At 61.4% G+C, this 104,424-nt stretch carries 82 protein-coding genes, 4 tRNA genes, 2 pseudogenes and 1 riboswitch; of the genes and pseudogenes, 43 read left to right on the top strand and 45 right to left on the bottom strand.

Features of this window, described 5'->3' with window-relative positions:
* Positions 1-625: 625 nt before the first annotated feature.
* The 5 genes from PG897_RS16130 to dauA form a co-directional block, all read right to left on the bottom strand.
* Positions 626-1,591 (bottom strand): site-specific integrase, encoded by a 966-nt coding sequence (locus tag PG897_RS16130; RefSeq protein WP_149153970.1) that lies wholly within the window; start codon positions 1,589-1,591, stop codon positions 626-628.
* Positions 1,592-1,789: 198 nt separating this feature from the next.
* Entirely contained in the window at positions 1,790-2,962 is a 1,173-nt protein-coding gene (locus PG897_RS16125) for a tyrosine-type recombinase/integrase (protein WP_199763661.1), read from the bottom strand.
* 244 nt (positions 2,963-3,206) lie between these two features.
* A complete protein-coding gene (locus tag PG897_RS16120; protein ID WP_063625531.1) occupies positions 3,207-4,595 on the bottom strand; it encodes a site-specific integrase in 1,389 nt (462 codons plus the stop codon).
* Between the two features lie 91 nt (positions 4,596-4,686).
* Positions 4,687-4,774 (bottom strand) — tRNA-Ser (locus PG897_RS16115).
* 272 nt (positions 4,775-5,046) lie between these two features.
* Positions 5,047-6,843, bottom strand: coding sequence for a C4-dicarboxylic acid transporter DauA (gene dauA / locus PG897_RS16110; protein WP_197069865.1), 1,797 nt, complete (start codon positions 6,841-6,843; stop codon positions 5,047-5,049).
* A 494-nt stretch (positions 6,844-7,337) separates the two neighbouring features.
* Between dauA and PG897_RS16105 the strand changes: the two genes are divergently transcribed.
* The 12 genes from PG897_RS16105 to PG897_RS16050 all read left to right on the top strand — a co-directional run bounded on the left by PG897_RS16105 (position 7,338) and on the right by PG897_RS16050 (position 19,675).
* Positions 7,338-7,413: transfer RNA gene (locus PG897_RS16105), tRNA-Asn, on the top strand.
* 2 nt (positions 7,414-7,415) lie between these two features.
* Positions 7,416-7,491, top strand: a tRNA-Asn gene (locus tag PG897_RS16100).
* A 227-nt stretch (positions 7,492-7,718) separates the two neighbouring features.
* The gene (locus PG897_RS16095; RefSeq protein ID WP_025201552.1) at positions 7,719-8,825 is read left to right on the top strand and encodes an HlyD family secretion protein; all 1,107 of its coding nucleotides are present in this window, start codon (positions 7,719-7,721) and stop codon (positions 8,823-8,825) included.
* Between the two features lie 29 nt (positions 8,826-8,854).
* Positions 8,855-9,817, top strand: a complete 963-nt coding sequence (locus PG897_RS16090) for a DUF2955 domain-containing protein (protein WP_226013907.1) — start codon at positions 8,855-8,857, stop codon at positions 9,815-9,817.
* A gap of 87 nt (positions 9,818-9,904) precedes the next feature.
* Positions 9,905-10,390 carry a YqhA family protein gene (locus PG897_RS16085; protein WP_005301997.1) on the top strand — a complete coding sequence of 162 codons (486 nt, stop codon included), beginning with the start codon at positions 9,905-9,907 and terminating at the stop codon, positions 10,388-10,390.
* Between the two features lie 117 nt (positions 10,391-10,507).
* Positions 10,508-10,957, top strand: coding sequence for a hypothetical protein (locus tag PG897_RS16080; protein WP_005302000.1), 450 nt, complete (start codon positions 10,508-10,510; stop codon positions 10,955-10,957).
* A 4-nt stretch (positions 10,958-10,961) separates the two neighbouring features.
* A complete protein-coding gene (locus PG897_RS16075) occupies positions 10,962-13,931 on the top strand; it encodes a YncE family protein (RefSeq protein WP_201881299.1) in 2,970 nt (989 codons plus the stop codon).
* On the top strand, positions 13,931-14,749 hold the full coding sequence (locus PG897_RS16070) for an FTR1 family iron permease (protein WP_201881297.1): 819 nt from the start codon (positions 13,931-13,933) through the stop codon (positions 14,747-14,749). Before PG897_RS16075 ends, PG897_RS16070 begins: the two co-directional genes overlap by 1 nt.
* Before the next feature lie 96 nt (positions 14,750-14,845).
* Positions 14,846-16,270, top strand: a complete 1,425-nt coding sequence (locus PG897_RS16065) for an FAD-dependent oxidoreductase (RefSeq protein ID WP_201881295.1) — start codon at positions 14,846-14,848, stop codon at positions 16,268-16,270.
* A 131-nt stretch (positions 16,271-16,401) separates the two neighbouring features.
* Positions 16,402-16,962: a hypothetical protein gene (locus PG897_RS16060; protein WP_017778874.1), complete on the top strand. Its 561-nt coding sequence runs from the start codon at positions 16,402-16,404 to the stop codon at positions 16,960-16,962.
* 187 nt (positions 16,963-17,149) lie between these two features.
* The gene (locus tag PG897_RS16055) at positions 17,150-18,433 is read left to right on the top strand and encodes a hypothetical protein (protein WP_017778873.1); all 1,284 of its coding nucleotides are present in this window, start codon (positions 17,150-17,152) and stop codon (positions 18,431-18,433) included.
* 51 nt (positions 18,434-18,484) lie between these two features.
* A complete protein-coding gene (locus tag PG897_RS16050; RefSeq protein WP_017778872.1) occupies positions 18,485-19,675 on the top strand; it encodes a Bcr/CflA family multidrug efflux MFS transporter in 1,191 nt (396 codons plus the stop codon).
* A 73-nt stretch (positions 19,676-19,748) separates the two neighbouring features.
* Here the strand turns inward: PG897_RS16050 and PG897_RS16045 are convergent, their stop codons facing one another.
* The 3 genes from PG897_RS16045 to PG897_RS16035 all read right to left on the bottom strand — a co-directional run bounded on the left by PG897_RS16045 (position 19,749) and on the right by PG897_RS16035 (position 22,390).
* Complete coding sequence (locus tag PG897_RS16045; RefSeq protein ID WP_201881283.1) at positions 19,749-20,315, bottom strand: pyridoxamine 5'-phosphate oxidase family protein; 567 nt, start codon at positions 20,313-20,315, stop codon at positions 19,749-19,751.
* Positions 20,316-20,340: 25 nt separating this feature from the next.
* Positions 20,341-21,768, bottom strand: coding sequence for a sodium:proton antiporter NhaD (gene nhaD / locus PG897_RS16040; protein WP_117403279.1), 1,428 nt, complete (start codon positions 21,766-21,768; stop codon positions 20,341-20,343).
* A gap of 154 nt (positions 21,769-21,922) precedes the next feature.
* Complete coding sequence (locus PG897_RS16035) at positions 21,923-22,390, bottom strand: DUF4357 domain-containing protein (protein ID WP_005302024.1); 468 nt, start codon at positions 22,388-22,390, stop codon at positions 21,923-21,925.
* Between the two features lie 175 nt (positions 22,391-22,565).
* On the opposite strand from PG897_RS16035, the gene PG897_RS16030 reads away from it, so the two are divergent.
* From PG897_RS16030 to PG897_RS16015, 4 genes are all read left to right on the top strand, one after another.
* The gene (locus PG897_RS16030; protein WP_201881281.1) at positions 22,566-23,246 is read left to right on the top strand and encodes an ABC transporter ATP-binding protein; all 681 of its coding nucleotides are present in this window, start codon (positions 22,566-22,568) and stop codon (positions 23,244-23,246) included.
* Positions 23,247-23,267: 21 nt separating this feature from the next.
* Positions 23,268-25,697 carry an FtsX-like permease family protein gene (locus tag PG897_RS16025; protein WP_201881279.1) on the top strand — a complete coding sequence of 810 codons (2,430 nt, stop codon included), beginning with the start codon at positions 23,268-23,270 and terminating at the stop codon, positions 25,695-25,697.
* 185 nt (positions 25,698-25,882) lie between these two features.
* Positions 25,883-26,923, top strand: a complete 1,041-nt coding sequence (locus PG897_RS16020) for a lipocalin-like domain-containing protein (protein WP_201881321.1) — start codon at positions 25,883-25,885, stop codon at positions 26,921-26,923.
* Between the two features lie 328 nt (positions 26,924-27,251).
* Positions 27,252-29,108, top strand: a complete 1,857-nt coding sequence (locus tag PG897_RS16015; protein WP_201884969.1) for a retron Ec67 family RNA-directed DNA polymerase/endonuclease — start codon at positions 27,252-27,254, stop codon at positions 29,106-29,108.
* A 129-nt stretch (positions 29,109-29,237) separates the two neighbouring features.
* Here PG897_RS16015 and PG897_RS16010 read toward each other — a convergent pair.
* The 6 genes and pseudogenes from PG897_RS16010 to PG897_RS15980 form a co-directional block, all read right to left on the bottom strand.
* Positions 29,238-29,657: pseudogene (locus tag PG897_RS16010) on the bottom strand (alpha/beta fold hydrolase); the annotation flags it as partial.
* A 171-nt stretch (positions 29,658-29,828) separates the two neighbouring features.
* Entirely contained in the window at positions 29,829-32,636 is a 2,808-nt protein-coding gene (locus PG897_RS16000) for an FAD-binding and (Fe-S)-binding domain-containing protein (RefSeq protein WP_201883677.1), read from the bottom strand.
* Entirely contained in the window at positions 32,636-33,280 is a 645-nt protein-coding gene (locus PG897_RS15995; RefSeq protein ID WP_095592563.1) for a LutC/YkgG family protein, read from the bottom strand. The genes PG897_RS16000 and PG897_RS15995 overlap by 1 nt, the downstream gene beginning before the upstream one ends.
* A gap of 1 nt (position 33,281) precedes the next feature.
* Positions 33,282-34,718, bottom strand: coding sequence for a LutB/LldF family L-lactate oxidation iron-sulfur protein (locus tag PG897_RS15990; protein ID WP_201883676.1), 1,437 nt, complete (start codon positions 34,716-34,718; stop codon positions 33,282-33,284).
* Positions 34,711-35,502 carry a (Fe-S)-binding protein gene (locus PG897_RS15985; RefSeq protein ID WP_201883681.1) on the bottom strand — a complete coding sequence of 264 codons (792 nt, stop codon included), beginning with the start codon at positions 35,500-35,502 and terminating at the stop codon, positions 34,711-34,713. The genes PG897_RS15990 and PG897_RS15985 overlap by 8 nt, the downstream gene beginning before the upstream one ends.
* Before the next feature lie 13 nt (positions 35,503-35,515).
* A complete protein-coding gene (locus tag PG897_RS15980; RefSeq protein ID WP_201883675.1) occupies positions 35,516-37,213 on the bottom strand; it encodes an L-lactate permease in 1,698 nt (565 codons plus the stop codon).
* Between the two features lie 60 nt (positions 37,214-37,273).
* Between PG897_RS15980 and PG897_RS15975 the strand changes: the two genes are divergently transcribed.
* Positions 37,274-38,251: a LysR family transcriptional regulator gene (locus PG897_RS15975; RefSeq protein WP_201883674.1), complete on the top strand. Its 978-nt coding sequence runs from the start codon at positions 37,274-37,276 to the stop codon at positions 38,249-38,251.
* 132 nt (positions 38,252-38,383) lie between these two features.
* Here the strand turns inward: PG897_RS15975 and PG897_RS15970 are convergent, their stop codons facing one another.
* Positions 38,384-39,166 carry an alpha/beta fold hydrolase gene (locus PG897_RS15970; RefSeq protein WP_010633685.1) on the bottom strand — a complete coding sequence of 261 codons (783 nt, stop codon included), beginning with the start codon at positions 39,164-39,166 and terminating at the stop codon, positions 38,384-38,386.
* A gap of 106 nt (positions 39,167-39,272) precedes the next feature.
* Here PG897_RS15970 and PG897_RS15965 point away from each other — a divergent pair, with 106 nt between their 5' ends.
* Genes PG897_RS15965 through PG897_RS15955 form a run of 3 tightly spaced genes read left to right on the top strand, consistent with a single transcriptional unit; the run spans position 39,273 to position 40,504 of the window.
* A complete protein-coding gene (locus tag PG897_RS15965) occupies positions 39,273-39,629 on the top strand; it encodes an MmcQ/YjbR family DNA-binding protein (RefSeq protein WP_005302071.1) in 357 nt (118 codons plus the stop codon).
* Positions 39,626-40,114: a GNAT family N-acetyltransferase gene (locus PG897_RS15960; protein ID WP_010633684.1), complete on the top strand. Its 489-nt coding sequence runs from the start codon at positions 39,626-39,628 to the stop codon at positions 40,112-40,114. Before PG897_RS15965 ends, PG897_RS15960 begins: the two co-directional genes overlap by 4 nt.
* A gap of 54 nt (positions 40,115-40,168) precedes the next feature.
* Entirely contained in the window at positions 40,169-40,504 is a 336-nt protein-coding gene (locus tag PG897_RS15955) for a DUF3802 family protein (RefSeq protein ID WP_005302076.1), read from the top strand.
* A 337-nt stretch (positions 40,505-40,841) separates the two neighbouring features.
* Here PG897_RS15955 and msrA read toward each other — a convergent pair whose 3' ends face one another.
* Entirely contained in the window at positions 40,842-41,474 is a 633-nt protein-coding gene (gene msrA / locus PG897_RS15950) for a peptide-methionine (S)-S-oxide reductase MsrA (protein ID WP_201881265.1), read from the bottom strand.
* Between the two features lie 259 nt (positions 41,475-41,733).
* Here msrA and argA point away from each other — a divergent pair, with 259 nt between their 5' ends.
* Both argA and lysC read left to right on the top strand, forming a co-directional pair.
* On the top strand, positions 41,734-43,062 hold the full coding sequence (gene argA, locus PG897_RS15945) for an amino-acid N-acetyltransferase (RefSeq protein ID WP_005302082.1): 1,329 nt from the start codon (positions 41,734-41,736) through the stop codon (positions 43,060-43,062).
* Between the two features lie 107 nt (positions 43,063-43,169).
* Positions 43,170-43,394: riboswitch (Lysine riboswitch) on the top strand.
* An 89-nt stretch (positions 43,395-43,483) separates the two neighbouring features.
* Positions 43,484-44,836: a lysine-sensitive aspartokinase 3 gene (lysC, locus tag PG897_RS15940; RefSeq protein WP_005302086.1), complete on the top strand. Its 1,353-nt coding sequence runs from the start codon at positions 43,484-43,486 to the stop codon at positions 44,834-44,836.
* Between the two features lie 87 nt (positions 44,837-44,923).
* Here lysC and PG897_RS15935 read toward each other — a convergent pair whose 3' ends face one another.
* Complete coding sequence (locus tag PG897_RS15935; RefSeq protein ID WP_270829196.1) at positions 44,924-46,012, bottom strand: hypothetical protein; 1,089 nt, start codon at positions 46,010-46,012, stop codon at positions 44,924-44,926.
* Positions 46,013-46,266: 254 nt separating this feature from the next.
* Here PG897_RS15935 and PG897_RS15930 point away from each other — a divergent pair, with 254 nt between their 5' ends.
* The gene (locus tag PG897_RS15930; protein WP_201881263.1) at positions 46,267-48,528 is read left to right on the top strand and encodes an LTA synthase family protein; all 2,262 of its coding nucleotides are present in this window, start codon (positions 46,267-46,269) and stop codon (positions 48,526-48,528) included.
* An 89-nt stretch (positions 48,529-48,617) separates the two neighbouring features.
* Here the strand turns inward: PG897_RS15930 and PG897_RS15925 are convergent, their stop codons facing one another.
* From PG897_RS15925 to PG897_RS15915, 3 genes are all read right to left on the bottom strand, one after another.
* Entirely contained in the window at positions 48,618-49,631 is a 1,014-nt protein-coding gene (locus PG897_RS15925; protein ID WP_201881261.1) for a S66 family peptidase, read from the bottom strand.
* Positions 49,632-49,806: 175 nt separating this feature from the next.
* Positions 49,807-50,568 (bottom strand): substrate-binding periplasmic protein, encoded by a 762-nt coding sequence (locus tag PG897_RS15920; RefSeq protein ID WP_043169494.1) that lies wholly within the window; start codon positions 50,566-50,568, stop codon positions 49,807-49,809.
* A gap of 166 nt (positions 50,569-50,734) precedes the next feature.
* On the bottom strand, positions 50,735-51,052 hold the full coding sequence (locus PG897_RS15915) for a heavy metal-binding domain-containing protein (RefSeq protein WP_005302101.1): 318 nt from the start codon (positions 51,050-51,052) through the stop codon (positions 50,735-50,737).
* A gap of 435 nt (positions 51,053-51,487) precedes the next feature.
* Here PG897_RS15915 and PG897_RS15910 point away from each other — a divergent pair, with 435 nt between their 5' ends.
* The 3 genes from PG897_RS15910 to PG897_RS15900 are packed head-to-tail and all read left to right on the top strand — an operon-like array spanning position 51,488 to position 54,556.
* Positions 51,488-52,606, top strand: coding sequence for a hypothetical protein (locus tag PG897_RS15910; protein WP_043169496.1), 1,119 nt, complete (start codon positions 51,488-51,490; stop codon positions 52,604-52,606).
* Between the two features lie 24 nt (positions 52,607-52,630).
* Positions 52,631-53,710: an HBL/NHE enterotoxin family protein gene (locus tag PG897_RS15905; protein WP_005302109.1), complete on the top strand. Its 1,080-nt coding sequence runs from the start codon at positions 52,631-52,633 to the stop codon at positions 53,708-53,710.
* A 45-nt stretch (positions 53,711-53,755) separates the two neighbouring features.
* On the top strand, positions 53,756-54,556 hold the full coding sequence (locus tag PG897_RS15900) for a hypothetical protein (protein ID WP_201881259.1): 801 nt from the start codon (positions 53,756-53,758) through the stop codon (positions 54,554-54,556).
* A gap of 91 nt (positions 54,557-54,647) precedes the next feature.
* Here the strand turns inward: PG897_RS15900 and PG897_RS15895 are convergent, their stop codons facing one another.
* Both PG897_RS15895 and ycfP read right to left on the bottom strand, forming a co-directional pair.
* A complete protein-coding gene (locus tag PG897_RS15895; RefSeq protein WP_010633673.1) occupies positions 54,648-55,940 on the bottom strand; it encodes an NAD(P)/FAD-dependent oxidoreductase in 1,293 nt (430 codons plus the stop codon).
* 78 nt (positions 55,941-56,018) lie between these two features.
* Entirely contained in the window at positions 56,019-56,558 is a 540-nt protein-coding gene (gene ycfP / locus PG897_RS15890; protein ID WP_005302119.1) for an alpha/beta hydrolase YcfP, read from the bottom strand.
* A gap of 468 nt (positions 56,559-57,026) precedes the next feature.
* Here ycfP and PG897_RS15885 point away from each other — a divergent pair, with 468 nt between their 5' ends.
* Complete coding sequence (locus PG897_RS15885; RefSeq protein ID WP_201881257.1) at positions 57,027-58,442, top strand: nucleobase:cation symporter-2 family protein; 1,416 nt, start codon at positions 57,027-57,029, stop codon at positions 58,440-58,442.
* Between the two features lie 51 nt (positions 58,443-58,493).
* On the opposite strand, the gene PG897_RS15880 is transcribed toward PG897_RS15885, so the two are convergent.
* The 3 genes from PG897_RS15880 to PG897_RS15870 all read right to left on the bottom strand — a co-directional run bounded on the left by PG897_RS15880 (position 58,494) and on the right by PG897_RS15870 (position 63,272).
* A complete protein-coding gene (locus PG897_RS15880; protein ID WP_201881256.1) occupies positions 58,494-60,302 on the bottom strand; it encodes a M3 family oligoendopeptidase in 1,809 nt (602 codons plus the stop codon).
* Between the two features lie 92 nt (positions 60,303-60,394).
* A complete protein-coding gene (locus tag PG897_RS15875) occupies positions 60,395-62,173 on the bottom strand; it encodes a M3 family oligoendopeptidase (RefSeq protein WP_201883673.1) in 1,779 nt (592 codons plus the stop codon).
* Between the two features lie 181 nt (positions 62,174-62,354).
* On the bottom strand, positions 62,355-63,272 hold the full coding sequence (locus tag PG897_RS15870; RefSeq protein WP_201881254.1) for a DUF808 domain-containing protein: 918 nt from the start codon (positions 63,270-63,272) through the stop codon (positions 62,355-62,357).
* 204 nt (positions 63,273-63,476) lie between these two features.
* On the opposite strand from PG897_RS15870, the gene PG897_RS15865 reads away from it, so the two are divergent.
* On the top strand, positions 63,477-64,079 hold the full coding sequence (locus tag PG897_RS15865; protein ID WP_201881253.1) for a DUF924 family protein: 603 nt from the start codon (positions 63,477-63,479) through the stop codon (positions 64,077-64,079).
* Positions 64,080-64,128: 49 nt separating this feature from the next.
* On the opposite strand, the gene PG897_RS15860 is transcribed toward PG897_RS15865, so the two are convergent.
* The 10 genes from PG897_RS15860 to hinT form a co-directional block, all read right to left on the bottom strand.
* Positions 64,129-65,748 (bottom strand): methyl-accepting chemotaxis protein, encoded by a 1,620-nt coding sequence (locus PG897_RS15860; RefSeq protein ID WP_201881245.1) that lies wholly within the window; start codon positions 65,746-65,748, stop codon positions 64,129-64,131.
* 307 nt (positions 65,749-66,055) lie between these two features.
* A complete protein-coding gene (secF, locus tag PG897_RS15855; protein ID WP_005302136.1) occupies positions 66,056-66,970 on the bottom strand; it encodes a protein translocase subunit SecF in 915 nt (304 codons plus the stop codon).
* 112 nt (positions 66,971-67,082) lie between these two features.
* Positions 67,083-68,885 (bottom strand): protein translocase subunit SecD, encoded by a 1,803-nt coding sequence (secD, locus tag PG897_RS15850; protein ID WP_201881244.1) that lies wholly within the window; start codon positions 68,883-68,885, stop codon positions 67,083-67,085.
* Between the two features lie 147 nt (positions 68,886-69,032).
* Positions 69,033-69,539: a hypothetical protein gene (locus tag PG897_RS15845; RefSeq protein WP_226013925.1), complete on the bottom strand. Its 507-nt coding sequence runs from the start codon at positions 69,537-69,539 to the stop codon at positions 69,033-69,035.
* A gap of 67 nt (positions 69,540-69,606) precedes the next feature.
* Positions 69,607-70,464 carry a DUF6279 family lipoprotein gene (locus PG897_RS15840; protein ID WP_025201528.1) on the bottom strand — a complete coding sequence of 286 codons (858 nt, stop codon included), beginning with the start codon at positions 70,462-70,464 and terminating at the stop codon, positions 69,607-69,609.
* Positions 70,465-70,526: 62 nt separating this feature from the next.
* Positions 70,527-71,381 (bottom strand): phosphotransferase, encoded by an 855-nt coding sequence (locus PG897_RS15835; RefSeq protein WP_201881239.1) that lies wholly within the window; start codon positions 71,379-71,381, stop codon positions 70,527-70,529.
* Positions 71,371-71,967, bottom strand: coding sequence for a penicillin-binding protein activator LpoB (lpoB, locus tag PG897_RS15830; RefSeq protein ID WP_005302153.1), 597 nt, complete (start codon positions 71,965-71,967; stop codon positions 71,371-71,373). The genes PG897_RS15835 and lpoB overlap by 11 nt, the downstream gene beginning before the upstream one ends.
* Complete coding sequence (locus PG897_RS15825; RefSeq protein ID WP_010633660.1) at positions 71,967-72,365, bottom strand: YcfL family protein; 399 nt, start codon at positions 72,363-72,365, stop codon at positions 71,967-71,969. The genes lpoB and PG897_RS15825 overlap by 1 nt, the downstream gene beginning before the upstream one ends.
* Before the next feature lie 68 nt (positions 72,366-72,433).
* Positions 72,434-73,867: a COG3014 family protein gene (locus PG897_RS15820; RefSeq protein WP_043169548.1), complete on the bottom strand. Its 1,434-nt coding sequence runs from the start codon at positions 73,865-73,867 to the stop codon at positions 72,434-72,436.
* Positions 73,867-74,217 (bottom strand): purine nucleoside phosphoramidase, encoded by a 351-nt coding sequence (hinT, locus tag PG897_RS15815; RefSeq protein WP_010633658.1) that lies wholly within the window; start codon positions 74,215-74,217, stop codon positions 73,867-73,869. Before hinT ends, PG897_RS15820 begins: the two co-directional genes overlap by 1 nt.
* A 262-nt stretch (positions 74,218-74,479) precedes the next feature.
* Here hinT and PG897_RS15810 point away from each other — a divergent pair, with 262 nt between their 5' ends.
* Positions 74,480-76,480 carry a methyl-accepting chemotaxis protein gene (locus PG897_RS15810; RefSeq protein WP_226013926.1) on the top strand — a complete coding sequence of 667 codons (2,001 nt, stop codon included), beginning with the start codon at positions 74,480-74,482 and terminating at the stop codon, positions 76,478-76,480.
* Between the two features lie 69 nt (positions 76,481-76,549).
* Here PG897_RS15810 and PG897_RS15805 read toward each other — a convergent pair whose 3' ends face one another.
* Complete coding sequence (locus PG897_RS15805; protein WP_042007654.1) at positions 76,550-77,434, bottom strand: 6-carboxytetrahydropterin synthase; 885 nt, start codon at positions 77,432-77,434, stop codon at positions 76,550-76,552.
* Between the two features lie 79 nt (positions 77,435-77,513).
* Here PG897_RS15805 and PG897_RS15800 point away from each other — a divergent pair, with 79 nt between their 5' ends.
* The 4 genes from PG897_RS15800 to PG897_RS15785 all read left to right on the top strand — a co-directional run bounded on the left by PG897_RS15800 (position 77,514) and on the right by PG897_RS15785 (position 81,240).
* Entirely contained in the window at positions 77,514-78,857 is a 1,344-nt protein-coding gene (locus tag PG897_RS15800; RefSeq protein WP_043169552.1) for a dihydroorotase, read from the top strand.
* 226 nt (positions 78,858-79,083) lie between these two features.
* A tRNA-Pro gene (locus tag PG897_RS15795) sits at positions 79,084-79,160 on the top strand.
* Positions 79,161-79,298: 138 nt separating this feature from the next.
* The gene (locus PG897_RS15790) at positions 79,299-79,775 is read left to right on the top strand and encodes a CC0125/CC1285 family lipoprotein (protein WP_052248722.1); all 477 of its coding nucleotides are present in this window, start codon (positions 79,299-79,301) and stop codon (positions 79,773-79,775) included.
* 205 nt (positions 79,776-79,980) lie between these two features.
* Positions 79,981-81,240, top strand: coding sequence for a dicarboxylate/amino acid:cation symporter (locus PG897_RS15785; RefSeq protein ID WP_201881232.1), 1,260 nt, complete (start codon positions 79,981-79,983; stop codon positions 81,238-81,240).
* Between the two features lie 72 nt (positions 81,241-81,312).
* Here PG897_RS15785 and PG897_RS15780 read toward each other — a convergent pair whose 3' ends face one another.
* A complete protein-coding gene (locus PG897_RS15780) occupies positions 81,313-81,759 on the bottom strand; it encodes a methyltransferase family protein (protein ID WP_201881231.1) in 447 nt (148 codons plus the stop codon).
* A gap of 190 nt (positions 81,760-81,949) precedes the next feature.
* Here PG897_RS15780 and alr point away from each other — a divergent pair, with 190 nt between their 5' ends.
* Entirely contained in the window at positions 81,950-83,176 is a 1,227-nt protein-coding gene (gene alr / locus PG897_RS15775; protein WP_201881230.1) for an alanine racemase, read from the top strand.
* 56 nt (positions 83,177-83,232) lie between these two features.
* Here alr and PG897_RS15770 read toward each other — a convergent pair whose 3' ends face one another.
* The 7 genes from PG897_RS15770 to PG897_RS15740 all read right to left on the bottom strand — a co-directional run bounded on the left by PG897_RS15770 (position 83,233) and on the right by PG897_RS15740 (position 91,053).
* Entirely contained in the window at positions 83,233-84,177 is a 945-nt protein-coding gene (locus tag PG897_RS15770) for a TerC family protein (RefSeq protein ID WP_025201519.1), read from the bottom strand.
* Positions 84,178-84,479: 302 nt separating this feature from the next.
* On the bottom strand, positions 84,480-85,475 hold the full coding sequence (gene oppF / locus PG897_RS15765; RefSeq protein ID WP_005302185.1) for a murein tripeptide/oligopeptide ABC transporter ATP binding protein OppF: 996 nt from the start codon (positions 85,473-85,475) through the stop codon (positions 84,480-84,482).
* Positions 85,476-86,456: an ABC transporter ATP-binding protein gene (locus PG897_RS15760; protein WP_005302188.1), complete on the bottom strand. Its 981-nt coding sequence runs from the start codon at positions 86,454-86,456 to the stop codon at positions 85,476-85,478.
* Positions 86,457-86,574: 118 nt separating this feature from the next.
* Entirely contained in the window at positions 86,575-87,486 is a 912-nt protein-coding gene (gene oppC, locus PG897_RS15755; RefSeq protein ID WP_005302192.1) for an oligopeptide ABC transporter permease OppC, read from the bottom strand.
* 14 nt (positions 87,487-87,500) lie between these two features.
* Positions 87,501-88,421, bottom strand: coding sequence for an oligopeptide ABC transporter permease OppB (gene oppB / locus PG897_RS15750; protein WP_005302198.1), 921 nt, complete (start codon positions 88,419-88,421; stop codon positions 87,501-87,503).
* Between the two features lie 97 nt (positions 88,422-88,518).
* A complete protein-coding gene (locus PG897_RS15745; protein ID WP_017764221.1) occupies positions 88,519-90,138 on the bottom strand; it encodes an ABC transporter substrate-binding protein in 1,620 nt (539 codons plus the stop codon).
* A gap of 279 nt (positions 90,139-90,417) precedes the next feature.
* Positions 90,418-91,053 carry a YchE family NAAT transporter gene (locus PG897_RS15740; RefSeq protein ID WP_005302204.1) on the bottom strand — a complete coding sequence of 212 codons (636 nt, stop codon included), beginning with the start codon at positions 91,051-91,053 and terminating at the stop codon, positions 90,418-90,420.
* A 269-nt stretch (positions 91,054-91,322) separates the two neighbouring features.
* On the opposite strand from PG897_RS15740, the gene PG897_RS15735 reads away from it, so the two are divergent.
* The 9 genes from PG897_RS15735 to PG897_RS15695 all read left to right on the top strand — a co-directional run bounded on the left by PG897_RS15735 (position 91,323) and on the right by PG897_RS15695 (position 104,137).
* The gene (locus tag PG897_RS15735; RefSeq protein WP_043169558.1) at positions 91,323-91,955 is read left to right on the top strand and encodes a 2OG-Fe dioxygenase family protein; all 633 of its coding nucleotides are present in this window, start codon (positions 91,323-91,325) and stop codon (positions 91,953-91,955) included.
* Between the two features lie 295 nt (positions 91,956-92,250).
* Positions 92,251-94,914, top strand: a complete 2,664-nt coding sequence (gene adhE / locus PG897_RS15730; protein WP_005302211.1) for a bifunctional acetaldehyde-CoA/alcohol dehydrogenase — start codon at positions 92,251-92,253, stop codon at positions 94,912-94,914.
* A gap of 109 nt (positions 94,915-95,023) precedes the next feature.
* Positions 95,024-96,259 carry an HD-GYP domain-containing protein gene (locus PG897_RS15725; protein ID WP_042050674.1) on the top strand — a complete coding sequence of 412 codons (1,236 nt, stop codon included), beginning with the start codon at positions 95,024-95,026 and terminating at the stop codon, positions 96,257-96,259.
* 353 nt (positions 96,260-96,612) lie between these two features.
* Positions 96,613-98,283: a sensor histidine kinase gene (locus tag PG897_RS15720; protein WP_270829195.1), complete on the top strand. Its 1,671-nt coding sequence runs from the start codon at positions 96,613-96,615 to the stop codon at positions 98,281-98,283.
* Between the two features lie 52 nt (positions 98,284-98,335).
* A complete protein-coding gene (gene btsR, locus PG897_RS15715) occupies positions 98,336-99,040 on the top strand; it encodes a two-component system response regulator BtsR (protein WP_216973028.1) in 705 nt (234 codons plus the stop codon).
* Positions 99,041-99,180: 140 nt separating this feature from the next.
* Positions 99,181-100,602 carry a carbon starvation CstA family protein gene (locus PG897_RS15710; protein ID WP_005302222.1) on the top strand — a complete coding sequence of 474 codons (1,422 nt, stop codon included), beginning with the start codon at positions 99,181-99,183 and terminating at the stop codon, positions 100,600-100,602.
* 288 nt (positions 100,603-100,890) lie between these two features.
* Positions 100,891-101,223 (top strand): DUF3302 domain-containing protein, encoded by a 333-nt coding sequence (locus tag PG897_RS15705; RefSeq protein ID WP_005302225.1) that lies wholly within the window; start codon positions 100,891-100,893, stop codon positions 101,221-101,223.
* Between the two features lie 2 nt (positions 101,224-101,225).
* On the top strand, positions 101,226-102,263 hold the full coding sequence (locus tag PG897_RS15700) for an HlyD family secretion protein (protein ID WP_005302227.1): 1,038 nt from the start codon (positions 101,226-101,228) through the stop codon (positions 102,261-102,263).
* Between the two features lie 113 nt (positions 102,264-102,376).
* Positions 102,377-104,137, top strand: coding sequence for a DEAD/DEAH box helicase (locus PG897_RS15695; RefSeq protein WP_270829194.1), 1,761 nt, complete (start codon positions 102,377-102,379; stop codon positions 104,135-104,137).
* Positions 104,138-104,279: 142 nt separating this feature from the next.
* Here the strand turns inward: PG897_RS15695 and PG897_RS15690 are convergent.
* A pseudogene (locus PG897_RS15690) lies at positions 104,280-104,424 on the bottom strand (IS4 family transposase); the annotation flags it as partial.

Raw genomic sequence — 104,424 nt, 5'->3', positions numbered from 1 at the left:
GAAGGGTACCACCAATCAGCAGTTGGCCACCTCTCGCCATTCATCCATGAGTGTCGCACTTATTATCTGAATTCCCGTTTTTCTATTCCCTCTATTTAGTTAAAAAATATTGTGCCTTTTCGGTTGTCATAAATTCTGCTGGTTAGATATTGGTTGTTATCTAAACGCCCTCGATTGATCAGCATCAAGCGATGTCATGACTGCGTTTTGTGTAATAATAAATAATCATCTAAACAGTTTTTATAAATGGCATTGCGCAATAAATATGGATGCCCCGTCACCAATATATGTATCAAGGTTGTTCCTCCTTCGTCAGACTCCACCTGGACACATATATCAGGTTCCTAAGTCATTCCACATTTCCCGCTCCATGCCATCCATAAAAAGGGATTCTCCACCCCACTGCGTTCGCAAGCTCACTACGGGGGTTACGGGTTCGCTACTCTCACCACATCCCCATACTTACGCACTTTTGTGCGCGTAAGTATGGTTTTAAAACGCGTTCTTACGTGGTATCACGCCTCGTACTTACGTGTGTGGCAGTCGGCATTACCATGTTGTGTATTGTCAACTTCCTCCCATTTTAAAATGATTGCATTTAGATAATTAGCCCTGAGTTTTTTGACTATGATAAATCATTCCCACTGGATTCATTTTTCCCTCTGCGTATGAATGCGGCCAATCCTCTATTCCCCACAGAATTATTATTGACCTGATTTATTACTGGAGACTCAGGCTTGATATAATGTGTATTATCCGCTGATAGCTGACTGTGAGTCATACGAATTCCGCTTAAATCGGCATCAGCAGGGCAGCTAGGCAGTCGCCCACCTCTAGCCAATTTCCTATTGCCATAACGGTCAACAGAGCCAGTGGCCTGATGGCCCATCAAATATGCAATACGTTGGCGGTCCATTCCGGAACCTTTGAGCTCAGAGCCGAGCTGGTGACGCCAGCTATAAAATGTGGGTAGAGCCCTACGCCTAGGCCATAGTTTTTTACCAGCAGCCCGCAGCCTGTCCTGCATCACACCAATGTCTACTCGTTTCGCCTGCATGACACAATATCTGAGCAGGCCAGAATCGATGCCATCCAACAGTAAAGTGCGGTCTGCCCCCCGTTGTCCGCTATGGCTTTTTTTAGCGCCCGTCACAATAAGCCGATTTCCATCCACTCTCAGACCTGAAAGCTCTGCGGGTCTAATACCTGCGTTTTTAAAAATGAGGATGGCAGAAACCATACTAATGTCACCACGCTGGTTAAAATATGATTTCAGAGCATCCTCATCTGCCTGATTGATCGCCCTCGCGCGGGGCTGTCTGGATTTTTTTGATAAATTACTACCATGTGCAGTCACAGGGTTTTTCGCCCTCCGAATACGCTCGGCAGCATCAACATAGCCCAGCATATTCTGGTGATATGCCAGAGCACATCGCAGTCTCCGCCAATACCCTGGTCGGTAATCTGGTGCACAGGCTAGCAATTCATTAGAAATATTTTTTGCCGTGAGTGGTATCGCCCTATTTTCAAGGCGTTGGTAAAAAAATTCAGCCAGCTTCGTATACTCAAACTCAGTCTTTTTGGTAGTCATATATCTCCTAGGGCTCTTTTCGGCCCCTATTTAAAATCTATTATCTTAACGCAACAGTTATGAGCGCCAGCCATATAGGATAACACCTCACGTAACGTTTATCGTAAAATGATAGTGAACGGTATCACTACAATAATTGAATTATTGCATACAGTATTATATCGTGGATTTGTTGTTAGTTAAATAAAACCACTTGACCTATAAGAATATATTGTTTTTGTCTACTCCCCATCGCTGGCTCAATTTATGTATAGCTGCCATCCGCCTATCATCCATATGTAATGTAGATGAGCTATTAACGGAAATATCGTGTATTCTCGAATCACTATCGTCTATAGACGCAGTGTCTGAACCATAACACTGATGAGACTCGTCGGATTTAGCTATCGTAGCTGGTTCCAGTTTCGTAAAACCATTAAAACAGCGGTCCAGCACAGTATCCTCAACGGCATCATAATCAGGTGCATCCTCTACAATCCATTTCCCGTAGTGCCTATATATCATGGCGGTACTGGTTAGCCCCATTTTACGGGCAATCCGCTCTACAGAGACGCCCGCAGTGAGCATCTGACTCGCATAGGTGTGGCGGAATTGGCTAGGCCCTCGATAGCGTACAGCTACTCGTTCACAATAGGGCCTAAAAAATGCCTCCCGAAAATCGTCAACAGAGACATAGGGCCGATCTTCTTCCTGCGAATACGCCAATAAGGTTCTATACATCTGTAAAGATTTTTTATTGTCCGCTTGTAATACAGTAATTAACTGAGGTTGTCTTTGATGGGCATACTCAACCAGTGTTTTGGCTGCGCTCAGAGTCCAGCCACACAGTTCAATGACCCGTTTTGACTCCCTGGTTTTTGGGATTTTAAATTCCTTATCCACCAGCGCTAAATCGATAAACAGCTGCTGCTTATTCAGATCAATTGACTCGACAGTAAGAGCCATGAGTTCGCTAATTCGCAGCCCAGTACCGATTCCCAGGGTGATTAATGCCACCTCAATCGGGTAATGCTCCTCGCAACTCCTCAGAGCCTGGATCTCATGCTGTAAAAATGGATCGGGATCGTTGGAAGATGTTTTACACGTTTTTATATTTTGTATCGGACTCATGGCAATCAGCCTATCGTCCACAGCCCGAGTGAATATCTGCCGCAAGATTGAGAGATAGTGATTTACAGTTTTGTTACTATATTCCTGATGCAACCTAGCCAAAAAGAGGCCCATGTCGGTTGCGGTCACATCAGAGATAATCTGCCTACCAATCCATTTATTCAGCTGTTCAGATTTGCGACGAAAAGCCTTAAATGTAGCTGGCGCATATGCCGGCTTCATAATAAGAACATTATTTTTTAGTGCCACTTCAATCGTCATTGCCATCCTGTTTTTTCTATACGCCATTAACTCCATCCTCATGTCATTTGCGGTGAGACTAACCGCATCAAAACGACATGTCAACATGCAAAATCACATTTTTTCAGGCTTGTCAATATCCATTTTTACTAATATCTCAGTGAAATTTAAGACAGGTTATTAGATATTCCTAATGTGCGTCATTCATCACCAGAAAAAACAATATAAATAGTCCAGATGAAATTATTTATATTATTTAATAATCTTATTCTGGGCGGTGAGGGAGAACAAATTTAAGCGCATCAGAAAAATCTAATTGTTCTACTACAGCCTGCAAACGCTGCACTGTGGATTTTTTTCCATAATGGCGATAGGTAAAACCAATTTTGCTATGTCCTGCCAGGTCTGCGACCGCATGTTCGGGTGTATCACGCTGTTGCAGCTCATCAATAACGGTGTGACGGAACCCATAGGCGGTAGGTCGTTGCCCCGCCACAAATCCCAGTTTCCCCAGGTAGCGGGAGAAGCGGCACTCGAAATTTTTGGTCCATTCGCCAAACTCCCCTGTAGCCGTACAACTGAATAGCTGCACATGGCCCTGCCTACGTCGTAATTCGACATAATGCAGGAATCCCAGCGCAATCAACCTGCTGTGGATGGGTACGAGTCGCCTGCTGTTGCCGTTTTTGATCGACTGCGCCTCTCCCTCGTCGGTAATGTTGAGGCAAGCGATATTATTCTGGGTCATCACATCACTGACACGTAGCTGACAGATCTCCGCAGGCCGTGCGCCAGTGTGTAGTAGTACCAAGGGTATCCAATAGTCATCGACGTTGCTGTAAGCGTGCTGGGTGAAGTTTACCGAGCTGAACAATGCCCTGAGCTGGGTGGGCTCCCAGCGCTGTCGTGGGGTCGGCTGCGCACATTTTATTTTGACCTGATCAAATGGATTTTTGGCCGTATATTCCATCTGCACAGCAAAATTCAGCATCTGGGTACAGGCCGCCTTGTATTCACGCACAGTCTTCAGTCCCTTACTGGTCGCCAGCTCCTGAACAAACTGATCTACATGCCTGAATTTCAAAGCCTGTACGAAGAAGCCACCACCCACAGCGTTGATAAGTGCTGTTGTACGAGTCTGGAGCTGCTGGAGCGAACGTGATGAGATTTTTTCATTCGATTTGCGCTCCAGAAACTCAGCCTGCAACTGGCCCATTGCCTTGGGCACTGTAACCGGATCAAGGTGCTGCATCGGCTCAAGAGACGGCTGTAACTGCGATGCCCTCATTGGAGAGTCGCAGCAGGATGCTGCTGACACGTCATCGGGCTGACTATAAGGAAGTGGGGACGACTGAATAAGCCCGTTAGCAGAGGAAAGCAGTTGTTGGCGTAAGCGAGCCAGATCCGGCGCGATAAGGTCTCGAAAACGGGTCGTCGGCTGATGGCTGTCAGTCCTCAAGAGAGCGGGTAATCTGCCCATCATTATCTTGATGCCATGTGCTGCAACCAGATTGCGTAGCGTGGCTTCACTGCGATCCTTGGTGAGCAGGGAGACTCGGATCTCTAGGGGGCAGCCTAACAGGCGGAGGGATTGGGGAAACGGAATGCGGGTGTAGTAGTTTCCGTTTCGGTTTTTCAGCAGGTAGCTCGGCATGATCGTGACACCTCATAGTGACACTGGCCTTTTCGCTCCTCCAGAAACGAAAAAACCCCATGAAATTCATGGGGTTGATTCACAATCAATTTGGCGGTGAGGGAGGGATTCGAACCCTCGATACGTTGCCGTATACACACTTTCCAGGCGTGCTCCTTCAGCCACTCGGACACCTCACCAAATTTTTACTTCTTGAAGTGGCTTTCGGAGCACGCTGAGTGTGCATCTTGCCGACTTCGTCGGTGGGCAGCCTCTCGGTCACCTCACCCAATTTTGGTCTGTTGTTTAATGTGCTCAGCCAGCACCTCGTTCGTTGCGCCGTTGCGCTGGAGCGGGGCGTAATGTACGGGATACGACGGCATGCGGTCAATGCAATTTTTCACTTTTTGCGTTCGTTTGCTCATTATCCGAACCAAGTGACTAAAAACTTGCCGTTTCGTATCCCTTTCAATCAATTTCCAGCCGCTTCGTGCAAATGCTCGCCTTTGAGTGCCTCTTCCAGCGAGCCGTAGAATTCCAGCTGACCGGGCACCGGACGCACCTTGGCGCGCGCCAGGGTCTTGAGTGGCTGGAACTGCAGCTCGGCCACCCGCAATTGCACCCCCGCCTTGGCCATCTGCTTTTCAAACTGCAGGAAGGCGGAGAGGCCACCCGCGTCCAGAATGGAAACCGCCTCCATCTGCAGCACCAGCAGCTTGTGTCCCTTGACCTGGGCCACCAGCTCGCCGAACACCCGCTCGGCGGCCGCGAAGAACAGCGGGCCGTTGACCTTGTAGAGCAGCGCCTGCTCAGGCACTTCCTGGGCATAGCGCTTGTGATCCGCCAGATTGTGCAGCTTGGTCATCTTGGCAATCTCGCGCATGAACAGCAGGGAGGCGAGGATCACCCCGAAGGTGATGGCGATAACCATGTCGAAGATGACGGTCAGCGACAGGCAGACCAGCAGCACCAGCACGTCGGATCTGGGGGCGCGGCGAATGAGCTCCACCACCTTGTGCGCCTCGCTCATGTTCCAGGCGACGATGAGCAGCAGGGCCGCCATGGCCGAGAGCGGCAGCCAGGAGAGCCAGGGCGCCAGCACCAGGATGGCAGCCAGCACCACCAGCGCATGCACGATGCCGGAGATGGGAGAGGTTGCCCCGGCCCGCACGTTGGCGGCGGAACGGGCAATGGCGGCGGTGGCAGTGATGCCGCCGAAGAAGGGAGCGACTATGTTGCCAAGCCCCTGCCCCACCAGCTCGGCGTTGGAGCTGTGCTTGCGACCCGTCATGCCATCCAGTACCACGGCGCAGAGCAGGGATTCGATGGCCCCCAGCATCGCCATGGAGAAAGCCGCGGGCAGCAGGCGCTCGATGGCGGCCAGGTTCCACTCCACCGGCGAACCATCCGGCCCCGGCAGGGCCCATGGCATCACCAGGGTCGGCGCAATGGGCGGGATCCCCATGCCCTGGCTACCGTTGGCCAGGGTATAGCTGAACTTGCTGCCGATGGTGGCCACGTCCACCCCGAACTGATGCAGGCCAAAGCCAAGGCCCACCCCCACCAGCACGGCGGGCAGGTGGCCGGGCACTGGCAGACGCAGGCGCGGCCAGAGCAGCAGCACCGCCAGGGTCGCAACCCCCACCAGCGTATCCCCCCACTGCCAGCTGGGCAGGGCATGGGCCAGTGCCTCGACTTTGCCAATATAGGTCTCCGGCATCTCGGGCACCTGCAGACCGAAGAAGTCCTTGATCTGCAAGGTGGCGATCACGATGGCGATACCACCGGTAAAGCCCAGGGTCACCGAAGGCGGAATGTACTCGATGAGGCGTCCGAGCCGGGCCACCCCCATGGCCACCAGGAAAAAGCCCGAGATCAGGGTCGCCATCAACAGGCCACCCACGCCGAACTGCTGGGCCACCGGATAGAGGATCACCACGAAGGCGGCGGTCGGCCCCGAGATGGAGAAGCGGGAGCCACCGGTCACGGCGATGACGATACCGGCGATGATGGCGGTATAGAGACCGTGCTGGGGCGGCACACCACTGGCAATGGCCAGCGCCATGGCCAGCGGAATGGCGATGATGCCGACCGTGATGCCGGCGATCAGGTCGCGGCCGAAGCGGGGAACGCTGTAGGGTTCGTCAATACAGGATTGGCGTAAAGCAATGGCCAGCTTCACGCTTTGCAAAGGTGCTTGGTTGTGCATGTATTCGTAATACCAGAAGAGGGAGATAAAGGCCGGATTGAACCGGCGCCCGATCATCATCAAGGGCCGGCAGAGCTGTCGACACGGCGATGGTATCCTGGCCAACCATACCCCAGCCGATGAAATATTTCGATGGGCGGGATCAATGAATGACCGTTACCACGCAATATTGCCGGTGATAGTCAGCATATCGACCACTTTTCTCACCATTACGCAGCACACTCACTTCGCCTGCTAACCAATTTTTCCCTTCCTTATTCTTGTCGTGCTCCCTCCCCCTCTTTATATCTGCCCGTCGGATACGGTGCCGGCGCTCGCCCCTCCCTCATCTTGTCCCGGCAGCCAATGCATTTCGTCTACCTCCCTCCTTACTCGGCGGCTTCCCCCTTGGCGAGCCTGCGAGACTCTCTCCAAGCTGCTGATTGTGCTGAAAATAGTCCGCAGCGACCAAGTTTTGGGCAAACGGTCCGAAATCCCCTTTTTGCAGCGGATCGCGGGTTGACACTCGGCGGACGGGCCATTAATATCCGCACCGTCTCGACGAGACAGGCAATTCCTCCTTAGTTCAGTCGGTAGAACGGCGGACTGTTAATCCGTATGTCACTGGTTCAAGTCCAGTAGGAGGAGCCAATTCCCTCGTAGTTCAGTCGGTAGAACGGCGGACTGTTAATCCGTATGTCACAGGTTCAAGTCCTGTCGAGGGAGCCACATTCGAAAGCCCAGCCTTATGGCTGGGCTTTTTCGTATCCAACGTTCGAAGCTGCCATACAGGCTACCGTGGCTTGTACTTTCACCGAACGGCCTCAGCCCGGGGGTCGGCATCCTCTCCTTACGTGCCCTTTCACGACATCACCCTTGCTTTTTTGCTTGCCTCTGCCGGATATTCGTTATCACAATTACCGCCCCTGTTCACACCGTCAAAAGGACCCCTTGGCATGTCTGAGGATGCGATGCAAAAAGAAGCTGTGCCTGCTCAAGCCACCAAGCAGCCAAAAGATCCCGTCCGGCGTCTTACGCTGCAATTGGTCATGCTTGCCTTGATCGTCTTGGTCTATGTGCTGTTTGCTCAACGCCTGACCCCGATGAGCAGTCAGGGTACGGTGCAGGCCTTTTTGATCCGCCTGGCCCCCGAGGTGGCCGGACGGGTGACTGCGGTGGAAGTCAGTGACAATCAGCAGGTTTCCGCCGGCATGCCTCTGTTTCAAATCAACCAGGAGCCCTATCTGATTGCCGTCACCCAAGCTGAAGCCCATGTGGCAGCTGTCGGGCAATCGATCGGGGCTGACACTGCCGCGGTGCAAACCGCCCAGGCCAAGGTGGTACAGGCCAAATCGGCCAAGGATAACGCTGCCGACAATGCCGCCAGGGTGGTCGAGCTGGCCAAACGAGGGGTCATGTCGATCGCGCAGCGGGATCAGGCGACGGCAACCTTGCAGCAAGCCATAGCCTCCCTGGCGGCCGCACAGGCAGAGTTGCGCCGTGCAGAGCAGAGCCTCGGGCCCGCCGGCAATGAAAATCCCAAGCTGAAAGAAGCGATGGCCGCCCTGGCCAAAGCCAGACTCGATCTCATTCGCACCACGGTCAAAGCGCCCAACAAGGGGGCCATTACCAACATACAGCTGGCGCCAGGCCAGTATGCCGCCGTGGGAAGTCCGGCAATGACCTTCATCGATACCTCGGCGGTCTGGATCAGCTGTATGCTGCCCGAGAACTCGTTGGAGTACCTGCGACCGGGCATCAAGGCCGAAGTGGTCTTCGATGTGCTCCCCGGCCGCGTCTTCAAAGCTCACCTCGATACCCTGGGATGGGGCAGTGCTGGCAATACCACCACAGACCAGACCACCGGTCTGCTCACGGCACCACAAAACAGCCCCAGTGCGCGCCAGTTTCCAGTGAGCCTGGTACTGGATGAGGCACTCCCCCGCGGGTTGCGCTATGGCTCCCAGGCCACCGTCATTTTCTATCCCAACAAGGTGGGCATAATGGATACGATTGCCGCCGGCTGGATCCGTGTTGTCAGCCTGCTGACCTATATTGCCTGATGATGAACAAAGCGTGGTGGCAATGCAGCATGCGTCTTGGCGTCATTCCCATGGCGGCACTGGCGGTTACCCTGGCCACGGGTCAGGCCTTGCCCTTTCTGATCCCCATGTTCATCGTCATCATGCTGATGCTGAGTCCGACGCGCCTGCCGCTGATGATGGTAGTGAGAATGCTGGCACTGATCGTCGGCTGTACCGCGCTCATCTGTTTTCTTGCACATGTGGTCGGCACCAATCCCGTCGCTTTCTGGCTGGCCATGGCTGCGGTTGTGGTTCTGGCCTTTGCCCGCCTTGGCAAGAACCCTGATGATCTGCCCGGATTGCTGGTGCTGATCGTGTCGTCGATGACGATGGTGCTGGTACAAAGCCAGCCATCGCTGGTCCTGGCACTCCCCGTGTTGATGGGAAAAGCCTTTCTGATCGCCTATTTATGGTGTCTGCTGGCTTTTGCCATCTGGCCCCGGCCTTCCCCTCCGCTAATTCCCCTGACCGCCATGCGCGGTGATGAAAGGGTGATGCTGATCCTGGGAAAGAGCGCCGCTCTGTTGCTGGCCATCGGTATCGCCATCTGGCTGCAAGACAGCAGTGCCATCTTGATCGGGGCCACGATTGCCAACCTGCTGCGCGCCAGCGACCCCCATCTGACACGAATGAACAGCAAACCACTGCTGCAGGCCAACTTGCTGGCGGCGGCCTTGGCTACCCCGGTGATCCTGCTGGCCTACATCAGCCAGTCTCCCCTGATCCTGTCACTGCTGGCGCTCGCCGGCAGCATCTGGCTGGCGGGACGGTTGGCGGCAGCCTGGCCCAAAGTGGTGGTACAAACCGCAATGACGGTTTACATCACTTTGCTGGGAACAGCCTTGCCCCAATATCAGCAAGGGCTGCACCTGGTATGGGATCGACTCGCGACGCTGTTGCTGGTCGTCCTCTATTGCACTCTGGTTGTGCATCTCTTGACCACATCAACCGATAAGTCATGTCCCGCTTGAACGACATCATCTTGTCCAGACCGTTTATTGTCAGAGGGTAGAGACATGCTTTGCCCTTTGCGACCCCCACTCGATTCAGGAGTTTCTATGCGCCGTTTCAACTTAATGCTCAATGGCAGCCGGTTGATGATGTTTCCCTTCTATGTCTGCATCCTTGTCTGTGTCGCCCTCTTGATGGTGAAGTTCGCCATGCAGCTCTATGAGCTGTGTCGCGACATCATCGACATCCCCTATCTGGATCTCATCACAGGGGTGCTGACCCTGGTGGACTTCGTGCTGGTGGCCCAGATGCTGATCCTGGTGGCCATCTGCGGCTACGTGCAGTTCATCAAGACCCCGGAGCAGCGGGCAGCCCTTGGCGACAACTGGCTCAGCAAGATCAACTTCGCCTCCCTCAAACTCATCGTCATCAACTCCCTGGTCACCATCGCCGGGATCGAGGTGCTCAAGGCCTTCCTGACCGACGGTACCGGCAACGAGATTGAGATGAAGTGGTCGGTCATCGTCTTCCTCGCCTTCTCCACCGCAGCGCTCATCTACGCGGTCACCGAGCGGCTGGCGGACCACAAGTAGCGCCGGTTTTCATTCAGCCTTTATTCATCAAGAGCCGAATTGATAACTCTTTTCATTACCTTTACTGCATTGTAAACTTGCTCCCCCGGGCTGAACTGCCCGGGCGTTGGAGCACCTATGACAAGCCTTTCCCTCTCACCACGACACTGCTGGCAGTGGCTGGCCTATCACCATCAGGCCGCCGAGGGCTCCCTCTATCTGATGTTCTTCTCCGGCCTGCTGCTGTGGGAACCGCTGACCCCGCTCTGGTCGCTGGCACGCTGGAATCTGTTCCTGCACGTCGCCCTCTCGCTCACCCTGTTCCCCCTGCTGTTCGGCGCGTTCTGGCTCTCCCATCGCAGCCTGCTGCGCAAAAGCCGCAAGCCATTCTTGCGCACCACGGGCCGCATCATCGAAGCCCTGCTGTTGGTCTGTCTGGCCAGCGGACTGCTGCTGGTATTGCACGGCACCCCGGGCGATAGCCTCGGCAACCTTGCCAGCTGGGCCCACTGGCTGAGCGCCCTCGCGTTGACCCCCCTGGTGCTGCGCCACGCCTGGCGCTGGACCATCTTGAAATGGCGCACCTGACCTTATGTTGAAGTTGTTGTTATCCCTGATGTTGGCCACCCTGCTGCTGGGGACCGCCTCGGCCCAGGAGATGGGCGCCGCCATGATTGCCTATGACGAGGGGAACGCCCCGCGCCTCGTCACCGCCAACCAGAGCGCAGGCTCGGTCACCCTGCTTGAGCGCGACAGCGGCAAGCGACTCAAAGAGGCACAACTGGGGGGCGATCTGCGCCAGCTGGCCCGCACCGACGATGGCACCCTGCTGGTCACCGATTACAGTGGCGATCGGTTGCTGCTGCTGGATGATGATCTCGACCTGGACAAGGCGATCCCCACCGGCCATCGTCCCTACGGGGTCATCTTCGACTCCAAACGGCAGTGGTTCTGGGTCACGCTGTTCGAAGCAGGCCGCCTGCAGGCCTATGACACCACGGGCAAGCTGCAGCTGGATGCAGAAACCGCCGAGACACCCCGCGGGCTGGCCCTGACCGACGACGATCGCCTGCTGCTCACCCACGCCATGACCGGCCAGCTCGCCATCTATGATCTCGCCAAGCTTGAGAAGGGCGCCAAAGGCGCTACCCTGCCCAAGCCCAAGCTCATCACCCTGGCCGAGACCCACAGCGACACCCCAAGCGACTCGCAGGGCTTGCCGCGCCTGCTGGACGGCATCACCCTCTCCCCCGATGGCAGCGAAGCCTGGCTGCCCCACGTGCTGTGGAGTTTCGACCACCCCTTCCAGTTTCAGAGCACCGTCTTCCCGGCGGTCTCCATCATCGATCTGGATGAAGAGAAAGAGCGGGTCGATGAAAGAAAGCAGCTCTTCTTGCAGATCAACCTGCCCAGCGTCGGCAACCGCAGCCAGATCGTCTCCAACCCGTTCGCGGCGCGCTTCGCCGCCGATGGCAAGCGGGTCTACCTGACCCTGGCGGGTTCGGAGGACCTGCTGGTGTTCGACCTGTCGCGCAGCGGCAAGCAGAACAGCAACCGCCACAGACGCAAGAAGTTTCAGGGCGGCGCCAAGGCGACCCAGCTCCTTCGCCACCTGCCGGGCCAGAATCCGCGGGACTTGTTTGTAGACGGCAACCACATCCTGGTACACAACGTCATGGGGCAGGATCTCACCCGCCTCAACACCGGCGGCAGCGGCCCCTTCGCCCGGGTCACAGTGGATGTCCCCCACTTCGCCAAGCTGGTCGAGACGGATCCGCGCCCCGAAGCGCTTCAGCGCGGCGAGCGGTTGTTCAATCTGGGCAACACCGCCGCCAACAGCCGCTTCCCCATGGCGGGGGACAACTGGATGAGCTGCAACTCCTGCCATCTGGACGGGTTCAACTTCACCAACCGCTATCTGATGGCGGCCCACCGCCAGCAGAGCGGCGACAATGCCATCAACGGCCACGCCAACCTCGTCAACATGGTGGCGGGTGACTTTATTGGCGAATACCTGCGCATGACCCAGCAGACCCAGGGCGGCATGGGCCATGACACCCGCGATGGCGCCGAAGCGGTCGACCCCGCGAGGCCTCAGCCCGAGGTGAAGGCGATGATGGAGGATCTGCACGCCTTCGTCACCGCCGATGGCAACCTCCCCTATCTTGCCAACTGGCTCAGGCTCGATGCCCCGCGCACGGATCCCGCCAAGGCGCCGACCACCCATCCCAGGGAGTGGCTCAACTCCGCCTCCTGCCAGAACTGCCACCAACAGGCGTTCCAGGACTGGAGCGAGAGCAACCACCGACTGATGGGCAACTCCCACCCCTACTACAAGGTGGTGCAGGCGTTGGCCCGCGAAACCGAGGGCGAAGCCTTCGGTCAGTGGTGCCAGGGCTGCCACATGCCCCAGCAGGTACTGAACGGCCAGCAGGATCTGCCCAAGGGCTCCCACATGTTCGAGCAAGGCGGCGCCTCGCTCATTGCCGCCCACCAGAAAGGCGAACCCGTGGTGGAGGAAGGGACTGGCTGCGTGCTCTGCCATCGCATCACCAAAGTGGAAGATGCCGGCGGCAACAGCGCCTTTACCGTGAATTTGAAAGACCGCGAGAGCTATGTGTTCGAGGATGCCGCCGGTGGCAGCCTCAAGCACTGGCTGGCGGAACGGCAGATCAACGCCCGCCCCGCCATGCACAAGGCCTCCTACCAGAAGGATTTCTACCGCGACGCGGCCCTGTGCAAGTCCTGCCACAACGAGTTTGCTCCCGGTACCGGCGCCAACATCGTCAACACCTGGGACGAGTGGGAGAAATCCAGCTTCGCCAAGGCGGAGGATCCCGCCAAGCGGCGCACCTGCATCGACTGTCACATGAACCCAACACCGGGCAACGGCGGCGCGCCGGTGGCCGGCCAGTCCACCGAAAACGGCACAGTGAAAGCGCGGCTCTATCGCCACAACTTTACCGGCGCCCAGCACCAGCTGGTGGGGCTGCGCAATCCCGCGCTCGAGCAGGAGAGCCTGGCGCTCTTGCGCTCAAGCGCCACCCTCTCTGCCCGCATTGAAAACCAGAGCGGCCAGCCCGCGCTGGTGGTGCGGGTCGCCAATACCGGCGCCGGCCACGCCCTGCCCACCGGGGTCGCCGATTTCCGTGAACTCTGGCTGGAGCTGACCGTCACCGACGCCAGCGGCAAGCTAGTGCTTGCCAGCGGCCAGCCGGTGGATGGCGCCGTCCCTGAAGATGCGCGACTGTTCAGAAAAGTGTTCGGCGACGCCGAGGGCAAGCCGGTGGGGCTCAAGTTCTGGCGCTACGCCAAGCTCCTTGAAGATACCCGCATTCCGGCCGATGGCTGGCGCGATGAAGCCTGGCCGCTGCCGGCGGATGCCCAGGGGCCCTTCAAGGCCGATATCAAACTCAATTTCCGCACCTACCCCAAGTGGGTCAATGATGCGGTGCGCGCCGCCGAGCCGAGCTTGCCGGAGCCACCCATAGTGCTACTCAATCGGCTGCAACTCACCCTGCAGCCTCTCCCCGTCACGCCCGCTACGGAGCCTCACACCTGATGTTTGCAAGTTTTCTCATTACCCTGCGCGAGGGGCTGGAAGCCTTCCTGCTGGTTGGCATCTGCCTCTCCTACCTCGCCAAGCTGGGAGCGAGCCGCTACAACAAGTTCGTCTATCTGGGGGTGGGGCTCGGCCTGCTTGCCTCTCTCGTGGTCGCCTTCCTGTTCCAGGTGGTGGTGAGCCAGTTCGAGAGCGAGCGCTACAACCATTTGCTGATGGCGGGGATCCTGATTTTCGCCACCCTGGTGCTCAGCTACATGGCGGTCTGGATGCAGAAGCAGGCCAAATCCCAGGTGGGGGCCATGACGGCGCGCATCGATGCCGCCATCGACGGCGGCAACCTGTTCGGTCTGGTGCTGCTCGCCTTCCTGGCGGTGATGCGTGAGGGCTTTGAAACCGTGCTCTTCTTCTCGGCCCTGGTTTACTCCGGGCAAGGGGTGGATCTGCACGAGGGGCTGATGGGGGCGCTGGGCGGCCTGCTGCTGTCGGTGGTGCTGGTGTGGGGGCTGCTGCGCTCCACCCGCAAGGTGGCGCTGGCCCCCTTCTTCCGCTGGACCGGCCTGCTCATCATCATCATCGCCGCCGGCCTGCTGTCGTCCGCCGTCAACATGCTGCAGGCAGCCGGGCTCATCACCTTCTGGACCGAGCCTGTCTTCAACATCAGTCACATTCTCGACGATCAGGGGGTATTTGGTACCTTCCTGCGCGCCCTGTTTGGCTACAATGCCTCACCAGCCGGCCTGCAGTTGCTGACCTGGGCCAGCTACCTGGTGATCTTCGTCACCGTCTGGCATCGCAACTATCGTCCCCAGCGCTGATCGCCCAGCGCGGCGCGGCAGCGGATGACAAGGCGGCTCAGCGGGGCCGCCTTTTCAACGTCTTCTCTTTTGGTCAGCTTTTCGGATAACAGAGTCATGAGCGACAACAACACACAACACATAGCGGTACTGGGCGCCGGCCCGGCCGGTCTGATGGCCGCCTGGCGCCTGCGCCAGGCCGGTTTTGCGGTCACCCTGTTCGAGCAGGAGAGCGTGGTGGGCGGCATGTGCGCCACCCAGACCTTCAAGGGGCGCGACGGTGAATACCGCTTCGACTACGGCGGCCACCGCTTCATCACCAAGAACCCCGAACTGCTCGCCTTTATCGACGAGCTGATGGGCGACGATCTGCTCCACGCCGAGCGCAAGAGCGTGATCCGCTTCGGCGGGCGCACCTATGACTACCCCTTGAACCTGCCCAACCTGCTCAAGACGGCGCCGCTGTCCCTGATGGCCGGGGCGGTGAAGGATCTGCTGCTGTTGCCCTTTGCCAGGAAGCCCACCGATTTCGCCAAGGCGAGCTTTGCCGAGTGGATCCAGAGCCACTTCGGTCGCACCCTCTACCGCCAGTTCTTCGAGGGCTACACCGGCAAACTGTGGGGCATCAACCCGGATAAGCTCTCCGCCGACTGGGCTGGCCAGCGCATCAGCCTGATCGATCTCAAAGACGTGGCGCGCCGCCTGCTGCCAAGACGCAACGGCAGCATCTCGGTGCGCACCTATGCCCGCAAGTACCGCTACCCCAAATACGGCTTCGGCCAGATCTTCACCACCCTGGGGGAGCGGCTGATTGCCGAAGGGGTTGAGCTGAAAACCGGCGCCACCATCACCCGCCTTGAGCAGGCTGATGGCCGCATTGAACGGGTTTATTGGTCACAAGATAACGTGGAGCAGAGCGCACGCTTTGATCAGGTGATCTCCACCCTGCCGCTGCCGCTCACCTGCCAACATCTGGGCTTGCCGTGCGATCTCCACTACCGGTCGCTGCGCTTCGTCAATATGCCGCTCAAACAGGAGAACCTGTCGGACAACACCTGGCAGTACCTCTCCGACCCCCATATCCTGGCCACCCGCTTGCAGGAGCCGCGCCGCCGCAGCCCCTTCATGGCACCCCAGGGCCAGACCTCGGTGATGCTGGAGATCCCCTGCAACCCGGGAGATGCCACCTGGCAGGCGCCGCTCTCTGATCTGCGCGGTCGGGTTACCGATGATCTGGCGAGCCTCGGCGTCGATATCGCCAAGCTTGGCGATGAGACCTTCGAGGCGCGCAGCGAGTACGCCTATCCGCTGATGGACCTCGGTTATCAGGCCCGCCGCAACGAGGCCATCAAGGCGCTGATGCCCATCACCAACCTCATCATGACCGGCCGTCAGGGGACATTCCGCTACATCTTCACCGACACCGCCATGGAGATGGGGATGATGGCCGCCGACATGGTGATCGACGGAGTGGACAGACGCCACGCCATCTTCAATCATCGCAACGAAAACACCGTGATCGAGACCCAGAGCGTGGCCTGATGGCCCCTGAATGTGGTAATCGACGGGGTGGACAGACGCCACGCCATCTTCAACCATCGCAACGAAAATACCGTGATTGAGACCCAGAGCGTGGCCTGATGGCCGCGCCATAAACAAACAAGGAGAAGAGGATGACCATCCGCCCGGGTTTACTTGCCCTCACCCTGCTGCTGGCCCTGAGCGGGCAGGCGCAGGCTTACTCCTACGCCGCTGCCGGCAAGGAGCCGCTGATCGATGCTCGCGAGGCGCTGCTGGGCGCCGCCACTGACGGCAAGGATGCCAGCGCCACCTTGAGCGAGATTGCCGAGGAGCTGACCTATCTGGAGGAGCACCACAAGGTCGAGCTGCAAGCGCCGCTCGCGGCCGCCATCAAGGCCAAAGACGCCGCGGCTACCGCGGCCCTGCTCAACCGGGCCTACAAGGCGGAGATCGAGCGCCGCCTCGAGGGGGCCAGCCAGAACCTTGGCGACTACCAGACCGCCAAGGTGCTGGTGGTCAAGAGCAAGCGCTTCCTCGATTTGATCCTCCCCTCCCTGAGTGAAGGGGATCGCAAGGCCGCCGAGCAGGCGCTGGCCAAGGTGCTCGATGCCATCGGCAACCCTGGGGTGTTCGGGGTGGGCGCCAAGCCCGCCGATTCAGCCGCCTTTAGCGATGCCGAAAAAGCGCTGATGGCCGTGCTGGCACCGCTCTGATGGCAATCTGCCAATCATTGCGCCATCTCGCTGTGACAAACGGTGAGTTTCGCTGCGCGCTATCCACCCTACGCACTTTGATGACCTCTCATTGATGACGACGGCCCCCCTCATCCCCGACCCTTCTCCCACAAGGGGAGAAGGGGGGCGTCACCACAGCCGATTACGCTTCGCCAATCGACCCTACTTGCTGATCCTTCTACAACTGGTCTGGCTTGGCTGGCTGCTGGCCTTCCCGGTGGCCCTCGATTCCGACGATGCCCTCAACTTTGCCCACGGGGTGGTGCGTTTCAGCGTGCTGGAGTTCTCCCCCCACTTTCCGGGTTACCCCGCCTTTATCTGGCTGGCGAGGCTGATCAATCTGCTGGTGGACGACCCCGCCCGCGCGGTGCAGTGGGCAAGCCTGTTGGGGAGCAGTTTGCTGGCGCCGCTCGCCGCCTCGCTGGCGGTCAGATTGTGGCAACGGCCCAGCCTGCTGGCGCCGGTCTGGCTGCTGGTGCTGGCCCTGCCGCTCACCCCGACCCTGGCTCTCTCCGGCCTCTCGGACGGGCCTGCACTCGCCGCCTGGCTCGGGTCTCTCCTGGCCTTGCAACAGCGCAAAATCGCGCTGGCGGGTCTGCTGCTGGGTCTGATGCTGGCGCTGCGCCCCTCCTACTTCGTGCTGGCCCTGCTGCCCCTTTGGCTGGGGATGGCACAAAAAGGCCAGCGGCTTAACTTTCTGCTCCCCATCACGCTGGTGGGGCTAGCCTGCCTGCTCTTCGTCTGGCAGGCCGATGGCTGGGCCTATTTTGCCGAGGGGCGGCGCTTTACCGACGGTCACTTTACCCTGTGGGGCAACACGGCGGCGGCCCACGGCGATCGGCTGCTAAGCTGGGCGAATACCTTCAACGAACAGCTCACCCCTCTTTGGCCTTTGGCTGGCGGGGGACTGCTGGCGCAGCCGCTGTGGCAACGATGCAAGGGCCACGCTGCCGCCCTCTCCCCGACCTGGTCCCTCTACTGGCTTGCCCTGCTGCTATGGACCCTGTTTGGTCAGAACCCGGACAATCCCCGCCATCTGGCCCCCATCACCCTGCTCGGCCTGGTGCTGCTGGCAGGCTGGTTGCCGCGCCGGGGCGAGCTGGCGGCCATGCTGGGGGCCCTCGTGCTGCTGCTCTGCACCCTCACCCCGCCGGCGGCACCAGCCATGACCCGGGCTGCCAGACTGGCCGAGCAGGCGTGCCCCGCGCTGGTGACCCAGTGGGGTGTGCGGCTGCTGCGCGAGACCACGGCCCTGCCCGTCACCGACGGCTGGTATCAGGGGGATGCTCGCCTCGCATTGGTGCAAGGGGCCTGCCGGCTCAGCCGACGTCCCCTCGGCCCGGAGGATCTGCCCGCAGGTAGCCGGCGAGTCTGGTTTGCCCCCCGCTTTCACGCCGAGCCCGGCCTCTGGCTCGGCATACAGGATCACCCCCGTCACCAAAACTGGTAGACTGGATGTTTGTCACTCCCTGACTTCGCACTCATCAAGACTGGATAGCCTATGCCCCACGCCCCCCTCTCCCCCCGTTTCCTGTTCATCCTGCTCGGCGCCCTGGCAGGCCTCACGCCGCTCGCGGTCGACATGTACCTGCCCGCCATTCCGGCCATTGCCCGGGATCTGGCCACCAGCATCGACGGCGCCCAGCTCACCATCAGCGCCTTCCTCGGCGGCTTTGCCATCGGCCAGCTGTTCTATGGCCCGCTCGCCGACAGCTATGGCCGCAAGCCGGTGATCCTGGCGGGGCTGGTGATGTTTGCCATCGCCTCGGTGGGCTGCGCCATGGCGGACTCCCTGCCGGAGCTCTTGGCCTATCGGATGTTGCAGGCGGCCGGCGGGGCGGCCGGCTCTGTGGTGGTCAATGCGCTGCTGCGCGACCTGTTCGAGAAGGAGGCCTTCTCCCGCGCCATGTCGTTCGTGATCCTGGTGATGACACTCGCCCCGCTGGTGGCACCCGTGGTGGGCGGCTACATCAGCGCCCACAGCGACTGGCGGGTGATCTTCTGGCTGCTGATGGGCATCAGCCTGCTCATCTGCCTGGTGATGCAGTGGAAAATTCAGGAGACCCTGAAGCCTGAGCACAAGCAGCCCCTCAACCTCGGCCAGGTGCTGCGCAACTACTGGGGCGTGCTATCCCATCGCGGCGCCATGGGTTACGTGCTGTGCGGCGCCCTGTCGAGCTCGGGCATGTTCGCCTTTATCAGCGCCTCCCCCTATGTCTACATCGAGTACTTCAAGGTGCCGACCGAGCACTACGGCTGGCTGTTCGGCCTCAACATCCTGCTGATGATGGTGGTCACCTTCGTCAACAGCCGGCTGGTGAAGGGGGTGGGCGCCGAGCGCATGTTGCAGTACGGCCTGCTGGTGCTGCCCTGCGCCGGCGCCCTGCTCATCTACAACGCCTGGAGCCAGACCGGCGGCCTGTGGGGCATCGTCATTCCGGTGGTGCTGTTTGTCGGCCACATCAGCCTGGTGGGGGCCAACGCCATGACCGGCCTGATGGGCCACTTCCCGCAGTCCGCGGGCACCGCCTCGGCGCTGGCGGGCACCTTGCGCTTTGGCATCGGCGCCCTGGTGGGGGTGCTGGTCAACCTCAATCCCCCCGAATCGCCGCTGCCCATGGCCATCGCCATCGCCGGCTGCGGATTCGGCTCGGCGCTCTGCTACTGGCTGCTCACCGGCAAGCGCGCCTGAGGGCCCCAAGAATGACCAAGCCCTGTCCATGGACAGGGCTTTTTTGTGTTCGCTTGCGTGTGCGTGGCGGCCCTCAAGGGTCCGGCGAGAGTCCGCTTCGCACCAGGATCTCGCTCTCCAGCCCATCCAGGCTCAGCTGATTCTTCTTGCGCCAGTAGGCTTCAATCCCCTCCCGGCCCTGGCGCTCGGACCAGTTGGCGAGATCCTCCCTGTCCCCCTGGTACTCATACAGCGGCACCGACATTCCGCAGGAGGCCTGGACGCGCGCTATGTCCAGCAGGAAGATCTGGCGGGCCGCGACGCTTGGGGGAAAGCGTGCCAGGAACGACGACCACTCAGGGTCACTCCGGTGCAGCACCCGCGCCCGGCCATAGGCCCGCAGGATCAGCGGCGCCCCCTCGAAGGCGCAGAACATCACCGTCATGCGAGGATGTTGCAGCACATGGGCCGCCGACTCGTTGCCGCTGCCGGTCAGGTTGAGCCAGGCCAGGGTGTGGGGGTCAATGACCCTCAGCGAGTCCCCGCCCTTGGAGGAGAGATTGACCGTCCCCTCTGCGGCCGCCGTGCCGACGAAGAAGATCTTCTGTGCCTCGATGAAGGCCACATGGCGCGGCGAGAGCGCCTCGAACAGTTGTCCCATCTTGTCTGTCTCTCCATGATCACGCTCAGAACAGGGCGCTGTTGAGCCACAGGTGCGCCCCTATGCCGACCATATAGCCAAGCAGAATGGCGGGCAACCACTTGAGGTGGCCAACGAAGGTATACATGCCCCTCGCCTGCCCCATCAGGGCCACCCCGGCCGCCGAACCGATGGAGAGCAAACTGCCCCCCACGCCGGTGGTCAGGGTCACCAGCAGCCACTGCCCCGCGCTCATCTGCGGCTCCATGGAGAGGACCCCATACATCACGGGGATGTTGTCGATAAGGGCGGAGAGCAGGCCGATGGCCACGTTGGCCAAGGTCGGATCCCCCTGGTAGAGCAGTTGGGAGGCGAGCGCCAGATAGCCCATGAAGCCGAGCCCGCCGACGCACATCACCACCCCGTAAAAGAAGAGCAAGGTGTCCCACTCCGCCTTGGCTATCTTGTTGAACACGTCGAACGGCACCATGGAGCCCAGGCGCAGCAGCCGGGCCTCGTCGCCGGTGCGCGCGTACAGCGCCCGCTCGCGGGCCAGGGTAACGGGCTGCGTCTTGCGCAGGTAGAAGCCGAAGAACTGCAAATAGCCGAGCCCCATCATCATGCCGAGCACGGGGGGCAGCGCCAGGAAGTGATGACAGGCGACCGCGGTCACTATGGTGAGCAGGAAGAGCAGCACTATGGTGAAGGCCCCGCGTCTGAGCACCACCCGCTCATGGCTCATGGTGGGGGCATGGCGCGGCACCATCAGGCTCATCAGGGTGGCCGGCACCAGGAAGTTCAGCAGGGCGGGCACGAACAGCAGCAGAAACTGCTCGAAGGGCACCTGGCCTGCCTGCCACACCATCAGGGTGGTGATGTCGCCAAAGGGGCTGAAAGCGCCGCCCGCATTGGCCGCCACCACGATATTGATGCAGGCCAGGTTGATGAAGCGGCGCTCCCCGTTGGCCACATGGAGCACGACAGTGCACATCAGCAGCGCCGTGGTGAGGTTGTCCACCACCGGGGAGATGAAGAAGGCGAGGATCCCCGTCAGCCAGAACAGGGAGCGCAGGCTGAGCCTGGTGCGTACCAGGCGGGCGCGCAGGGCGTCGAACAGCAGCCTGTCCTCCATGGCGTTGACATAGGTCATGGCCACCAGCAGGAAGAGCATCAGCTCGGCGTACTCCAGCAGCGTCTGGCGAAATCCCGCCACCGCCAGCGGGCTCTGCCCCTGCCCGGCATAGACGATGCCGATGACGATCCAGATGATGCCGGCCGCCACCAGCACGGGCTTGGACTTGCGCAGCTTCAGGTACTCCTCCGCCATCACCAGGACATAGGCCAGGGCGAAGATGGACAGAGCAAAGAGGCCGGCGCCGGTGTGCGTCATGGGCAGAGGGCCGCCGTCGGCGAGCGCGGGGGCGCAGAAGAGGCCGAGGATGGCCGAAGAAAACAGACGTGCAGATCCAGACATGGGGCCCCTCTCTTGGAAACCGTCTGGTTTTGAGGCTGGCAGTGGACAGGGAGGTCACCCCCTGCCCTCTCCCTGCTCGCGCCAAGCCCGGGTGGGCGAACGCTTGCATCAGGGGCGCAAGATCAGGCGGCGCTCCTTGCCCCTGCCATCAGGGTTATTTCTTGCCAAACCCCGAGCGTTTAAGGGTGTAGCCGGCACTGTTCTGCCAGGCATCCAGCCCGCTTCGGTTGTTGCCCGCCACCAGGCTCGCGGCCAGGCTCGGGCTGTTGAACAGCTGATCGGCGGTAAAGACGAAGCCCCCTTCGCTGCGCGGGGCCAGGATCCCCTTGCCCAGCAGCTCCTGGCGCAGTTCGATCACCGCCTCGCGCAGGGAAGCCGCATCCTCGCCGTTGGCGGTGGAGCCCGCCAGCACCATGAAGCCGGGGTTCTGCCGCTTGCCCACCGGATACCCGTGCGCCTCGGCCCCCTTGCCGTTGAAGTGGTAGAGCTCGCGCTCGCCCGGCTTGTTGTCGGAGAGCGCCTTTTGCAGGGTCATCAGCTCGTTGTAAATCTCGATGGGGACCACGGCAGCCTGCTTGGCGCCCTTGCTGTCGACGATAAAACTGACTTGCTTGTGTAACATCCTTGCGCATCCTGTGACCCATGGAGGCCCCTATTCTAACCACCACAGGCGAGCGGGATCCAGCCAGGATCCTCACCTCTTTTGCAGCCTTGATCACTAACTGGCATAGTGGCACTCACCCTGAGTCGAGCCGAGGGCACGTAATGAAAGCCATTGGCCATCAACCGGTTATCCCATGCTGAATCTGCGCAATCTCGGCAAGAGCTTCGATAACGGCAGCGAACGGCTGCCGCTGTTTCACCACCTTGATCTGACCCTGGCGGCCGGCGAGATCACCCTGCTGCTTGGGCAGAGCGGCTGCGGCAAGTCGACCCTGCTGAACCTCATCGCCGGCCTCCTCCCCCCGGATGAGGGGGAGATCTGGCTGGGGGAGACCCGCCTTGACAACCAGTCACCGGACGAGCGGGCCCGCCTGCGCGGCCGCCATTTCGGCATCGTCTATCAGGACTTCAACCTGCTGCCGACCCTGACCGTGGCCGAGAACCTCGCCCTGCCCCTTGCCATCAACCAGCTTGCCCGCGATGAGACGCGCATTGACGGCCTGCTGGAGCGCCTCGATCTGGCCCACAAGCGCCACGCCTGGCCGGAGCAGCTCTCCGGCGGCCAGCGTCAGCGAGTGGCGCTGGCCCGCGCCCTCATTCACCAGCCGAAGTGGCTGCTCGCCGACGAGCCCACCGGCAGTCTCGATGAACACAACGCCGAGCAGGTGATGGCGCTGATGATGGCGGCGGTGCGGGGCACCGGCGCCGGCCTCTTGCTGGTGAGCCACAACCCCGCCTATGGCGCCCTGGCGGATCGGGTGCTGCGCCTCGAAGGGGGTCAGCTGGTCGAGCTCAAGGGGCGCCGCCATGACTGACGCCCGCCACGGAGGGCGGTGATGCTGCCGCTCAAGGCGCTGCTGCGCCTCTATCGCGCCCACCCCTGGCTGCTGCTGATGAGCCTGGTCGGGCTCACCCTGGGGGTCTCTTTGGTGGTGGCCATCGAGCTCTTGAACCACAGCGCCCGCACCAACTTCGTCGCCGCCCGCAGCCAGCTGGCGGGGGAAGCGAACTACCGGCTGGCGCCGGACGGTGGGCTGGACGAGCAGCTCTATGTGACGCTGGTGCGCAGCCAGCCAAATCTCGACGCTATGCCCCAGCTGCACGGCTGGCTGCAAGATGAACAAGGGCGCAGTTTTCAGCTGCTGGGGATGGATCTGTTCAACCCCGGCCCCTTGCGCCGGCTGTTTGGCACCGCGCCGGACAATAAGCCCACCTTCTCCCTCACCCGCGCCGACAGCGTCTGGCTGGCCGCCCCCGAGGCGAGCCACCTTGGCTGGCAAACGGGTCAGAGCCGCCGCTTCGTGCTGGGTGGCGCTGAAGGGGCGCCGCCCCGCCCGCTGACGCTCACCCTGGCCGGCACCTTCGAGCCCGGCGCCGTGCCCATGGAGCGGCTGCTGGTGACCGACATCGGCCTCGCCCAGCCGCTGCTGGGCAAGGAAGGGCGGCTCGATCGCATCGTCTTCAAGCTCAGCGAGCAAGAGGCCACAGCCTTGCAGGCGGCCCTGCAATCCTATGCCCCCCATCAGCCCCTCTGGCTTGAGCCCATCAGCCCGGCGCTCGATGCCAGCCAGCTCGGCGATGCGCTGGCGCTGAACCTCACGGCGCTCTCCCTGCTCGCCATGGCGGTGGGATTGTTTTTGGTGTTCAACGCCCAGCGCTTCGTGCAGAGCGTGCGCCGCCCCCAGCTGGCCCAGCTCATCATCCTCGGCATGCCGCCGCGCCGGCTGCTGCGCTGGCTGACCCTGGAGATCCTGATCCTCGCCAGCATCGGCACTCTGCTCGGGCTGCTGCTCGGCAGCCTGTTGGCACTGGCCCTGATGGGGCAGCTCACCCAGGCGCTGGCGGATCTCTATGGCCCCAACCCCATCGACCTGCTGCGCCTCTCCCCCGCCAGCCTTGGCAAGGCGCTGGTGATCGGCCTGCTGGGGACGCTGGCTGCCAACCTGCCCGGCTGGTGGCAGCTGCTGCGCCAATCCCCCCTTGAGCTGCGAGAGGGCAACAGCCGCCCGCCGGCTCACCCCTGGCAACGTCGAGGGCTCGCCATCGTCATCCTGCTGCTCTGCGCGCTCTGTCTGTGGCGGCCAGAAACCGGCCTCACCGGCGCCCTCTTCGTGGCCGGCGGCTGGCTGCTGGCCATGGCGCTCGCCCTGCCCGATGTGCTGCGCGCCGTGCTGGGCCGGCTGCGCCGACGCGAGCGCGGCTCCCTCAGCGCCCGGCTCGGGGTAGCCGAAACCCTCTATCACCTGGATCGCACCGCCATCGCGGTGATGGCGCTGCAACTGGCCATCGCGGCGGCCATCGGCATCGGGGTCATGGTGTCGAGCTTTCGCTCGAGCGTGGAGATCTGGCTCGGCCAGCGCCTGGCCGCCGATCTCTACGTCACCGCTCCCAAGGGGGTGGCCGGCAACAAGGGCGCCCTGAGCGAGCAGACCCTCAACACCATACTCACCGCGCCGGACGTGCGCGCCGTCTCGCGCCGCTCGGTGCACCCGGCCCGCTGGCAGGGGCAGCCCATCGAGTGGGCGCAGATGGACTTTATCCCCGAGCTCAAAGCCGCCTATCCGCTGCTGGCCGGACGCTGGCCCGCCACCCCCGACGAGGTGCTGGCGAGCGAACCGCTGACGGTGCGCCTCGGGGTCAGGGTGGGCCAAAGCCTCGAGGTAAGCGGCGAGCAGGGGCCACGCACCTTCACCGTCACCGGCGTCTATCAGGATTACGGCAGCGACAAGGGGCAGATACTGCACGCCTTCGAAGGGGGCAAGGTGCAATCCCTGGCCCTCTTCAGCCCGCACGTTGATCGCCTCGCCGACCGCCTGCGGGCGCAGTTTGGCGAGCGGGTGAACCTGTTGCCCGCCCCCGCCATCCACGCCGCCGCCCTCAGGGTGTTCGACCAGACCTTTGTGGTGACCGAGCTATTGAAGTTGCTCATTCTGGGGATCGCCTTCGTCGGCATCGGCTCGGCCTTCATGGTGCTGGGGCTGGCTCGGCGCGGCGAGTTGCAGACCCTGCAAAGCCTTGGCCTGAGCCCCCGCCACTGCCGCCGGTTGCTGGTGTGGCAGGGAGCGGGCCTCGGGCTGCTCACCGCGCTGTTGGCACTGCCGGTGGGCTATGGCCTTGCCTGGGTGCTGATTGAGGTGGTCAACCCCCGCGCCTTCGGCTGGCGGCTGGCCTTCGAGGCCGCCCCCCTGCACGCCGTCACGGCGCTTCTGCTCGCCCCCGTCTGTGGCGCGCTCGCTTCCTGGTACGCCGCAAGGAGAGTGGTATGAAATATTGGTTTGCGCACTGGCTCAGCCATGGCTTGACGTTCCCATTGACCACATCCCTGTCACCGCACTTGATTCAGCGCAGAGAAGCGCACAGAGCTGCCGCGAACCATCCCCTCCCCCTTCGGGAGAGGGCCAGGGTGAGGGAAATCTTGTCCTCTTTACGGACCCTGTGGCTTGCAGCCCTCTTGATCCCGTTTGTTGCCATAAGCGGCAACGCGCAGGCCAGCGATCTGGGCGCCATCCTGGGTGGCGGCAGCGATCACTTCAAAAAGGCCCTGCCGGGCCAGTCCATCCGTCTGCCCACGGATCACGCTGCCCACCCCGACTACCGCTCCGAGTGGTGGTATCTCACCGGCAACCTGAAAGACGAACAGAGGCGCGGCTACGGCATGCAGTGGACCCTGTTTCGCCAAGGCATTGAACAGGAGATCAAATCGGAGAACCCCTGGCTCACCCCCCAGCTCTGGCTGGCCCAGTTCGCCATCACGGATGTGAGTAAAGGCAGCCATCTGCAGGACGAGCGCACCAGCCGGCAGGGGCCCGGGCTCGCCGGTGCCAGCGGCGGTCAGTATTGGCTGAAAGACTGGGTGCTGGCTTCTCAAGGGGAATCGCTCTTTCCCGCCACCCTCAAGGTGCAGAGCAAGGCGGGGGATCTTGATTTGAAAGTAAGCGCCGCCAAGCCGGCGGTGCTGCAGGGCAAACAGGGTTACAGCGAGAAGAGCCCGGGCAACGCCTCCTTCTACTACTCCTACCCGCGCCTGACCATCAGCGGCACACTGACTCTGGATGGCGAGACCCGTAACGTCAGCGGTGAGGGCTGGTTCGATCACGAGTGGAGCAGCTCGGTATTGGCCGAGTGGCAATCGGGCTGGGACTGGTTTTCGCTGCAATTTGAAGATGGCCGCGAGCTGATGCTGTTTCGCCTGCGCACCAAGGCAGGACGCACTGAGCCCGAGAACCGCTACGGCATCCTGATCGAGCGAGACGGCAGCAGCCGGGTGCTGAACCCTGCGCAGATCCGCCTCACCCCCGGCAAAACCTGGCGCGGCCCCAAGGGGCAAGCCTACCCCATCGAGTGGCGGCTGGAGGCCGCCGAGTTGAACCTGACGATCCGTGCCCGCCAAGCCAATCAGGCCATGACGGGACGCTTTGACTACTGGGAGGGGGCAGTATCCGTCTCGGGAGATGCCAAGGGCGTCGGCTATCTGGAGATGACGGGGTATTGAGTGTAATTTGCCTATTCATGATTTTTACTATCGCGGATAGTAAACCCTATTCTGTATAACAAGAAAATCACCTGAGGCTACGAGCTTTCCCGTCTTTTAGAGCACTCAAGGTTGAAGATACTGTTATGACAGTCACAATCTTTATTGTTGAACTCTTTTTTTTATTAATTTATCCTAAGTATCGGCTTATGGGCAGACTATTCGCTCGCGCTTCGCGAGCAGTGAAAAAATTGTCCATTTGGATTGCCATATGTAGTGTGTCGATGTGCACACCGAGATGTGTAGTGCGTAAGAGTGCCCATAAGCCTCATTATATACGGATGTATATATGTCGAAATTAAACCTATTGAAGTCCATATCTACCAAGCCAGAACTAGCTAAACTGCTAGGCGTAAATGCTGCGTTTTTAACTAGGACATTATACATTACAAGGCCTGAAAACCAATATCATCAATTTACCATAAGTAAAAGATCTGGCGGTAAACGAGTAATTAATGCCCCATCCAATGAACTGAAAAGCCTACAAAGAAGTTTGTCTATATTGCTTTTAGATTGCATCGACGAAATTAATAAAATAAAATTCCCAACATCACAACTAGCCGTACCAAAAGTCAGAGAGAATGGTGATATTGACTACGCAGCAGAATTTTTGAAAATTAAAATTCCCTCATCAAAATCTAAACAACCTTCTTTATCACATGGTTTTTCAAGAAATCGCTCTATTATTACCAATGCAATGATGCACATAGGAAAGAAAAACATTCTAAACATTGATATAGAGAACTTTTTTGATAGCTTTAATTTTGGTAGAGTTCGAGGCTTCTTTATAAAAAACAATGATTTCAAACTGGACCAGCATATTGCAACAGTAATAGCACAAATAGCTTGCCATGATAATAAGCTTCCCCAAGGAAGCCCTTGTTCACCTGTTATATCAAACCTAATATGCCACAGTTTAGATATTAATTTAGCTTCTTTAGCAAAAAAATATAAATGCACTTACACAAGATATGCCGATGATATAACTTTTTCCACTAGAAAATCTGAATTCCCCAAAAAAATAGCAGAGCAAGATGAGAATGGCTACATTTTAGGCAAAGAGCTATTGTATGAAATAAAGCGCTCTGGATTTTCTGTTAATAATGGTAAAACCAGGATCCAATATAAGAATTCTCGACAAGATGTAACAGGACTTGTCGTTAACAAAAAACCTAATACAAAAAATGAATATTGGCGGTTAGCAAGAGCTAAATGCAACACTCTATTTAAAACTGGCACATTCACTTCCATTGAAGATGGTGTATCCGTTATAGGTAATCTAGATGTATTAGAGGGTCAACTAAATTTCATTGACCACGTAGACCATTATAATCGTTTAAGACAAAAAGCACCGTTATCACCAGAATATAGTTTGAAGGCCATAGGTAAAAGCACAAGCACTTTACTTTCCGGAAGAGAAAAAACATTCAGCCAATTCCTATACTATAGATTATTTTACGGCAATGAGAAACCAACCATTCTATGTGAGGGTAAAACTGACAACATTTATTTAAAGTCAGCTATAAGTGAACTCATGGTACATTATCCATCTTTAGCTATAAGAACTGATGGTAAATATGAATTATTGATACGTTTTGTCGAATATACTAAAAGAACTAGATTTTTATTGGAGCTTTTCGGTGGCACCGACTATCTAAAAGGATTCATTGAAAACTTCCATAAAAATATGGCTCCGTATAATAATTTAAAACCAAAAAAACCTGTGATTATTTTTTTAGATAATGATACTGGACCAGATAATATAGTCAGTTTATTGCAGGGGAATAAATTTCAAAAAATTATAACATTAATACCTTCACATTTGGATAAGAAAAAAGACATACGGAAATCAGAATTTATACATGTTATGGGCAATCTATATGTAATATTTACACCTTTAGGAACTTCTGGTGAGGCAACGGATATAGAGTACTTCTTCGATGACAAAACAAGGCTGATGAAACACTCAAATGGAAAATTCTTTAACACTGTTGAAAAAAGAGATGCAAAAAATGACCTTAGCAAGGATGCTTTTGCCACTCACATTGTAAAGGAAAAAAAGAAAAGCATTGATTTCACTGGATTAAAAGTGCTTCTGGACCCTATTGTAAAAGTAATTGAACACTATGAAAACATTAAGAGATAGAGAACGCCAGCGTGCTGGCTTAGCCCATCTCACTGGTACGGCTATTCCTGTGGTATCGCAGAACAAACTGGAGATGCGCTGACCCAGATATATTCCCCACTTTGTTTGAGTCGGGATTGAGGCAAAGGATTATTTCCTCCCTCCCCCCAATGATTGAATAAATGCCAGCGTACGGAAATTAAACTGCTCCGGCTGCCCCACATTGCAGACATGGCCGCACTGTTCGATCACCGCCAGCGAGGAGCTGGCATCACGGGCCACCTGTTCACGCACCGGCGCCAGAAACATATGATCCTCCTCCCCCATCACATAAAGGGTGGGAATGGGCAGGGAGCGTGCGCGGAAGTAGCGCATCAGTGGGTTGACCTCGGTGGCAAGACTGAACCAGAGTTTGAACTCTTTCTGGCAGAGCTTGCAGGCCTCGCGCACAAAGAGGTTGCGCGACTCCTGATGGTGCAGGCTCGGCATGATGATGAAGGCAAACAGCCAATAGAGCTACATATAGGGCAGGAAATGCTGGCCTAGTTGGCCCAGCTGCACCAACACCCGCGGTAACTGTTCACCGGCAGTGGTTTGACGTACACAATTCGGCAGGGATGGGATAATCCGTTTTATCTATGCAGGCTCTGACAATGGCGCGCAGCCACTTCTGGGGACAACGCCCCAGGCGTTTGGCGTATCCAACAACGGCAGGATATTTATCCTGCCGTTGTTGTTTTCCTATCTCGCCGCCTGATCAACCAGATAGAGGATGCTGTGATAGGGAATGCCGGCGTGCTGGCTCAGCCCCATTTCGCAGGTGCGGCTGTTGCTGAAACCCTGACGGCAATCGGCGGGGACCAGGGTGGACAGGCTGGCGAGGGCCGCGGCGTTGAGCTCCGGGGTCATCAACCCCTTGTCACCGGCAAAGCCGCAGCACTGGATATGCTCAGGGATTATCACCTCGCGGGCACAGGCGCGGGCCAGCGCCAGCATCTTATCCCCCAACCCCATGCGCCGGCTGCTGCAGGTGATATGGAGCATCACTGTCTCATCGATGGGGGTCAGCTCAAGGTGGGGCAGCAGGTGCTCCAGCACAAAGGCGGATGGCTCGAACACCTGAAGGCCCTTGCCGAGCGACCCCGAGAGCAGCCGTTGCACGCAGGGGCTGGTGTCGAGCAGCACGGGCCAGCGGCCCTGCTCGCTTGCCTGCCACAGGGCCTCGGACAGCTCACTGCGCTTGGCTTCCGCTACCTCGACCATCCCCTTGCTGTCATAAGGCATGCCGCAGCAGAGCCCCTCAACTCTCACCGGCACTATGACCCGGCAGCCCGCCTTCTTGAGCAGGGATTGCACTACCTGTGGCAGTGACGGGGCCTCCTCCTGCTGGCCGAACACCCGGCTCGCGCAGGACGGCAAATAGACCACAGCGCGATCCTCTCCAATGCCCTCATTGGATCCGCCATGGCTCCCCTCCCCTTGCGGCCACAGGTAGCGGCTCGGCCCCGGCAGGGTCGGCAGCCAGGCGGGGGTGCGCTGGCCGCTCAGATGGCGAACCCCGTTCACCAGCCCAGCCAGCGCCTTGTCTCCCAGCACCTTGCCCGCAATGGCTTTTAGGCCCAACGCACCGCGGGCCGTACGGGTAACGCCAGCGAAGTGATCGGCGCTCCAGCGGGCGATGGGCACGAAGCGCTGGTATTTGTCAGTGCGCAACTTCTTGATCAGGCTGCCGGTGTTGATGCCCACCGGGCAGCGATCGGCGCAGAGCCCGGTCGCTGCGCAGGTGTCGATACCCTGATAGTCAAACAGCCGGGCCAGCTGGTTGGAGGGCTCATCGGCACGATTGCGGCGGGCCAGTTCGCGATAGAGCACGATGCGCTGGCGTGGCGACAGCGACAGGGTGCGCGAGGGGCAGACCGCCTCGCAAAAACCGCACTCGATGCAGGGATCGACGATGGCATCGCTCGCCGGCATGGGCTTGAGGTGGGCCAGATGGGCCTTGGGGTCGTCGTTGATGATGACGCCGGGATTGAGCAGGCCATCGGGGTCGAGCAGCGCCTTGATGCGGCGCATCAGCGCCATCCCCTCCGGCCCCCATTCCAGCTCCACATAGGGGGCCATGTTGCGGCCGGTGCCGTGCTCGGCCTTGAGCGACCCGCCAAAGCGCACCGCGACGAGCTCCGCTACCGCATCCATAAAGGCGCCATAGCGGGCCACCTGCGCCGGATCCTCGAACCCCTGGGTAAAGACGAAGTGCAGGTTCCCCTCCAGCGCGTGGCCGAAGATGATGGCCTCACCGTATTCGAAGCGATCGAACAGGGCTTGCAACCCCGCCACCCCCTCCGCCAGACGTTCGATGGGAAAGGCAACATCCTCGATGATGACGGTGGTGCCTGTGGTGCGCACCGCCCCCACCGCCGGGAAGAGCCCCTTGCGAATGGCCCACAGGCCCGCGCTGTCGGTAGTAAAAGGCACAGAGGCAACCTGGGCGAACTCGGCCGCCATGGCCGTCACCTGCTCGCAGCGATCCACCAGCTCCTCTTTCGATTCCCCATGCACCTCGACAAGCAGGGCGCAGGCAGCCAGATCCAGCGTCTTGATAAAGTCCGGCAGGCCGGGCTTGCCCGCCACCGAGCGAAGGGAGCGCCCATCCATCAGCTCCACCGCCGCCACCGGGGCAGCTTTAAGGCGCGAGGTGGCCAGACACGCCTGCTCGGCGTCCCGGAACACCAGCAGGGCCGAGGCCTTGTGGGGGTATTCGGGCACGGTGTCGAGCACCACCTCGGCGATAAAGCCGAGGGTCCCCTCCGAGCCAATCATCAGGTGGGTGAGGATATCGATGGGATCCTCATGGTCGAGCAGGGCGTTGATGGCGTAGCCGGTGGTGTTCTTGAGCCGGTACTTGTGGCGAATTTTGGCGGCAAGCTCGGTATTGGCCAGCACCTCGGCACGCAGGGCGGCGAGCCCCGAGAGCAGCTCCGGGCGCCTGGTCGCCAAGGCGGCGCGGCTCTGCGGATCGCCGCTCTCCAGCACGGTGCCATCGGCCAGCAGCAAGGTCATGGCGTGCAGGGTGTGATAGCTGTTGTGGGCGGTGCCGCAGCACATGCCGCTCGCGTTGTTGGCGGCGATGCCGCCGAGCTTGCAGGCGTTGATGGAGGCGGGATCCGGCCCAATCTTGCGCCCCAGAGGCGCCAGATAGCGGTTGGCATCGGCGCCGATCACCCCGGGTTGCAGGGCGATGCGAGCGCCCTCGTCCAGAATGCGGTGGCCGCGCCAGCTGTCGGTCAGGGTGATGAGCACAGAATCGCTCAGGGCCTGGCCCGAGAGGCTGGTGCCGGCGGCGCGAAAGGTGCATGGCAGGTGCAATTCGCGGCACACCTCTAGCACGAAGCGCACTTCATCGAGGGAGTCGAGGCGCACGATGCGCTCGGGCACCAGCCGGTAGAAGCTGGCGTCCGTGCCGTGGGCGAGGCGCAAGTCCGGGTCACTCACCAGCCGCTCCGGCGGAATACGCGAGAGCACGGCGGCATCAAACTGGTTCCAAGGCATCAGCAATCCTCCACCAGCACTACCAGCAGGCGGCTCGGGCCGTGGGCGCCGTAGGCCAGGGTCTGCTGGATGTCGGCGGTCTTGGAGGGGCCGGAGACCAGCAACAGATTGGTGGGCATGGCCTGCTGCCAGCGCCCGGCCTCCACCAGCCCCGCCAGGTTGTCGGCGATGGTGGAGGCCGCCAGCAGGGCGATATGGCAGGGTGGCACCAGGGATAGGGTGCGCGGCTCACCGCTATCCGGCAGCAACACCAGCGTCCCGGTATCGGCGATGGCCCCCGCGCAGTGGGTGATGCCCGCCTGACAGACGTCAAACAGCTCGTCTTTCCAGCCGGCGAACTCCCCCGCCGGGGTCAGCACAGAGCGCCCGGCGTTGGCGGCCGCGACCGCCGCCTGCCAGCGGCCGCCCTGGCCACAGGCCAGATGCGTCACTCCCTCTTCATCCAGCCAGGCGGCCAGATCCTGGGCCAGGGTCGCCTCCTTGACGGTGAGGATCTCGGCGTGGCTGGCGGTGATCATGCCAAGAAAGCGCTCACGCCGCGCGTTGTCATCTTCCCCGCGCCAGGGCTGCCAGCCATGGGGGGCGTGGGCAATGGGGGTGGCGCCGCCGCGCAGGCGGTTCAAGATAGCCTCTTTGCTCGACATCTCAGGACTCCTTTTTCTTCTGGCGCAGCAGGGCGTGCAGGCTCTGGGGGGCGGGTTTGGGGGCTTCGCGGCACTGGGTCCAGGGGCCAAGATGCTTTGGCATCAGCCCACGCAGGCGACCGGCCACACCGGTCGCGGCGTGATAGAGGCGCGGGTGGGTGGCGGCAAAGGCAAAGCCCTGCATGGCAAGCGTCTCGAGCCGGCTCCTGGCCGCCCCCTGCCCCGCCAGCGGTTCGTGACCGGGCTGGGCGTCGTGCTTGGCCTCCCGGCGCAGGCGCTGCAACAGGTCGGGAATGGGGATGCGCACCGGGCACACCTCGCCGCAGGCACCGCACAGGCTCGAGGCCGTCACCAGATCGCTCGTGCTTTCCAGCCCCAGCAGGTGGGGGGAGACTATCTTGCCGATGGGACCCGGGTAGATGGTGCCGTAGGCGTGACCGCCGATGCGGGTGTAGACCGGGCAGTGGTTCATGCAGGCGCCGCAGCGGATGCACTGCAGGGTCTTGCGCAGCTCTTCGTCCCGATAGGCCTGGCTGCGGCCGTTGTCGAGCAGCACCAGGTGCACCTCGTCCGGGCCGTCCAGCTCCCCTGCCCGGCGCGGGCCGCTGATGACGTTGAAATAGGTGGTGATGGCCTGGCCGGTGGCCGAGCGGGTCAGGGCGCTGTAAAGCGGCGGCACATCGGATAAGAACTCCACCACCTTCTCGATGCCGGTGATGGCCACGTGGACCTTGGGCACAGTCGTGCACATGCGCCCGTTGCCCTCGTTCTCCACCAGACAAAGGCTGCCGGTCTCGGCCACCGCGAAGTTGACGCCGGAAAGCCCCATGCCGGCGCGGCGAAACTCTTCGCGCAGGGCCCGCCGTCCGGTCTGGATCAGTTCGTCCACGTCCGTGGTGGGGGTGAAGCCTTCCAGGTTGCTTGCGAAGGTGTCGCTCACCTCCTGCTTGTTCTTGTGAATGGCGGGCATGATGATGTGGGACGGGGTATCGCCGTCGAGCTGGACGATAAACTCCCCCATATCGCTCTCAAGGCAGCGGATGCCGTGGCGCGCCATCTCGTGATTGAAACCCACCTCCTCGCTCACCATGGACTTGCCCTTGACGATGCTGCTCACCCCGTGCTGCTGGGCGATGCCGAGGATGATGGCGTTGGCCTCATCCGGCGTCTGGGCCCAGTGCACCCGGATGCCGTTGCGCTCGCAGTTGGCTTCGAGTTGCTCCAACAGTTCCGGCAGACGCGAGAGGCAGCGCTGGCGGATCTGCTCGGCCGCATCGCGCACCGCCGCTTCTTCCTGCGGGTTGGCGAAGGCGTCGCGGCGCTTGCCGCGCAGGTAATCCATGGCGCCGCGAAAGTTCTGGCGCAGCACGGGGTCGGCCAGGGCCGCCTCTGCCTGAGGATGGAAGCGGCGCGGCGAATACTTGGCGTGCTCACTCATGATGGGCCCCCTGTTTTTGCGCTTGTAAACCTTGATCCACCGGCTCGCTATGGGCGAGCAGGAAGCTGGCCAGATGGGTGGCGGGAAGCCGCTTGCCCTGATAGGCCAGGGATCCCTTGATGTTCAAGAGGCACCCCCAGTCGGCACTCACCAGGGTATTGGCGCCGGTGGCCAGCAGGTGGCGGGTCTTGTCCTCCACCATGGCCTGGCTGATGTGGGGATGGCGCACCGAGAAGGTGCCGCCAAAGCCGCAGCACTCGCTCTCGTAGGCCTGTTCATGCAAGGTGACGCCCTCGAGCTGCCCCAGCAGGCTGCGGGCCGTGGTGTGCACCTGCATCTCGCGCCGGGCCGAGCAGGAGGTGTGCATGACGATGCTCGCCCTCCCCACCCCGTGCCAGCGCACCCGGCAGACCCGGGCCAGAAACTCGGTGAGCTCGAACACCCGCTCGCAAAACGCCGCCACCTCGGAGCTGTCCGGGAAGAGGCGAGCATAGTGATGGTGCATCATACCGCCGCAGGAGCCAGACAGCACCACCACCGGCCAGGGCTCGGGGAAGAGCGCCATCTGGCTTTGCGCCACCTGGCGCGCCTCCTCCTCGTGACCCGAGGTGTAGGCCGGCTGGCCGCAGCAGGTCTGTTTCTCGACAAAGTGCACCCTTATCCCTTCCCGCTCGAGCAGGGCGATGGCATCGAGCCCCGCCACCGGGTCGAACAGATCCACCAGACAGGTGGCGTAGAGATAGACATCGGCCGGCTTGGCCGGATAGACCCGCATTACCTTCATCACTTGCTCTCCTTTACTTCAACTGCAGCAGTGCGTCCGAGACGTGGAAGCTGTACATGAGCGCCAGCCCGATAAGGCCGGTGACCAGCAGGTAGTAGAGGGTCGGCAGCGCCGTCTTGCGCAGCGTCGCCCCCTCGCGACCCAAGAGACCCACGGTGGCCGAGGCCGCCACCACGTTGTGGATGGCAATCATGTTGCCAGCCGCCGCGCCCACGGCCTGCAGGGCCAGCATGGCGGCGGTGGAGACCCCCAGGGTCTGCGCCACCTCGAACTGGAACTGGCTGAACATCATGTTCGACACCGTGTTGGAGCCGGCGATAAAAGCCCCCAGCGCGCCTATAGTGGCACTCAGGGCCGGGAAGAACTCCCCGACCAGCCCCGCAGCAAAGTTCGCGGTGGTCACCGGCATGCTGGCGAGATCCGCCCCGTTGACGCCGGAGTTAATGAAGATGCGCACCATGGGCACGGTGAAAATCAGCACGAAGCCGGCGCCAATCAGGGTGCGGCTCGACTCGCTCACGGCGCGGCCGAGAGGCGCCAGGGCGCGGGCCTGAATGAGGGTGGCGAGCAGGGCGCAGAACACCAGCAGACCCCCCGGCAGGTAGAGCGGCTCAATCGACGCGCTGACCCCCTTCTCCCCCAAGAGGTCTGTAAAGACGAGGCTCACCGACAGGAGGCTGGCCTTGAATTCCGGGCTCACCCGGCTGGCCACCAGCAGGAGGGCCAGCGCCACATAGGGGAGCCAGGCCAGCAGCAAGGACATGGGGCGGCCGGCGGCCTCTTTGAGATCGAGCTTGAGGGATCCCAGCCACTCGGCGGGCCACTCTTTCTCCGGAGCGAAATCCCAGGAGTTCTTGGGCACCAGGAAACCGCGTCGCGCCGCCGTTACCACCAGGGCCAGTCCCACCAGGCCGCCGATGAGGGACGGGAACTCGGGGCCGAGCAGCATGCCGGTGAGGGCATAGGGCACGGTGAAGGCGAGCCCCGCGAAAATCGCAAACGGCAGGATGGAGAGCCCCTCGGTCCAGCTGCGGTTGCGGCCGAAGAAGCGGGTCAGCATCATCACCATCAACACCGGCATCAGGGTACCGACGGTGGCGTGAATGAGGGCCACGTTGGTGGTCACCTGCTGCAGGTAGATGTCCCAACTGCTGCCGCCGGCGCTCAGGGTGTGGCCGATGGCCTGGTTATCCAACCCCTTGTTGATGCCCACCAGGATGGGGGTGCCCACCGCACCGAACGACACCGGGGTGGACTGGATCATCATGCCGAGCAGCACGGCGGCCAGCGCCGGAAAGCCGATGGCCACCAGCAGGGGGGCGGCGATGGCGGCCGGGGTGCCAAACCCCGAGGCCCCCTCGATAAAGGCGCCGAAGCACCAGGCGATGATGATGGCCTGGATGCGCCGATCCGGCGAGATGTTGGTAAAGCCACCGCGAATGGCGCTGATGGCGCCGGTGTGCTTGAGGGTGTTGAGCATCAGGATGGCGCCGAACACTATCCAGAGCACGGTCACCGTGATGATGAGCCCCTGCAGGCTGGAGGCGAGCACCCGGGTCGGGCTCATCTGCCAGCCCCAGAGGGCGATGAATACGGTCAGGATAAAGGCGATGGGCATGGCGCGCTTGGCGGGCCAATTAAGGCCGACCAGCAGCACGGCGGCCACCACGATCGGCGAGAAGGCCACCAGGGCCAACAGGGTGTCTGTCATCATTGCGTCCTTGTCCGAGCGGTGCAGAGGCGCACCTTGTTGTTGTTTTGTTAAGCGGACGTGACCTTACCCTGTTCTTTTTTCGCGATATATGGAAATAATGAACAACATTCGTTCCAAAAATCGATAAATATGGCCAGTACCGACGACCTCATTCTCTTCGCCCAGGTGGTGGAGGCCGGCTCCTTCAGCAAGGTGGCCGAGCAAAATTCCCTGACAAATTCAGTGGTTAGCAAGCGGATCGGGCGTTTGGAGGAAGAGCTCGGGGTGCAGCTGCTCTATCGCACCACCCGCCGGCTCACCTTGAGCGAGGCGGGCAAGGAGCTCTATCAGGGTGCCAAAAATGTGAAGGCCGCCGCACTGGACGCCTTCGACGCCGTGGCGGGATTTGGTGAAAAGGTGAGCGGTCATGTGCGGATGTCGGTGCCCACCATCTCCGGCGAGCTGCTGCTGGCCGATGCGGTGGCCGATTTTTGCCAGCAGCACCCGGGGCTCACGGTGGAGATGTCGCTGGACAACCGCTTCGTCAATCTGGTGGAAGAGGGGTTCGATCTGGTCATTCGCACCGGCTATCTGGATGATTCGAGCCTGATTGCCCGCCACATCCTCGACTCCCAGTGGGTGATCTGCGCCGCGCCCGCCTACGTGCGCCTCTTCGGGGCGCCGCGCGAGCCGTCGGACTTGCTCACCCACAACTGCCTGCGCTACGCCTATCAGAGCACGGGGGCCTCGGAGTGGGCCTTCAAGGGGGAAGAGGGCAACTATCTGCTGTCGGTGTCGGGCAGTTTTTGCACCGACAACGCGGGGGCCCTGCGCAAGGCGGCGCTGGGGGGGCGCGGCATCGTCTATGTGCCGCGCTGCCTGGTCTATCACGATCTGATGAATGGCGAGCTGGTGGATCTCTTCCCCGATCAGGTAGGCAAGAAGCTCGGGATCTACGCCGTCTACCCCTTCACCCGCCAGCCGCCGCGCAAGATCCGACTGCTGATCGAGCATATCCGCCAGCGCTACCTCGATATCGCCCACTACTTTGGCTGACGGGGGATGGCGCTCATCCTGTGTCAACGGGGGGCTTTTTGAGTCGGGCGGCAGCGTTACCTAACATGGCCTCCCCTTCAGCGCGCTGGCTCAAGCCACCAGGGTCGCCTCAAGCAGGCGGTTGGCGCCGGCTCAGACGGGCTGGGCGGTGAGAAAGGCCAGCGACTGGCGGTTGAAGTGCTCGGGCCGCTCCACGTTGCAGACGTGGCCGCAGCCGTCGATGATCTCGAGCCGGCTGTAGGGGTCGCGCGCCACCTGCTCGCGCACCGGCGCCAGGAACATGTGATCCTCCTCCCCCATCACATAGAGGGTGGGAATGGGCAGGGCCCGCTCCTTGAAGTAGCGCATCAGGGGGTTCACCTCGGTGGCGAGGCGAAACCAGCGCTTGAACTCTTTCTGGCATAGCTTGCGCGCCTCGCGCACGAACAGGTTGCGTGACTCCTGATGGTGCTGGCGCGGCATGATGATGAAGGCAAACAGCCGGTAGAGCCACATGTAGGGCAGGATGTGCTGACCGAGACGACCAAGCTGCACCAGCACCCGCGAACGGATGTCGAGTCGCAGGATGGCGCCGCCCAGCACCATGCTCTTGACCCGCTCGGGGCAGAGCTCCGCCAGATGGCGAATGAGGATGGTGCCAAGGGAGATGCCGACGAAGTGGGCGCGGCGAATGTTGAGGTGATCGAGCAGTTGCAGAATATCCTCGGTCACCGCCCGAAAGCTGTAGTGACCCTTGATCACCTGCTGCAGCTTGTGGGACTGGCCGTGGCCGCGCAAGTCCAGCAGCAGCACGTTGAAGTGCTCGCGATAGGCGCGCAGCTGCTTGAACCAGATGGAGGAGCTGCCGCCCGCCCCGTGCACGAATACTACCCAATCCCGCTCGGGACCCAGCTCGAAGGTCTTGTGATACAGCATCTTGCGACTCCCTCATCAACGGCATTGGGGTATAGTAGGCGCGCATCTTAGCAGATTTTTTCACCCGACTAATACGTTTGCACCGCAAGCGGCGAGGAGCATGACCATGGAGTTGACCCGTTTGAGATCCTTTCTGCTGACCCTGCCGGGCGCCCAGGAGGATACCCCCTTCGGCCCTGAAATCCTGGTCTATCGCATCGCCGGCAAGATGTTTGCCCTGCTGGACTGGCAGGCCGAGCCGCTGCGGCTGAACCTCAAGTGCGAACCAGAGCTGGCCCTGCTGCTGCGCGAACTTCACCCTGAGGTCAAACCGGGCTGGCACATGAACAAGCAACACTGGAACACGGTCACCTTCAGCGATGACCTGGCCGACGATCTCTGGCAGGGCTGGGTGCATCACTCCTACGAGCGGGTGGTGGCCGGTCTGCCCAAGGCCAAGCGCCCGCAGGCACCCCAGCGATGAGCCCCGCCATGGCGGCAGAGCCCAGGCTCGTCCAGCTGAACGAGCAGCACATCCCCGCCCTTTGCACCCTGTTCGAGCAGTCGGTGCGAAGGATAGGCCCGCAGCACTACAGCCCGGAGCAGGTGGAGCAGTGGGCCCTCGGCGCCCGTCATCCCGGCTTTGTCGGCCAGCTGCGCGAGCACCACGGCTGGGTACTGGAGCAAAGCGGCGAGCCGCTCGGTTTCGTGACCCTGAGCCAGGATGGCCACCTCAGCCTGCTCTATGTGAGCGCCGATCACCCGCGCCTGGGCTATGGCGGCCTGCTGCTGGCCGCGGCCCTCGCCGAGGCGCAACGACTCGGACTCAAACAGCTGACGACAGAGGCCAGCGCCTTCAGCTATGGGCTATTTTTACGGTATGGCTTTGAGCTGACCGGATTGGAGAGCGTGGAGCGCGGCGGGGTCGGTTTTATCCGTTATCGCCTGCACTGTCGCTTGCCAAGCTAGGTCCAGCCACTAAAATACGCACAGTTTTTCCGTATTGTTGAGGATTGAGGCCCCATGGTTGTAGAAAGCGAAGGCTATATCGCCCTGATTGAGTATCTGGTGGAGAGTCTGGGACTGTTTGAAACCCAGCAACAGAGCAGTGGTGAACAGACCATCGAAGATCTGGTGAGCAGCCGGGTGGCCGGCAACCTGATGGCCATCTGCGAGCAGAATCCGCAGCTCGATCCCAAGTTGCGCTTCGTGATCATGCAGGAAGCCGATGCGGTGGTGGCCGATCTGGAAGAGGTGCTCTCCGCCGTCTGGCTGCGCGCCCCGACCCCGGAGCAGAAAGCCTTCCTCGAAGAGTTCATCGATCTCATCAAGAACCTGTTTGACGGCGCCATCAGCTGAGCGCCGTGGCGAACGTTCGCGTCGCCGCTCTCCCACCATTTTTCGCACCGTAGAAATGAAAAGGGCCGCCTTCATTGGCAGCCCTGCTTGCTAGCATTTCAACTCATCAAGTTTTTCAATGACTTTTATGAATTTCGAGGCAAGAAATGTGTCTGGTCTTGGCCGCCGTCCATGGTGGCTACCAAGTTGGGCAAGCCTGGTTCAAATAAGTTCCTCTCCATGACACATTTTTTTATGATTTTTTTCACTCTCCTGACAAAGCCCGATAAAAAGGCCGCAAAGGCGGCCTTTTTCTTTTCACAAACAATGACGAGTCACAGATACCCGTCATCTTGCCCTAGCGGTTGAGGCTCGGCGGCAGGCAGACGCCGATGCCACCCAGGCCGCAATACCCGTCCGGATTCTTCTCCAGATATTGCTGATGGTAATCCTCGGCATAATAGAAGGGCGCCAGCGGCAGAATGCGAGTGGTGATGGTGCGCCCGTCACCGCTCGCCGTCATCGCCTGCTGATAGGCGGCCAGACTCTGCTGGGCAATCGCTTCCTGGGTGTCATCCCCGAAGAAGATGACGGAGCGGTACTGGGTGCCGATGTCCCCGCCCTGGCGCATGCCCTGGGCCGGATCGTGCTGCTCCCAGAACAGCTTGAGCAGATCGCCATAGCCGATCACCTTAGGATCAAACACCACCTGCACCGTCTCGGCATGACCGGTCAATCCGCTGCACACCTCCTTGTAGGTGGGATTCTGGGTCACCCCCCCCTGATAGCCGGCAGCGGTGGAGTAGACCCCTGGCTGTTGCCAGAACAGGCGTTCCACCCCCCAGAAGCAGCCCATGCCAAACCAGGCCACCGCCATCCCTTCAGGCCAGGGGCCCTGAGTCGGGTGACCATTGACCGCATGCTGCTGGCCAATCACCATCGCCTCGCGGCGTCCCGGCAGCGCGTCTGCCGGCGAAATAATCTGTTCCATGCACCCTGTCCTTGTATAAAAACCTGTGCAACCGCACAGCTGACGAAAAGGAATATCGAAGATAACAGTTTATGGGCCGGGATCAACCTGAGGCGCACCGCCACACCGCTGACGCCCCTGCCCCGCCTGGTATCGCCACCGTTCGTCCTGCCTGACCACCGCGATGACAAAATCACGGCGAATCAATATTTAATCTTGATTTGTGCATTTATTTTCATATATTGAGCCCATTGCTGTTTTTTTATGGAAGAAGCCTCAAGTGCGTGAACGCGAACCCAGCCTGGTCTATGCCTTTCGGCAGTCAACTCCCTACGTCAATGTGCACAGAGGTGCCACCTTCGTGCTGATGATGGGGGGGGAAGCCCTCTGCCACCCCAATTTTGCCAACATCGTCAGCGACATCGCCCTGCTGCAGACCTTGGGCATTCGCCTGGTACTGGTATTCGGCTCCCGCCCGCAAAACGACGAGGCGCTGGCCCGCGCCGGCATCGAGGCCCAGTACCACAAGCGCATCCGGGTCACCGACGATGCCAGTTTCGCCATCATCAAGCAGGTGTGCGGCGGTCTGCAATACGACATCACGGCCCAGCTCTCCATGGGGCTAGCCAACACACCGATGCAGGGTGCCCGCATCAGCGTGGTGAGCGGCAACTTCGTCACCGCCCAGCCGCTCGGGGTGGATGACGGCATCGATTTTTGCCACAGCGGCCGGGTGCGCCGCATCGACGTGGAGGGGATCACCCGCCAGCTCGATCAGAAGAGCCTGGTGCTCATCTCCCCCATCGGCTGCTCGGTCACCGGCGAGAGCTTCAACCTGAGCTCGGAAGAGGTGGCCCGCCGGGTGGCGGTGGATTTGAAAGCGGACAAACTCATCTGTTTCAGCAGCACCCAGGGGGTGATGGACCGTCACGGCGAAGCCATCTCCGAGCTCTTCCCCGAGCAGGCCGAAGAGCTGCTGGTGGAGCTGGAGCAGGCGGGGGAAGAGATGTCCGGCACCGCCCGCTATCTGCGCGCGGCCATCGCCTCCTGCCGCGGCGGCGTGCCTCGCTCCCATCTGGTCAGCTATCAGGATGATGGCGCCATGCTGCAGGAGCTGTTCAGCCGTGACGGCCTCGGCACCCAGATCGTGCGGGAAAGCGCCGAGCAGGCGCGCGCCGCCACCATAGAGGACATCGGCGGCATCCTGGATCTCATCCGCCCGCTGGAGGAGGAAGGCATTCTGGTGCGCCGCTCCCGCGAGCAGTTGGAGATGGAAATAGACAAGTTCACCATCATAGAGCGCGACGGCCTCATCATCGGCTGCGCGGCGCTCTACTGCTTCATGGAAGAGGCGATGGCGGAGATGGCCTGCGTCGCCATCCACCCCGACTACCGCAACTCCAACCGGGGGGATCAGCTGGTGGCCAAGGTGGCCGAGCGGGCCAAACGGCTCGGGATCCGCCGCCTGTTCGTGCTCACCACCCGATCCATTCACTGGTTCCGGGAGCGGGGCTTCGATCCGCTGGAGGTGGAAGATCTGCCGGTGGCTCGCCAGCGCCTCTACAACTGGCAGCGTCGCTCCAAGGTTTTGTCAAAGACAATCGTATAAACCATTGATTTTGCGTTGACTTGGCTGACTTTTTGAACTTTTTCACAAACTCGATTGACAGTGCAATCCAACGCAAGGTATTTCTAAATGCACTCCACCGCCCTGGTGGAGCCAGAAGAGGAGCGCTGCCCAGGCAGCCCGAGGGAGGACACCAGTGTCCGGTGAACTTGGGTCAGGGGGAGCAGCGCCGAGACATCTGAGGCAACTGGATACCTCAGTGTCGGCTGCGGGGGCTGAATCCCCCGGGTTGTCATCGGTAGTGGTCATCCCCCACCGCGCCCCGTCAGGGGCGGGTACGGGATGGGCTCTGCGGGTGGAGTGCTTCTGGCCGGGATAGTTTCGATCATTCCTGCCATTTTCAGCCTCCTCCTCTCTTTTTGCCCGATGGAACCGGATTTTCATATTAAGACAGGAGTAAGCAATGAGCCCGATCAATGTCGCCAAGTTTGGCGGAACCAGCGTCGCCAACGCGGCAGCCATGAACAACTGCGCCGACGTGGTGCTGGCCAACCCGGCCACCCGGGTGGTGGTGCTGAGCGCCAGCGCCGGCGTCACCAACCTGCTGGTGGCACTGGCCCAAGGCGATCTGGACGAGGCGGGCCAAGAGGCGCAGCTGACCAGACTGGCCGAGATCCAGCAGGCCATTCTGGCCGACCTTGGCCACCCGGGCGACGTGAGTGCCCAGATCCACGACCAGCTCGACGAGATCCGCACCATGGCGCGCCAGGCCCATCTGCGTACCGATGCCGAGCTGGCCGACAGGCTCATCGCCTGCGGCGAGCTGATGTCTACCCGCCTCTTTACCGAGCTGCTGCGCCAGCGCGGCGTCAAGGCCCGCTGGCAAGATGTGCGCCAGCTGCTGCGCACCGACAGCCGCTTTGGCAAGGCCAGCGTGGATCTGGCCGCCACCCGTGACCTCTGCCAGCAGACGCTGGGCCCCCAGCTTGGCGACAGCCTCATCATCACCCAGGGCTTTATCGGTGCCGACGGCGATGGCCGCACCACCACCCTGGGCCGCGGCGGCTCCGACTACAGCGCAGCCCTCCTGGCTGAGGCGCTCGATGCCGGCTCCATCGAGATCTGGACCGACGTGCCCGGCATCTACACCACGGATCCGCGCCTGGTCACCCGCGCCCGCCCCATCCCAGAAATCAGCTTCGTCGAGGCGGCCGAGATGGCCACCTTCGGCGCCAAGGTGCTGCACCCGGCCACCTTGCAGCCGGCGGTGCGCCGCGACATCCCGGTGTTTGTCGGCTCTGCCAAGGATCCGGCCGCCGGCGGCACCTGGATCCGCGCCAGCACCCGCACCAATCCGCTGTTTCGCGCCGTGGCCCTGCGCCGCAACCAGGTGCTGGTGACCCTGCACAGCCTCAACATGTTCCACGCCTACGGTTTCCTGGCCGAGGTGTTCGGCATCCTGGCCCGCCACCGCATCTCGGTGGATCTCATCACCACCTCCGAGGTGAGCGTGTCGCTGACCCTGGATCACACCGGCAGCCAAAGCAACGGCGAACCCATCCTCAATGACAAGGTGCTGGCGGAGCTCGGCCAGTTGTGCAAGGTGCAGGTGGAGACAGGGCTGGCGCTGGTGGCGCTTATCGGCAACCGGATGAGCGAGGCGGTCGGGGTGGGCAGTCAGGTCTTTGACGCCATTCGCGAACACAACATTCGCATGATCTGTTACGGCGCCAGCGCCCACAACCTCTGCTTTTTGGTCAAGGAGGACGAGGCGGGCCACATCGTCAACCGCCTCCATCAGGAGCTGCTCGACTAAGGGGCAGACAGCTAGCCAGCATCAACAGAGGGGCCGCCAGGCCCCTCTTTCTATACAGGGTGATTTCTGGATAAGAGATGAGCTTCCCTAGCCCGCCGTAGTCAGCGCCGGCAGCAGGTTGGCCCGGATCTCCTCGCGCAGCCCTTCCAGTCGGCGCAGCAGCGCCCCCTGATCCAGCCCCGCCTCGTCGGGACCCAGGTTGTCCGCCAGTTCGGCGTAGTGTTCGGTCACCGCCTGCTCCAGCCAGTCGAGCCGGCGCAGGGTGAGCGGGCCACAGCTCTTGCCGCTGAGATCGTCGGCAATGTCGAGCCGGTGGCTGCGATACATGTCGCGCCACCAGTTGGCGGCGAGCGCCTCTTCGCTGGCGAGCGCCGATCGCCACTCCCCCAAGAGCCCTTGCAAGCGGGCCAGCACCGGCGCACTCGCCCCCTCCCGAGTCAGGTGCTGCAGCTCCCGCTGCGCCCAATTGACGCACAGGCCGCGCCAGTAGCGAAACTGTGGCAGCGGATCCGGCTCGTCTAGCCACAGGCCAGAGAGGGTGCGGGTCTCCAGCCGTTCCGGTACGTGAAAACCGGGATCGGTGAGGCCGTTGGAGTTGAATTCATGGCGGGGATCGAAGGGCCACATGTAGCCAAAGTCGAACACGCTGATCTGCTGACCGTCATTCAGCAGGTTGCCGGGGCTCGGATCCCAGTCGAACCAGCCCCAGTGGGCCAGCTCCGCCTGCACCGCCAGCATCTGCGCCAGGTTGCGCTCGTTGAGATCATGCACCGGCACGCCCCGCAGCCAGGGGGAGACCAGCACCCCGGCCCGGGCCGAGCCAAAGCTGGTGCAGACCACGTTGGCCAGGATGGTGGGGTGCAACTCCCGCAGGGCCTCTATCTCCCGGCGGCGCTCCAGCTCGGTCAGAAAAGCGGTTCTGCCGTCCACGTTGGCCACCAGGGAGTCGTGCCGGCGCCGCTTCAGGCACCAGTGATGTCCCTCCACCTTGAGGTGGAACACCTCGGCGGTGAGGCCGTGACGATAGACCTTGAGCACGGCCGGATGATCCTCCTTGAGACGCACCAGCTGGGCCACCGAGAGGGGACAGTCCTGCTCGCGCCCGATCCGGATCTCCTCCTTGCTCTCCAGCATGCGGAGCAACCTTGCCTGACGTGCCGCTACTTTGGGATTCATACATGTACCTCCATCCATATTGAGAGACTAAGCAGCAAGGCTGGAGCAGACCAGCGGCAAAGCGTCATGATGACGCTTTCATCACAGAATGAGTGTGCCCCCCGGATCGGGATCACAGTTTGCATGGATCCACTGTCACGCAACCTTCATTGTTTGGTCATTAAATTGACAACAAGGAACAAGCCCATCACCATCGGGTCAAATTAAATGCAGCAGCCATGCATCACCGTCACTCGCTCAAAGGATGAGCCCATATGAAAGCCCCCACTTCAGCGCGCTTGCCAGCCAGGGTCTCCGGTCTCCCCGCCCTGCTGCTGGGCATGCTGGCCGCGCTGCTGTTGCTCACCCTGTTGCTGCCGCAGATCAATCCCGCCAGCTGGCTCGGCCGGGCCCAGCCGCTGGTGCTGGGGCCGGCGGACAACCCCATCGCCACCCTCACCCGTCACGCCCTGCTCTACAAAAGCGACAGCCGCGGTCTCTATCTGGTGGTACGCAGCCAGTGGCAGCTGCGGGGGCCGCTGCAGGAGGGGGACAAGGTCAGGGTGGAGCTGCTCAACGACAGGGGCGAGCGCATCGATCAGCTGAGCCAGCCGGTGGACAAGCGCCAACAGTGCCGCAAGGGGCGCTGCACCCTGGATCTCAACAGCACCCTGCGTGCCCCCGACGACGCCCTGGCCAGCCGCTATCAGCTGCGGATCGGCCTGCTGCTCAAGGAGAGGCCCGAGAGCGGCGAGTTCAGCCAGATCCTGCAGACCCTGCCGGAGCGGGGTTTCAACCTCACCTATCTCTGCACCAGCCTGCTGCTGGTGCTGGCCCTCAGCGCCGCCGTGCTGAAGGTGGTGCTGCCCACCCTCAGGCGCAATCTGCGCTGGCGCATCGCCGGCAGCCTGCTGCTCGGCAACCTCACCTTCGTGCTGCTGCACGGCTTCGTGGTGTTCAAGCTGGGGGAATTTCTGCTCTGGTCAGGCTTTCGTCCCGAGCACTACTACCTCGCCTGGGGCAGCATGGTGCTGGGCTGGAGCCTCTGTGCGCTGGCGGGTTTCAACCTCTATATGGGGCTGGTGTTTACCGCCCTCTCCGGCATCGGCCTCTTGGCGAATTTCATGAAGATCGCCATCTACGGGGTACCGCTCGGGGGGGACGATCTCGGCAACCTGGTGGCGCTGCTGCGCATCCTGCTGGAGCAGCATCCTGTGCTGCCGCTGCTGGGCGGTGCACTCGCCCTCTTCTTGTGCTGGCGCTTCGCCCTGTCACGCTGGGTGCTGCGTACCGCCGCCGCCACCGCCGCCTTCTTTGCGCTGTGCGTGTTTGCCACCCAGACCGGCAACAAGCTGCTGGGGCCCAACATTCGCTACGTGGACAGGGCGGTCAACTACCACAGGGACATCATCCGCTCGGGGCCCGGCCTCTATCTGTTCAACCTGGTGGACGAGATGTTGCAAAGCGGCAGCGTGTTTCGCTATCCCTTGCAGATCAACGAGTTCACCCCTCAGCTCAGCCATGTCAGCCTGAACCAGCCGCCCCGCTTCGATCTGGTGATCGTGCTGCAATATGAATCCCTCTGGCTCGGCTGGCAGGGCAAGATCTGCGCGCCGCCCCCCACCCTGAGCCTGCCGGCCAGCGTGCAGCAGTGGCACAAGACCATCCACTCCCCCACCACCGGCGGTATGACGGTGCTGGCGGAGTTCGAGATGAACACCGGTCTGCCGGTGGGACTGCTCAAGCAAGGGGTGGTGCCCTACTACTACCTCTCGGAGCAGGTGCCGGGTCTGGCGCAGAGTGCGAAGCAAAGTGGCTACCGGACCCTGTTTGCCCACCCCTATGTGGAGAAGTTCTGGGGCCGTGCCAAGGCGATCCCGGCCCTTGGCTATGAGGAGCGCTGGTTCGACAACCGTTTCACCACGCTCGAGCATAAGGGGCTCTATATCTCGGATGATGCGTTGATCGACCACCTGCTCAAGCGCAGCGAGCAGGATGAGCAGCCGCTGTTCGCCTACGCGGTCACCATGCAGGGGCACGGCCCCTTCGACGGGGATCGCTACCAGGCCCAGCAGCTCGACAAGGCCTGCCCGGATCAGAGCGAGGCCGACCGCCAGCTGCTCAACACCTACTACACCGGCGTGGTGGATGCCATGGCGTCGCTGGAGCACCTGCTGACCAGCCTGGATCGCTCAGGCAAACGCTACCTGGTGGTGGCTTTTGGCGATCACCAACCATTCCTGATGTCGGCCGGCAAGGGCATCCACGGTGACAAGCCACCCCGCGATGCCAGCTACCAGATCCCCATGATGGCCTTTGCCCGCGCCGATGACGCCCTCAATCTGGCGACCCAGTTCGACCCGGTGCGCCAGCTCTATCAGATGGGCCAGGCCACCCGTCAGCTGCTGGCGGGTGACATGACCCCTCTCCCGGATCAGGCCCTGCTTCATCCCGTGCTGGGAGAGGAGAAGGGATTCGACGTCTCACCCCTGGTGCCGCAGATCCGCGCCAGCTTCCGGCCCGACGCCCTGCCTTGAGCCCCGTAGCGACGGGATAGATGACAAAGAGGTCGCCCAGGCGACCTCTTTGTCTATGTGCCGATGCGACTATGGCAGGCGAAGAGGGATCACTCGCCGAGCCAGGGCTCGCACAGGGTGAGACGCTGGGCATCGAGATCCAGTTCGGCCTCGATGCCAAGGGGCAGCGTCAGCATGGGGTGGGTGTGGGCGCAGTCATACTCCGCCAGAATGGGGAAGGTCGGCTCCCCCACCACCTCCAGCAGGATGTCGAGCGGCCGCCGGCCGCTGCCCTGACTGTCGAACAGCTCGTGTTTGCCGAGCACCAGGGCACCGATGCGATCAAACACCCCGCACAACTTGAGGTGGGCAAACGAGCGCTCCACCGTCTCAGCCGACTTGAGGCTGTCTTCCAGCAGCAGAATGTCCCCTCGCTCGATGGCCGGCATATAGGGGGAGCCCCAGATCCCCGCCAGGGTGTTGAGGTTGCCGCCAATGAGCCGGCCCCGCACCCGACCAGTGCCCACCGAGATCAGCCGGTTTGGCCGGCACTGCTTGGCCCGGCTCTGCTGCTCCCAGTCAAGCCGCTCCTCGGTCCATTGCGTCGGGGTCGGCACTGTGTGAGGCACGGCGGCGCCAACGGCCTGGCAGATCTGGCGAAAGCCCGCCAGGGTCTCGTCCACCAGCGGCGAGAGCTCGCCAAAGGAAGCCACCAGCGCCGGCCCGTAGAAGGTGACGAGGCCGGTGCGGGCATGAATACCGAGCAGCAGGGCCGTCACATCGGAGTAGCCAATGATGATTTTGGGGTCGCACATGAGCGCATCAAAATCGAGATAGGGCAGCAGGGAGTTGGAGTTGCTGCCGCCAATCACCGACATGATGCAGCGCACCTCTGGATCGCGAATGAGGGCATTGAGCTCGGCAGCCCGGGCGGCGATGGAGCCGGAGCGCCAGTGATCGCGCTGGCCGGTGAGGCTGCCCGCCTTGAGTCTGAAGCCCTGCCCTTCCAGAAACGCCCCGGCACGGGCAAAGCGGTTTGGCGCCCAGGCGGTGGCCGCACTGGAGGGGGAGAAAAAGCCGATGGTATCGCCGGGCTTGAGCCCCGGCGGCTTGAGTATTGTCATCGCAAACGGTCCTGTTCCAGATCTGGCCATCCAGGGCATGGCAGCCACAAGAAAGGACTCATAATAGCCATTAGATGGCCATCAAGGCACCAAGAAAAGATGGCAGATCAGGTAGTAACCGACGCCACCCGGCTGGTGATCACGAAGTCGAGACCCGCATGGGAGATAGCGCGGCTCACTTGCCCGCCGGCTGAACCCAGAAGCGACGCCCCCATGCCTGGCTTATCTCGTCAAAGGAGCCATCGCGGTGCATCTGCTCCAGCGCCGCCTGCAGGCCTTCGATAATGGCGGCATCCGTGTTGCGGCTGAAGGCAAAAGAGAACGACTTGGTCTCCTGAAACTCAAACATGGGGACAAACTCCCAGTAGTGATGGCCCAAGGTCTCTATGTGGTAGGCGGCCCCCATCTGCATGGCTGGCGCGACGTCGGCCCTGCCGTGCAGCAGCATGCGAAACTTGTCGTCCTCGTCGTGAACCAGCACCAGATTGAGCCCTTTCTCCGCCAGCTCGATGGCCAGCGCCGAGTCGCGTACCACCGCGATCCGCCAGGGGGCCAGATCAGCCAGCTGATGGCCCACCACATCGTCGCGTTTTGCCAGGCGATACACCCAGGTGACGCGAGGCCCGATAGGGCCGACCCAATGAAAGAGCGCCTCGCGCTCGGGCAGCCTTATCATGCTGAAGATGACTGTATTCGGGTCATATTGCGCCATCTGATAGGCCCGCGCCCAGGGCAGGAGCTGGATGCCCTTGCGGTCGAGCCCGATGCCGCTGACCTCCAGCATTCGCTTGAGCAGATCCACCGACAGCCCCGTTACCTGGCCGTCCTTGTCCCGATAGTTGTATGGGGGGAGCTCCTCCGTTACCGCCTGAATGGTGGCCCCCATGGCGCTCCCCAGCCAGCACCACAGCAATACCCAGCGCAGAATATGGAGCATGATTGCACCCTCGAGCTGACTCTCTTGTCATGAGTATGATGGACGCGAACAACACAATACAGGCAGGCGGACAGGTACATGTCAGGGCGCTGGCATCCCCCATCCGCTGGGAAGAGCGCAATAAAAAACCGGCAGCAGGTTGCCGGTTTTTTATTGCATCAAGGCGTCAGACCAACACGGCGGTCCCGCTGATGCTGACCATCAGCATGCTGCCGCTTTGCCCCACCACCTCGTAGTCGATGTCGATGCCGACCACCGCATTGGCACCCAGCGCCGCGGCGCGCTCCCTGAGCTCGTCGAAGGCGATTTCCCGGGCCCGGGCCAGCTCTTTCTCATAGGCGCCGGCGCGGCCACCGATGATGTCGCGGATCCCGGCAAACAGATCCTTGAACACGTTGGCGCCAAGAATGGCTTCACCCACCACGATGCCGCGGTACTCGCGAATGGTCTTGCCTTCCAGGGTGGGGGTAGTTGAGAGGATCATCTGGGTTTCCTTGTGGATTGAACTGGGGGACAGCCTAAAGCAGCCAAGGGGGAGCAGGCAAGCAGGGAGACCCGGTTTGCCCCTGGCGGAGCATGGCGGCGCGGGCCTGCCAGCACGGATCCCGTGCGCGTCGACGACGTGGCACCTGTCCACATTCAACGACGAAAGGCGACATCGAGCCGCCACATGGCCTGCTCCGACAGCCCCTTTCATTAGCCGATCCGGCTCAAACATCAAGTGACAAAAGTGCCAGTTGTGACCCATTTTGCCTTTCCCTAGGGTGAGTCTGTCCCGGCCATGGACCGGAGACAGACCCACTTCTCACGAGGAGAGCAGCATGAAGCAGCAGGATACCCGACTACCTCACCCCACCCTCGCACCGGGGGTATGTTCCCCCGCCAGCCAGCTCGCCGACACCGCCATGGAGACCATGTCATGACCACGATCGCCACCCTGGATCTGGGGGATCAGGGTCTGCTGGCAGACTACCTGTCGGCGACCTCACCCGCCCTGCTCAACCAGACCTATGCGAACTTGTTGTTGATGCAGCAGTCATTGGCCAACAGCGAGATCGACTCCACCCTCGCGGTCAAAATCGAGGCCTACCAGGCCCAGATGATGAGTCAGGCACGCTACTACCAGCAGACCAACCTGTCCGGCCTCATCCACCTGCTGAGCAACGGCTCCAACTTCTACGCCCTGGTCGCCGCGTTCAATCGCCTGCTTGGCCAGGAAGAAGACGCCGCCGTGCTCGCGGGTCGCGCCCGGCTGGCCGAGCAGCTGACGTCCCTCGCCGATCAGGCCCTGAGCTATCGGCTCAATGCCCAGGCACTCAATACCCGCGTGCAGGTGGCCTGGGGATCCCTGCGCCCCCTGATGGAGCAGTTCAATGGCGTCATCACCCAGCTCGAGCAGGATCTGATGGCCGATGCCAAGCGCCAGACCGAGATCATTGATGCCCTCAACCAGGCGATTGCCGCCAATATCCAGGCCATCGTCGATGAGGGTGGCAAGGCCGGTGAAGGGGTCAACCAGCTGGGGCGGGCCATCGTCACCTCCCTGACGCTGGAACAAAAACCGGCCGACAAGGGGGCCAAACCCACCACGTCGCAGGAGATAGCCAAACAGACAGACCAGCAGACCCAGTACATGGTCTCCGGTCTCAAGGCGATCTCATCGGGCATTGCCGGCTCCAGCCTGGCGGCCCGCGAGCTCAAGACCAACACCGACAAGCTGGCCGAGGCCTACCAGGCGCTGGCCGCCACCAACACCCTGCTGACCGTGGCCAAGTCGGTACAGGCGCAAAACCAGCTGTTTGTCGACACCTACAGCCGGGTTGCCGATGCCGTCACCCAGCTGCCGGCTGGCTGGCAGAAGGTGGCCGACGCCTATCAAGGGGCGGTACCCGTGGTCGCCGACCTCAACAGCCCCGACGACGTGCGCCAGCTGCGGCGCACCCTGGCGCTCAACACCCAGTCCTGGCTGCTGCTCGCAGGCCAGGTTGACGACATCAAGGCAGCCTACGCCGGCAACGGCATCCTGCCCGACGCTTAATCCCACCACGCAAGGACACGCCAAATGACCAACGCAACAACCATCACCATGGACCAGGGGATGGCCAACCAGGCTTCCCAGGCCCTGCAGATCCAGACCTACTGCAACAGCGTCAAGCAGCAGGTGCCGGTGGACTTCAGCCAGTTCCCGAACCTCAAGGACAACCAGACCCAGATCAACCAGGGGCTCGATCTGGCGAAGGGGCACGCCGACCTCTATCTCAATACCGTCCAGCCGCAGATCATCACCAACATCAGCAACATCTCCAACTACTTTGCCCTGCAAAACGCCATTCCGGCCGTGCTGCCGCCCGGCTCCACCAAGGCGCAATGGCTCAGGCAACTGAGCGTCATCAAGGAGCAGGCCACCGAGTATCAACGGCTCTCCGCCGACACCCGGCTGGTGATCGTCAATCTCAACAACAACCTCATCACCGACTCCAGCAACTTCCAGGGCATAGTGGTGAACCTCAACAGCAAGGTGCAGGGGGATAACGGGGTGCTCGCCCAGCTCAACGGTGACATCGACAAGGTGAACGCGGCCATCGACGGCGCCATCGCCGGCATCGTCGCCGGGGGACTGCTGGTGATTGGCGGCGCCTTCGTCACCGCCATCGGTGCCGTGGCTGACTTCGTCACCGCCGGCACCTCGACCCCGGTGGTCATTGGCGGGGTCGCCATGATGGTGGCCGGGGCCGGCGGCATCACGGCTGGCGCCATCGTGCTGCACAACTCCCTCGGTACCCGCCAGGATCTGTACCAGAAACGCAGCAACCTCAACAGCGAGGTACTGATCGCCACCCAGATCGGCAACGGCTACAAGGGGCTGCAGGTGCAGGCGCAAAACGCCGTCACCGCGGCCACCCAGATGAGCAACGCCTGGGACGCCCTCACCTCCGATCTGGGCAGCCTGATCACCGACTTGGACAAGGGGATCACCAGCGGCGACGACATCCGCCAGCTCTGGCTGACCGCCGCCGACACCACGGTCAAGACGGTGCTCACCGACGTGACCACCATCAAGGCCCAGATGGCCGGCGTGAGCCCGCTGCAAGTGCCGCAGACCGACACCATCGCCAACTTCGTGGCGCGCCTGGCTGCCTAACCCCCGGGAGGGCGGCCTGGCCGCCCTCTTTTATAAGGAGACCCCATGAGCAACGGCATTCTTTCCCAATCCATTGCCAACATGCAGCAGGCCGAAGCGACCATTCAGTCCTTCACCGGTCTGCCGCAAAACGCCGTCAACATCCAGCAGAACGTCGGTGAGGTGGTCGCGGCCCTGCTGCCCCAGGTGCAAACCATGCAGCAGCAGGTGCTGGCATTTGCTGGTCGTCTGGAGACGCAACTGACACAGCAGCTGGCCAATAGCGGCCCCTTAAACCCAGACGCCCTCAAGGCGTTTGTCGATCAGGTCCAGCAAGAGATCGCCCCCATCCAGACCCTGACCGCCCAGACCCTGACTGCCAGCCAGGCGGCCAACGATCGCATCACGCAGGACAACATAACGTTGCAGCGGATCGGCGTGGAGCTGCAGGCCACCATCGCCGGGCTGCAGTCCAACCTGGCCGGCGCCCGGCAGGAGCTGGACTCCCTCAACAAGAAGAAGCTCTACCTGCTGGGGCTGGGACTGCTGGGGCTGCCTGGCCTCATCGCTCTGGCCGTCACCCTGACGCAGACCCAGAACAAGGTGAGCAGCCTGGAAGGACAGGTGAACCAGATCGAGGGGCAGATCCAGCGCCAGCAGGGCTTCCTCGGCCAGACGACGGCGTTTTCCCAGCAATTTGGCTCCCTCATCGATCGGGTGAGCAAGGTGGGCAACACCATCACCCTGCTCGGCGGCGACATTGCCAACGTCGCCCGCGATGCCGGGCAAGGGGATCCGGAACTGGCGCGGCTCTTCTTCACCGCCGCCCTCACCGAGGTGCGCACCCTGCAGGTGGACGCCTCCTGATACGACCGCAACAAAAAAGGAGAGGCCAAGGCCTCTCCTTTTTCATGGTGCGCGGGACCATTGTCGCCCCGCCACGTTTGCCCCAGGCTGCTTAGTGCAGCTTCAGGGTCGGGCGCAGCACCCGGTTGATGCGGCCCACCAGCATGATAAGGCCGGTCTTGATGTAGCCGTGCAGGGCGATCTGGTGCATCCGGTAGAGCGAGATGTAGACCAGACGGGCGATGTAACCCTCTACCATCATGGAACCGCGCATCAGGTTGCCCATCAGGCTGCCCACGGTGGAGAAGCGACTCAGGGACACCAGCGAACCGTGATCGTGGTAGAGGTAGGGCTTGAGCTCGCCACCATTCATCTTGGCCAGGATGTTCTTGAACGCCTGGGTCGCCATCTGGTGGGCGGACTGGGCGCGCGGCGGCACGAACTTGCCATCCGGCTGCGGGCAGGCGGCGCAGTCACCGATGACGAAGATGTTCTCGTCGCGGGTGGTCTGCAGGGTCTCTTTCACCACCAGCTGGTTGATGCGGTTGGTCTCAAGACCGGCAATATCCTTCATGAAGTCCGGCGCCTTGATACCGGCCGCCCACACCATCAGATCCGCTTCAATCAGCTCGCCATCCTTGGTGTGCAGCCCATCTGCGGTCGCTTCGGTGATCATGGTGGCGGTGCGCACGTCCACGCCGAGCTTGACCAGCTCCTGATGGGCGGCGCCGCTGATGCGCTCCGGCAGAGCCGGCAGGATGCGGGGGCCCGCTTCCACCAGGGTCACCTTGAGGCTGTCGGTGGTCAGGTTCTTGAAGCCGTAGGCGTAGAGCTGCTCCACCGCGTTGTAGAGCTCGGCAGAGAGCTCGACGCCGGTGGCGCCGCCGCCGACGATGGCAATCTTCACCTTGTCGCCCGGCTGGTATTCGGTGGCGAACTGCAGGAAGCGGTTCATCATGCTGTTGTGGAAGCGGTGCGCCTGGGAGGGGCTGTCCAGGAAGATGCAGTGATCCTTGATGCCCTTGGTGTTGAAGTCGTTGGAGACGGAACCGATGGCCATCACCAGGTAGTCGTAAGGCAGCTCACGCTCGTTGACCACGATGTCGCCGTTCTCGTCGACGATCTTCGCCAGCACGATGCGTTTCTCGTCGCGCTTGATGTCGGTGAGGGTCCCGAGCTGGAAGTCGAAACCGTGGTTCTTGGCGTGGGACTGGTAGCTCAGGGCGTCGATGCCCGCGTCCATGGAGCCGGTGGCCACTTCGTGCAACAGGGGTTTCCACAGGTGGGTGCGGTTGCGATCAACCAGGGTGATCTTGGCCTTGTTCTTCTTGCCCAGCTTGCGGCCCAGGCTGGTAGCCAGCTCCAGACCGCCGGCACCACCGCCGACGACAACAATATTGGTCATGGTTAATTACCTCGGTTCCATTAAAGCGAAGGGAGCCATCGGCTCCCTTGATAGTTGAATCCATGACGTGACGATCAATCAGGCTTCTTTGAAAGCCTTCATCTGCTGCAGGTGATGAGAGATGTTCTTGAACTTGTGCGTCTCTCGTTCATCCCACACGATGTTGTAATAATTCTTCAATTCACGCTCAGTTTCGCCATTATCGCGCACTTCATCCTGAACGGAAAGGATGCAGAGGCAATTTCCTGAATTTTTACTACGAAACTCAGACACACATTTGGTGCCGATATCTTCGTACTCTTCCGGCCGGTCGATCTTGCCCTGCATGTTGATCTCGGGGTGCAGGTTGGGGTTGAAGATCACCTGCTTGATGCCGCACAGAAAGCCGATGCGCTCGCTCCAGTAGCCACCCAGTCCCACCCCGCAGATGAGAGGCTTGGGATCGGTACTCATGTCGAGCTGCTTCTTCACTTCCTTGAGCAGATGGCTCATGTCATGACGGGGGTGAACCGTGCTGTAGTGCACGAAACGTACATCATCATCGATAAACTGCAACTGCAGCACTTTCTCGTGATTGCCGGGGCTGGTGGCATCGAAGCCATGCAGATAGATGATCATGGATAAGACCTCAGGATCTGTGTCGGTTTTATCGAAACTACCCCAGCGGCAGGGCCCTGCGCCACCAAAACATCCAACTTTCTTGCTTTGGATCACGCCCTCTGTTGCTGATGAAACCAGAGCGGCGGGGCCGGCTCGCCATCGGCTATCAATCTGAGAGCCAGACCGACCGAAATGATAACCGGGCTACCAATCTGACAGCCCTCCCCTGCCGGTAGGAAAACGATTGGCAGCCATCGATGCTGTCAAGCGTGATCCCGCCTGCAAAAATGCGCATGAACAGGGCCAACAGGCCCCATGCATGCCGACCGAGCACGGTTCCTGCACTCCCCCTGTGATGCAGCGCGAAGGCGACCTTCGTCTGCGTGGCCGGATCCTGGGCGACCCGGACCACATCCATGAACGGGACAGCCAGCCTGCCCCATCTTGCCCGGCCCTTGCCGCCGGGCCGCAAGGAGTGATCTGTTCATGCACCAGACCCAGCCCCCCGGGGCGGCCAAGGGCCGCGCCATCGACGAAGTGGAGCGCCTGCTCCCCCCCGGCCAGCTCTTTACCCTCGGCCTGCAGCATGTGCTGGTGATGTATGCTGGCGCCGTGGCGGTGCCGCTGGTCATCGGCGGCAGCCTGGGACTGCCCAAGGATCAAATCTCCTATCTCATCAGTTCGGATCTCTTCTGCTGCGGCATCGTCACCCTGCTGCAGTGCCTCGGCATCGGCCGCTTCGCTGGCATCCGCCTGCCGGTCATCATGTCGGTCACCTTCGCCGCCGTCATGCCCATGCTGGCCATCGGCGCCAACCCGGCGCTGGGGCTCACCGGCATCTTTGGCGCCACCATCGCCGCCGGCATCCTCTCCACCCTGCTGGTGCCGCTCATCGGCCGCTTGATGCCACTCTTTCCCACCGTGGTGACCGGGGTGGTGATCACCTCCATCGGCATCAGCATCATGCAGGTGGGCATCGACTGGATGGCGGGGGGCAAGGGCAACCCCGAGTACGGCAGCCTGCGCTACATCGGCACCAGCTTTCTGGTGCTGGCCTTCATCCTGCTGGTGACCCGCTTCACCAAGGGCTTTTTCAGCAACATCTCGGTATTGCTCGGCATCCTGTTCGGCTTCGGGGTGGCCATCGCCATGGGGGAAGTGAGCCTGGACGGCCTGAGTGAAGCGGCCTGGTTCGCCCCCATAGTGCCGTTCGCCTTCGGCTGGCCCACCTTCGATCCCATCTCCATCGCCACCCTCACCGTCATCATGCTGATCACCTTCATCGAGTCGATGGGGATGTTTCTGGCACTCGGCGACATCGTCGGCCACCCGGCCAGCCGGGGCGACATAGTGCGTGGCCTGCGGGTGGATGGCATCGGCACCATCATAGGCGGCATCTTCAACAGCTTCCCCCACACCTCCTTCTCCCAGAACATCGGGCTGGTGAGCGTGACCGGGGTGTCGAGCCGCTGGGTCTGCGTCATGTCGGGAGGGATCCTGCTCGCCTTCGGGCTGGTGCCCAAGATGTCGGTGCTGATCGCCTCCATCCCTCCCTTCGTGCTGGGGGGCGCCGGCATAGTCATGTTCGGCATGGTGCTGGCCACCGGCATCCGCATCCTGGCCAGGGCCGACTACAACAGCAATCGCCACAACCTCTACATCGTCGCCATCAGCTTAGGCGTCGGCATGATCCCCACCGTCTCCGGCCACTTCTTCCAGCACTTCCCCGCCGCCCTGCAGCCGTTGTTTCACAGCGGCATCCTCTTGGCCACCCTCAGCTCGGTGCTGCTCAACCTCTTTTTCAACGGCTACCAGCCGGACCTGCGCCACCAGCCGAGGCCCCTGCTGGTAGGGCCGGTGCGCCCGCCCGCTCAGCCGCAGCCAGGCAAACCCGCCCCATAAAAAACCGCCGGGCAGCGTGGCTGCCCGGCGGTTTCATTCAGCAAGCCTGCGCTAGCCGCGGGTTTGGGCGAAGCGCTCCACCGCCGCTTCCACCAGCGCCAGGCTCCCCTGCCAGAAGGCGCTCTGGCGAATGTCCTGTCCCAGGTGCTTGGCCACCAGATCTTCTGCGCTCATCCGGCCGGTATCGCGCAGCAGGTCGCGATAGGCCTGGGCCACATTCTGTTCTCCGGCTTTCTGGCGATTCATCAGCTGCTGATAGACGCCGAGGCTGAACAGATAACCGAACAGATAGGGGTAGTTGTAAAAGCCAAACCCGGCGATGGAGAAGTGCGCCTTGGCCGCCCAGAACAGGGGGTGATAACGGCACAGACTCTGCTCGTACCAGCGACCCCAGGCCTCGTCGGTCAGCGCCTTGAGCCGGGCCGGCGAGACATAGCCCGACGCCCGTTCCGCCACCAGGGCGCGCTCGAAATCGAAGCGGGCCGGGATATTGACCAGGAAGGTGGCGGCGCCATCGGCTTCGGCCCAGGCGATGGCCTGCTGCTCTTCCGAGCTTTGCGCCTGCTCGAACAGGGCGCTGCGCACCAGGGTTTCGGCGAAGATGGAGGCGGTCTCCGCCAGCGTCATAGGGTAACGACGCTGGCTCATGGGCAGATCGCGAATCAGCCAGTTGTGCCAGGCGTGACCCAGCTCGTGGGCGAGCGTGATGACGTTGTCCATGGTGCCGGCATAGGTGATGAAGACCCGCGGCTCCACCGGCTCGGCAAACTTGGTGCAGTAGGCCCCTGTGCGCCGGTTGGGGGTGGGCGCAGCATCGATCCACCCCTTTTCGGCCATCATGCGGGCAAATTCCCCCATCTCGGGATCAAAACAAGAGAACGCCTCGGCGATGATCTCGATGGCCTCCTCGAACGGGATCTCGCGGCTCACCGCGGCCGGAGGCGGGGCAAACAAATCCTCCGGCCCCAGCTCCTCGATGCCGAGGCGCTCGGCCATCAGCCCCAGCGCCCGCTGACCCAGCCCGCGTGCACGCCAGGTCTCCTGCATCAGGGTATCCAGGGTCGCCCGCTCGATGTGGCTCTGGTGACAGGAGAGATCGAGCGCATCGAGCTGGCGGCTGCGGCCGCGCTGGCGCGAAAGCTCAAGCCGCCAGCCGTTGAGGGCGTTGAGGATGGCGGCCACCGTCTCCTGCTCCCCCTCCCAGCCGGCGCTGATGGCATCGAACGCTTCCCGGCGCAGGGCCCGCAGCGGACTGGAGAGCAGGTTGCTCGCCTCGGCCAGCCCCATCTCGCGGCCATCGATCAGCAGCCGGATCTTGCCCACCAGATCGTTGTAGAGGTTGCCCCAGGCGTGCAGGCCGTCGGTACCAAGGCCGATCACCAACTGCTCAGCCTCCACCGGCAGGCGCTGATCCTGCAAAAGGCGCTCGTGGCGCAGCCGGTACGCCTCTTCCCCCAGCAGGGAGTCGGCCATCAGCTGCTCGAATTCGGGTTCCGGCAGGGCCAGCATCAGATCCTCGACCGGCGCCAGGGTCTTGAACAGATCGGCATTGAGGGCGCGGGCACGGGAGGCCAGCTGCTTGGCCAGCTCGTCGCGGGCATCCTGACTGCCACGGCAGGCCGCCAGCACGGCCAGGTTCCAGCCAATGTTGTGAATGTCCCGAGTCCGCAGCCGCACCTCGCGCAGGAAATCCTGCAGCGCCTGCGCATTGGCCCGGGCGGCGCCAAGCCCCTCGATAAACTGGCCGAGCTCGTCCAGACTGGCGCGCGCCAGGGCGAGATCGGCTGCCACCTGCGGGCAGTCGAGGGCGGGATAGATATGCTGGTTTTGCCACTGTTGTGGGTAGATTCGTTGCTGCATCAAACGCTCGTCATCAGGTTGCGGGGCCGGGGCCCGTTGAATGCGCGTGGCGAGCCACAGGCCCGCCACCAGGATAAAAACGGCCGGGCTACCTACACCAGCCGCTCGAGGCGGGCGACCGCCTCTTCCACATAATCGAGGCTCTCCTGCCAGAAGGCAGGCTCACGAATGTCGACCCCCAGGTGCTTCTCCACCAGCTCTTCTGCGCTCATGCGGCCGGTGTCGCGCAGCAGCTCCCGATAGGCGTGGACGAACTCGCGCCCCGCCCGCGCCTGCTGGGCATAGAGCCCCAGGCTGAACAGGTAGCCAAACAGATAGGGGTAGTTGTAGAACCCGAGCTCGGCGATGGAGAAGTGGCCCTTGCTGGCCCAGAACAGCTCGTCATATTGACTCAGGGTGTCACCATACCACTGCTGCTGCGCCGATTTCATCATCTGCCGCAGCAGCCCGGCCCCCACGTATCCCTCCTCCCGCGCCACCACCAGGGCCCGCTCGAAGGTAAAACGGGCCGGCACGTCGAGCAGCAGGCTGGCGGCCCGCTCCCCATCCAGCCAGGCGATGGCCCGGCGCTGCTCCATGTTGTCGGTGGCCGCCAGCAGGGCATCGCGCACCAGCGCCTCGGCAAACAGGGAAGCTGTCTCTGCCAGCGTCTTGGGGTAGTCACGCTGCTCCAGCGGCAACTCCCGCATCAGCCAGCTGTGCCAGGCGTGCCCCAACTCATGAGCGAGCGTGATGACGTTGTCCAGGGTCCCCTCGAAGGTGAGAAACACCCTTGGCTCGGGCGGCTCGGCATACTCGGTGCTGTAGGCGCCGCTGCGCCTCTGTTCGCTCGGGGCAGCGTCAATCCAGCCATTGGCCGCCATCATGCGGGCAAACGCTCCCATCTCGGGATCAAACTCGGCGAAGGCATCGGCCACCAGGGTCAGCGCCTGCTCGAAGCTGATGAGGCTGCTCGCCCCGGCAGGCGCCGGGGCATAGAGATCCCAGGGGGCGAAGTCGTTGATCTGCTGGGCGCAGGCCATGGCGCGCAGGGCGCGCCGCCCCAGCTCCTTGTGCTCGCAGGCCGCCGTCATCAGGGTCTCCAGGGTGGTCCGCTCCAGGTGCCCCTGATGGCAGGAGAGATCGAGCGCATCCCACTTGCATTCCTTGCCGCGCTGGCGAGCCAGCTCGTTGCGCCAGCCGTTGATGGCGTTGAGGATGGCGGCCACCGTCTCCTGCTCCGCCTCCCAGGCCGCCTGGATGGCGTGCCAGGCCGCGGCGCGCCGAGACCGCTGCGGGTGGGCCAGCAGGTTGTCCGCCTGGGCCAGCCCCATGGGCTGCCCCTCCACCACCGGCCTGAGCCTTCCGACCAGGCCACCGTAGAGATCCCCCCACCCCTGCAGGCCATCCACGCTCAGCCCCGCGATCAGCTGCTCGCTCTCGAGCGACAACCACTGACCCCGCTGGCGCCGGTCGTGGCGAATGGCGTAGGCGAGCTCGAACAGCTCGGGATCCTGCAGCAGGGCGCGTACCTGCTCCTCGGGGGCACGCACCCAGAACAGGGCCACCGGTTTGCAGAGCTGGGCCAGGCTTGCCTGCAACTGCTGGCCGCGGGAGAGCAGCAGCCGGGCCGCCTCGTCGCGCCCGTCCCGGCTGAGCCGGTTGTAGCCGTAGGTCTGCCAGTTCCACTCCAGCAGGCGTACCTCGCGCCAGCAGGCCCGGATGGCCCGCAGCAGATGGCGCAAGGCATTGGTGTCGTTGGTCTTGGGCAGTTCATCCAGCAGGGGCTGCAGGCGCTTCATGGCCTCGCGGGCACGCTGGAAGTCGGCGTCGATCGCCGGGCAGTCGGGGGTGGCATAGATGTGATCATCCTGCCAAACGGGTGGTTTCATGACGTTCCTTGTCTGTTTGCATCCATGTGGGTTGACCCCGCCTCTGTGAGCGGGTGTCAACCGGATAGTACGAAAGGAGGCCGGCCCTTGCCTAGCCCCCATCCGAGGCAACAGACGAGACAGTATCTGACGGGATGACCCGCTATCGCGGAAATGCCTACCGACAGTCAGGCCACTCGCACTATTTGGCGGGCTTGAGCTTGCTCACCAGGGTCATGGCCAGCACCAGCACCAGCCCGGCCACCACGCCGGCCACGGCGTTGAGCAGGGTCGGCGTCACCAGTGCGAGGGCGGCGCCGACCGCAGGCAGGGTGGCCACGGCCGCGGCAGCTCCCTCAATCAGGTGGTGCACGAAAGGCCAGCCGTGCACCAGGATGCCGCCCCCCACCATGAACATGGCGATGGTGCCGACCAGCGCCAGCAGGTGCATCAGCCGCGGCGCCGTCACCAGCAGCCCCTGCCCCACCGCCCGGCGCAGGGCGCTACCATCGGGCTTTTGCAGCAGGTGCAGGCCGATGTCGTCGAGCTTGACGATGAGCCCCACCAGGCCGTAGACCCCCGCCGTCATCAATACGGCAATGCCCGCCACCACCGACAGTTGCAGTGCCAGGCTGGCTCCCTGCACGGTGCCGAGGGCGATGACGATGATCTCGGCCGAGAGGATGAAATCGGTGCGAATGGCCCCCTTTATCTTCTGCTGCTCGAAGGCGACCAAATCATCGGGAATGGATGCGGTATGCGCCTCCCCCTCGCTCGCCTCATGGGGCAGAAACTTGTGGGCCAGCTTCTCGGCCCCCTCGAAACAGAGGTAGGCCCCCCCCAGCATCAGGAGCGGGGTGATGAGCCAGGGCACCAAAGCACTGATGGCGATGGCGGCAGGCACCAGAATAAGCTTGTTGCGAAACGACCCCTTGGCCACCGCCCACACCACCGGCAGCTCCCGCTCGGCACGCACCCCGGAGACCTGCTCGGCGTTGAGAGCCAGATCGTCCCCCAGCACCCCGGCGGTCTTCTTCGCCGCCACCTTGGTCATCAGCGCCACGTCGTCAAGTACGCTGGCAATATCGTCGAGCAGAGCCAACAAACTGGTTCCGGCCATATCAGAAAATCCTCATCAGGGTAGTCAGGGTCCCACGGTTCACCGGCAGCAACTGCCGATGTCGAGAGCGATGCCGGCCGAAGGGGGATCCCTATTGCGGGAAAAGATGGCACAGTGTAACCAGAAGCCGCCCGTTCGGCAGCAACCACATCAGGGTCATTTGGCCTTGATTCATCCGGTGCCCGCAGGCCCAAGGAGTATTCCATGCAACCCTGGCAACCGCTGCTCACATTCTGGTTTGGCGAAGAGAGTGACGACGTCACCCGCGCCAAACGCCAAGCCCCCCTCTGGTGGGGCAAAAACAGCGCCACCGACGCCCTGCTCGCCAGCCGCTTCGGTGACCAGGCCGCAGCAGCAGCCGCTGGCGAGCTCGCTCATTGGGCCGAATCTGCCGAGGGCCGGCTGGCCCTGATCCTGCTGCTCGACCAGCTGCCGCGCAACATCCACCGCGGCACTCCCGCCGCCTTTGCCCAGGATGCCAAGGCGCGGGATCTCTGCCTCAAGGGGCTCTCGCTGGGAGCGGATCTGGCGCTGCCACCGCTGGAACGGGTCTTTTTCTACCTGCCGCTGGAGCACGCCGAATCCCGCGAGCAGCAGGCCAGAAGCGTGACCCTGTTCGAGGGACTGGCAGCCGAGCAGGCAGCCGGCCCGGCGCGGGAGACCTTCGCCGGCTTTGCCGACTTTGCCCGCCGCCATCAGGTGATCATCGAACGTTTTGGCCGCTTCCCTCACCGCAACGCCATCCTGGGCCGCGCGAGCACAGAAGAAGAGGCCGCCTTCCTGCTGCAACCGGGTTCAGGTTTCTGACCCATAAAAAAATCCCCGCCAAGTGGCGGGGAGCTGGCACCCATCGTGATCACTGGATGCGATAACGAGAGATCTGCTGGTGAATATTCTCGGTGGTCACATTCAACTCTTCCGCCGCAGCCGATGTCTCTTCCGCCGTGCTGCTGGTCTGCTGGACCACCTGGGCGATCTGCTCCACCTGATGGGCAATGGACTCCGCCGCCGAGCTCTGTTCGCGAATCGCGATGGTGATCTCACCGACCTGATCCATGACGCGATGGGAAGCATGACGGATCTTGGTAATGATCTCCCCGCTTTCAGTGGCCATGGCCACCCCCTGCGCCACTTTCTCTTCCACCTGAACCATCTTGGTCACCGTGAGCTGGGAACCCTGTTGAATCGCCTCCACCGTCTCCGAAATCTCCCTGGTCGATTGGGCCGTCCGCTCCGCCAGTTTGCGCACCTCGTCAGCCACCACGGCAAAACCGCGACCCTGTTCACCCGCTCGCGCGGCTTCAATGGCCGCATTCAACGCCAGCAAGTTGGTCTGCCCCGCCACATCGCTGATCACGTTCACCACGCCACCGATCCGGGAAATGCCATCACCCAATGCCGACACTTCGCTGGAAGCCTGACGAATGGCCTCTGCGATCTCGTTGATGGCTTTCACCGTTCTGTCTATCGTGGTCCCCCCATCGCTGGCGAGCTTGCCGGATTCATTGGTGATGCGGCTGGCCTCCTGGGTTCGCTGGGAAATATCCGTGATGCTCACCGTCATCTCCTCCACCCCGGCAGCAATGAGACTGGTGGCATCGTTGGCCTGGCTCGCCGACGAGGCAAGGTGATGAGCCGCCTGGGAGAGCGACTCGGCCGTGCTTTTTATCTGCAGGCTGCCCACTGAAAACTCGGTAAAGGTTTGCTGCAAGGTGTCCAGCAGACGGTTGACGGCCGAGAGGGTCAGACCAATCTCATCTTGCTGGGTCACCTTGGCCCGCAAGGTAAAGTTCAAATTGTGCTGAATATCGGAGAGCGTCGCCATCGCCAGCCGCAGCGGATTGGCGACCTGTCTGAACAGCCAGATAAACAGCACCAGGGTCAATATTCCGGTACCGCAAGAAATAAACAGCATGGTCTGGAGGCTATTGTCGTAGTTCTTTTCACCCTGCAGTTTGACTGCCGCCCCCAAATCAATGTTGAATTTCACATGTTTATCTATGGCCTTGGAAAACTGCTCGAACAGTGGCATGACATTGCTGGCGATAAAGTCTCTGGCCTCGGTGTTTTTATTATCGCGAGACAATATCAGGACCTTTTCTATCTCCTGATAATATTGCTCAATGATGCGCTGATCATCCGTCGTCAGTTGCCGATCCTCTTCATTGGAGAGCATCTCTGCTTGGTATTTTTGTAACAGAGAGCGGATTTCAGTACGCAGATCTGCAATGCCCGTCTCAATCTGATTCATCTTGCTGTTGTCGGTATTGAGCACATGGGTCTGGATCAAGGCGTGCAATGCGTAAAAATCGGCTTGTACCTGTTTGATGAGGGAGATGCTGGGCACCGTATTGTCGGTGACATAACCGAGATCAGTGTCGGCAGCAGAGAGTCGGTTGATGCTGAACCAGCTGAGAAAGGTCAGGGCCAGCATAACCAGCAGGGCAATGAGTTGAAGCCGGCGAGCAATGTTCATAAAGGCATACTCCGTTAATAAACTCCATTGCAGTGTAGACGATGGGCAACCTCCGGATGGCCCGTAAAATGTGCGCTTCCTTGCACATCTGTCACTGCTGCCAGCCCTCGCGCTTCACCCGCTGCCGATGGTCAGAACCAGGCCCGAAAATAACCTCGCTGGCTGAATGTGAATGCGAAAAAGACCCGGCTACGACTGTGCCGGCCAGCCAATAAAAAAGAAGGAAGACATGTCGTCTTCCTTCTCGCTATTTATCTTCGCTCGGGATGACCCGGTAGGCCCACAGTGTGACGGCCGTCGATGAAGGTCACGCCGCCTCCGCCAGCTCCTCTTCTTTTTTCTGGTAAGCCTGCGGCGTGAGCCCCAGCAGCTCCTGCACGGTGGAGGCCACCGTAATGGAGGAGATGGTGCCCACCAGGATGCCGGCGAACAGGGTGAAGGAGAAACCGTAGAGGGCGTCACCGCCGAACAGCAGCAGGGCCCCCACCGTGAACAGGGTGGTGCCCGAGGTGATCATGGTACGGCTGAAGGTAGCCTTGATGGCCACGTCAGAGCAGTCGTGGATCCCCATCTGGGTGCGCGAGCTGAGCAGGTCCCGCAAGCGGTCGGAGATGACGATGCTGTCGTTGAGGGAGTAGCCGATCACCGCCATCAGGCCGGCGATGACGTTGAGATCGAACTCGATGTTGAACAGCGCCAGCAGCCCCAGCGCCACCAGGCCGTCGTGCAGCACCGACACCAGGATGCCGATAGCCTGCCGCCACTCGAAGCGCACCGCCAGGTAGGCGGAGATGGCAAGCGAGGCCACCAGCACCGCCAGCATCCCCTGCTGGAACAGCTCGGCGCCCACCTGGGGACCGACGATGGTGGTGCGCAGCAGCTCCACCGGCAGGTTGAGCTGCTGGCCCAGCATCACCGCCAGCTCCTCGGCCGGCCAGGGCAGCTCGTGGGGCGGCAGCTTTATCAGCCACTCGCCGGGCACGCCGGCGCCATGCAGCTCGACTACGCCCGCCAGGGGGGCCGTCAACAGGGCGTTGAGCTCATGGGCCTCCTTCAGGGTCTGGATGCGAAACTCCAGCAGGATGCCGCCGGTGAAGTCGAGACCGAGGGAGAGGCCGTTGATGGCAAGCACCGCGATGCTCGCCACGGTCAGCAGCACGGAGGCCCACAGGCCGATGTAACGCCAGCGGGTCAGCCCCATGGCAATGATCATTCTCAGCATTCTTCTTCCCTCGACAGCAGATGGCTCGGGCTTCCCGCAGGGAAGCGCGTGGCGCGGGCGCGGAGCAGGCTCGAACGCGCGGCGCGATGACACAGGTAGTGATCCGTCATGGTCACACCCTCAGCAGCTTGGCGCTGCTCTTGCCCCACAGGGGGTTGATGATGGCGCGCGTGCCCCAGATGCCGGTCACCATGCTGGAGATGAGGCCCAGGATCAGGGTGATGGAGAAGCCCTGCAGCGGCCCGGAGCCGATGGCATAGAGCACCACGGCGCAGATGAGCGTGGTGATGTTGGCATCGAAGATGGTGCGAAACGCGGAGCGATAACCAAAGTCGATGGCGTTGGCCAGCGAGCCCCCTTCCCGCAACCGGTCCTTGATCCGCTCAAAAATGAGCACATGGGTATCCACCGCCATGCCGACGGTGAGCACCAGGCCGGCGATCCCCGGCAGGGTCAGCACGGCCCCCGGCAGCACCGCCAGCATGCCTACCTGCATCAAGAGGTTGGCAATGAGCGCCGTGATGGCGACCCATCCGAACTTGCGATACCAGGCCATCATGAACAGCATCATGCCCGCCATGCCAAACGCCAGCGCGGTGAAGCCCGCCTCTATGTTCTGCAGACCCAGGGTCGGGCCTATGCTGCGCTCTTCCAGGATCTTGAGGGGCGCAGTGAGGGCGCCGGCCCGCAGCAGCATGGCCAGCTCCTGGGCTTCCGGTACGCTGCCAATCCCGGTGATGCGGAACTGGTTGCCAAGGGCGGTCTGGATGGTGGCGACGTTGATCACCTCGCTCTGGGCCCGCAACTTGCCCTGGGCATTGGTCTTGTACTCGGTGAAGACGGTGGCCATCGGCTTGCCCACGTGCTGGCGGCTGAACTGGTTCATCTTGCTGCCGCCCAGGCTGTCGAGCACGATGTTGACCTGGGGTTGCCCCATCTCGCCCATGTTGGCGCGGGCATCGACGATGTGCTCACCGGTCAGCACCGGCTTGCGAGCCAAGCCAATCGCCTGGCCGCTGCGATCCGCCATGAAGAAGCGGCTGTCGGCCTGGGCTTCGTAGAAGGCCAGCGAGGCGGTGGCCCCGATCACCTCTTTCGCCTGCTTGGGATTGTGCACCCCCGGCAGCTCGATGCGGATGCCGTCCTGGCCCTGGCGCTGTACCGAGGCCTCGACGATGCCGAGCTCGTTGATCCGCTTTTTCAGGATCGACAGGTTCTGGGTCACCGCGTTGTTGGCCAGCAGGGTGCGCTCGGCCTCGCTCATCACCAGCCGCAGCTCGTTGCCGCTGCGCTTGAGGGTCCACTGATCCTGGCGGGTGCCGGCGGAATCCTTGATGATGGTGAGCCAGGGCGCCTGATCGGCCACCTCAGGCAGGGTCACCCTCACCTCCCCTTCGCTCACCCTGGCCACGTTGGCGCCGCGCAGGCGCGCCTCGCGAAACTGGGTGCGCAGCATGTCCACCAGGTTCTTGGTCTGGTTGTCGATAACGAAGCTCAGATCGACCCCGATCAGCAGCTGGGAGCCGCCGCGCAAGTCCAGCCCGAGCTTGATGGGGGCGGCGCCGAGCTGAGTTATCCAGCCGGGGGCGTTGGAGTAGAACTCCAGGGTCAGCGCCGAGCTGTCATAGCCCTGCTGCTCCAGCAGCTGCTTGGCGCGCTGCTGCTCGGCCTGGCTGGCAAACACCAGCTCGACCCGCTCGCCCTGCTGCACCTGCTTCTGCGGCTCGATGCGGTTGTCGGCCAGCAGGGTAAGCTGCGCCTCGGTCAGGCTGGTCTGGCCGTGCAGACCGAGGGAGGGCTGCTCACCGAAGAAGGTGGGCAGGGAGTAAAACGCAAAGGTGAACAGCATGAGCAGCAGCAGGGCGTACTGCCACATGTTCATGCGGTTCAAGGTGATACGACTCTTTTTTCTCATGAAATCAGCCTCTGTCAGGAGAAGGCGGCGCACTCGCCACGCTGGCGGCACGCAAAAAAACAGGAATGAGACAGTGGCCCGTTCACGCGCGGTGATCAGGCATCAGGCGGCGATGAGGTGGTACGAAAGGACCGGACCCCATCGGGATCAGGCGAGGTAACTCTGACAGAAACGGTATTGCAGGTGCTGGCGTTGCAACCGGTGCCGATGGATGGTGGCAAACCGATCGCGGAAACTGTGTTTGCGATAGAAGAGGGCGGCATAGAACAGCAGGCCGCACAGCAGCAGCTGGATCGCCTGTTGGGACCAGCTGGTGACAAGCTCGTACACCACGCTGCCGGGCTGATGATCGCTGCGCAGGGAGTGTTCGAGCCGCAGCAGGTGATTCTGGTGGGAGCTGACGAACTTGACGATGCCGTCGTCGCTGTCGCTGGCACTGTGGATCACCTGGTCGCCATCGGACGGCGCCGCGGCGTCATCCATCAACTGACCATGCTGGGCGTGATGCTGGGATACGGGCAGGGAAAACCCCTCCACCGAGAGGGTGGAGAACAACAGAGCGAGGGTGATGAGCAGGGTCATCAGCGCCAGTTTCACTTTGTCGGTCAGGTTCAAAAAGTTAATTCCCGCATAATAGAAAGAGAAAACTACCACAGGGGGCCCGCTGGAACAAGGATGAAGGGGGTCGCCAACCCCCTTCCCCACCGGCTGGCCGCAACCATTACCCCTCAGACATCTGCCTGAAATCGCGGGCATAGCCCTTGAGCAGGCTGTAGAGGTGGGCCCGCTGGGAGATGTCCAGCGACTGGCTGAGATCGCTCAGCCAGTTGACGGTGCGCTGGCGCGACTGATCGGTGTAACCGGTGAAGCGGCCATCCATCAGGCCGTCCCCCTGTTGCAGCAGGGCGGTGAGCTGGGCGCCGAAGTCCTGGCTCTGGCGCTGCTTCATCAGCCGATCCAGCTCCTTGGTCCAGGCGGTCTGGAACTCAAGCCAGGGGGCCTGCAGCTCGTACTGCCACTGGGCCCACTGAGCCACCAGCGGGGCCTGGGCCGGCTTCACCTCGCCAATCCAGAACACCAGCCGCTCGTTCATCTTGTCGCGAAACTCCTTGAGCATCTCCTCCCTGGGCTTGTCGGCAAACTCCTTTTCCCGCTCTGCCTGACGGGTCAGCCTGTCCTTCATGAACATGGCCACCTGCGCCTCGGTCAGGGTGCGCGCCAGCCGCACCGCCCGCGGCACCGTGTCTTCCAGAGTGCGAGTCAGGCTCTGCTGGGCCGCATCCAGATGGCGGGAGACCTGGGCCGGGGTCATGGGGCTCGCCACCGCCTTGGCCAGCGCATCGAGATCGTTGGCGTAGCGCGGCACCTCATGCTGGCGGTGCCAGGCCATCAACCCCTTCACTTCGTTGTCCAGCAGCCGCTTCTGGCTGCGATCCAGCGAGAAATAGTCGTCCAGCTGCCAGACGATGGCCACGTCGAGCCAGTAATAGACGACCCGGGTGGAGCAGCCGGCCAGCAGCAGACAGAGCAGCAGCAGACTCCAGCTACTGGGCTTGCGCCAGGAAAAGGTGGTCACCATGCAGGGCTCCAATGTTGATGAAACAGGGTTGTCGATACGGATGATTCACAATGCCTGACCCTCTACTCCAGCCGCTGCCGGTTGAGATCGATCAGCGCCTGGTAGTCAGGCCCCGGCTTCTGCTCGGCCATCAGCAGCGCCCACAGCAGCCCTATATAGTCGACCCAGGGCAAAAAGGCCCGGCTCTGAAAGCCGCGCGGGCCGACCTGCGCCCCAGCCAGCTCGCAGTAGGCCTGCTCCAGTGCCTCGCGCTGGGCCTCCTGCCAGTTGTGGGTGCGCTGGATGCTGGCCACCTCGAAACCGGGATGCCCGGCGGCGCCATACTCCCAGTCGATGACCCAGGGCCGGCTCCCCAACAAATTAGCCGGATTGAGATCATGATGGCAAGGGAGCCAGCAATCGGCGGGCTCGCGGCTGGCCAGCAGCCCCCGCTCCAGCGCAGGCAACCAGGTCGGCACCCGGGCCAGCCGGCCACGATAACCGGCGCTGTGGGCCCGCACCGCCATCACCACGGTCGGCACCGGCAACCGGTGCAGCCGCGTCAGCACCCCGGCCAGCAGCGCTGGCTGCAACGCAGCCGGGGGCGGCGCCGCCAGCCAGTTCGGCTCGTCGCACCAGTCCAGCAGCATCAGGCCAGTGGCGGGATCGCTGTGATGGCAGGGCAAGGCCAGCCCCTGCCCCACGGCTCCCTGATAGAGCTGCCATTCGGTGGTCCGGTCGATACCAAGGCGCACCGGATCGGGGTGGCCCAGGCGCAAAAAGTGACTGCGCCCCGAGGGGAGGCGCAGTCGATAGTTGCAGTTGGTCAGACCGCTGGCCAATGGCTCCAGCCGACCCGAGCGCCAGGGTGGCGGCAGGCGGGCCAGCAGGGCGCGCTCGGCGGCGTCCAGAGTGGCCTCGCTCGACTTACCAGCCAAAGGTGGACTTCTTGGCCTGCTTGCGGATCTCTTTCTGATCGGCCCACAGCAGCTCGCCGTTTTGCAGATCCATCAGGTTCATGGTCATCTGGTAGTAGACATCCTTCACCTTGCCGTTGTCCTTGACGATGCTGGCAAGGTTGCCATAGACCATGTAGCGGGCGCCGGTCTGCTTACCCAGGCGCACCATGGAGGCAGGATCCACCATGCCGCTGCTCTGCTGGTATTCGAGCTGCTGCTTGACCGCCGCCACCTTGCTCATGTCGACGAAGCGGAACTTGCCGGCGCGCAGCAGCTTGGTACGGATGGTGTCGGTGATGGCCTCGGTGTCGATATGCTCGGAGGTCTTGTTGCGGATGGAGTCCATGAACATCACCGGACGGCCGCCGGCGGTGATCTCGCTGGTGGCCGGCGACGCCAGCATGGAATCCGCCATCTTGTCGGCGATGGCCTGCAGATCGCTGGAACCGTAATCGACGGTCACCGTCTCGGTTTCGGTCGGATCGCCATAGCTGACGGTGGTGCTGGAGCAGCCGCCCAGCAGCAGGGCGCCGGTCAGGATCAGCAGGGCATGATTCATTTTCATCAGTAGGATTCCTCAATCACTTCGCGTACGTAAATCCGGTAGCCCCGGGCGGCCGGGCTCGGCGCCAGGGCAGACAGGGTGCGTGTCTGATAGCCGTGCAGCTTGAGCGGCGTCCAGCCGCGGCCATCGCTGGCCACCTCCTGCCCCGCCTCATCATACCAATAGAACAGGTATTGCAGCTTGTTGTCGCCGCGCTGGGTGCTGGCCGCCGCCACATTGACCTGCAGCAGGCCGTTCTGTTCGCGCCGGCTGAGCTCGGTCAGGGTGACATTGACGTTCTGATGCTGCTCCGCCACTGGCGCGGCGCCCGCCGCCCCATAGAGCGCCACGCCGGAGGTATTGGTGGCGCAGCCTGCCAGCAGCAGAACCAGGCCCAGAGCCAACCCGTGTGCTTTCATCTTGCTCTCCTTGCCGGCGACCCCGATGGGCCCGACCGGTCACTCATGTGTATTGCCATCGTTCGCCGTTACAGCGGCATCACCCGCGTCGTCAGCCCGGCACCGAGCCGCTGCACCCACACCAGGGTGGTGCGTCCCTGGTGGATGGTGAGCGGCAATTGCCGCTGGGCTGCCCCCGCACCCAGGGTAAGGTTCACGTCACCCGCCGGCAGCATCCCCTGCCAGCTCGATGCCTGCGCCGGCAGCGTCAGCCAGCTGCGGGTGTCAGCCCGCTCCGAGAGGGTATTGAAGATGCCGACCAGAATGTTGCCCACATCGCCCCCCTCCTTGGCGGCGGTGCGCCGCACCTGCTCCTTGGCCACCAGCCGCAGCGCCTGGCGGGTCAGCATGCCGGGCAGCCGCTCCTGCAGATCTTTGGCCGCCAGCGCCTCCAGCCTGACCAGCTCGCTGGTCTGCTCGACCCGCTTGCCCACCGACACCGTGAGCGGCCCGGTGTCGCTGGCCCGATTATCGTAATAGGGGATGGCGACGGTAAAGGTGCGAAAATCGCCGCCGGAGGTGGCGATGGGTAGCGGCAGGAACAGCTCGCGCCGTGCCGGGATCAGCCCATCTTCAAACAGCACCACCAGCTGGCCCTGACTCTTGGCCAGGGGCGGCGCCTTGCGGCCCACCTTTTTCTCGGTTTCGCGGATCTCGTCCGCGGCACCACGAAGCACAGCCAGGCGCAGCAAGGCATCCTGCAGGCTCCGGTTGTCCGGTGCTATCTGGTAACCACGCTGATAGTCGACCCAGGCATCGTTGAGATCGCCGGCCGCCTCATAGAGCACGCCGGAGAAATAGAAGGTGTAGGCGTTCTGGAAACCGTTCTTGACCCGCCCTATCAGCCGGTCGAGCTCGGGGGCGCCGCGCGACATCAGCTGGCGCATCTCCCCTTCAGTTGCGGTATCCGCCTCGGCCTCTTCGCTCTTTTGCTTTGCCTTACGCACCTCGTCGGCCCGCCGTTTAAGGGCCTGCTCCTGCACCTGGTTGGCGCGACGCACCTCCACCAGGGCGCCCTCGGCGTCCCCGCGCTGCAGGTAGTTGAGAGCCAGATAGTGGTGCAGCATGGTGCGCTCGTAGTCCGGCGCCCAGTAGGCCATGGTCTGGTCATTGGTAAGCAGGCTGCCCGCCTGGGCCAGCCCCTGGCTGACCCGGTACTCGGCCTGATTGTCTTCCCACGCCAGCCGGCTGTCGGCTGCCGCAAAGGCCTGCTTGCTGGCGGCATCCTGACTCGCCAGCCAGGCGATGCGCCCCTGCTCCAGCCGGTCCAGCACATAGGTATCGTCCCCCGGCGTGGAGTCGCGCACCTCGGGCAGCGCCTCGGCGGCATGACCCAGCAACAGCTGGTTGCGCAGCGGCACCATCTGATCGGAATAGGAGACGAACATGTCTTGCCAGTGGGAGGCGCAGCCCCCCAGCAGGGAACCGGCCAGCAGCAGACCGGCCAGTGGCAGGCGCGGCATCACAGGCTGAGCAGGGGTCCCAGCGGCTGGCCGCCGACCAGATGCAGATGGATGTGGTAGACCTCCTGCCCGCCGTGGCGGTTGCAGTTCATGATGAGGCGGTAGCCATCCTCGGCAATGCCCGCCTCGCTGGCCAGCTTGCGGGCCACGGTGAACATCCGGCCCAGCGCCAGCTCGTGATCCGGCTCCACATCGTTGACGGTGGGGATCAGCACGTTGGGGATGATCAGGATATGGGTCTTGGCCTTGGGCTGGATGTCGCGAAAGGCGGTCACCAGGTCGTCTTGATAAAGGATGTCGGCGGGGATCTCTTTGCGGATGATTTTGCTGAAAATGGTTTCTTGCGCCATGGATAACTCCTTTATATGAAAAAGAAAATTCAATGCCTGTCTCAAGCGGTTCCAACGCCCGTCATCAAGGCCCGGCAAGTGTGACACAAGCCGACATTTGACACAGCCGTTGTCCCATTCTCTTCAGTTATTGTTAAAAATACCGATAGCCGGAAGACGTCTGCCGACGTTGCTCGCCCACAGTGGTAGCAGGGTATCAAATGGACGGGGTATTCAGGCAAGGGACTTTTGCATATACAGCGGGACAATAATGAAACAAACAATGTCAGACCTCTCCATCTTGCAGAGGGTCTATCTTGGCTTTGCCATCCTGGTGGCCGTGATGGCGGCCACCTCGGTACTCACCTTCCGCAGCCAGAGCGAGCTAAACCAGGCGCTGGATCAGGTCACCCGGCAGACCATGCCGCTGGTGATCGCCAGCAGTCAGACCCAGATCAGCCTGCTCAGCGCCAACAAGTGGCTCACCGACGTGCTGACCGAGCAGGATCTCAAGCAGATCCCGGCCGAAGTGGCCGAGCTGCAGCAGGCCAAGGCGCAGGTCGAGCAGACTCTCGCCACCCTTGCCCAACAGGCGGCGGAACATCCGGAGCTGCAGAGTGAGCTCGGCGCGCTCAACCAGCTGGTCAAGGACTACCTGCAGCTGACCGAGACCCTGCCCACCGAACACCAGGCCCTGCTCACCCGGCTCTACAAGGTGAACCAGGCCAAGGGGCAGTTCCAGGTCAGCCTGCCCCAGTTCAAGAAGAACCTGGGGGACATGATGATCACCATTGACGACAGCTTCATCAAGATGCTCTCCGAGACCCTGACCACCAAGCTCTCCGCCATTGAACTCTCCACCATGGATGCCCTCAACCAGAGCATCCCCGCCCCCATCGAGGCGGCGCTCAAACGCAACAAGATGCAGATCGAGGGCTTCAACAGCACCATCAAGGATCTGCAGGGGGAGCTCAAAGAGTTCGACAACAACATGGGCCACTACGTGCACGGCTTCGTGCGCGACACCACCGCCAGCGACGGCGTGCTGGCCCAGTACCTGGCGCTGATGCAGCAGCAGGAGCGGATGCGCGAGCAGAGCAAGCAGGCCGGCAAGCTCATCGTCAACATCCAGAGCAAGCTCGAGCAGATCACCGCCCAGAGCCAGCAGCTGATGAACAACAGCATCCGCGCCTCCGGCAAGGTGCAGACCCAGAGCACCCTCACCCAGGGGGTGGCGCTGGTCATCGCCATCACCATCGCCATCCTGGTGGCCTACACCCTCGGCAAGGCCATTCGCCGTCCGCTCAAGGAGCTGCTGCGGGTGCTGACCGAGGTGACCCAGGGCGACATGACCCAGCGCATCGGTTTTCGCAGCAACAACGAATTCGGCCGGCTCGGCAGCCAGGTCAACCTGCTGATCGAGCAGATGGGCGAGGTGCTGAGCCAGCTCTCCCAGGCCTCCAACCAGCTCAACAACGCCGCCCATGACAACCGCCACACCACCGAATCGGTGCGGGCGGATCTGGAGAAACAGCGCCAGGAGACCGCCTCGGTCGCCGCCGCCATGACCCAGATGGAGGCCTCGGTACGGGAGGTGGCCCAGGCTGCCAACCAGACCCTGGAGCGAGTGATGGACGTGGAGAAAGCCTCCGAGACCGGTCGCAAGGTGATGGCCGGCAACATCACCACCACCCACCAGCTGGCGGGCAAGCTGCAGCAGACCGGCAAGGTGATTGGCGACGTGAGTGCCATGAGCGGCCAGATCGGTAACATCCTCGACGTCATTCGCGGCATCGCCGAGCAGACCAACCTGCTGGCCCTCAATGCCGCCATTGAAGCGGCGCGGGCCGGCGAGCAGGGGCGCGGCTTTGCGGTGGTGGCCGACGAGGTGCGCAGCCTGGCCGGGCGCACCGCCCAGTCCACCAGCGAGATCCAGACCATGATCGAGAACCTGCAGCAGGGGGTCGCCAAGGCGGTGACCGTGATGCAGGAGTGCTCGCGCGAGATGGACAGCTGCATGGATCAGAGCTCCCACGCCAACAACGCCATGGAGGAGGTGCAGGGCATAGTGGTGCTCATCAGCGACATGTCGAGCCAGATCGCCTCCGCCGCCGAGCAGCAGCAGGCCACCAGTGCCGACATCGCCACCAACCTCAACCGCATCTCCGACATCTCGGATCTCAACTACCAGGGGATCGAGCGGGTGGCCGAGACCAGCCAGCAGCTCGACTCGCTGGCCGAGCAGCAGGAGAGCCTGGTCAAGCGCTTCCGGCTCAGCGCCTGACGCCAACCCCGGCTACGACAAGGCCCCGCAGATGCGGGGCCTTGTTTTTTACTGACAAGCGGCGCGGGATCAGGCGTAGGCGATGGCGCCCTTGCCCACCCCTTCATAGGCCACGATCTTGATGAACTTGTCGCCCACGCTCTTCTTCACCTCGCGGGCGATGTAGTGAGCCAGCAGCTCTATGGTGGTGTCGGTGTCGATCATCTCCACCTCCGCCGCCGGCATGGCCAGCTGGAACAGCCCTTGCGGCGCCACATACTTGAAGCCGACGTAGTGTTCGCCAGCCTCTTGCAGGATGGCCTTGGCCTGCTCGCTCAACGCGAGATCGCCGAGGGCCACCCGATCCTCGTCGGTCCCCAGGTAGATGTCGGCCCAGCGTTCGGCCCAGTTGAGCTCAAGCTCCTGGTCGCGCTCGCCGTCCACGTGGATCTCGATGGGAGAGCGGTGGCCGTGGGCGATACGCTGGCAGTTGCCGTCGTGCTTCTTGAGACCGTGGCTGTAGTGATAGAAGGCGCCGTCGATGGCCTCCTGGCGCAGGGTCAGCGACAGATCCTTGATGTTGCCCGGCAGCCGCTTGGCCAGCACCGCCAGCAGATAGCGGGTGACGGACTCCTTGTCCACCTGAGGCGCCGGAATGAAGGCAAAGCCCTGGCTCGGGCAGCGCAGGTGGATGGAGCGACCCGGGCGCAGCAGATCGACGGTGCTCTCGTCACCGTCCAGCTGGGCCACCTGCACCAGGGGGCTCTCGGTCGGCACCAGCAGCTTGTGATCCACTTCGTCGTCGATGATCGACTTGATCAGCTTCTTGACCCGGCCGAAGTCCAGCAACATGCTCATCTCGTTGAGCTCGCCGCTCATTTCGATGTCCACCAGCCAGCTCTCCCCCACCATACCGCGGCGTTCGCACAGGTAGCTGGAGTCGATCACGGTCAAATCTTTTACAAATAACTTCATCAGTCAGGCCTTGCTACAGAGAAAGGGCGGTTTGCGCTATTATGACCCGCGATTATCGGCAAAGGAACTGGAACCCCCCATGAACAAATTGCTTATCAAGAATGCCACCCTGGTCAACGAAGGCCGCATCTATGCCTCCGACGTGCTGATCGAGGGGGAACGGATCGCCCGCATCGCCCCGGATATCCAGGCGCCCGATGCAGTGGTGATCGATGCCGCGGGCCGTCATCTCATCCCCGGAATGATCGATGATCAGGTCCATTTCCGGGAACCGGGGTTGACCCACAAGGGGACCATCGCCAGTGAATCCCGGGCCGCCGTGGCCGGTGGCACCACCAGCTTCATGGAAATGCCCAACGTCAATCCCCAGACCACCACCATCGATGCCCTCGAAGCCAAATACCAGATAGCCGCCAACTCCTCCGCCGCCAACTACAGCTTCTACCTCGGCGCCACCAACGACAACCTGGAAGAGATCAAGAAGCTCGATCCGAAACAGTCCTGCGGCATCAAGATCTTCATGGGTGCCTCTACCGGCAACATGCTGGTGGACAATCAGGAGACCCTGGCCGCCATCTTCCGCGAGAGCCCGGTGATGATCGTCACCCACTGCGAGGACACCCCCACCATCAAGGTGCTGGAAGACGAAGCCCGCGCCAAATGGGGCGAAGATGTGCCGATGCGCGAGCATGGCCGCATCCGCAGCGCCGATGCCTGCTACAAATCCTCCAGCCTGGCGGTCTCCCTGGCCAAGCAGTACGGCGCCAAGCTGCACGTGCTGCACCTGACCACGGCGAAAGAGCTGTCGCTCTTTACCGCTACCCCGGATCTGAAGGATCTCAAGGACAAGAACATCACCGCCGAGGTGTGCGTCCACCATCTGTTCTTCAACGAGGCGGACTACGACACCCTGGGCAGCCAGATCAAGTGCAACCCGGCGGTGAAGAGCGCCGCCGACCAGCACGCCCTGCTGGATGCGGTGCGCAATGACGTGCTCGACATCATCGCCACCGACCACGCCCCCCACACCTGGGAAGAGAAGCAGAACAGCTACTTCAAGGCGCCGTCCGGCGTGCCGCTGGTGCAGCACTCCCTGCTGGCCCTGCTGGAGCTCTATCACAACGGGGTATTCTCGCTGGAGACCATCGTCAAGAAGACCTCCCACGCGGTAGCCGAGCGCTTCCAGGTGCAGGATCGTGGCTACATCCGCGAGGGTTACTTCGCCGACCTGGTGCTGTTGGATCTGGGCAAGCCCTACGTGGTCAACGACAGCAACCTGCTCTACCTGTGCGGCTGGTCGCCCTTCAACGGCTACCGTTTCCACAGCACGGTGGAGATGACCCTGGTCAACGGCCAGATCGCCTGGCAAAACGGTCAGGTCACCAACGAGGTGCTGGGCAAGCGGCTCACCTTCACCCGCTGATCCCTCCCAATCGGTGCCATCGTCACCATCGCAGGCCGCCCACCCGGGCGGCCTGCTTGTTTTAAGGGGTTCTCAACCCCGCCATGAGCAGTTTTTGGGCAAGTGGCGGCACTTTGAGCGCCGATTGTTCGCAAAGCAGGCGAACGCACCGCCGCCGCGGTTTCCTTGTTGACAGGTCGGGTCCATCTCCATAAACTCAGCCCCCGTCAGCTCAGACTGACTTCGTCGGCGTGTAGCGCAGCCAGGTAGCGCACTGTCATGGGGTGTCAGGGGTCGGAGGTTCAAATCCTCTCACGCCGACCATCATTCCCCGAGAAAGGCCTTGTCAAACGACAAGGCCTTTTTTCTTTCAGGCGCGCCATCGTAGGAAGCTGCCCCCCGATTGTGCCCCCCATGGCTTTGTGCTGTAGTGAAGCCCTCTGCTGCCAACCGGTGATCGAGATGCCCTCTCCCCGTCCCTCTGTGCCCGTCCTGCTGCTGGCCTGCCTCTGCGCTGCCCTGCAGCTCGGCTGTGCCACCCCCTATCACAGCGAACCCTCGTTCTGGAACGGCCAGACCGGTTTCTCCCAGACCCGGCTCGGGCCGGACAAGTGGCAGCTGGAGTTTGTCGGCAACGATCTGGTGAGCCGGGAAACCGCCCGCAAGTACGTGCTGAAACGGGCGGGTGAAGTGGCGCAAGCCGAAGGTTATCAGTGGCTTGAGGTCAACGAGTTGACCCTGCAACGGGATGCGGTCAGGGTGACCCCGAGCCGCCCCCTGTTCGGGTTCGATGATGACGAACCGGACCCCTTTCTGGATCAGCGCACCGTGGAGCATCGCATCTCGGCGCTGCTGGTCTTCACCCTCGCCAAACGGGCAAGAAACGACCAAAGCCTGAAAGCTGATTATCTTGCCAACATCAAAATAAACAGCGATTAATATAGACAAATTGCAAGATTCATATCACATACACCTAATAGCAAGATAAAATTCTGCTACAAGGCGCTGGATTTACCCCCCCGGATTAGGCATGCTGCCAGCACACCGGCTGTCAGGAATCTACGGCTCGGATCACAAAAACGGACTGAAGTGGCGCCCTTGCCGCTTGAAATGCTTTGCACTCATCAAAACTGGGACCCACCCCATGAAAATGAACAAATTGACGGCTGCCATCCTCATCGCAATGCTGGTTGGCATCCTTACCGGTCAGGGCTATCGGATGTTTGCTCCTGACCAGGCCGCCGGCTTTGCCAGCGACATCACCCTGCTGACCGACATCTTCCTGCGCCTCATCAAGATGATCATCGCCCCCCTGGTGTTCACCACCCTGGTGGTCGGTATCGCCAAGATGGGCGACACCCGCACCGTGGGCCGCATCGGCGTCAAGACCCTCGGCTGGTTCATGCTCGCCTCCCTGCTGTCACTGACCCTGGGACTGGTGATGGTTCACCTGATGCAGCCTGGGGTGGGGCTCTCCCTCTCCCTGCCCGATGACACCGCCAGCTCCGGCGTGGTCGCCACTGCCATCTCCCTCAAGGACTTCGTCACCCACGCCATCCCGAAAAGCGTGGTCGAGGCGATGGCCACCAACGAGATCCTGCAGATCGTGGTGTTCTCCCTCTTCTTCGGGCTGGCCGCCGCCGCCCTGGGGGACGCCGCCAAGCCAGTGGTGATGCTGATGGCCAGCGGCGCCGAGATCATGCTCAAGGTGACCGGCTACGTGATGAACTTCGCGCCGTTCGCGGTATTTGGCGCCATCGCCGCCATGGTCGCCAAGGAAGGGCTCGGCATCCTCGCCACCTACGGCACCTTCATGGCCCAGTTCTACCTGGCACTGGGCTGCCTCTGGCTGCTGCTGATCGCCATGGGCAGCCTGTTCATCCGCCGCCGCATGCTGACCTTGCTGGCCCTGATCCGCGAGCCCATCCTGCTGGCCTTCTCCACCGCCAGCTCCGAGGCTGCCTATCCCAAGACCCTGGATCGGCTGGAGAAGTTCGGTTGTGACAAGCGCATCGCCAGCTTCGTGCTGCCCATGGGCTACTCCTTCAACCTGGACGGCTCCATGATGTACTGCACCTTCGCGGTGATGTTCATCGCCCAGGCCTACGGCATCGAGCTCTCCATGGCCCAGCAGATCACCATGCTGCTGCTGCTGATGGTCACCTCCAAGGGGATGGCCGGCGTACCGCGCGCCTCTCTGGTGGTGATTGCCGCCACCCTCAACCAGTTCCAGATCCCGGAAGCGGGCATCCTGCTGCTGCTCGGCATCGACCACTTCCTCGACATGGGTCGCTCCGCCACCAACGTGCTGGGCAACGCCATCGCCGCCAGCGTGGTGGCCAAGAGCGAAGACAGCCTGGCTGAAACCGCGCCGCTCGGCGAGGTGGATACCGCCAAGGCGTGATCCCCGCCATCCCATCAAAACGGCCCGCATCTGCGGGCCGTTTTCTTGTGCCTCATGGCAACAGCACGCTCCCTAGCACCAGCGCCGCACCCGCCGGCAGTAATCGGCATAGGCCTCGCCAAAGCGCCCCTGCAACGCCCGCTCCTCCGGCACTATCTGCCAGCGGCTGAGCCAGCCCCACAGCAGCAGCGGACCGAGCCATACCAGCAGCCCGCCCAGATAACAGGCCAGCGCCATGGTCCAGCAGAGCAGCCCCAGGTACATGGGGTTGCGGCTGACACGATAGATCCCCCCGGTGACCAGCGCACTGGCCTGCGCCGGGCGCAGCGGCGTCACCGTGGTGCCCTGGCGGCGAAAGCGCAGCACGCCTCCCAGCCCGAACAGGCTGCCGAGCATGGCCAGCAACAGGGCCGGTAGCGGCCAGCCACCGTTCACGTCACCCGCGCCCCATCCCAGCATGGCCGCCACGATCAGGCCAAACAGCAGCAACGGTGGTACCCGACACTCAAGACTCATCATCTATTGGCTCCCGGAAGGTGCCACGATCGGCACCTTGCGTTACACTCCCCGGCGGGAAAGCGCCGTGGAAAATTGACAAAGTTCATAACGATAACAATGCCTTGGCTACACTTTATCCCATCTGCATGAAAACGGTCACCCGCTGACCGTCATGCGCCTCAACCCAAACAATAAAGAAAGGAACCACCCCATGCACAAGAAGACACTGCTGGCCACCCTGATCCTGGGCCTGCTGGCCGGTCAGGCCGTCGCAGCCCCTTACCTGCCGCTAGCCAGCGATCACCGCAACGGCGAAGTGCAGACCGCCAGCAATGCCTGGCTGGAAGTTGATCTCGGCGCCTTCGAGCACAACATCCAGACCCTCAAGGATCGCCTCGGCGACAAGGGGCCGAAGATCTGCGCCATCATGAAGGCGGACGCCTACGGCCACGGCATCGACCTGCTGGTCCCCTCGGTGGTCAAGGCGGGCATCCCCTGCATCGGCATCGCCAGCAACGAAGAGGCCCGTGTGGCCCGCGAGAAGGGCTTCATCGGCCGCCTGATGCGGGTGCGCGCCGCCACCCCGGATGAGGTAGAGCAGGCCCTGCCCTACAAAATGGAAGAGCTGGTTGGCAGCCTGGTGAGTGCCCAGGGCATCGCCGACATCGCCCAGCGCCACCACACCAATATCCCGGTGCACATCGCGCTCAACTCCGCCGGCATGAGCCGCAACGGCATCGATCTGCGCCTGGCTGACTCCAAGGAAGACGCGCTGGCCATGCTCAAGCTCAAGGGGATCACCCCGGTCGGCATCATGACCCACTTCCCGGTGGAGGAGAAAGAGGACGTCAAGATGGGTCTGGCCCAGTTCAAGCTGGACTCCCAGTGGCTGCTGGAAGCGGGCAAGCTGGATCGCAGCAAGATCACCATCCACGCCGCCAACTCCTTCGCCACCCTGGAAGTGCCGGACGCCTACTTCGACATGGTGCGCCCGGGCGGCCTGCTGTACGGTGACTCCATCCCCTCCTACACCGAGTACAAGCGGGTAATGGCGTTCAAGACCCAGGTTGCCTCCGTCAACCACTACCCGGCCGGCAACACCGTCGGTTATGACCGCACCTTCACCCTCAAGCGCGACTCCTGGCTCGCCAACCTGCCGCTGGGGTACTCCGACGGCTATCGCCGGGCGCTGAGCAACAAGGCCTATGTGCTGATCCAGGGCCAGAAGGTGCCTGTGGTGGGCAAGACCTCCATGAACACCATCATGGTGGACGTGACCGATCTCAAGGGGGTCAAACCCGGTGACGAGGTGGTGCTGTTCGGCCGCCAGGGTGAAGCCGAGGTGAAACAGGCGGATCTGGAGGAGTACAACGGTGCCCTGCTGGCGGACATGTACACCATCTGGGGTTACACCAACCCCAAGAAGATCAAGCGCTAAGCCACTCTTTGCCATAAAAAAGGGCTCCCGCGGGAGCCCTTTTGCTTGTTTGCCAATTATGCCGTTTTCTTGCGGGTCACCCAGAGGCTCAGCCCCATGGAAGCCAGCAGGATCAGCGCAACCACACCCAATGCAATTCCGGTGGGGATCTTGAACACATCCAGCAGCAGCATCTTGACCCCGATAAACATCAGGATCAGTGCCAGACCGTATTTCAGCAAGGCGAAGCGCTCGGCCACGCCGGCCAGCAGGAAGTACATGGCACGCAGACCCATGATGGCGAAGATGTTGGAGGTCAGCACGATGAAGGGATCCGTGGTCACCGCGAAGATGGCCGGGATGCTGTCCACCGCGAAGATGAGATCGCTCACCTCCACCAGCACCAGAATGAGCAACAGCGGCGTTGCGTAACGCACGCCATCGCGCCAGACGAAGAAGTTCTCCCCCTCCAGGGTCTCGGTCACCTTGAAGCGGCGGCGCATCCAGCCCAGCAGCGGGTTGTTGGCCAGATCCGGCTCCTTGTCGGCCGCCCACAGCATCTTGACCCCGGTCAGCAGCAGGAAGGCGCCGAACAGGTAGAGGATCCAGTGGAACTGCTCGATAAGCCAGCTGCCGGCGAACACCATACCGGCCCGCATCACGATGGCACCCAGTACCCCGTACAGCAGCACCCGGCGCTGCAGCTCGGCCGGAATGGCAAAGTAGCCGAACAGCATCAACCAGACGAAGACGTTGTCCACCGCCAGCGCCTTCTCGATGAGGTAGCCGGTGAGAAACTCCAGCCCCTTCTGGTTGGCAATTTCACGGCCGGCACTGTGATCCAGCCAGAACCAGATGGCCAGGTTGAAGAGGAGCGCCACGCTGATCCAGATGAGGGACCAGATGCCCGCCTCTTTGAGGGACACCTTGTGCGCCTTGCCGCCACCGACAAAGCGGATATCAATCCATAACAGGACCAGCACTATGCTGAAGAAACCGGTCCACATCCACCATTCACCCATTTTTCACTTCTCCCAAAAACGACAAAACCCACGGCCGGGAGGCAGTGGGTTCGCGTCTGGAGCAGATACACCTTGCCTCTCGGCAAGGTCTCACTTACAGCCGATTTTCATCGACTGCCCGGCTGCCGGGTGCACTGCAGGATATGGGTGCACCGTAATGACGACAAACCGGCGAGAAGTTACTCCCCTTGTGCGGCGGATAGTAACAGCGGCAAAAGGGAACGCCAAGGGGCATCTTCATCTCCCTCGCAAAAAAATGGGGCGCCACCTAGGCGCCCCGTTTTTTCGTCGCGACTCATCCATCAGAGCGGGTCGGCCTTGAGGCAGGAGACCGCATGGTCAAAGTTGCCCTCAAGCTGGGGCCGGGTCTTGGCGCACTCCGGGCCGGCCACCGGGCAGCGGGTACGAAACACGCAGCCTGACGGCGGATTCATCGGCGATGGCAGCTCCCCTTCCAGGATCTGGATGGTCTTGCTGCGCTCCAGATCCGGATCCGGAATGGGCACCGCCGACATCAGCGCCTTGGTATAGGGGTGCAAGGGGTTGGCGAAGATCTCCTTGCCGGTCCCCAGCTCCACCGCATTGCCCAGATACATCACCAGCACCCGATCCGAGATGTGCTTGACCACCGACAGGTCGTGGGCGATGAAGATGAGTGACAGCCCCATCTCCTTCTGGATGGACTTGAGCAGGTTCACTACCTGGGCCTGGATCGACACATCCAGCGCCGACACCGGCTCGTCACAGATGATCATCTTGGGCTCGAGGATCAGCGCCCGGGCGATGCCGATACGTTGGCACTGACCGCCGGAGAACTCGTGGGGGTAGCGGTTGACCAGATTGGGCAACAGCCCCACCTTGCTCATCATGGCGCGTACCTTCTCCTTCACCTCCTCTTTCGGCAGGGCCGGGTAGAAGGTGATGAGAGGCTCGGCGATGATGTCGCCTATGGTCATGCGCGGGTTGAGGGAGGCCAGCGGATCCTGGAAGATCATCTGGATCTCCTTGCGTTTTTCGCGCAGCGCCTTCTGGTCGAGCTTGGTCAGATCGTTGCCAAGCCACACCACCTTGCCGTCGGTGGCCGGCACCAGGCCGATCAGCGCCCGGGCAAAAGTGGACTTGCCGCAACCCGACTCCCCCACCACGCCCAGGGTCTCCCCTTCGTAAAGGCGCAGGGTCACCCCGTCCACCGCCTTCAGGGCGGAGGGTTTGGCCCAGGGCCAGGCTTTGTCACTCTTGATGCTGAAGTGGACCTTGAGATCGGACACTTCCAGCAGCAGTTTCTTGTCAGTCCCCATTTAGTTCACTCCCTTGATGATGGCATCCGATACCCAGTGGCAGGCCCGCTCCCGGCCGTCGTTGAACGGCGTCAGAACTGGGGATTGCCGGCCGCAAATCTCGCTCACCCGATGGCAGCGCTCCTGGAAGGGGCAGCCGGTGGGCAAACGCAGCAGGTTGGGCGGGTTGCCCGGGATGGTGGGCAGCACTTCCCCTTCGGTATCGAGGCGGGGAATGGCACGCAGCAAGCCTTCGGTATAGGGGTGGCTCGGGCGATAGAAGATGTCGTTGACCTTGCCGTACTCCATGGTACGGCCGGCGTACATCACCAGCACCTTGTCGCAGATGCCGGCCACCACGCCAAGGTCATGGGTGATCATGATGATGGCGGTGTTGAACTCGCGCTTGAGCTCGTTCATCAGGGTCATGATCTGGGCCTGTACCGTCACGTCCAGCGCCGTGGTCGGTTCATCGGCGATGAGCAGTTGCGGCCGGCACAACAGCGCCATGGCGATCATCACCCGCTGACGCATGCCGCCGGAGAACTCGTGCGGGTACATCCCCATCCGCTTGCGCGCCTCGGGGATCTTCACCGCATCCAGCATGCGCACCGACTCCTCGAACGCCTCGGCCTTGCTGACCCCCTTGTGCAGCATCAGCACTTCCATCAGCTGATCCTTCACCTTCATGTAGGGGTTGAGCGAGGTCATGGGGTCCTGGAAGATCATGGCGATCTTCTCGGAGCGGATCTTGTTGAGCTTGTGTTCCGGCAGATTGAGGATCTCGTCGCCCTGAAACTTGGCTGACCCTGTGATGATGCCGTTCTTGGCCAGCAGCCCCATGATGGCGAACGCGGTCTGGGACTTGCCCGAACCGGATTCCCCGACGATACCCAGGGTCTCGCCGGCAGAGAGAGAGAAGTTGAGGTCGTTGACCGCTACCACATTGCCGTCCGGGGTCTTGAACTCGACCCGCAGATCTTTTACATCCAGTAACTTCATAAAAACTCCTTATCGATCTTTCGTGACGTTTTCCTGTCGATCCGATGCGCTGTCCGCCCGATTGAGCCGCACTGTGCGGCCCTTCGGCGCGTTGTTCCAACGCTCTTTCGCCGCTTTCTCAGCGATCCTTCGGATCGAGGGCGTCACGCAGACCATCCCCGAGGAAGTTGAAGCAAAACAGGGTCACCACCATGAAGCCGGCGGGGAACAGGAGTTGCCAGATGGCCACTTCCATCGACTTGGAGCCTTCATCCAGCAGGGCGCCCCAGCTGGTCATGGGCTCTTGCACCCCCAGCCCCAGGAAGCTCAGGAAGGATTCGAACATGATCATGCCCGGCACCAGCAGGGTGGCGTAGACCGCCACTATTCCCAGCACGTTGGGCACGATGTGACGGGTGATGATCTTCCACTTGGAGACGCCGCAGACATGGGCCGCCTCGATGAACTCCTTGCTCTTGAGGCTCAGGGTCTGACCACGGACGATCCGCGCCATGTCGAGCCAGCTCACCGCACCGATGGCGATGAAGATGAGCGCCAGGTTGCGGCCGAAGAAGGTCACCAGCATGATCACGAAGAACATGAAGGGGAAGGCGTTGAGGATCTCCAGTACCCGCATCATCAGGCTGTCGACCCGACCGCCGATGAAACCGGATGCCGCGCCATACAGGGTGCCGATGATGACGGCCACCATGGCCCCCATGATGCCGACCATCAGCGAGATGCGCCCGCCAAGCAGGGTGCGCACGAACAGATCGCGCCCCAGGCTGTCGGTGCCGAACCAGTGGCCGGTCTCCATGTCGGGGCCGGTCTGCATGGCGCCCCAGTCAGGATCGTCAAAGGTGTACTGGGACAGATGGGGCCCCACGATCACCGCCAATCCGATGATGGAGAGAATGATAAGGCTGGTCAGGGCCGCCTTGTTGCGCAGGAAACGGCGACGGGCATCCTTCCACAGGGAGCGTCCTTCCACCACTTCCACTTTCTGGGCGAACGCCTCGATGGCTTCGCGTTTTTCAGTTGTGACAACCATGATGTACTCCCGACTTAGTAACGGATCTTGGGATCGATAAAGGCATAGAGAATATCGACCACGGCGTTAAAGGTGATGGTGAGGGCGCCGACCAGAATGGTCAGACCGAGCACCATGGAGTAATCACGGTTGAGGGCACCGTTGACGAACAGCTGGCCAATCCCCGGCAGACCGAAGATGGTCTCGATCACCACGGAACCCGTGATGATGCCGACGAAGGCCGGGCCCAGGTAGGAGACCACCGGCAGCATGGCCGGGCGCAGCGCGTGTTTCAGGATGATGTGGCGCAGCGGCAGTCCCTTGGCGCGGGCGGTACGGATGAAGTTGGAGTTCATGGTCTCGATCATGCTGCCCCGCATGATCCGCGAGATGGCGGAGATGTAATACATCATCATGCCGAACACCGGCAGCACCATGAACTGCACGCCACCACCCTGCCAGCCACCGGCCGGGAACCAGCCCAGATGGATACTGAAAAACAGCACCAGCAGGGGCGCCAGCACAAAGCCCGGGATCACCACCCCGGCCATGGCCGACGACATCAACAGATAGTCGATGACGGTATTCTGTTTGAGGGCGGCAATGGTGCCGAAGGTGACCCCCAGCGTCACCGCAAACAGAAAGGCGAAGGAACCTATCTTGGCGGAAACCGGCAGTGCCTGGCTCACCAGATCATTGACGGTGAAGTCCTTGTACTTGAAGGAAGGACCGAGATCCCCCTGCACCAGGTTGCCCAGATAGGTGAGATATTGCACCCCGATCGGCTTGTCGAGGCCATATTTGGCTTCGATGTTGGCCATCACTTCGGGTGGCAGGGTGCGTTCGCTGCTGAAGGGGTTACCCGGCGCGAAACGCATCATGAAGAAGGAGACGGTGATCAAGACCAGCAGAGTCGGGATCGCTTCCAGTAGACGTTTAAAAATGAATTTCAACATAGACAATTCCTGTCCTGTACTGCTTCCAAAGGGTCGCGGTTGTAATAAAGGCCCGCCGTCTGGCGGGCCCTGCTTGTTATGCGACTTGTAACGAAAATCAGTGGGCGATGATGTACATGTCTTTGCTGTACAGGTTGTCCAGCGGGTTGGCCGGATAGCCGCCCACGTAGGGCTTGACCATACGGGAAGTCACGTACTGATAGATGGGGGCAATCGGCATGTCCTTGGCCAGGATCTCTTCAGCCTGGACGTAGAGCTTGTTGCGCGCCTCGGCATCCACCTGGTTGCGCGACTCGTTCATCAACTTGTCGAACGCCAGGTTGGAGTATTTGCCGTCGTTGTTGCCGTGGGTGGTCTGCATCAGATCCAGCATGGAGGAGGCTTCGTTGTAGTCGGCGATCCAGCCGGCACGGCCCACGTCAAACTGACCCTGTTTCTTGGTCTCCAGGTAGGTTTTCCACTCCTGGTTGACCAGGCTTACCTGCACGCCCAGCTTCTTCCACATGGAGGCCACGGCAACCGCCACCTTCTTGTGGTTGTCGTCGGTGTTGTAGAGCAGCTCGAACTTGAGCGGCTTGCCCGGGCCGAAACCGGCTTCGGTCAGCAGCTCTTTCGCCTTGGCATCGCGCTCTGCCTGGGTCAGCTTGGACCAGGCCGGCGCCACCGGCTTGAAGCCGTCCACGAAATCAGGGACCAGGGTGTAGCCCGGGGTTTCCCCCTTGCCCATCACCTTGTCGGCGATCACGTTGCGGTCGATGGCGTAGGAGAGCGCGGTACGCACCCGCACGTCATCAAACGGCTTCTTCTTGAAGTTGTACTGGTAGTAGTAGGTACCGACGTAGCCGCTCACCTTCACCTCGTTCGGCAGATCCTTCTTCATCTGCTTGAAACGCTCGATGGGCATGTTGTAGGTGAGATCCACTTCGCCGGCCAGGTAGCGGTTCAACTCGGCGTTGGTGGACTGGATCGGCAGATAGGTCACCTTGTTGATGACGGTCTTGGCGTCGTTCCAGTAGTTTTTGTTGCGCTCGACGTCGACGCGCTCGTTGACCACCCAATCCTTCAGCACATAGGCGCCGTTGGATACCATGTTGCCGGGCTGGGTCCACTTGTCACCGAACTTCTCGATCACCTTCTTCGGCACCGGGTAGGTGGTGGTGTGGGAGAGCATGCTGACAAAGTAAGGCACCGCCTTCTCCAGCTGCACCTCGAAGGTGTAGTCGTCCACCGCCTTCACGCCCAGCGTATCTGACGGCTTCTTGCCGGCAATGATGTCGGAGGCGTTGACGATGGTCGGGATCTCCAGATACCAGGAGTAGGGAGAGGCGGTTTTCGGATCAACGGCCCGTTTGAAGGCATATTCGAAGTCGTGGGCAGTGACCGGATCACCGTTGGACCACTTGGCGTTTTTACGCAGGTGGAAGACGAAGTGTTTGTTGTCCTTGGTTTCCCAGGACTCGGCCATGGCGGGGAGCACTTCACCCTTGGGGCCGGAGGAGACGAGACCTTCGAACAGGTCACGCAGAATATTGGATTCAACCGTTCCTTCGGTTTTATGCGGGTCGAGAGTTGCGGGCTCGGAGCCGTTGCCTTTCACCAGCTGCTGAACCTCAGCCAGCTTGGTACCTGCGGGCACATCGGCGGCTTGTGCCGCGTTGACACCGCCAAACAGAGCTGCCACCAATAGGGTATTAATCATTGTTTTTTTATGAGTCATTTCCATACTCCACAAGAACATTCCATGCATTTTTCCATCAACGAGATAAGTACCCCGCTGCCAGCATAATTCCCTGACATTTCTGATAATGCAATAGATATCGTCAGGCAGGACTGGACTTCATGGTCAAAAAAGCAGCTTTTGACCAATTATTCAGAATTTAAATATCCCATGATGGACGTTTTTTATACAAACCCGCTCGATTCTAGGAAATGACCAACAAAAAAGAAACAATAAAAAGCCGGTCACAAGGACCGGCTCCAACAAAACAGACCTGAATCACATCAATCCGGGGAAGACCCCCTTGATCCCCGCCACCATGATCTCGATGCCCAGCGACATCATGATGAGACCCATTATCCGGGTCACCACGTTGATGCCGGTGTTGCCCATCACCTTGAACAGCAGGGGGGCGGCGCGGAATATCAGCCAGGAGCAGAAGGCAAACACCATCACCACCAGCGACATGCCCAGCATCTGGGACCAGGTGCTCTGGCTGGCGTAGACGATGGAAGAGGAGATGGCACCGGGGCCCGCCATCAACGGCAGCGCCAGCGGCACCACAGCGACAGATTCCCGCGCGGCCAGTTCCCCTTTCTCCTGTTTGTTGTGCTTCACCTCCCCCAGCTTGCCCTGCAGCATGGACCAGGCGATCAGGGTGATGAGCGAGCCGCCGGCGATGCGAAAGGAGGCCAGCGAGATGCCGAATCCGTCCAGGATCAGTTGCCCCATGGACATGGAGACCAGCAGGATGATCATCACCGCAATGTTGGCGGTGGTGTTGGTCTTCATCCGCTCTTCCGGCGTCTGATGGCTGGTCAGGCTGACGAACACCGGCAGCAAGCCGAGCGGGTTGATGATCGCAAACAAACCGATGAAAAACTTCAGATATAAAGAGACGTCAATCGCTGCCATAGGCGCCATCCAGAAGTAGTACGAGGCCCTGTGGGCCACCCCGATAAACCGAGCGTAAATTTACATCATGCCCGAAACCTTCACCAATCAAATAATCTCACCCTTTCCGTGGCTTTTCAGTTAGTTCCTCTAATGCATCGACAAAATTCGACAGATTGAGTTGTTAATAAAGATTGTCGCGATTTAACACTCTGATAAAATCGCTTCGAGTTTTATCTGGCCATGGAGTTTGGCCGCAACATTTCATCTCAGCAAACAAGGATTTCGTGATGATTGATACGGACATCGAGTTGCAGTGGCACCTGGATGCACTGCCCGCAGGCACCCTGAACCCATTGCTTAGCTTCTTCGGGCGACTGCCGGTTGATCCCTACATTCAGGGCAGCTTTCGCCAGCGCCGCTACGGCCGGGTGGAGAAGGAGGGCTCCCGCTTTCAGCCCCTCGACAACGGCGTCTTCTTTCAGGCGGCCGCCATCAACAAGTTTCTGGGGGATGTGCCCAGAACCTATGCCGAGCTGGAGCCTGCCTTCGTCGCTCACCCCTCCTTTATACAGCTGCTGAAACTGTTCGCCCGCCACACCCGGCTGGAAGACGGTCAGGCCATCGGCATTCACCAGATGCGCATCGTCACCGGCGAAGGGGAGAGCGTCCCGCCCGCGCCGGAGGGGGTGCACCAGGATGGCTTTGACTTCATCGGGGTCTTCTTCTGCGGCAGTGAAGGGGTCAGCGGCGGCGCCTTGCAGCTCTATCATGGATTAAAAGAACAACCATTTTTCCAACAACAATTAAACGTCGGTGAGTATCTGATCCTGGATGATCGCCGTTTCTATCACAATGCCGCCCCCATTCTGCCCCTGGGCCCGGACCGGGGACATTGGGACGTGATCGTGCTAACTGCTTGAAAAATGGTGCGTGAACCCCTGTTCACGCACCATTCATCCCACCTCTGGCTCACTAAACAACCGCGCAACATCTGGCAAACATGTATTGTGAAACAAAATTTCTTTTGTTCTTTTGTTACACATGATCCAGATCAAGTTTTTCTGAGTCAGCCCCGCTCTATAATCGACTCAGAAAGCGATTTAGTAAGGCATGTAAATACCCCGTTGTGGTGATTCTGTTCTTGACAGGGCATCTATAATTGCCGGGCATTGCCAAGGTCTTACTAAACAGTTTTCAAATCATCAGGAGATAAACATGGCAGTAACCAATTTGGCTGAACTGGATGCACTGGTTGCCCGCGTCAAAGAAGCGCAGCGTGAATTCGCCAGCTTCTCGCAAGAGCAGGTAGACAAGATCTTCCGTGCCGCCGCCCTGGCCGCCAACAACGCCCGTATCCCCCTGGCCCAGATGGCCGTGGAAGAGTCCGGTATGGGTATCATCGAAGACAAGGTTATCAAGAACCACTTCGCCTCCGAATACATCTACAACAAGTACAAAGAAGAGAAGACCTGCGGCATCCTCAGCGAAGATGACGAGATGGGTACCATCACCATCGCCGAGCCGGTAGGCATCATCTGCGGTATCGTACCGACCACCAACCCGACCTCCACCGCGATCTTCAAGTCCCTGATCTCTCTGAAGACCCGCAACGCCATCATCTTCTCCCCGCACCCCCGCGCCAAGAACTCCACCAATACCGCAGCCAAGCTGGTACTGGATGCAGCCATTGCCGCCGGTGCCCCGAAAGACATCATCGGCTGGATTGACCAACCCTCTGTTGAGCTCTCCAACGCCCTGATGAAGCACAACGACATCAACCTGATCCTGGCCACCGGTGGCCCGGGCATGGTGAAGGCCGCCTACTCCTCCGGCAAACCCGCCATCGGTGTAGGTGCCGGTAACGTACCGGTCGTCATCGACGAAACCGCCGATGTGAAGCGTGCCGTCGCCTCCATCCTGATGTCCAAGACCTTCGACAACGGCGTGGTCTGTGCCTCCGAGCAAGCCGCCATCGTGGTCGACTCCGTCTACGACCAGGTGAAAGAGCGTTTCGCCACTCACAATGGTTATGTGCTGTCCAAGGAAGAAGCCGACAAGGTCCGCAAGGTCATCCTGATCAACGGCGCCATGAACGCCAACATCGTGGGTCAGCCTGCGGTCAAGATCGCTGAAATGTCTGGCGTCACCGTGCCTGCCAACACCAAGATCCTGATCGGTGAAGGCGTGAAGATCTGTGAAGAGGAAGAGTTCGCTCACGAGAAGCTCTCCCCGACCCTGGGTCTGTTCCGTGCCAAGAACTTCGAAGAAGCCGTCGAGATGGCCTGCGACATGGTCAACCTGGGTGGTATCGGCCACACCTCCGGTCTCTATACCGACCAGGATCGCAACGCCGACCGCATCAAGTACTTCGGCGACAAGATGAAGACTGCCCGTATTCTGATCAACACCCCGACCACTCAGGGTGGTATCGGTGACCTGTACAACTTCGCGATGGCACCGTCTCTGACGCTGGGCTGCGGCTCCTGGGGTGGCAACTCCATCTCCGAGAACGTGGGTCCCAAGCACCTGATCAACAAGAAGACAGTCGCAAAACGGGCAGAAAACATGCTGTGGCACAAACTTCCGAAATCCATCTACTTCCGTCGTGGCTCCCTGCCGATCGCCCTGGGCGACCTGGAAGGCAAGAAGCGCGCCATGATCGTGACCGACCGCTTCCTGTTCAACAACGGCTACGCCGACGAAGTGGTTCGTCTGCTCAAGGGCCTGAAGATGGAAGTGGAAGTGTTCTACGAAGTCGAAGCCGACCCGACCCTGTCCGTGGTGCGCAAGGGTGCCGAAATGGCCAACTCCTTCAAGCCGGACGTGATCGTCGCCCTGGGCGGTGGTTCACCGATGGATGCGGCCAAGATCATGTGGGTGATGTACGAGCACCCGAACACTGCGTTCGAAGATCTGGCCATGCGCTTCATGGACATCCGCAAGCGTATCTACAAGTTCCCGAAAATGGGCGTGAAGGCCGAACTGGTCTGCATCACCACCACGTCCGGTACCGGTTCTGAAGTGACCCCGTTTGCGGTCGTGACCGACGACGCCACCGGCGTGAAATACCCGCTGGCCGACTACGAGCTGACCCCGAACATGGCCATCGTCGACGCCAACCTGGTGATGGGCATGCCCAAGTCCCTGTGCGCCTTCGGTGGTATCGACGCCGTGACCCACGCCATGGAAGCCTATGTTTCCGTGCTGGCCAACGAGTACTCCGACGGTCAGGCACTGCAAGCCCTGAAACTGCTGAAGGACTACCTACCCTCCAGCTACCTGAACGGTGCCAACGACCCGATCGCTCGTGAGAAGGTACACAACGCGGCCACCATCGCCGGTATCGCGTTCGCCAACGCCTTCCTGGGTGTGTGCCACTCCATGGCTCACAAGCTGGGTGCCGAGTTCCACATCCCGCACGGCCTGGCCAACGCCCTGCTGATCAGCAACGTCATCCGCTACAACGCGAACGACAACCCGACCAAGCAGACCGCGTTCTCCCAGTACGACCGTCCGCAGGCTCGTCGTCGCTACGCCGAAGTGGCCGACCACCTGGGTCTGACCGCCGCCGGTGACCGTACCGCCGCCAAGATCGAGAAGCTGCTGGTATGGCTGGACGAGCTGAAGGCAACCCTGGGTATCCCGGCCTCCATCCGTGAAGCCGGCGTCGCCGAGGCCGACTTCCTGGCCAAGGTTGACCAGCTGGCCGTGGAAGCCTTCGATGACCAGTGCACCGGCGCCAACCCGCGCTACCCGCTGATCAGCGAGCTGAAAGCCATCCTGCTGGACACCTACTACGGCCGTCCGTTCACCGAGGAGGCCCAGGTTGCCGCCAAGGTTGATGCCAAAGTAGAAGGCAAGAAGAAGTCCAAAGCCTGATAAGCTGAGTCGACTCGAGAGCCCGCGCACATGCGCGGGCTTTTTTGTTTGTCTATCTGCTTAATTTTGCTAGCTTGTTCATAGGCATTCATGAAATGCGAGCGAGCGTATGGCGCTGATACAGGCATCCATAGAACAGTTGCGGGTCGGTCACTATATCCATCTTCCCACGGGATGGACCAATCACCCTTTTATGTTCAATGCCTTCAAGATCAAGGATCAACAGCAACTCGACATCATCCGCCACCTTGACCTCAATCTGCTGATGGTCGACCCCGACAAGAGCGACCTCCCTCTCGAGCCCCTGTTGCGTGGCGATATTCCGAGCCCAGGCCCCGATCTCTCCGTTGTCGAAGAGCCGGAGGATAGCGGCCCTCCCCCGTTTGACGAGAAGGCATTTCGCCGCTCCCTGCGCGCCGCCGACAAGGCCTTCGGCCAGTCCATGTCCGAGCTGCGCGATGCCCTGGGCGCCCTCAACCTCAAGCCGGACGAAGGGCTTGCCAACACGGCGCAGATAGTGCGCAACGCCGCCGCCCGCATCAGCGCCCACGAGGGCCCCCTCGGGCTGCACCTCATTCGCAGCCCCCATACCGACATCCTGCTGCAGCACAGCCTGAACGTGGCCTTCATCGCCATGTTGATGGCACGGGAGCTGGGCATGACTCCCATCGAGATCGAGGAGACCGGCCTGGCCGGGCTGGTGCACGACATTGGCGAGCTGAAGATCCCGACCCAGATCACCCAGAAGCGGGGGGAACTAAACAAGTCGGAGCAGAACTTCCTCAAGATGCACCCCCAGTACGGACTGGAGATGCTGACCCAGTTGCAGGCCTTCGAGCCCAAGATCCGTCAGGTGGCCCACCTGCATCATGAGCGGCTCGACGGCAGCGGCTTTCCCCTAGGCATCAAGGGGGGCGAGATCCCGCCGCTGGCACGGATCATCGGGTTGGTGGATTACTATGACGAGCTGCTGCACCCGCGCAACAGCGCGACACCGGCGGCGCCGAGCCAGGCCATCAGCCAGCTCTACAAGCTGTCGCAAAAGAAATTCGACCAGGATCTGGTCAAGCTGCTGATCAAGGTACTGGGGGTCTATCCGCCGGGCTCGCTGGTGCAGCTCTCCGACGACTCGGTGGCCCTGGTGCTCTCCACCGAACCCACCATGCCCCTCAAGCCCAAGGTGTTGCCCTACATCAAGGCACAACGACCGGAAGGGGTGGCCATGGTCGACCTGCGGGAAGATGAGCGCACCATCAAATCCTTTCTCAAGCAGGAAGATCTGGACGAAGGGCAGCGGCTATTTTTCAACCTGACCCGACGCTTCTGTTACTATTTTGCATTCTGAGTTATCCCCAGAAGCTGGGGATAACTCATTGGACAAACCTGAATAATTGCCCGATTACCCTCAAAATGGTTTGCCACGTCCCCTGGATAAAAAACGCCCGACCTGCTGGTCGGGCGGAGCATGCCACCTCCGTGTGGCGTATCCAACGGATACATTCATGCTCAATTCAGCAATATCAATCCTTGGGCAATTACACAAATATCAATTTAACATGCTGATTTTATATGGTTTTATTCCGCGTTTCTGGCACACTTCGCCGGCGTTCTGGCCAGAATGGCCCACAGAACAAGATCCTGATCACATTTATTCAAGACTGCCGCTTTTTTCGGCACGGACTCTGAGGAACGTTTTTTATGCAGTTGGTCCTCTCCCTGCTTCAACAGATGAGCGTCAGTCTGGTCATCGCCTACCTCTTTTCCAAGAGTCCGCTGCTGCGCCCACTGACCAACTATTCGGTCAGGCTGCCCCACAAGGTGCTGATTTACCTCATCTTCTCCTGCTTCTGCATTCTGGGTACCTATGTGGGACTGGATATCGACGATGCCATCGCCAATACCCGCGCCGTGGGCGCCGTGCTGGGGGGACTGCTGGGAGGCCCGCTGGTGGGATTTCTGGTGGGACTGACCGGCGGGATACACCGTTATACCCTGGGGGGATTCACCGATCTCGCCTGCGCCATCTCCACCACCTGCGAAGGCTTGCTGGGCGGACTGGTGCACTGGCGACTGATGCGGGCAGGCAAGATGGATGCGCTGTTCGAGCCGCGCATCGCCTTCTTCACCACCCTCTACGCCGAGATCATGCAGATGGTGATCATCCTGCTGGTAGCCAGCCCGTTCGACAAGTCCCTGTTGCTGGTGCGCACCATCGCCACCCCCATGATCCTCGCCAACTCCTGCGGTGCGGCCCTCTTCATCAGCATGATCCGCGATCAGCAGCGAATGTACGAGAAGTTCTCCCGGGTCTTCTCCGCCAAAGCGCTCACCATCGCCAACCGCACCGTGGGGATCATGAGCCAGGGGTTTACCCCCGAGGCCAGCACCCGCATCGCCCAGATAGTGCAGGAGGAGACCGGGGTCGGAGCGGTCGCCATCACGGATACCGACAAGATTCTCGCCTTCATCGGCATCGGCGAGGATCACCACAAGCCGGGTACCCCCATCACCTCCGCCATCACCATGCAGGCCATCGCCCAGAACAAGGTGCTGTTTGCCGACGGCAACAGTCAGCCCTACCGCTGCAGCATCTTGCCTCAGTGCCAGCTCGGCTCTGTGCTGGTGATCCCGCTGCACGGCGACGAGGGGGTGATCGGCACCATCAAGCTCTATGAACCCAAGAAGCGGCTGTTTCTCAAGATCAACCACACCCTGGGGGAAGGGATCGCCAACCTGCTCTCCCAGCAGCTGCTGACCGGCCGGCTGGAGCAGCAGCAGCGGCTGCTGGTGCAGTCCGAGCTCAAGCTGGTGCAGGCCCAGATCAACCCCCATTTTCTGTTCAACACCCTCAACACCATCAGTGCCATCACCCGGCGCGAGCCCGAGCGGGCGCGCCAGCTGCTGCTCCACCTCTCCCTGTTCTTTCGCAAGAACCTCAAGCGCCAGAGCGGGCTGGCCACCCTGCAGGAGGAGCAGGAGCACTGCCAATCCTATCTGGAGATCGAGCTGGCCCGCTTTGGCGACCGGCTGACGGTGCAAAACGACATCCCGCCCGACCTCGCCGGCCTCAAGCTGCCGAGCTTCACTCTGCAGCCACTGATTGAAAACGCCATCAAGCACGGCATCTCCACCCTGCTGGAGCAGGGGCGCATTCGCCTCTACACCGAGCAGACGACGGATCGGGTTACCATTCACGTCGAAGACAATGCCGGCACCTGGCAGGAGAAACCGGCCGGTGACGGGCTCGGCATGACCCTGGTGGATCGGCGCCTCAAGAGCGCTTTTGGCAACCGTTATGGCCTGAGCGTCAGCTGCGAGCCCGACTGCTGGACCCGGGTCTCCGTCACCCTGCCCAGGGAGGCGTCATGATCCGGCCGTTGCACCAAGCCAGCTTTGTCCCCCAGCCACGCAGGAGAACCCCATGATCCGCACCCTCATCGTCGATGACGAGCCGTATGCCCGCGAGGAGCTGATGCAGCAGCTGGCCGCCGAGTCCGATATCGAGCTGCTGGGGACGGCCGCCAACGCCATCGAGGCGCTTCCGCTCATTCAGCGGCTCAGACCCGACGTGGTGTTTCTCGACATCCAGATGCCAAAGCTGAGCGGCATGGAACTGGTGGCCATGCTCGATCCCCTGCCCCGCATCGTGTTCGTCACCGCGTTTGACGACTACGCCATCCAGGCGTTCGAGGAGAACGCCTTCGACTACCTGCTCAAACCGGTGGAGCCGGCCCGCCTCGCCAAGACGCTGGCGCGGCTGAGACAGGATCTCAGCCCGCAGCCCATGACGGCGATCGCCCCCGCCATTCGCCACATTCCGGGCTACCTGCACAACCGGGTGCGGCTGCTGCCCATCGAACAGGTGGAGTACGCCTTCTCCGATCTCGGCGGCGTGCACGTCGCCAGCCAGGGTGAGCTGTTCCACACCCAGCTCACCCTCAAATCGCTGGAAGAGAAGACCCCGCTGCTGCGCTGCCACCGCCAGTATCTGGTGGCCCCGACCGCCATCTTTGAAATCCGGCTGCTGGAGAATCAGCTGGCGGAGATAGTGACCCCGAGCGGTGCCCAGGTACCGGTCAGCCGCCGCTACCTGAAGGAGTTGAAGGAACAGCTCGGGCTGGAGTGAGCCGCGTGGTGTGAGCCGGATCACGAGCGCCAACCACTCGGGTCGCCATACGGCCGCTCGCCCTTTTTTACCTGCCGTTAACAGTGCAAGCCCCTACACTGGCCGCGCACACCAAAAAATAACAAAGCAGGAGCGTAGCAATGATCTGGTTCTTCCTCTGTGTCGGCTTACTTGTGGCCGGCTACTTCGTATACGGCAAATTCATCGAGCGGATATTCGGGCCAAAACCCGAGCTGAAAACCCCCGCCATCACCATGGCGGACGGGGTGGACTATGTCCCCATGTCGGACAAGAAGGTCTACCTGGTGCAGTTGCTCAACATCGCCGGCGTCGGCCCCATCTTCGGCCCCATCCTGGGTGCCCTCTACGGCCCGGTCGCCATGCTCTGGATCGTCTTCGGCTGCATCTTCGCCGGTGCGGTTCACGACTACTTCTCCGGCATGCTGTCGGTGCGCGCCAAGGGCGCCTCTGTGCCGACCGTGGTCGGTGAGCACCTCGGCACCGCCGCCAAGCACTTCATGAACCTGTTTGCCGTGGTGCTGTTGATGCTGGTGGGCGTGGTGTTCGTGCTGAGCCCGGCGGGCCTCTTGGCCAACCTCACCTCCACCGACCTGGTCTACTGGATTGTGGCCATCTTCGCCTACTACATCCTGGCGACCATAGTCCCCATCGACAAGATCATCGGCCGCTTCTACCCCATCTTCGGCGCCCTGCTGGTGTTCATGTCGGTCGGCCTCATCATCGGCCTCATCGTCTCCGGCAAAGGCTTCTACAACACCGGGATGGACTTCTCCAACCTGCACCCGACCGAACTGCCGCTCTGGCCGCTGCTGTTCATCACCATCGCCTGCGGCGCCGTGTCCGGTTTTCACGCCACCCAGTCCCCGCTGATGGCGCGCTGCATGCAGAACGAGAAATCCGGCCGCTTCATCTTCTACGGAGCCATGATCGGTGAAGGGATCATCGCCCTCATCTGGTGCACCCTGGGGCTCTCCTTCTACGACAGCACAGAAGCGCTCAACGCCACCCTGGCCAGCGGCGGCCCCTCTGCCGTGGTGCACGAGGTCTCCACCAGCCTGCTCGGCACCGTTGGCGGCATCCTGGCCATCCTGGGCGTAGTGATCCTGCCCATCACCTCCGGTGACACGGCGTTTCGCAGTGCCCGCCTCATCGTGGCGGACTTCCTCAACCTGACCCAGAAGCCGATGGCCAAGCGACTGCTGATCGCCATCCCCATGTTCATCCTCGGTTTCATCATCTCCAAGGCCGAATTCGGGGTGATCTGGCGCTACTTCGGCTGGGCCAACCAGACCACCGCCGTGATGATGCTGTGGGCTGCCGCCGCCTACCTCGCCAAAGAGGGCAAGCTGCACTGGGTCTGCACCCTGCCGGCCATGTTCATGACCGCCGTGGTGTTCACCTACCTGGCCAACGCCCCCATCGGGTTCGGGCTGGAGATGGGCGTCTCCACCCTCATCGGTCTGGCCAGCACCCTGGTGGTGACCGTCGCCTTCCTGATGAAGTTCAGACCCGCCCTGATCGGCAAGGCCAGCGAAAGCTGATCCACGCCAAACATGTCAGAAAAGGAGCCATAAAGGCTCCTTTTTTTGCTGCTAATTTCCCCTCACTGATGCCATACTCCCTGCGTAAGTCCTTGTCATGGATACGACTTTATGGACTCGCCCCAATAATACCGTCATCTATCTTGACGATTTCGAAGCCACTTAAGCTTCAGTACAACAAGATTGCTTAAGATTTCGGGCCCAACAGGATGGAAACCCGGTTGCTGGTTGTGTTGCAGAACCCGGGATCCAATGACAATGCTGTGCGTCACGCCGGTGGAGGCATAAATGACACTCGATTATTTTGCTCTTGGTCTGCTTTTTTTTGTGGGTTTGGTCATCTTTTACGGGGTCATCGTCATTCACGACATTCCCTATGAAATAGCCAAGCATCGTCAGCATCCCCATCAGGATGCCATTCACGTGGCCGGCTGGGTCAGCCTGTTTACCCTGCACGTGCTGTGGCCCTTCCTCTGGATCTGGGCGACCCTCTACCGGGAGGATCGGGGCTGGGGCTTTACCCAGCGTATCGAGCGCGACGAGAAACACCTCGCCGAGCTCAAGGATGAGGTCGCCGCCCTGCGCAGCCGCCTCGATCAGCTGACCCAAGAGAAGGAGTGATCATGGATCTCTTGCTGGTTCTCACCTACACCGCCATCTGTGTAGCTGTCTTCAAAATCTTCCGCATCCCGCTCAACAAGTGGACCGTGCCCACCGCCGTACTCGGCGGCGTGCTGCTCATCGGCACCCTCATCATGCTGATGAACTACAACCACCCCTACTCCGAGATGGCGCGCAACTACTACGTCTCCACCCCCATCGTTCCCCTGGTCAAGGGCCGGGTCAGCGAGGTCGCGGTCAAGCCGGACCAGAAGGTGAAGAAGGGTGACGTGCTGTTTCGTATCGACGACGAGCCGTTCCGCCAGCGCGCCGCGAGCCTGGAGGCCAGGGTCAGCTCCAACGAGGAGCACCTCAAATCCATCGAGGCGCGCATGCGCTCGGCCAAGCTCGACCGGGATCGCGCCGCCGAGCTGATGCGCCGCGGCATCGGCAAGCAGCGCGATCTGGACGTGACCCAGGCCAACGTCGACGATCTGGTCGCCCAGCTCGATCAGCAACAAGCCACCCTGGACGATGTACGGGCCCAACTGCGCGAAGCCAAGTATCAGCTCGACCAGACCGTGGTCTATGCCCCGAGCGACGGCCATGTGGTACAGCTGGCCCTGCGCCCGGGCATGATCGCCACCCCCTTCATGTATCGCCCGGTGATGACCTTCATCCACGAGGATGACAATGCCTACGTCGGCTGGTTCTGGCAAAACAGCATGCAGCGCCTGGCGGTAGGGGACGAGGCCGAAGTGGTGATCGACGGCATCCCCGGCAAGATCTTCAAGGGTGAGGTCGAAGCGGTGATCCCCGCCATCGCCTCGGGCAACGTGCAGGCCAATGCCGCGCTGATCGACCAGAGCTCGGCGGTGATCCCCGGCCGCCTGCCGGTGCGCATCAAGATCACCGACCCGCGCTGGCAGGAGTATCAGGTGATAGCCGGCTCCAGCGGTCAGGCTGCCATCTACACCAAGCATTTCCATCACGTGGCCATCATGCGCAAGGTACTGCTGCGCATGGCCAGCTGGATGAACTACATCTTCCCCTTCCACTAAGCCGCAACGACGTAGCCAGCGGGCCGGCACCATGCCGGCCCGCTGTTTTTTGGCGCCAAGTTCCCTATAATGGCGCCACCCTGCTCCGCCCCTCGTCGATGTACCCAGCCTGCATGTTCGTTCTCAGACCCTACCAGACCGACGCCGTCAACGCCGTCATCAGCCACTTTCGCAAACACCCGGATCCCGCCGTGGTGGTGCTGCCCACCGGGGCCGGCAAGAGTCTGGTGATCGCCGAGCTGGCCCGCAAGGCGCGCGGCCGGGTGCTGGTGCTGGCCCACGTCAAGGAGCTGGTGGAGCAGAACCACGCCAAGTACGAGGCCTGGGGCCTCCAGGCCGACATCTTCGCCGCCGGCCTCAATCGCAAGGAGGCCAGCGCCCAGGTGGTGTTCGGCTCGGTGCAGTCGGTGGCGCGCAATCTGGAGGCCTTCGACGGTGCTTTTTCGCTGCTCATCATCGACGAGTGCCACCGGGTCTCGCTCGATGATGACAGCCAGTACCATCAGGTGTTAGGCCACCTCAAGGCCGCCAATCCGGCCCTCAAGATCCTCGGCCTCACCGCCACCCCCTATCGGCTCGGGCTGGGCTGGATCTACCGGCGCCACTACCACGGTATGGTCAAGAGCCACGGCGAGCGGCTGTTCGGCGACTGCGTGTTCGAGCTGCCGCTGCGCTTCATGGTCAAGAACGGCTACCTGACGCCGCCGCGCATGGTGGATGCCCCCATCGTCCACTACGACTTCAGCCGGCTGGTACCGCGGGAGAATGGCCTCTTCAGCGAGGCGGATCTCAACGGCGAGCTCAAGCGTCAGGAGCGGGTCACCCCCCATATCCTGAGCCAGGTACTGGAGTATGCCCGCGAGCGGCAGGGGGTGATGATCTTCGCCGCCACCGTCGAGCATGCCTGGGAAATTCACGGCCTGCTGGGAGCCAGAGGGGAGCAGGCGGCTCTCATCACAGGTGACACCCCGGGGCCGGAGCGCGACGCCCTCATCAGCGCCTTCAAGGCGCGCGAGCTCAAGTTTCTGGTCAACGTGGCGGTGCTCACCACCGGCTTCGATGCCCCCCACGTCGACCTCATCGTGATGCTGCGCCCCACCGAGTCGGTCTCCCTCTACCAGCAGATCGTGGGCAGGGGCCTGCGCCTGTCGCCCGGCAAGACCGATTGTCTGGTGCTCGACTATGCGGGCAACAACTTCAACCTGTTTGCCCCCGAAGTAGGGGAGCCTAGGCCCCATGCCGGCACCGAGCCGGTGCAGGTGCCCTGCCCCGCCTGCGGCTTTGCCAACACCTTCTGGGGCAAGACCGACGAGGATGGCAAGGTGATCGAGCACTACGGCCGCCGCTGTCAGGGGCTGTTTGAAGATGACGAGGGCAACCGCGAGGAGTGCGACTACCGCTTTCGCGCCAAGATCTGCCCCGCCTGCGGCGGTGAAAACGACATCGCCGCCCGCCGTTGCCAGAGCTGCGATCAGTTGCTGGTGGACCCTGACGACAAGCTCAAGGAGGCGCTCAATCTCAAGGATTGCATGGTGATCCGCTGCGCGGGGCTGACCTTGACGGTCGGGCGCGGCAAACAGGGGGAGCGGCTGGAGGTGGTCTATCACGACGAGGATGGTCTCACCCTCAATGAGTACTTCGGATTTCACTCGGCAGGCGCACGGCGCTTGTTTCAACAGCACTTTGTGCGTCATCATTGGCCCGCCCCGGGGCTGGAGCCCGAATTTGCCACCCTGGCGAGCGTGCTGGCGGTGGAACATCAGTTTCGCCACCCCGATTTTGTCATCGCCCGCAAGTCAGGGCGCTTCTGGCAGATCAAAGAGAAGATTTTTGATTATGACGGCCGCTATCGCACCGCCAATTCACTGGCGTGATGGCGACCGGCATAAGGCGTATGAATTGCTTTGCCACGGCCGTTCCGGCATCGGCGGGTACAACAAGGTTTGAGTTATCAGGGCCGGCCCACTGCCGGGCCCCTTCGTCACGTTAGAGGATGTTATGCACTGAGAGATCCCCTCATAATTTCCCCAAAGCGTAACCATGTGTGAATAAATTTTGAGCTAGTAGGGTTGCAGCCACGAGTAAGTCTTCCCTTGTTATTGTGTAGCCAGAATGCCGCAAAACTTCCATGCCTAAGCGAACTGTTGAGAGTACGTTTCGA

It is taken from the genome of Aeromonas sp. QDB20 (genome assembly GCF_027707805.1).
Lineage (GTDB): Bacteria > Pseudomonadota > Gammaproteobacteria > Enterobacterales > Aeromonadaceae > Aeromonas > Aeromonas dhakensis.
The sequence above is the reverse complement of the archived record's forward strand: the minus strand, read 5'-3'. Positions and strand labels throughout refer to the sequence as shown.

Coding starts and splice junctions, on each gene's coding strand:
- PG897_RS16130 (WP_149153970.1), bottom strand. CDS start 1,591: ATGACTACCAAAAAGACTGAGTTTGAGTATACGAAGCTGGCTGAATTT.
- PG897_RS16125 (WP_199763661.1), bottom strand. CDS start 2,962: ATGACGATTGAAGTGGCACTAAAAAATAATGTTCTTATTATGAAGCCG.
- PG897_RS16120 (WP_063625531.1), bottom strand. CDS start 4,595: ATGCCGAGCTACCTGCTGAAAAACCGAAACGGAAACTACTACACCCGC.
- dauA (WP_197069865.1), bottom strand. CDS start 6,843: ATGATGATCGGGCGCCGGTTCAATCCGGCCTTTATCTCCCTCTTCTGG.
- PG897_RS16095 (WP_025201552.1), top strand. CDS start 7,719: ATGTCTGAGGATGCGATGCAAAAAGAAGCTGTGCCTGCTCAAGCCACC.
- PG897_RS16090 (WP_226013907.1), top strand. CDS start 8,855: ATGCGTCTTGGCGTCATTCCCATGGCGGCACTGGCGGTTACCCTGGCC.
- PG897_RS16085 (WP_005301997.1), top strand. CDS start 9,905: ATGCGCCGTTTCAACTTAATGCTCAATGGCAGCCGGTTGATGATGTTT.
- PG897_RS16080 (WP_005302000.1), top strand. CDS start 10,508: ATGACAAGCCTTTCCCTCTCACCACGACACTGCTGGCAGTGGCTGGCC.
- PG897_RS16075 (WP_201881299.1), top strand. CDS start 10,962: ATGTTGAAGTTGTTGTTATCCCTGATGTTGGCCACCCTGCTGCTGGGG.
- PG897_RS16070 (WP_201881297.1), top strand. CDS start 13,931: ATGTTTGCAAGTTTTCTCATTACCCTGCGCGAGGGGCTGGAAGCCTTC.
- PG897_RS16065 (WP_201881295.1), top strand. CDS start 14,846: ATGAGCGACAACAACACACAACACATAGCGGTACTGGGCGCCGGCCCG.
- PG897_RS16060 (WP_017778874.1), top strand. CDS start 16,402: ATGACCATCCGCCCGGGTTTACTTGCCCTCACCCTGCTGCTGGCCCTG.
- PG897_RS16050 (WP_017778872.1), top strand. CDS start 18,485: ATGCCCCACGCCCCCCTCTCCCCCCGTTTCCTGTTCATCCTGCTCGGC.
- PG897_RS16045 (WP_201881283.1), bottom strand. CDS start 20,315: ATGGGACAACTGTTCGAGGCGCTCTCGCCGCGCCATGTGGCCTTCATC.
- nhaD (WP_117403279.1), bottom strand. CDS start 21,768: ATGTCTGGATCTGCACGTCTGTTTTCTTCGGCCATCCTCGGCCTCTTC.
- PG897_RS16035 (WP_005302024.1), bottom strand. CDS start 22,390: ATGTTACACAAGCAAGTCAGTTTTATCGTCGACAGCAAGGGCGCCAAG.
- PG897_RS16030 (WP_201881281.1), top strand. CDS start 22,566: ATGCTGAATCTGCGCAATCTCGGCAAGAGCTTCGATAACGGCAGCGAA.
- PG897_RS16025 (WP_201881279.1), top strand. CDS start 23,268: ATGCTGCCGCTCAAGGCGCTGCTGCGCCTCTATCGCGCCCACCCCTGG.
- PG897_RS16015 (WP_201884969.1), top strand. CDS start 27,252: ATGTCGAAATTAAACCTATTGAAGTCCATATCTACCAAGCCAGAACTA.
- PG897_RS16000 (WP_201883677.1), bottom strand. CDS start 32,636: ATGCCTTGGAACCAGTTTGATGCCGCCGTGCTCTCGCGTATTCCGCCG.
- PG897_RS15995 (WP_095592563.1), bottom strand. CDS start 33,280: ATGTCGAGCAAAGAGGCTATCTTGAACCGCCTGCGCGGCGGCGCCACC.
- PG897_RS15990 (WP_201883676.1), bottom strand. CDS start 34,718: ATGAGTGAGCACGCCAAGTATTCGCCGCGCCGCTTCCATCCTCAGGCA.
- PG897_RS15985 (WP_201883681.1), bottom strand. CDS start 35,502: ATGAAGGTAATGCGGGTCTATCCGGCCAAGCCGGCCGATGTCTATCTC.
- PG897_RS15980 (WP_201883675.1), bottom strand. CDS start 37,213: ATGACAGACACCCTGTTGGCCCTGGTGGCCTTCTCGCCGATCGTGGTG.
- PG897_RS15970 (WP_010633685.1), bottom strand. CDS start 39,166: ATGCTGTATCACAAGACCTTCGAGCTGGGTCCCGAGCGGGATTGGGTA.
- PG897_RS15965 (WP_005302071.1), top strand. CDS start 39,273: ATGGAGTTGACCCGTTTGAGATCCTTTCTGCTGACCCTGCCGGGCGCC.
- PG897_RS15960 (WP_010633684.1), top strand. CDS start 39,626: ATGAGCCCCGCCATGGCGGCAGAGCCCAGGCTCGTCCAGCTGAACGAG.
- PG897_RS15955 (WP_005302076.1), top strand. CDS start 40,169: ATGGTTGTAGAAAGCGAAGGCTATATCGCCCTGATTGAGTATCTGGTG.
- msrA (WP_201881265.1), bottom strand. CDS start 41,474: ATGGAACAGATTATTTCGCCGGCAGACGCGCTGCCGGGACGCCGCGAG.
- lysC (WP_005302086.1), top strand. CDS start 43,484: ATGAGCCCGATCAATGTCGCCAAGTTTGGCGGAACCAGCGTCGCCAAC.
- PG897_RS15935 (WP_270829196.1), bottom strand. CDS start 46,012: ATGAATCCCAAAGTAGCGGCACGTCAGGCAAGGTTGCTCCGCATGCTG.
- PG897_RS15930 (WP_201881263.1), top strand. CDS start 46,267: ATGAAAGCCCCCACTTCAGCGCGCTTGCCAGCCAGGGTCTCCGGTCTC.
- PG897_RS15925 (WP_201881261.1), bottom strand. CDS start 49,631: ATGACAATACTCAAGCCGCCGGGGCTCAAGCCCGGCGATACCATCGGC.
- PG897_RS15920 (WP_043169494.1), bottom strand. CDS start 50,568: ATGCTCCATATTCTGCGCTGGGTATTGCTGTGGTGCTGGCTGGGGAGC.
- PG897_RS15915 (WP_005302101.1), bottom strand. CDS start 51,052: ATGATCCTCTCAACTACCCCCACCCTGGAAGGCAAGACCATTCGCGAG.
- PG897_RS15910 (WP_043169496.1), top strand. CDS start 51,488: ATGACCACGATCGCCACCCTGGATCTGGGGGATCAGGGTCTGCTGGCA.
- PG897_RS15905 (WP_005302109.1), top strand. CDS start 52,631: ATGACCAACGCAACAACCATCACCATGGACCAGGGGATGGCCAACCAG.
- PG897_RS15900 (WP_201881259.1), top strand. CDS start 53,756: ATGAGCAACGGCATTCTTTCCCAATCCATTGCCAACATGCAGCAGGCC.
- PG897_RS15895 (WP_010633673.1), bottom strand. CDS start 55,940: ATGACCAATATTGTTGTCGTCGGCGGTGGTGCCGGCGGTCTGGAGCTG.
- ycfP (WP_005302119.1), bottom strand. CDS start 56,558: ATGATCATCTATCTGCATGGCTTCGATGCCACCAGCCCCGGCAATCAC.
- PG897_RS15885 (WP_201881257.1), top strand. CDS start 57,027: ATGCACCAGACCCAGCCCCCCGGGGCGGCCAAGGGCCGCGCCATCGAC.
- PG897_RS15880 (WP_201881256.1), bottom strand. CDS start 60,302: ATGCAGCAACGAATCTACCCACAACAGTGGCAAAACCAGCATATCTAT.
- PG897_RS15875 (WP_201883673.1), bottom strand. CDS start 62,173: ATGAAACCACCCGTTTGGCAGGATGATCACATCTATGCCACCCCCGAC.
- PG897_RS15870 (WP_201881254.1), bottom strand. CDS start 63,272: ATGGCCGGAACCAGTTTGTTGGCTCTGCTCGACGATATTGCCAGCGTA.
- PG897_RS15865 (WP_201881253.1), top strand. CDS start 63,477: ATGCAACCCTGGCAACCGCTGCTCACATTCTGGTTTGGCGAAGAGAGT.
- PG897_RS15860 (WP_201881245.1), bottom strand. CDS start 65,748: ATGAACATTGCTCGCCGGCTTCAACTCATTGCCCTGCTGGTTATGCTG.
- secF (WP_005302136.1), bottom strand. CDS start 66,970: ATGCTGAGAATGATCATTGCCATGGGGCTGACCCGCTGGCGTTACATC.
- secD (WP_201881244.1), bottom strand. CDS start 68,885: ATGAGAAAAAAGAGTCGTATCACCTTGAACCGCATGAACATGTGGCAG.
- PG897_RS15840 (WP_025201528.1), bottom strand. CDS start 70,464: ATGGTGACCACCTTTTCCTGGCGCAAGCCCAGTAGCTGGAGTCTGCTG.
- lpoB (WP_005302153.1), bottom strand. CDS start 71,967: ATGAAAATGAATCATGCCCTGCTGATCCTGACCGGCGCCCTGCTGCTG.
- PG897_RS15825 (WP_010633660.1), bottom strand. CDS start 72,365: ATGAAAGCACACGGGTTGGCTCTGGGCCTGGTTCTGCTGCTGGCAGGC.
- PG897_RS15820 (WP_043169548.1), bottom strand. CDS start 73,867: ATGCCGCGCCTGCCACTGGCCGGTCTGCTGCTGGCCGGTTCCCTGCTG.
- hinT (WP_010633658.1), bottom strand. CDS start 74,217: ATGGCGCAAGAAACCATTTTCAGCAAAATCATCCGCAAAGAGATCCCC.
- PG897_RS15810 (WP_226013926.1), top strand. CDS start 74,480: ATGTCAGACCTCTCCATCTTGCAGAGGGTCTATCTTGGCTTTGCCATC.
- PG897_RS15805 (WP_042007654.1), bottom strand. CDS start 77,434: ATGAAGTTATTTGTAAAAGATTTGACCGTGATCGACTCCAGCTACCTG.
- PG897_RS15800 (WP_043169552.1), top strand. CDS start 77,514: ATGAACAAATTGCTTATCAAGAATGCCACCCTGGTCAACGAAGGCCGC.
- PG897_RS15790 (WP_052248722.1), top strand. CDS start 79,299: ATGCCCTCTCCCCGTCCCTCTGTGCCCGTCCTGCTGCTGGCCTGCCTC.
- PG897_RS15785 (WP_201881232.1), top strand. CDS start 79,981: ATGAAAATGAACAAATTGACGGCTGCCATCCTCATCGCAATGCTGGTT.
- PG897_RS15780 (WP_201881231.1), bottom strand. CDS start 81,759: ATGATGAGTCTTGAGTGTCGGGTACCACCGTTGCTGCTGTTTGGCCTG.
- alr (WP_201881230.1), top strand. CDS start 81,950: ATGCACAAGAAGACACTGCTGGCCACCCTGATCCTGGGCCTGCTGGCC.
- PG897_RS15770 (WP_025201519.1), bottom strand. CDS start 84,177: ATGGGTGAATGGTGGATGTGGACCGGTTTCTTCAGCATAGTGCTGGTC.
- oppF (WP_005302185.1), bottom strand. CDS start 85,475: ATGGGGACTGACAAGAAACTGCTGCTGGAAGTGTCCGATCTCAAGGTC.
- PG897_RS15760 (WP_005302188.1), bottom strand. CDS start 86,456: ATGAAGTTACTGGATGTAAAAGATCTGCGGGTCGAGTTCAAGACCCCG.
- oppC (WP_005302192.1), bottom strand. CDS start 87,486: ATGGTTGTCACAACTGAAAAACGCGAAGCCATCGAGGCGTTCGCCCAG.
- oppB (WP_005302198.1), bottom strand. CDS start 88,421: ATGTTGAAATTCATTTTTAAACGTCTACTGGAAGCGATCCCGACTCTG.
- PG897_RS15745 (WP_017764221.1), bottom strand. CDS start 90,138: ATGACTCATAAAAAAACAATGATTAATACCCTATTGGTGGCAGCTCTG.
- PG897_RS15740 (WP_005302204.1), bottom strand. CDS start 91,053: ATGGCAGCGATTGACGTCTCTTTATATCTGAAGTTTTTCATCGGTTTG.
- PG897_RS15735 (WP_043169558.1), top strand. CDS start 91,323: ATGATTGATACGGACATCGAGTTGCAGTGGCACCTGGATGCACTGCCC.
- adhE (WP_005302211.1), top strand. CDS start 92,251: ATGGCAGTAACCAATTTGGCTGAACTGGATGCACTGGTTGCCCGCGTC.
- PG897_RS15725 (WP_042050674.1), top strand. CDS start 95,024: ATGGCGCTGATACAGGCATCCATAGAACAGTTGCGGGTCGGTCACTAT.
- PG897_RS15720 (WP_270829195.1), top strand. CDS start 96,613: ATGCAGTTGGTCCTCTCCCTGCTTCAACAGATGAGCGTCAGTCTGGTC.
- btsR (WP_216973028.1), top strand. CDS start 98,336: ATGATCCGCACCCTCATCGTCGATGACGAGCCGTATGCCCGCGAGGAG.
- PG897_RS15710 (WP_005302222.1), top strand. CDS start 99,181: ATGATCTGGTTCTTCCTCTGTGTCGGCTTACTTGTGGCCGGCTACTTC.
- PG897_RS15705 (WP_005302225.1), top strand. CDS start 100,891: ATGACACTCGATTATTTTGCTCTTGGTCTGCTTTTTTTTGTGGGTTTG.
- PG897_RS15700 (WP_005302227.1), top strand. CDS start 101,226: ATGGATCTCTTGCTGGTTCTCACCTACACCGCCATCTGTGTAGCTGTC.
- PG897_RS15695 (WP_270829194.1), top strand. CDS start 102,377: ATGTTCGTTCTCAGACCCTACCAGACCGACGCCGTCAACGCCGTCATC.